Consider the following 115343-nt stretch of genomic DNA (forward strand, 5'->3'; position numbering starts at 1 on the left):
TTGAAAACACCGGCTTTTTCACCAAATAACGAGCGACGAAGTTGATTGCCGACTTGGCCTACGGCGACACCGAGTTCCCCAGCTTTTTGCCGATCGACCACGACCTGCATGGAAGGCTTGCTCTTATTGACATTGATTTTCAGTTCTTCGATAAACGGAATGTTCTTGCTATTCAGGTATACGCGAATATCTTCGGCAGTGCTGATCAACTCATCGTAATCTTTGCCCTGTAACTCAATATTTACGGGGTATCCTGCTGGTGGACCTTCATTGAGCTTTTCTACGGAAATCGACACGCCCGGGTAAATGCCCACTAGATCCTCTTGGATGGCCCCGCGCAATTCTTCCGTATCAAGACCGTTGCGGTACTTGAACTCGCGCATTGAGATAGTCACCTTGCCACGATGGGGCATTTCAGAGTTGGATCCTCCATCGGTTTGTGGATTTCCTGCCCCTTCACCTACTTGGGAAACGGCCGATTCTACCAAGTAATTATAGTCGCCGTCCCGCTTGTATTTTTCGCGTGCAACCACATTGTAGACCCGTTCTTCAATGGCCTTGGTAATGGTATTGGTCTTTTCAATGGATGTCCCTTCCGGGTATTCAATATAGACGTATACTTCGTTTGGACTATTTTCTGGGAAAAACTCGATTTTCGTCCTTCCGGAACCTATCGACATCCCAAAAAGCATAAAGGTTACGACCAATAGCAGTACGGTCAATCCAAAATACCAGTATACGTTACCTCCACGTAAGGCATGTTTGATCCGCCGCTCGTACCAGTTTTCAAAACGTGGCATGACTTTGTTCTGAAAAGCGTTCGCCCATCCCTTAATGCCGTATTTATAGGCCCAGAACATAAGTGCCGTAAAGATCATGACGGTACCCAGTCCTCTAATAGGTCCTCCAACGAGCAAAATAAGAAGTCCGATACCCCCTAAGATGGCGGATGTACGAATGAGACCTTTGAGGCTGATTTCCTTGTCACCGATTTCCATGTATTGCGAAACCAGCATTGAATTCATAAACAAGGCAACGAACAATGATGAGCCCAGTACCACGGACAGCGTAACGGGAAAATAGATCATGAACTGACCGAAGAGTCCCGGCCAAAGTCCTAAGGGTACGAAAGCGGCCACGGTCGTTACGGTCGAGATAATTATCGGATAGGCGATTTCACCAATTCCTTTTTTCGCGGCCTCGATACGCGGCATGCCCTCACTCATCAAGCGATAGACGTTCTCTACCACCACGATACCGTTATCCACCAACATACCTAGCCCCATAATCATACCGAAAAGTACCATGGTATTCAGTGTGAAGCTGAGACCATCGACGACTACGCCAAGCGTGTTGAGTACGAAGAAGGAGATAAACATTGACATTGGAATAGCAAACCCCACAAAAAGGGCATTGCGGAAACCTAGGAAGAACATCAATACCGTGACCACTAGAATGATACCGAAAATGATACTGTTCACGAGGTCATCTACCTGGTTTAGCGTTCTGTCAGACGAATCATTGGCAATCGAAATATTCAAATCGGCGGGATAGTATTCTGCTTGTGCCTTCTTCACCAGTTCGCGTATTTGTCTGGTAGCGGCAATGGTATTGGTACCCGAACGTTTCTTAATGTCGAGCATGACTACACTTTCCCCGAATTCGCGGGCATACGTAGTTTTGTCCTCTTCGTCAAAAGTTACCGTAGCGATATCCTTGAGGTAAACCGCTCCGTCTTCTGATTTGACTACAAATTCATTGAGCTCTTGGGGATTTTGAATTTCACCAAGAACACGAATGGTCCGTCGTTGCTCGGCCGTTTTTATATTTCCCGCGGACATGGTCATATTGCCATTTCCGATGGCCGAGATGACATCTTGAAAACTCACCTTGGCCGCCATCATCTTATAGACGTCTACGGCAACTTCAACTTCCCTTTCCTGTGCCCCTCGAATATCGACCTCCTTGACCTGGGGAAGATTCTCGATTTCGTCCTCCAGATACTCCGCATACTCCTTTAATCTTTCGACCGGATAATCTCCCGTGAAATTCACGTTCATGATGGGGAACGATTCCGCAAGGTTCAAATCGAAAATATTCGGTTCTACCTTCGCTCCATTAAAGGTAGGCCAGTCTTCACTTGCTTTTTCGCTATCGACCTCGTCCTTTACCTTTTGCTTGGCCTGTTCGACGGTGATATCCTCATCGAATTCCACGGTAATGATCGAATAGTCTTCTTGTGAAGTAGAACTCGTCTCAACAACGTTGCTCACATTTTTCAACCGATCTTCCAAAGGATCCGTGATCAACCGTTCGATATCCTCGGCGGTATTACCGGGATAAGGAGTACTTACATAGACCTTTGTCTCCACAATTTCAGGATAATCTTCCCGTGGCATCGCCTGGTACGCCTGGTACCCTACCCATAAAAGGATGGCGATCATGACAAATATCACCGAGGGGTTGTCGATAGCCCACGACGACAGCCCAAATTCCTTATTTACGTTTTTCTTTTGCTTACTCATCGGTACTGCTATTTAAAATCTGAATGTTTTGACCCTCCTTAACCGTTCTGGCTCCTTCTTTGATCAAAAGGTCGCCCTCTGTAATTCCGGAGAGCACTTCGACCATGCTTCCTTGGGTTTTTCCGGTTTGAATGATTCGCCTTTTTGCCACCGCCTTATCACCATTTGGTTCCACTGCCACATATACGTATTGGGCACCCTCTGCATTTTCAGAAATAATACCCTGAGGTACCAATATGGCCCCATCATTACTATAGTCATTTAAGCTCACTCGCGCCGAAAGGTTCGGCTTGATGTTGCCTTTTTTGTTCGGAACCGGTATTTCAACACTGAAAGCGCGATTGCTTGGATTGATAAAATTCCCGGTCTGCCTGATCTTCGAGGTGATGGTGTCCCCTAGAATCGGGAAGAATACTTTTGCTTCTTTTCCCTCCTCAATTCGCCCGAGATAGTTTTCGGGTACATCGACCTTGATGTACATGTCGGATAGGTTCACGATTCGAAATACTTCAGAACCAGGCCCTGGAGAGACCACTGTACCCTGATCTTTGATGACGTTATCGATGATACCGCTGAAAGGGGCCCTTATGGTCGATTTCCCTAGTTGGCTCTGTGCTTGTTGTACGGCATTTTCCGTCGCCTCATAATTCGATTTGGCCTGTAAGAACTGAATCTCCGAACCGATTTGTTGTTCCCAGAGTCTTTTCTGACGCTCATAGGTGGTTTTTGCCAATGCGGCTTGGGTTTTCAATTGGGAAACTTGACTGGCCATTCCTCCGTCATCTATGGTGGCTAAAAGTTGTCCCTTTCGAACACGTTGCCCTTCCTTGACCGTGACGCGTTGAAGTGTACCCGACATTTCAGGATAGATCAATACGTTTTGTTTTGTTTCAACATCTCCCTGAAGCTCTAGGAAATGATCGAACTTTTCCCCTTTCGCCATTAGTGTGGTCACCAATGGAAGTCGCTCCTCCCCTGATTTTTCGGCAATTACGGAATCCAATAGCTGTAGCTCTCTTTCCATTTCGCGTTGTTTCTCTGAAATCTCGGTTTTTTTTGCACGCAGTGTTTCTAAATCACCTTGCGCTATCAAATCACTTACCGATGACTCCGCACCTCCACCACAAGAGGCTAGAACGACTGCTAGGGTAAACACGTAGATAAGTTTTTTCATAATTAAAAGTATTTTGGATTGATGTTCGTTTTTACGATTTAGTGTTGATAATGGTTTCCAGTTCGGTTTTCTTATTGATTACCTCGACCATGCTTTGTAAATAATTTTGTTGCGCATCATAGAGCTGTGTTTGCGCTTGTCGCAATTCAAAACTACTGGCCAGACCTTCATTGTATTTGATTTCGTTTTTATTCTCTATTCGCTCGGCAAGGTTGAGGTTTTCCTTTGCGGTTTCATATTGCTCGATCGCCAAAATATAATTGCTTTTAGAGCTTTCAAGTTGCAAACGAATTTGCTCCTCGGCCTCGGTCAATTGCGTTTTTGCCTTTTCCAAAGCGATTTTTGCCCTAGCCGTTCCAGCACTTCGTTTTCCTGAACTAAAAATAGGAATGTTCAGGTCGAAGCCCAAAACGGACGATTCGAACCATGGTTGACCATTGTCCAAGAAGTCGAAACCATCGCCAAAGGAATTTGCGCCATAGTTGACAAATGCATTCAACGTAGGCAATGCTCGGCTTTTCGCCAACTTCCATTCGTAGTACCGCTGCTCGTTCAAATTCGTGGCCAGTTTGAAATCCACATTGTTTTCAATATTGAATTCGGATTCCAAAAGGGCAGGGTCTATTTGCTTTTGTGTCAAAACATCCAGGTCCTCTTCTAATTTTGTCGGTGCATCGATGGCGATACCCATAACCAGATTCAACATTTGCAGTGTGATATTCTCTAAACGAACGGCATTTTTTAACTGATTGTCAACCGACGACAGGGTAATCTGAAGTTGTTCTACGCTCTCTTCATCACCTAAGCCGTTCTCATAGATCTTGGTAGTTTCAAAAAGGTTTTTTTCAAGGTTGGCCTTGTTTTTTTCAAAGATGGAAACACTCTCTTGGGCCAGTAGTACATTGCCATAGGCCTCGGTAACCGCTTTTTGAACTTCCAGATCGGTTTTCTCCCGGTTGTTCTGGCTATAGCTCAAGAAGGCTTTTGTAGCTTGTACACCAACAATATAAGACCCATCAAAGATCTGCTGTCTCAGTGTGGCCGTAGCCGTTGCTTGCTGTGGTTGCCCAAAGACGACGGTTTGAAAGTCCCCGGGTTCGCCTCCGAAAAATTCTGCCGGAATTTGGGCCACAGGTTGAATCAATTGGTTCTGATATCCAATGGCGCCGGTAACTTGGGGCAGTCCGGTTGCAATCGTCTCCCACTTCTGTTTTTTTGCATCTATCAAGTCACGATCCGCATTGATGGAACTGTAATTGTTCTTCAAGGCAAACTCGATGGCTTCCTGCAATGTGAAACTATAGGTATCGGTTACTTCTTCTTGTGCTGTTACAACGCTTAGGGTCACTAAAGCAATAAAGGTTAAAAAGTGGTTGCGCATGCTATTCTTGATTTGAATTGATGATCGTATTTAAAATTTTTCTTCCTTTTGGCGTCACTATACCTCTTAGATGGTATTCCAAGTAATCGTCCATCAAGGCGGATATGGGAAATTGTTCCAAAGGAAAAAGCTGTTGGTCCTTTATGCTATGAATCCCTGAAAAATATATCCGTGATACGAACTCGACGTTTAAATTCTCGCGATAAATGCCCAGTTCGATACCTTTTTCGATATTCCGGATGACACATTCTTGCATTACCTCAAAATGCTTGTTCCGAAGAGCATTATGCACCTTGGGGTAATACTTCTGTAATTGATATTGGGGTGATGATTTTTCGTTTTTCAAGTTGATCATGATGAACTTCTTGATTTCATAAAGTTCTTCAATGGGATTCTTTTGTAGGTCACAAATGTGGTCGATGCCATTTGATATAATATCGAACACGTACATCGAGCTGTCTTCTACCAACTGCGTCTTGTTCTCATAGTGCGCATAGATGGTCTTTTTTGAAATGCCCATTTGGTTGGCAATATCATCCATGGTAACACTCTTGAAACCGTAGTTCAAGAACATATCCGTCGCCTTTTCAAGAATCTTTTCTTTCATAATCGGGCGACAAATATAGTTCAGGAAACTTTAAAAACATTTAAAGTTTCCAAAGTTTTACATTTATTTAACATACGTTGTGATACATATCATTGTTCGTTGTTCTGTTGGCGTTCTACATAGTCTTCAAAGGCTTTCTCACCCTCTTCCTTCCAAAAGTCATCGTAGAATTCCCATTTTGAAAAATCATTTTGACATGAATCTTTTTTCCACTCCTTGAACGAGCGACGCGATTTTTTTGAAGGTTTTTTGTGGCCTTTGCCTTCAAAATTGCCGAACAATAACTTGGCCATGACCAGAATACCGACAGCTTTCCAATAGCCCAGACTCGGGAGTCCGAATACGTCCGGCATCAACCAATTCCACAATAGCATAAATCCATATCCGAATAGCAAAATGAAGATCGCCGCGGCAATGACCATAAAAATTACCTTGAAGAACCCCTTAAAGAAGGTTTCCACTTTGGTTTTGACTTGATGTTCTACATATTTTTCCATATCGTTTTTTTTAGTTCGTAAATTCTTTTTTTGTCTTTAATTCTTTATACAAAATCGCGATGGCACGATGACGCCGCGACATTAAGGTACCTGCGGGAATTCCGGTTTCTACCGAAAGTTCCTTATAGGTGAATCCTTCAAAATCAATAGCCCTAATGATGTTCTTGTAGTCGGGCTTCAAGTTCCTAAGAGCCTGCTTTAATGCTTTTTTGGTCGATTCAGAATAGCTGTTGTCGGAAGGACCGTATAGGAGTTCGGTAAATTCCATTAGCCGGTTTTCGATCTCGCCTTCAGCACTGATTTCCCTTTTTTTGGAGCGCATCAAGTCGATGACCTTATTGCGGATGGAGTTGTAGACAAATCCGGCAATATTATCGATAGGTGAAAGGTTATCAGGTCTTGATAATATTTTAAGGGCAACATCTTGAATAATATCCTCCGCATCGCGATCTGCAGTATCGTCTATGCGCGATTGCGTATATACCTTCAAGGACTGATACTCCTTTTTGAAAAAGGCTTTGAGGTTATTGTGATTTTGGTTGTCGGACATTTTTCAAGGTCACTTTGGACGTATCTTCACCTATAGAGACGAAGTTTTTCAAAGCTATTGCATTTTCGCTACGCTTTTTTTGATTTTGTAGTTGTGCCATGCGATAGAGGTGTGTTCATTTCGTAATTTGGATGTATTTTTGAAGAAAATCAGCTGCATGCATGCCATCGAGTATTACCGAAATGAATTCATTTCATATCTAGAATCGAAAACAACCACCAAAGAGCCCTTTAATCTCTACGAACCGATAACCTATATCCTGAATTTAGGGGGTAAACGGCTGCGTCCTGTGCTGGTGCTGATGGCAACGGAGGTTTTCGGTACCGATTACCGCAAGGCCATGGATGCCGCTCTTGCCATAGAGGTATTTCATAATTTTTCATTGGTCCATGATGATATCATGGACGATGCGCCATTACGTCGGGGAAGGGAGACTGTGCATGAGAGGTGGGATGTGAATACAGGTATTTTATCGGGAGATGCGATGTTGATTACGGCCTATCAGTTATTCGAGAATTATGCGGGCCCAACATTCCGCGATTTGGCGCAGCTTTTCAGTAAAACGGCCATAGCCGTGTGCGAAGGCCAACAGTATGATGTGGATTTTGAAACCCGGGACGATGTTACGGTCGAGGAGTATCTCAAAATGATTGAATATAAGACCGCGGTCTTAGTAGGTGCCGCTTTGAAAATGGGCGCTATCGTCGCGGATGCTTCACCACAAGAGCGTGTTGGTATTTATGACTTTGGAAGAAATCTTGGGATTGCCTTTCAACTACAAGATGACTATTTGGATGCATTCGGAAACCCCAAAACTTTTGGGAAGCAAGTGGGCGGTGACATTATAGAGAACAAGAAGACCTACCTCTATTTAAAAGGGGTAGCGCTAGGAAGCGAGCTTGAACGAAAGGCCATTCTTGACCTGTACTCCATTCAGCCCAAAAACCCGGAGGCCAAGGTCGCTTCTATAAAGGAAATCTTTTTATCGAGTGGAGCAGCGGAGCAAACCAAACTTGCCATTGCGAACTATACCGAAAGTGCTTTCAAAACCTTGAGCGAACTTGATATCAGCCCCGAGAAAAAGGCTCTTTTACATGAATTCGGCGCGAATTTAATGAAACGGAAAGACTAGAGGTCAGGAGGATTTCCGTTTCGATTTTCTTCTAAAAAAAACACCTCCTAAAAGTAGGGCCACGGCCAACGCCCCAATAGTAACTCCGAAAGGATAGTTTGTTGGTCTCTCCGATTCGGTAATAGTCAGCAGCGTATTGATCGGCTGGTCTGTCAAGAGTTGTAGGTGTCCCCCGGGCCATATCACCTTTAAAGAATCAATAGTGCTCGCTTGCCCGAGTCCGAAATGGGCAATAATGGAATTCTGCGAGAGATGACTCGACCCTCCACCATCGATTTCGCGTATCATTCGAATACCGTTTGCAACGACTTCAACTCGAGCTCCAATTCCGTTTTTATCCGAATCAATACCATTTAAGGCCACCTTTGACCAGTTTCCGCTTACGGCATCATTGCGCAACAAGCGGGTGTGGGATGCGGTCGGATAGTTCTGTACCGCTTTTTGATTGACGACCACAATATCTAGGTCACCGTCATTTTCCATATCGAAAACTGCCGATCCGCGTCCAATACCGTAATCATTTGTACCAGACTCCCTGCCCTTTTCAATAAATCTAAAATCCTCGTTTTCAAAGTAAAAATTCCCCATGGGAGTGCAATTGGGATTCAAATCGCCGTTTGCCACGTAAAGGTCCAAATCACCATCGTGATCGAAGTCGGCAAAGTTAGCGCCCCAGCTTATGGCAAAACTATAGGCGCCAAGTTCTTTGGCCTGATCGACAAACGATGCCCCGTCTCCTTGATTGACCATGAAGAGGTTGAATTTGATGTTGGTCACGTAGTAATCTAGCAGTCCGTCATTGTTGTAATCGCCTACCGCCGATCCCATGGCGTTCTCTTTCAGGTCCATCCCTGTTTGTTCGCTAACATCATCAAAACGGGCTCTCGGATATTGATTTTTATAAAGAAAATTGGGCACGGCCTTGTAACCGAAATCCTGATTGACGAGAAGGTCTTGGTTCCCGTCATTATCAAAGTCGGTGAATACGGCCCCGAACCCGAAACCCTCATGGTTTATGCCATAGTCTTCGGATACGTTTTCGAATTTTTTGCCCTCTCGGTTTAGTAGAAGATACGGCTTCGCGGTCTGGTTGGCGCTCACAATAGTGGCATCTTTTAGCACGCCTAGGGTGCCTTCGAAGTTTTGGAAATAATTCCCCACAAAGAGATCAGGAAACCCGTCGGCATTGAAGTCCCCAAAACTGCCTCCCGTACTAAATGAATTGAAGTCATCCAATCCGAATTTAGTAGTGACATCTTCAAAGGTGCTATTGCCTTTGTTCAGAAAGAGTAGATTTTTTGCTCTTGGAATAACATTGGTGCCATCAGTGGTACTGATTGTGGTGATAAACAGATCTCTAAATCCATCACGGTTCACATCGGCACTCACTGCCCCTTGTGTGACAAAACCTTGGCTTGATTCGAGTCCTGAGCGGTCATAAATATCCGTGAAGGTACCGTCGCCATTGTTGAGGTAGAGCACATCCGTTGCGGTGCCACTGGTAATAAAAAGATCTTCGTAACCGTCATTGTTTAGGTCAAATACGGTCACTCCTCCTCCAAAAGTGCCTTCATAAACTTCAAAACGATGGTCGATACCCGCTGATTCGGTAATATCGGTAAACGACTTTTGCCCGCGCACGGTGAAGGTCACGTAAAGAAAAAACAGCGTGATCAAGACCGTTCGTTTCATTGGTTTGCTTTCCATTGAAGGTTCAATACGTTCTGGGCTACTTTTTTCCCTTTTTCCAATCCCACTTCATTATCATGGGGAATATGAATACCTCCATAAAATCTGGAATCAGCCGTTTCTTGGGCAGCTTCCCAGAAGGAGTTGAATTCCCTGTTGACAAAATCGGTATCGCGGACTTCGTCACGTTCGCGCCCTTCATGTGCTCGGTCGATAAAATGAAAAGGTGTTCCAAAGGTATCTTCTAGCACCACGGCAGCCGTCGCTGCTTGAATCGCGTGACCCGACGGGAAGGCTGGAAAAGGTGGGTCGGGCCAGAATGACTCCCATTCTTGATCGATGTATTTCGGTACAAAGGTATTGGCCCGTTCGGTAAAGAAATGATACTTCCATTCCCAACATTTGATAAAGGCATCGGCTACTGCAATACCGACTTTGGCATAGGTCTCGACGCAGGTTATCATGGGGGGATTTTTTTGCGCAATGGCCAAGGAGGTGATATAGTAGGAGTGACCCGGAGGGGTGAACGTTACATCGGGGTCGTCTCCCCACCATATCGCTGCCTCTTTTTCCTCTTGGGTCAGTATCAGATCTTTTTGGTACACTTGATTGAATTGCTCGTAATAAGGAGAGCCTGGCAAGGTATCGTATGGGATCATTTCCGGTAGTGGAAGGTCCCTATTGCCCTGTACAAAAGTTCTGTTTTCGCCCCAGTGAGGGTGCAGCGGGTGGTGGCTGAACGATTGGGCGAACAAAGGGGGTTTCCAAGACCCCGGCCGCTCGGGATGTTGCATTTCCTTATCGAAATTTCGGAGATACCCTCGATGTCCACCATCGGTTTTTGACCATTCAAAAATGGCATCGGCTACCGCTCGACCAAAGGCCACTGAACGTTCGGCGATGGAAATATCTTCAAGCTTTTCCGAAAAACTTTGATAGATTGCCGTTTCAAGGGAATCCACTTTTTTCTTGTTCTCGTCCGAGGTCTGTACGTAGATCGTGTGTATAATGGAGGCTTGGGCGGCATTGAGGCAAAGTACCCAATCATAGGTCGCTTCCTTATCCGGTTGCGGAAGTTGTTCAAGTCCGTTCAACTGACCGAGCATGGAATTATGGCCGGGATATCCGTGGACGATGGCCTCATAACCGGTCAAGCCAATATAAGCAAAACCTCGCGAGGCGAAAGTGGGGGAGTTCGCGGGGGTGTATTGGGTGATATGGGTCGCCATTTTGGCCCATTCAAGGGCTACCTCTTGTTCGGAATAGTCATGTTGCTCGGAACAGCCAAAACCAAGGCAAGCAAGTAAACATAAAACGGCATATGGGTGTATTGTTTTCATTTTTCCTTCTGCATTGAAATCCTGAAGGTTTTCAGTGGTTTTCCATAAATTGCTAAAAACAAGATGTCGTCGATCCAGTGTGCGCTACGCACATTACCCCTGATATCAAGGCCCGAGGTCTTTTGGTCAAGATACTTAAATTTTCCTTTTCCATCCCCCAGTAAGAGCGTGCCGTAATTCGCGTCGAATTTTCCGAGGCGCAATTTAAAATAGTCATTGTTGCCCAATAGAAGCAAGTCTAGGTTTCCATCTTGATCGATGTCGGAAACTGAAATGGCATATACCGGGGCATACTGGGCTTGTTTGGGGAGTTCGGCCGTTTTGTATGTGCCATCATCCTGGCTTAGCCATAAGGTAGTTTCCATGTGGTCGGCTTTTAATTTTTGAGAATCTTTCAATTCCTCGTCGCCAAAGATATCGGCCAAGGTCGCATCGGCATAACTACTATAGCTGGTGTATTTTGAACGCTTGCTTGCCAGTTGTCCTAAGAGCTCATCGCGTGTGAGGTAGGGGTAGCTTTTACCTTGGATATAATAACTGAAAATAGGGTCTATTGAACCATTTTGATCAAAATCTTTGTAATCAAGTGTCGCTGGTTCACCCGAACTGACCTTAAATTGGGTGTTGGTGCCCATATTACCTGCGATGATATCGGGTCTTCCATCACCATTCAGGTCTGCCGTTGCCAGGGTATTCCACCAGCCGAATAATGGACGTTCAAAATAGTAGTCTGTTTTGTCCGTCAAAATGCTATCCGAATTGATAAAAATGGAAACCGGGGTCCACTCCCCGGCGATAAGCAGATCTTTACGCTGATTACCATCAAAATCCATCCATTGGGCATCCGTTACCATGCCAAAATCAAGTAATTCGGGGGCTATGGTAGGCGTTACGTCCTTAAAATTTCCTTTTCCGTCGTTAAGTAGGATATAACTTTTAGGGGTTGCGGGATAGCTACCAGGAATGACCCGCCCACCCACAAAAATATCGATATGGCCATCATTGTCAACGTCGTTTTCAGCAATGGCACCTGTACTTTGCCTTAAGTCGGGCAAAGACCCGGCAGACTTCACGAAACCTCCTTTTCCATCACCAAGATATAATCGGTCCTTTAGGCGAATGTCATCTGCAGTGAAGTCATGATAACCCCCACTAGCGATATAAAGGTCTTGATTTCCGTCACCGTCGGCATCAAAAATCCGAAGGTCCGTGTCATGACGCTCCTTATCTTCTTCAAAATCCGGGACGCCTGATGTAAGGAAGCGCTGGTTTTCGCCCTGAAGGAATAGTTGTGCTGATTGCCCTTGTGTGCCCCCGATTACGATATCCTCCAAACCGTCTTTATTGACATCCCCCTTGGCCATTGCGGGACCTGAATGTGAAGGTTGTGCGATAAGAAGCGACTGTCTCTTAAAATCATTGACCGAAGCTGCCTTATTTACGAAAGAAATGGGGCTTGATATTGCGGTTAGAAGTGAGACCGATTTCTCTTTTTTAGGAAGTGTATTTTCTGCATTGGTTTCTTCCAAAACCAAGATTTGATTCGAGGGGATTTCTTTTATCACTTGCCGGAGACCTGAATTCCACCGGATTAAAAGCGAATCGATCTGCTTCGTATCCCCTAAGCCAAAGTGCAAAAACGAAGAGACCGTAGAAAGATAGCCCCGCGCGGGAGACTGTTCTAGGTGTTGTTGTTTGTCCTTATAAAAAATCGAGACTTTCGTACCAATCCCATTCGTATTTCCGTTATTACCCTGGAGTTTTACGGCAAGGTAGTTACGGCCCTTTTTTTGCGTTTCATTTCTATAGACAAAGGCGGATGTATTGATGTTATTGACTACGATATCCAAGTCTCCATCATTGTCTAGATCGGCATAGGCGGCTCCGCTACTGTTGGCAGGTTGGTCCATTCCAAAAGCATCCGTGACATTCGTGAAATCGATGCCATTAGTATTCGAGAATATATAGTTGGTCAGATTAGACGAAGGCATTTGTTCTATGATATTGAGAACATCGGTACGCTGTAACCGTCCTTTCGATTGCACATAATTCTCCATGTAGTTGATGAAATCGAGATTGGTATAATCACGGAAATAACCATTGGTTACGAATAGGTCTTTGTCGCCGTCATTGTCATAATCCGCGAATAGCGGTGCCCAGCTCCAATCGGTATTGGAGATGCCACTCAATTGCCCCACCTCGCTAAAAGTGCCATTGCCATTGTTTAGTTGTAGCATGTTCCGCATGTACTGATAATGGAACCCACTGCGAAGATTGAGGTCAAATTTCTCGTAATTATCAGGGGCCAGAAGTAGTTTTTGACGTTTGTTATCCTCGGGGAGCATATCTAGCGTAAAGATATCCGTAAGGCCGTCATTGTTGATGTCGGCAATATCGTTGCCCATTGAAAAATGACTGATATGGCCCAGTTGCTCCTTGAGACCGTTGGTAAAGGTGCCATCTTTGTTGTTGAGGTAGAGGTAATCGGGAATGGTGTAGTCGTTGGAGACATAAAAGTCTACCCAATCGTCGCCATTGATGTCGCCTATACCTATACCGAGACCATAGGTCAGGGCCGATCCGCTGATTCCTGATTTGACAGTGACGTCTTTAAAAACCCCTTTATCTTGTTCAAAAAGCCGAATTCCTTGCAATTGATCGTCTTTTTTCAAGAATTCGGCGGTGCTTGTTTCGTTTAAAACGGGTGCTGATTTCGGGTTATGGTTGAGTAAAATAAGGTCAAGATCGTCATCGCGATCATAGTCGAAAAAGTAGGCCTGATTGCTAAATGCAGGACTGTTCAGCCCGTAAGCGGCCGCTTGTTCCTTAAAGATAGGGACATTGTTCGCATCCACACCTTGATTGATAAACAGTTGGTTTTGTCTTTTTTGCGGGGGTAAGGCTCCCGAGTAGCATAAATACAGATCCAGTTTACCATCACCATTGACGTCAGCAGCTGTAATTCCCGTTTTCCAAGGACCTGGTCTACCTGAAACCTTGGCTTTTGCCGTGACATCTTCAAACGTCAAGTTGCCAGTGTTGAGATAGAATTTGTTTTCACCCATATTGGAGGTGAAATAGAGGTCGATAAGTCCATCGTCGTTAAAATCGCCCGCTGCAACACCGCCACCGTTATAGAGGTATTCATACATGAGTACGTTGGCGTTTAGACTTTCGGTGAGTTTGTTTTGAAAGTGGATATTGGTTTTTTCCGGAGGTAGTAACGAAAAGAGGGCGTCTGGTGTTTCGGTCTTTTCAGGCACGTTTTGGGTTGCGTTTTCTTTACAGCCGATACTCGCGAAAAGGAGTAAGATACCAATCAGTAAATACGGCTTCTGCATAGTCTTGTAAAAATAGAAAAATCTATCCCAAACGAGATAGATTTTTCCATGATCTCAATCATTAAATTAGGAGCTAGTATCCTGGATTCTGGACCAATGAGCTATTGCGATTTAATTCATCTCTGCTGATTGGTAGGTAATACATTTTATCATCCCAAGTTCTGGTTTCGTTTTCGGTATTATCAACAACATTATAGGTATAGTCATATACCGTTTTGTCATGTCGATAAGGAGATAGTGGTGTCATTCCCGGTTTTAAGGTGGCTGTGGTTTTCATAACTTTGATACCTCTACCAAGTGTTTCGGCAGCGATCATCCACCTTCTGGCATCATGATACCGATGCTCTTCATATGCTAACTCCACTCTTCGTTCATTCCGATAGATATCCATAAGTTCAGTACCTGAAGCCGCAATGGCAGGTAAGCCAGCTCTGAAACGAATTTTATTGAGCCAAGATAGCGCTTCGCCCTCATCACCCGTTTCAATGGAAGCCTCAACATAGTTCAAGACCATTTCTGTGTATCGTAAAAATGGCCATGGAACTACTTGAGCACTAGATTGATTGTCAACCACGCCAGGGTCAGCATCAATGAACTTTCTTACATAGTAGCCAGTTCTACTTCCATTCCAATTTTCTATTGGGGAATCTCTTGTGTCGATGCCTGGAATTACTCCTCCTGAACCATCATCGTAGGAACCGGTCTGGATTTGATCGTTGGGATCCATAGTGGCAACATCAGAAGGTCTTGGCTTCCAATCAGCACCATCGAACAAGATAGTTGCATAGAATCTGGGATCTCTATTAGCATAAGGATCTGCGGCATGTTCCGGATTGGACCAATCGAATTTGGAACCATCCATCATTACGTAATCATCAACTAATTGTTGAATAGGCGTATTTCCTGCCCAATTGTGATAACCATTGGGACCATTGTTGATTCCTTGATGAATACCTCCTAAGGGCCATTGGCTCTCCTGTGTGAACAGTGGTGAATGCGTTCGTTCAAAAAGTAATTCTGTTGCAGCTGCTGCATCACCAATAGAACTGCCACCTCCCATGGCGATGGAAACATAAGTGCTTTTTGCTTCTTCAGGACTTGCCGGTGAAGTAAGATCTAGCTTATAGCCTGACGCATCATCGAGAACTGCCTTTGCCGCAGACTTCGCCGCATTCCATCGAGCCATCCGATCTCCAGAAGGATAGGCAACCAAATCAAGGTCGGAGTAGCTTCCCAATACCGATGAGTTCGCACTGGCCGTGGGGCCATCACGCAAATCGCTGGCAGCGTATAAAAGTACTCTTGACTTAAGGGCCATTGCACTTAAGACAGTAGCCCTTCCGGCGTTTTCCTCTTTTCCTTCCAATAGACCTATGGCTTTGTCTAAATCAGCCACCACAAAATCAACATTTTCGGCATAGGTGTTTCTTGGTACGGAATAGTCTTCGTCAAGTCCATAAGGTCTATCGATAATAGGAACACTGCCATAATAACGTTGTAATTCATGATAATAATAAGCTCTTAAGAAGTGAGCCTCTCCTATTAATCTGTCCTTAGCTTCGTTATCGTCAAAGGTCGCCTCAGGGAGTTGTTCAATAGCTACATTCGCTTGACGTACAGCAAGAAATAAATCGTTCCATTGTGGGACAATCCTAGTATTAAAACCACCGGCAGCCGACAGCGTACCTTCGGTTATAAAATTAATGTCTCTTCCCGAATGCGTAAACATGGCTTCATCAGTTATCGATGCTAAACCTTCTTCTTCAAACCCTCCATACCCTAAGTAGGAGTATACATTGAAAACAAAAGCTTCGGAAAGGGCTTTATCTCCCCAAGTAGCATCCGCAGAAAACTTATCAAGGGGTTGTGTGTCTAAAAAATCTTCACTACAGGACGATGGCAGCATAGCGACTGCGAGTATCCCTAAAATTAGTAATCTTCTTTTTTTCATAACATTTTATTAAAAAGTTAAACTAAATCCTGAATTGATAATTGTTTGTTGTGGATAGAACTGCCCACTCTGAGAAGTTGACTCAGGGTCATAAATGTCTTGAGCAGCCCAAGTTAGTAAATTTAAGCCACTTACATAAATTTTGAGCTTCGATAGACCGAACGCATCGATTAAGTTACTTGGAAAATTATAGGCTAATTGTACATTTTTTAGACGAACATAATCTTTGCTGTAGAGGTTGTAGGTATTGTTACCAAAACCTCCGGTTGGATTAATTGTTTGAAAACCACCTCCTGAATAATACGTATCATTTCTACTGGCTAATCTTGGATGTTCGCTGCTTGGATTATCGATACTCCATCTGTTATCGAAGCTATACTTCAAAAAGTTCCCAATATCCCCTGATTCTGTTTGAATCGGTAGTTTCGCTCCTGTTGCTCCTTGAAAAAGAATGGCTAAATCAAAGTTCTTGTAGGAAGCGTTGAAAGTTGCACCGAAGTTGAACGTGGGGATGATGCTGTAATCCACACGCACTTGGTCTAATTCGTTTATGGCACCATCTCCGTTGATATCTTTGAATTTTAAGTCCCCAGGCTGTAATTGAGGGGTTACACTGCTATAATCAAGGGTGTTCGCCGTGATTGCCGCTTCGTCACGAAAAACACCATCTTCCTCATACACTAAATAGGATCCAATGGGTTTCCCTTTTTGCAGCTGATATTCTGGTGCGCCGGGAATTTCATCGGAAAAAACAATCTCATTTTGAGTAAAACCTCCATTAATTCCAAAGTCATACTTAAATCCATCTGGATTACCGCCAAAATAGTTGATAGAAAATTCAAATCCAGTATTTTGCACTTCACCTGCATTCACAGGGGGTAAAAGATCCGAAATACCTGAAGAACCTGGTGTACTACCCGTTTTTTGAATTAATATTTGGTCTCTTTTATTTAAAAAGTACTCCAACGTAAAACTCAATTTTCCATCAAGCACAATACCGTCAAGACCTACATTGAAATTGTTCGCGCGCTCCCAAGTAAAGCTAGGGTTTGCCAATAATACTTCCTGTAATGTGTTTACGACCTGACCATCAATTGGAAATTGACCTTGTTCAAAATTGGAGAGAAAGGCAAACTCTTGCAATTCATCATCTTCAATCTCACCATTATTATTCGTATCAAAAGCTACCTGATCGTTACCCATTTGGCCATATGAGGCCCTTAATTTCAAGTAATCAATGCCTTTCACATTGAACCAGTCTTCTTTATTGATGTTCCATCCTACTAAGAATCCTGGAAAGAAACCGAAACGCTCACTTGCTGGGAAGATATACGAGCCATCATAACGCCATATAAATTCCGCAAGATACTTTTCTTTATAATCGTATTGTACACGACCATAATAGCCTAATCTAGTTCTATTGAAGGCAACACCATCGGTGTCTTGAAGATCGACCCCGCCTGCAAACAATTGGTCCACCGCAGGTGAGATAAAATTCCTCCTAAAGGCCGAAAAGAACTCTCCTTGAAAACGTTCACTTGTCACACCTGCCAATAGGCCTAAGGTATGATCTCCGAAAGTCTTATCGTAAGTTAATAAAGATGTTAGGTTTACATTTAGAATATTGTTCGAGGACTGTGTCAATCTCGGATCGGTAAAATTGGAACGAATAGCCCCGGTAGTGACAGGAATTCCTGTCGCTATATAATTCTCACGATCAAGTGAAAATAATTCCCAAGGGGTTTCCCAACGCTTTTGGCGCTCCTGACTTTGGTCAACACCTGCCAATAGGGTTAGTTTTAATCCATCAACCCAAGGGTTGGTGATGTCCACTGAACCTGTGAACTGAAGGTAGTCGGTTGGCTGCCGGTCATACCCGGTCGCATTGGTGGTCACGACCACTGGCTGCTGCCCATTTTCAATATCAGGGCCAGGTTGTCCATTGGGCCAAATCGCGGCTTCATTTGGTCTTCCTCTCATCAGCATTCTAAAGATAGCCCCGGCTCCTTCGGTCGGAAACCTTCGATCCTCTTTTCGATATCCAAAACCAAGCTTGGTACTGATGTAATCGTTAATTTTTACGTCGGTATTGATTCTGAAGTTATATTGTTGATAGCGGTTGGCCGAATTCTTATAAATCGCATCTTGGTCGGTATAGCCAACGGAGGTGTAATATTTGACCGCTTCGCTACCGGCGCTAATGGAGATGTTATGTCGGCTTTGTGTCGCCCAATCTTTAAAAGTTGCGCCAAACCAATCAGTATCAGGATACAACCAAGGATCCGAGTTGTTCGCATGACCTGCAACAGTTTCCGGACTAAAGGCCGCATTTACAACTTCGTCAGGAAGCGTATAATTACCATCTGTTCTAAAACTATTCTGAGCTGCGCCCCATTCCGAAACAGGAATATTACTGTTGAATATGGCAAGCTCGTTCATGATTTGCATGTATTCAACTGCATTTGACATTTCTGGTGTACGTGTAGGCCTAGTCAGACCAAAATCAGCTCTATAAGTGATTTGAGGTTTTCCTGGTGTGCCTTGTTTGGTGGTGATGATGATAGCGCCGTTTGCCGCTCGGGCACCATAAATAGCTGCAGAAGCATCTTTTAGTACCGAAATATTGGCAATGTCATCGGGATTGATTCGTCCAAGGCCACCGTCACGATCCGGAATTCCATCAATGACGATCAAAGGTTCATTATTTCCCAATGTATTCTGCCCTCGAATACTGATGTTCGATTCATCATTACCTGGTTCTCCACTCGTCTGAATGATTACGACCCCAGGGAGTCGACCAGCTAGTGAATTGGAAACACTCACCGCCGGTGACTGTTCTAAGACGGGCCCTTGAATCGCAGTTACAGCTCCGGTCACGGTGGCCTTCTTTTGGGTTCCATAGCCAACCACGACTACTTCTTCCAAACTAGCCACGTCTTCTTCCATACCGACATTGAGCGTAGTTTGATTATTGACGGGTACGGTAAGCGACTTAAAACCGATATAGCTAAAGCGTAAGCTGGTATTGCCGTCGGTTACGGTTATGGAATAATTACCATCAAAATCACTCTGCGTACCATTGGTGCCATCATTGGCATCCAACACGGTAACTCCGGGTAGCGGTAAGCCATCGACCGAAGAAGTGATGTTTCCGGTAACGATAACGTCTTGGGCTAAAAGTGTGAAAGAAAATAAACTGAAAAGAAACAAAATCAATGTCAGGGAGGTCCGTTTTCGCGTACCTATCCCCATTAATTTAGGCTGGTTCAACATAGTGCTCGTATTATTTAGGTTGTTAGAATGTATTAAAATACACACTAAATTTATCATAAAGGCAAATTTTCACCAAAAAAAATCACGATATTCAACAATTCGAGTTCAAAAAATGACATTATCATTTTTTAATCGGGCCATTACTTCAGCATAAAAGTCATCGTAAAGTTCGCTTTTCAAAATAACCTTATCGGTTTATGACGCAACCTTACCTTGGTTCAAACGTCCTGTAACTGTAAGTCCATCATAATCGTAGCGCGCAGGTCTGCAGATGCACTGAACCAAAGTCTCGAATACAGTGTAAAACCCATTTTATGATATGAAAAAGACACTTCTCTTTTCGTTGCTCATTTCTTTGGCGTTCTCCTGTTCTAAAAAGGATGAAGATGTGGCGGCATTGGCCACGCCAGTACCTCCTGAGATGTCGGTTTTTGATGTTAATAATGATGCTGTCGATGATTTTGCTATTGTATATTCTCACGGTATTTGGGATGGATTCGAGACCAGCGGTGACTTTTTCAGTGGCAAGGTTGAACCTCTAGGTGAGAATACCATTTTGCAAGAGTATGAGGAAAATGTGTCTTCAACCCTGCTTTTTGCCCATACGGGCGACTCGATTCTTCGACAGACCGATGATACACTTAGTTGGACCGATCAGGGTTGGTTTATCAGCTTGTTTCAAGGAGGTGACGGTGTTTGGCCGGAGGAATGGAGAATCGAAAGTCCGAAAACGTCGGCCCCTTATTACATCGGTATGCAAATTCAAGAGGAGGATATCTTTTTACTGGGTTGGCTGAAACTGGAGATAGACACCACTACCGGTGAGGTCAAGATATTGGATAGCGCATTTACCACAGAAGATAGTATCCTCATTGACAGATAAGCGTTTTTTTGACCATACCCTCTTGCAATTGGTTCAAAACAACCTTTTCAAAAGTGCTTTGGTGAAGGGTATTTTCGGGCATCCCCAGATGTAGTTGAGCTCTTCCCAGAACGAAGTGCTTTCGTCCAAGAACTTGAAGATCAGCTGAGGGCGTCTGTTCTTGAACAAGGTTTCAAATACATGATGGCCGATACTGTTATCTTGATGTAGCACATCTAACAATAACAAATCATAGTGCCGAAATCGATTTTTGAAGTTTAGTTCGTGCAACGGTTGTTCGGTTTTGATATGATCGATCAATACCGGAACCTTTTTTGAAGTACTTGCAAAAGTGTAGCCTGTGCTTGGTTTGGCCCAACCTCCGGCCGTTCCGATGAAACGAACGTTTTTTGAATGGTGTTCCCGAAAGTCATAACAGGTCATTGGAATACTTCCCATTTCCGTTTCTACGATTTCGTATTCAGAGCAGCCCAACTCTTTTTCCAGATAGGTGCTAATCGCTTTTTCATATGCTGGTTTTGGCAGTAAATGCTCAGAAAACAACGTGTATTCGATCAGGGCCTCATTTTCTGAGGTGGGCAAAACATACATAAAACGGGTGTTCCCTTTTTGGGGAACCGAAAAGTCCATGTACGTGGCTTGATTCGGATCGAAAATCGGTTTTCGCGTTTTTACGAACCATCCCAAAAAATGTTGTTGCAACACGGGATAGTTGTCTTGATGTGTGGCCATATCATAGCTGAAAATACTGTTAAAGACCTTTTCAGCTGTCAGTTTTTCATTGGAAGTGGTAACGGTCACCCCTGTTCCGTTATCTTTTACATCCGTGACTTCGGCCTGTTTGAAAACAACATTTGGGTACGATTCCATTCGCTGAAATAGCGCTTGGTAAAAATCGATTCCGCGAATCATCTTGTAGGTATACGGTTCAATAGCGAAACGCTTCGAAAAGCGTCTCCCCCCAAAATAGATATGATTCCATTTTTTATGGACCAAGGCCTCGTACTTCCCTTTGTCTTTTTCCCAAAAACACCAGGTACGATCATTGGTTTGCTTACTGTCTTTATCAACAAGTAAGATCGATTTGTCCTTGAAAAAATCATCCGAAGTCATGGCATCAGCGAGCATTAGACCAGCCGCGCCAGCACCGATGATGATGTAATCAAAATGGGTCATTTCTCAAAAGTACGAAATTAGACCTCAAGGGTTTTCACGACCAATAGGATAATGTAGCTAGTTTAACCGATACCGCAGTCCGAAGAAACCGCGAATCCCTTGATTGGGTCCGTAAACATAAGAGGGGTCAAAGGTCAATGCATTAGGGTTATCCACTGTCGGCACTACGTTTCCTCTATTGTCAAAGACCACATTTCGGTCAAAGGGGTCGTCGGAGCGCGCAATGATAAACGGATTTCCACGATTGGGAGTCCAGTCCAACAAGTTTTTAATACCGCCGTAGAATTCAAAATTATCCAAGCCCTTATAGGTGAATTGTATATTTTGAATGCTCCAAACCGGTGAATACGGACTTCGGGGATCATTCTCTCCAAGAGTGGGCAATCGCATAGGGCCGTAAAGATTTCCAGTATAGTCCACACTCAGTTTAAGATTTCTAAAATTGTATCCGAAATTCCAAGTACCCGTATAACTCTCGGTCAGAATCTGACGACTTGATATTCCGTTTTCGGTCTGGCGAACATCTTGAAACGTGGCTCCGACCAAGAATTTGAACCCGGATGGGAAGACGATGTCGATATTGGCACTCACCCCTTGAGAAACTGATGTGCCATCGAGATTATCATAGATGATTTGATTGGGATTTGTATCGTAATCCGGAAGAATGGCATTACTGAAGTTGGTGTAAAAAACCGAAGCATCGATATTGGCGAAAGTACCATTGTCACCATAGATTTTCTTGAGATAGTTGAGGTTGAGATTGATCGAGCGTTCAGGTTCCAAGGTCTCCGCTATGATGACATCGCGTGCACCGGTGAGGGCCGCATGTTCTTCGGTAAATAGGTTTACTACACGAAAGCCCGTGCCTGCGTTCAAACGCAAGATATCACTATCGGAGATTTTGAAGCGATAGGCCGTTCTGGGTGTAAAGATGTTTCCATGACGACTGTCATAATCGTAGCGCATGCCCAATAAAAGGGAGTGTTTTTTCGCCAAGGCGATTTCGTCCTGTACAAATAAACTGGGGATGGTAACTTCATCTGCCAATTCCGTCGCGGCCGTATTGTCATCATAGAAATTGTAACGCAAGGCACTACCTAGCAATAGGTCATGATTACCGGCTTTTTTGTCCCAGGTAAGTTGGGTGAAGCCAATTCGCTGATCGGCGATATAGGCTATATCTCCATAGACCGAGTTCTGTGCGTGATCGTTGTACGAAAAGGATAGAACTAACTTTTCCTTGACGGGCAATTGATATTTGCCCAAAACTTCCCAACGACGGGTATAAATACTTTCGCCATAGATTTCGTCTCCTCCGCGAAATTCAGGAGTCCATTGTAGCTCTCCGCCCCATCTGTCTTCATAAAAGAAACGTCCGGCCAGGGAAAAAATACGATTGTCTTTCCTTTGGAAATTCCATTTTTGAAAAACGGATATCCGGTCTTGAAGCGTCAGATCCGTAAAATTATCGCTGTTGTTGTCTATAACCTCATCAAAATTGAAGTAGTTGATGCCCAGTAAGAGGTCGGTTTTTTTTGAAACATCGATTTTGGCCCCTATATCAAGATTGTATTCACCCCATCCGGTCAGAAAGGCATCCGCAGCAAAATCCGGAGCTTCCAACGTATTTTTGGTGATGATGTTGATCAATCCCCCCACGGCCTCGCTACCATAAAGACTTGAGGCAGGACCTTTTACGATTTCAATTTGTTCGATCAATGAATTGGGTATGCCAGACAAGCCATATACGGTACCCAATCCGCTGACAATGGGCATGCCGTCAATTAAGACCAAAGTATACGGACCCTCTAGTCCATTGATATGTATGTCTCCCGTATTGCAAACATTGCAGTTGATCTGTGGTCGAACTCCGTTTACGTTCTGAAGCGCTTCAAAAATGCTTGCGGTGGGATTTTTTTTCAGAAAAGTGGGACTATAGACTTCTACGGGAACCGGACTCTCTGAACGGCTAACCGCTTTTAAGGTTCCCGTGACTACCGTTTCTTCCAGTTGTTCAGAGGAAGGAGTCAGACGAATGGGAATCTTTAGCTGTGCATTGGCTTCGATCGAAATGGTTTTTGAAAAGTCACGATACCCGAGCATGGTGACCTTGAGCTTGTACCTTCCAGGTGGGATGTTGCTTATGAGATAGGTACCGTCTTCTTGGGAAGAGGTGCCCAGGGTAGTTGCGTCCAAATAGACATTCGTAAAAGCCACGGGCCCGGACGCATCGGATACCGTTCCCTTAAGCTCGGCGTTTTGGGCATTGACCGAAAAAAAGGCAAAAAAGCCCACGATGGTACCTAGGCGACGAATTTTCTTTAGAATCGAATTTTCTTTTTTTGGCACTAGAAAATAAATTTTAGACAAAGCTAAATATTTGTTTTTACATATAAAAATGTATTTTTGTCTATATTAAAAATTTATGACACTTTCCGAAGAAGATTATATCAAGGCGATTTACCACTTGGGTAAAGGTGAGAATACCACCGTATCCACTAATGCCATTGCCGAAAAGATGGAAACCAAACCTTCTTCGGTGACCGATATGGTTAAAAAGTTATCGGAGAAGGGCGTTGCCAATTACAAACCGTACAAAGGGGTAAGTCTAACGGAATACGGACAAAAAATCGCGCTTTCCCTGGTACGAAAGCACCGCCTTTGGGAAGTTTTTTTAGTGGAAAAACTGGATTTCTCTTGGGACGAAGTGCATGAGGTTGCCGAGCAACTCGAGCACGTAAAAAGTGAGAAGTTGGTCGACCAATTGGATAAGCACCTTGGATTTCCCCAAGTGGATCCACATGGGGACCCTATTCCCTCTAAAAAAGGGGAGTTCAAAAAAGCGATTAAAAAACTATTGAACGAGGTGCCGATTGGAACAAGTGGAATTTGTGTAGGGGTAAAGGATTCTTCTCCGCCCTTTCTAAAATTTCTCGATAAGAACAAAATTGCCTTGGGCGATACCATTTTGGTTTTGGACAAGGAGGAATTCGACGGCTCACTGGATATTCAGATCAAGGAAAAGACCATCCATATTTCCAATCAAATAGCCACCAACCTGTTTTTAAAAATAACGGAATAGCCATGCAAGAAGTCATTGATTATTTTGAATCTATCAATCCTATTTTAGCTGCATTTTATGCTACCATGTTTACCTGGGGCCTAACCGCTGCCGGTGCGGCACTGGTATTCTTTTTTAAAAATCCGAATCGCGCCGTAATGGATGCCATGTTAGGTTTTACAGGAGGTGTCATGGTAGCTGCCAGTTTTTGGAGCCTTCTCGCTCCGGGTATCGAAATGAGTCCTGGTGAAGGTTTCGTAAAAGTGATACCCGCGGCCATAGGTTTTTTATTAGGGGCTTTTTTCCTTTTCGGATTGGACAAAGTCTTACCACATTTGCATATCAACTTCAAGGAAGCGGATGCCGAGGGAATCAAAACGCCCTGGCATCGTACGACGCTACTGACCTTGGCGATTACCTTGCACAACATTCCGGAAGGTTTGGCGGTAGGGGTCCTCTTCGGAGGTGTAGCCGCTGGTTTTGACGGTGCGACCATTGGAGGGGCCGTCGCCCTCGCCTTAGGCATAGGATTGCAAAATTTTCCCGAAGGTTTTGCTGTCGCAATGCCCTTGCGCAGACAAGGACTAACACGAAGGCGCAGTTTTATGTACGGACAGGCTTCTGCAATCGTGGAACCTATTGCAGCGGTAATCGGTGCATGGGCGGTATTGACCTTTCAGCCAATTTTGCCCTATGCTCTTGCGTTTGCGGCAGGGGCCATGATTTTCGTAGTCGTGGAAGAAGTGATTCCGGAAACGCAACAAGACAAACACTCCGATGTGGCCGTTCTGGGTTTTATCGGGGGATTCATTGTTATGATGACCCTAGATGTGGGCCTAGGTTAAGGTAGATTGAATATATCGGCCAACTTTTAAAAGGCAAGTTCGATGCGCACGGTTTTACCCCTGTGGTCAAAAAAATCAAATTTTTGCTTATGATCAGAATACTTTTTCTAATGACCTTTCTGTTTCTTGTTCTTAGCACTAGAGGACAATCAAGCAAAGCGGACATTATCATTTACGGAGGCACCTCTGCAGGCATCGCGGGAGCGATTCAAAGTAGCAGAATGGGGAAATCAGTTATTCTTATTGAACCTTCAAATCGAATCGGTGGGTTGACCACGGGTGGTCTTGGGCAAACCGACATTGGTAATAAACAGGCGATAGGCGGTATTTCCCGTGAATTTTATGAGCATATCAAGGCCTATTACGACAACCCTGAAAATTGGAAATGGCAAGAAAAAGAAGATTATAAAGACGGCGGACAGACCCGGTCAGCAGAAAAGGAAAATGCGATGTGGACCTTTGAACCTTCGGCAGCACTGGCCGCATACGAAAGTATGATTTCCAAAGAACGTATTACCCTGATATACAATCAACGTCTAGATCGAAAAAACGGGGTACTCCAAAAGGAGGGCAGAATTCAATCGATCACAATGGAAAGCGGAGCTATTTTTAGCGGAGATGTATTTATTGATGCTACCTACGAGGGAGATCTGATGGCCGGAGCGGGAGTCACTTATACCATAGGTCGGGAAAGTAACAGTCAATACGGGGAAACACTGAACGGGGTGCAGACCAGTTTCATCAATACCACGATATCGGGGAAGGTTTCGCGTAACGCCTATTATCACAATTTTGTAGCCCAGGTAGATCCATTTGTAAAGAAAGGGGACCCCGAAAGTGGGTTGTTGCCCTATGTAAATCAAAAGCCCGGAGTTGAAGGGGAGGGAGATACAAAAATACAAGCCTATTGTTTTCGAATGTGCCTAACGGACGTTCCTGAAAATCGAATTCCCTTTAAAAAGCCAAAAGAGTATAGAGAACGGGATTATGAGCTTTTATTTCGGAATTATGAAGCTAGAACAGGAGACATACAAGATATGTATAGTTATGGAAGCTCACTTTTGCCCTGGATCAATTCCGCAATGCCCAATCGAAAAACCGATACGAACAATAAATTCGGTTTTTCCACTGATTTCATCGGTGCCAATTATGCCTATCCAGAAGCATCGTACGCAGAGCGTCAACAAATTGTTGAGGCCCATAGAACCTATCAGCAAGGTCTAATGTGGACCTTGGCCAATCATCCTCGTATTCCAGTTGAGGTAAGAACGGAAGCTTCAAAATGGGGAACAACAAAAGATGAATTCGACAGAGAAGATGGTTGGCAACAACAATTATACATTCGTGAAGCAAGGCGTATGATAAGCGATTATGTTATGACCCAGCATAATTGTGAAGGTTTACGTGTGCCAAAGGATCCCATAGGTTTAGGTGCCTACGGCATGGATTCCCACAATGTGCAACGCTATGTCGATGCCAATGGTTTCGTGAAAAACGAGGGTAATGTAGAGGCGCATGGTTTCAAACCGTACCCTATAAGTTATGCTTCCATAGTGCCGAAAAAAGAAGAGTGCGAAAACTTGATTGTCCCCGTTTGCTTAAGTGCTACCCATATCGCGTTTGGTTCAATTCGAATGGAACCGGTGTTTATGGTGTTAGGTCAATCTGCCGCCACTGCCGCAGCGCTGGCAATTGATAGTCATCTATCAGTTCAGGAGATATCTTTCGAAACGCTTCAAAAAAAGTTGTTACAAGACGGGCAACGCATCAGGTAAGCTGTTTTTTACCGGCCTTTTCCGCATAAGCTCTTTTTTACAATAGTAGTGGTTCGCGACGATATAACTCGTGTTTCAGGGCCAAGTTACTCTCCAAAAACATCAAAGGCACCTTTGGTCAAAAACCGATCCGAGGTGGAAAATGAGTCTGCATTTTTGATTTCGGTATACCCCTCGAAGACCTTTCCTGGCTGGATCTCGATTGTTTCAAAATTATAGGTGTTCGCTTTTTGATCGAGTTTTCGGAGAATATAAAATTTGTCATCCTGTTCGACAATAGCAGCTGATGCTACTGCTTTTGCCGTAGTATTTTCGGTGATGATTTCCGCGTCGACGAACATGCCGGTCAAGAAGTTGTTTGCCCCCTCTTTCTTTAAATGTGCATGAACCTTAATGGTACGGTTTTCATCGATAGACGTACCGATTAAATATACTTCGGCTTGGAAGGTTTTCTTAGAAGCCTCGGGAATACGAAAACGGATCGGCTGTCCTTTTTTGATGTTCATGATGTCTTTTTCAAATACCGACAGTTCCAAATGAATATGATCGTTATCGATGATTTCCAAAATAGGTGAGGCAGGTGAAACATAACTGCCCTTGCTGATATTGACTTGGGTAATACTTCCGCCGATCGGGGCAAAAATAGAGGCGACACTGCTGATGTTACCTTTTTCTACTTCAGCACTGGAAATGTTCAGCATTTGTAATTGTTTTTTCAGCCCTTTGTACTTCGCGTAAGCGCTTTTGTACTCACTTTCGGCTCTTAATAAGCTCTTTTGGGAGGTTATCTTTTCATCCATTAGCGTCTGTTGACGGTCGTATTCCGACTTGAGGTAGGCCAGTTGTTGTTTGACTTCCATATATTCTTGCTGCAGGGTGATGAATTCTGGATTTTCAACGGTAACCAAAAGCTGTCCTTTTTTAACAACATCCCCGATTAATAGGGGCGTTCTTTTGATATATCCGCCCAAGGTCGCGTTTACAACGGCCCTATTTTCAGGGGGCACATCGATCATGCCATTGACAGCTATGGTAACGGGAAACGATTTTTCCTCTAGGCTTCCCAGGGTCATACCACTGTTTGTAAACTGTGCTTCGGAAAGGGTAATGCTTCCTTCTGTATATTCTGTTTCCGTTGTCGTTTCTGCGGATTTTTTTTCTCCACAGCTATAGCAGACAATTAGTAAGACGAGTAGTGCAATGATTCTTTTTTTCATTTTTCTTATTTTGACTTGGCTTCTCTTGTTTTAATTCAAACTGATATAATTCAACTGAATTACCGTCTGATTGTATTGATTTAATTGTTCAAGACGGTCGAGTTGAATTTCATAGGCATTTTCAATGCTTTGTATGTATTGGAAAAAATCGATTTCCCCATTTCTGAAACTAAGTTCCGCGGTTTTCAGAATTTCTTGGGATAAAAGATGGCCCTCGGTCTCGTAATAGTCCAGCGCTTTGGCATATTTGTCATACTGGGATTGCAATTCCGTATATCTTGAATTCAAGCGTATTTCAAATGCTTTCGACTGTTCAACCGCAATTTTTTCGGTAATTTTGGAAGCCTTGATACGGGCAGCATTACCGGAAAAAAGCAACGGAATTTTGAGTCCGGCCTGGTAACCGATAAGCGTTCCATTAACGGAGCTATTGGTGCCTTGAAAATAGTTCAAACTGATGTCGGGAAGCAATCGTTGTGTTTCTTGCTTGCGCTGGGCGTTGGCCAGCTTTATGGTGTTTTTGGAAAACTCCATTTCCGCCGTATCATTGAGGTCGATGACATTCAAAGGGATTTTTACTAGAGCTGCCTCTTTGACTGTTACGTGCTGGGGAAGCTGAATTTCAGCTAATAAAAGGTTGTATGCAATACCCACATCGGTCTGCGCTTGTTCCAATGCTATCTGCAGTTGACGTTGCTTTGAGGAGGCAGTGATTTTCTCCAGATAATTGGTCTCTCCCAACTCAAAACGACGCTTGGCCATATAAGCGAAGTTTTGGTACAGACTATCCAAGCGGAAATAGATGCGTTCTTTTTCCTTGGCATATTGGTATTGGTAGTAGGCCGCAGTCACTTTTCGTTTTAAGCTTTTTTCTTGTACGCCATAACTGCTTGTGCTAAGCGCAAGATTGGCTTTGCTCGTTTTTCGCTTTGCGAAGTAAACCGTAGGAAATAAAAAATCTTGCTGTGCTCCGAGGACATTGAGCGGCAGATTCGAGCGTGTCAGGTTGTTCTCGTCATAGCTGTAATACAACTCGGTTTTGTCAAAATCGAAAGCGGTACCCATCAAGGCATCCGATTTTTCGATGTTGAGTTTCGATGCTTTTAGATCCGTATTGTTTTCAATGGCCAAATTGATAAGTTCGTTCAGGTCTTTCGGATTTTCCTGCGCGTTTCCCGCTGTTGAAAACATGAGTACAAAAAGCAGTACTATCGCACTGACGTTTTTAGTTAAAGACGGGTTCAAACTCTTATTTTTTCTTTTTTCAAATAAAGAATACAATACCGGAAGCACTACTAAGGTCAATAGGGTAGCTGTGATGAGTCCGCCAATGACTACCGTGGCCAAGGGGCGTTGTACTTCAGCTCCGGCACTTGTTGAAATTGCCATTGGCAAAAAGCCCAAAGCTGCTGCCGAGGCTGTTAAAATCACCGCCCGCAAGCGATCTTTGGTGCCTTGTTTGATCAATGCTTCCATGGTATCAAAATGTTGTTTTTTAAGTTCCTTGAAATGTTCGATAAGTACAATGCCGTTCAAGACCGCTATCCCGAAAAGTGCAATGAAACCAACCCCTGCCGAGATGCTGAAGGGCATGCCGCGAATCCAGAGTAGTAAAATACCTCCGACCGCAGCTAGTGGAATTGCCGAGAAAATCAATACCGCTTCCCCAGCGGATTGAAACGCAAAGAAGAGCAATACGAAAATGAGCAAGAGGGCAATCGGAACGGCAACAAGCAATCGTGATTTTGCACTTTGCAGGTTCTCAAACTGCCCGCCATAGGTGATGTTGTATCCCACAGGCATTTTGATATGTTGACCGATCAATTCCCGAACATCATCTACTACCGACTGCATATCTCGGTCACGAACATTGACGCCTACAACGATTCTTCTGCGCGTATCGTCACGAGAGATTTTGGCCGCCCCTTTTTGGTACCGAATTTCTGCCAATTCGCTTAGCGGAATTTTTCCTCCAATAGGAAGATCTACATACAGGTTTTTGAGATGATCGATGTCCGTTCGATTTTCAGCATCCAATCTGACGACCATATCAAAACGTTTTTCACCTTCAAAAACGCTGCCAACGGTTCGTCCAACGAAACCCATCGAAATCATATCGTTCAGTTCTCGAATATTGAGTCCATAGCGGGCAATTTTGGAACGATCATAGGTGACGTTCATTTGGGGGAGTCCCACTATTTTTTCCACTGAGATATCCGCTGCGCCTTCCACATTTTCGATGAGGTCTTTGATTTCATTTCCTTTTTTGCTCAAGACCTCAAGGTCTTCCCCGAAAATCTTGATGGCAACGTCTGAACGAACACCGGAGATGAGCTCGTTGAAACGCATTTCAATGGGCTGGGTGAATTCTACCTCCATATTCGGAATGATTTCTAAAGCTTGCTTGAACTTATTGGCGAGTTCATCTTTGCTAGTTGCGGAAACCCATTCACTTTTCGGTTTCAGTATGATGATGACATCACTTTCTTCCATTGACATGGGGTCTGTGGGAACTTCAGCAGCACCTATGCGCGTAACTACCTGTTTCACCTCTGGAAAGGTGTTCAAGAGTATTTTTTCGATTTGTGTGGTGATTTCTACGGTTTTACTCAGTGATGTTCCTGTTTTCAAAACAGGTTGAATAACAAAATCCCCTTCATCCAAAGTAGGGATGAATTCGCCGCCCATCCTTAAAAATAGCACTGTGGTACCCAACAAAAGAAGAACGGCCAGACCCAGTACCTGCTTTTTGCTTTTCAGGGCCCAATCGATTATCGGTTCGTAGCGTTGATTGAACCACCGCATTAGACGAATGGAACTATTCTTGTCCGATAATTTTATCGGTTTCAAGAATACGGATGCAATGACGGGTACATAGGTAAAGCAGAGAACCATTGCTCCGATGAGCGCAAAACTAAAAGTCAATGCCATCGGTCTGAACATTTTACCTTCAATACCGCTAAGTGCTAGAATGGGAATAAAAACAATCAGGATAATCAGCTGTCCAAAAATGGCCGAATTCATCATTTTGGAGGAACTTTGCTCGGTTATTTCGTCTTTTTTGGCTTGGAGTGCAGCGGGATTCAGTGAGGATAGCTCTGAACTTTTGGACATCATTTGAAACGCTATGAATTCAACGATGATTACCGCGCCATCGATGATGATTCCGAAGTCGATGGCCCCTAAGCTCATGAGGTTGGCGTCTACACCAAAAATATACATGAGCGATAGGGCGAACAGTAAGCAGAGCGGTATGACCGAGGCGACAACCAGCCCAGACCTTAAGTTGCCCAATAGCAACACCACTACGAAAATAACAATTAGAAAACCCAGAATCAGATTTTCGAAAACCGTAAGTGTTGTTTTTGCGATAAGCTCACTTCGATCTAAAAACGGATTGATGTAAACTCCTTCCGGCAACGATTTCGAGATGATGGCCACACGTTCGTTTACGGCATCGATTACCTGTTTAGAGTTGGCGCCTTTGAGCATCATCACTTGCCCTAACACCTTTTCACCTTCCCCGTTTCCGGTAATCGCACCGAAACGGGTAGCACTTCCGAAACCGACCTGCGCCACATCTTTTATATAGACGGGAATGCCTTTTTTTAGTGTCACCACAATGTTTCGGATATCCTCTAGGTTTTTGACCAAACCTTCGCCACGAATAAAATAGGCTTGGTTCACTTTTTCGATATATCCACCGCCGGCCACACTGTTGTTCAGTTCCAATGCAGTGAATACGTCCTGAGCCGAAATACCCATAGCATTGAGTTTCTCTGTCGTGATCGCTATTTCATATTGTTTGAGAAATCCGCCCCAAGTATTCACTTCTACAACACCGGGAATACCCGAAAGTTGGCGTTTGACGATCCAGTCTTGAATGGTTCGTAGGTCAGTGGCGTCGTAACGGTCTTTATATTCCGGTTTTACATCGAGAATGTACTGGTAGATTTCGCCCAAGCCGGTGGTAATCGGTCCCATTTCAGGTGTGCCGAATCCTTCAGGTATTTTTTCTGCTGCGGATTTGATTTTTTCCGCCAGCAACTGTCTAGGCAAGTAGGTGCCCAAGTCATCCTCAAAGACTACGGTAACCACGGAAAGTCCGAATTTCGAAACCGAGCGAATTTCTTTTACGCCCGGTAAGTTGGCCATCTCTAGTTCAACGGGATAGGTGATGAACTGCTCCATATCCTGTGTGGAAAGGTTTCTTGAGGTAGTGAGTACCTGCACTTGATTATTGGTCACGTCGGGCACGGCTCCTATGGGAATCTGTGTCAACGAGTAGCTACCGAAACCAATGATAAATGCGGTAAACAGGAATACGACGAACTTGTTACGTATACTGAAATTGATGATGTATGAAAGCATAATCCATATAAATTGATTGTATAAACCACAGTGCCTTAGGGCATGTGGCATTCAAAATTTAAAAAGTGGAATTATGCTTGCCGGGGCGGCTGAAGAAGACCTTCCTGTACGAGAGAGCGGTAGGAAGCCTGATAAAAGAAATTCGGATTGGGATCCACTGAAAAGTCCACTCCCAAGGTATTATCCGGGGTTTGGTAGAGTACATGGGCATACAATGTCAGGGTTTGACTTTGATGTTGAAAGGGCAGTCGCTCGTGCTCTTCTTTTTCCTCTTGATGTTTTTTACTATGTTCCGCTTTCAATTCGCCATAATGCTTTGAGATAAAAACAAAGAAATTATCCCCGTACTCCTCAGCATGAAATTGCGCGTGTTCGATAAGCTCATCCAATTCTACAAGATCATCGAAATGAACATTGAGGCTCTGGATCAAAATGAGCATAGAAATCGCTATGGACGTGATTTTAAGCATAGTATCTTATCCCTAAAGATAAGAAATTTGACCACTATTGGGGTTTCTTTTGCACCAGAATGTATTTCTTGGCGGCTTACCCCTCGCTTTTCAAGGTTTTGACGTCAGTAACCAATTGGGCAATGGATGCGCGATTCAACCCATTGTAGATACCGCGAATATGTTTGTTCTTATCAATGAGCAAGAAGTTCTCCGTATGCAGAAAGTCATTGATATCCTTCGGGATACCTAAATCGTTTTCGACGAAATAATGGTTTCTTCCCAGGGTATAAATTTCCATTTTATCCCCAGTGACCAAATGCCATTTTTCATTGAGAATACCATTTTTCTCCGCATACTTTTTAAGCACCGGTATCGAATCAAGGGTCGGGGTCACCGAATGCGATAGCAATAATATATCGGGATCTTCCTTGAAGACCTCTTGTAGTTTTAGCATATTTCCGGTCATTTTAAGGCAAATGCCGGGGCAACTGGTAAAAAAGAAATCGGCAATGTATATTTTGTCATCAAAGGTTTTATGGGAAACGGTATCGCCCAATTGATTGACCAACCTAAACTCTGGAATTGTATGAAACCCTTTCTCTTCTTCGCTATTTGGGGTCAACCAATGGGGCGTGAACGTCTCATCGGAATAGTAGGGCAGATACTCCACCCTACTCGTTTCCAATACTTCGGTGCGTTCTTTCTTTATTTCGTGTTTGCAACTTGTAAAAAGTGCGCCAAGAAACAGTACGAGCAGTACGCTTTTAGTTACTTCTGACAACAATCTCATCTTCTAATCGATAACATGAATTCGCGCGTCGCATTCCGAAAATACGTCCGTTTTTGGCCTCGTAATTAACGTACAACGTACCATTCTCTAGCCATGCTTTTTGCAATCCTTCCTCCCTGTCATTGGTCAATTGGCGTTCTTTGGCAAGTTGACCGGTAGCATACCACTTCTTTTCGACCCCATTCTTTTTTCCGTTCAAGTAGTGTACTTCATGACCGAGTTGTCCATTTTCCCACCAGCTCTTATAACTTCCCGTCAAACGGTTTTGTTTGTAGTGTGATTCCACGCGAAGCACACCGTTTTTAGACCAACGTTTTGCAATACCCTCTCGCTTCCCTTGATAAAAACCAAGCCTTTCTTGCAATACCCCATTCGTATGGTGTTTTACGGAATAACCATTGAACGGCCGATTGTTGAAATACCATTTCCCTTTGATTGGATCAAGTACCAGTGCACTTTTCAAGACTTCCACGCTATCGATCACTAGCACTTTATCAACAAGGGTGTCGTTAACGGGCACCTCTTGTCGACAGCTCAAAATGAACAGCATAGTAATGAGTAGCGAATACGTTTTCATCCGTCTGGTTTTAATAGCCTTGAAAAGGACCTGCAAAGGCGATATAGGATCCTGTGGTCGAATACAACTCGTTGATGATGTGATAGTGGTATTCCTCTTCACCATCGGAGTATTGTGTGGCATGGGTATGCCCTCCGGAGCTATCCAAGTCAGTTGGGTAGGTTCCGGTGGAATTACACTTTCGTCCGTACAGAAAAACACCATCGAGAAGGATACCCACCAGTTCGGCATCGTCATCGGTGAATGCCTTTGGTTCTAAGTGATAGTGATACACACTTGGTCCGATATGAGCTCCCGTCCAGTCCAAACTGCCTGCAGCCTGATCTAAAGCACCATTTCCTTCTTGATCATTAAAAATATACGACCCACTCACCGCGATACCGATGATACCTAATTCGGTGGAAACTGTATTTCCTGTTAAATCAGGACTTGCGTCAACAGTTATCGTTGCTGCCTGGTTGCGATCCGTAATTCTAGTCGGGGTGAGACGTACCTCTGGTTCCTCTTTGTACAGGTCGCTGTCCTCTCCCCAATAAACGGTTTCGTGATCGGGGAGCCCCGTTGTTTCGATAACGACATCGGAACCATCTAGAAAAATCGTGACTGCATCTGCATTAAAGGCCTCGAACGCTGCATGTAATTCTGTTGGGGTATCGTCTTCAGCTTCTTCATCTGTACTAAGGTCGTCGGTTGCATCATTACTGCAGGCCAAAAAGGCCACGGCCGTTACAATTAAAATGAATGTAAGTTGTCCAGGTTGTTTCATTATGCTATACTTCTTCATGTTTTCATTTTTTTAGGGATTATACTTTTGATTTTTATGAAAGAGCTCCACAAGTATCCATGAAGCTCTTTTCATCAAACTAAGAACCAATCAAAATTTTGTCGTTTAATTCGTTAAGTAATTAGCTGCAGCCGCAGTGCGTTGGGCAACATGGGCGTTCAATTCGCTTATGGCTGCCTGAAAATCAGAATTAGAGTTCAAGAACGTATATCCTGCTAATTCCGAAGTGGCATACGATTCGATCAATGATGCATAGGTTGCATAGGTCGATTGTAGCGTCGCTGTTTCAAAGGGCCCGTCAATGACTTGCTGTACATAATTATCATAAATGGCCCTATATGCTTCATCTGCATACAGATACTCGATCAACGGCCACTCGCTTGAGTCCAAGTCCGAGAAATCAAGATCCAATGCGCCATTTCTATTTCCTTCTTGAAGGGCCTCATTATTATCCCAGGGAATCCATGTGAGTTTGTCGTTATCCGGATTATTGTACAGATAGTAGTTGTGTGGCATTCTACCATAGGTGTCCCAATTTTGTATAACCGTATTTACCGCGAGATAGTTCAAGAAAACATCGGTATCGAAAACAGCATCTAAATTAGAGCGCCATGTAGCGGGGTCCGTTGTTCGAATATCGTCATGTAAGGCATCGAACAAGGCTTCAATATCACTCCAATCAGCTTCGTCTTCGTTGGTCTTTTTCTCAAAGCCATCTTCATTGAACGTGCCGTACGCAAAGTTTGCCCCATCCTCTTCAGGCTTATAGAGATTGCCATCATCACTTGAGAATTGCGTGTCGAGTACGGTACCATCAACTTCTTCGACTAAGGTGTATAATCCAAAATATTCCGGACCGTCACCGTGATCTACGTACAGAGTATAAAAAGCGGTATTGGAAACCGCCAAGCCTGCATTTGCGAATACATCGGCCGCTACTTTTTCCCTTAAGAAAGACCTATCGTTATAATTGTTTTTCAGATTGAATTTCTTAAAGCCGTAAAAACGTTGATTATCAATTTGCGGATAATCATCCTCGTACTCGTCAAAATCCATTTTAAAGGCCAATTTTAAAATTCCAGCTCCCCATGCTCCGGCCAAACTGGAATTCCCCTTAAAGCGTAGGCCCACTTTGTACCATTCTTTGCCGTTGTAAAAAACGGATGCGGGTACAAAAATCGGATCCTCATCTGAAAAAGTGATTCCGCCACCAGGTCCTCCCGGGCCTCCAGGCCCGTTACCCGTGCTGCCAAAATCACCATATAAATCGGTCATATCGTTGAGCATAAGTTGCCAGTTCTCTTCGGAGATGACAAAATCGAAGCGTTTGACCGTAGTGTTGTCAAATACCTCCTCAAAGTTGGGATCAGCATCATTACTGTGGGTTTCCGTTGTCCAATCCGTGGCCACAAAGTCGGCGTCCTCAACGGTATTGGCATCGTCATCTGTTTCAGAATCATCGACCACCGAAGAATCATCTTCAGCTTCTACTACGGGATCATCATCAGAACAACCCGTACATAAGAAGGTTGCCAGAACTAAAACACTTAAAGGGGCTATGGATTTGAATACTAACTTTTTCATGATACTGCGTTTCTAGAATTGAAAATTGTCTATTGTTTCCCTTGCGGCCTTCCTTGACCTCGTTTCGGCTTGGGGGCCTTTTCCAATTCTTCCTTTGAAATGAAGCCATCTTCGTCCGTATCGATTTTTGCAAAATCGTTTTTCAGCGGTCCTTTTACTTCCTCTTTTGAAATAAGTCCATCTTCATCGGCATCCAAATCGGTAAAGACTTGCTCTATGGTGGGCCGTTCACGATTCTGCCTTCTTTGGTCAGATTGGCCAAAGGCATTACAAGATGTGAATAGAAAGAAGCCGCCTATCAGTATTCCAAATTTTAAACTGTTGTTTTTCATGTTTTTCGTGTATTTCTGTTTCTACTTTGAGTGTAAATCTCCGTTTTAGTTTAATGCCGAATGGCTGATTTCAGTGAATGGGTGTTGGTTTTAAGCGGATGGCGGTTCTTGTTGGGCAAACTACTTTTTAAGCGTTGACGTCAACCCGATTTCCGGGAATCAAATGATTTTAATTTCCTTTTATTTGCAGTATGAACCAACTCAAACGATTTCTTTTTCAGATAGCCTTGTGGCTCTTGATATGGCTGACTGCTTGGTTTTTTTTAGGGGAGGATATCCAATTTTTAAAGGAGAACGGCTTCGTGTTTCTCTTCCAGATTCTTGTCGTGGCCTTATTGATATTTTATACGGCTCCCGCACTTTTATTCAAAAAGAAATATGTACTGTTTATTACACTGTCGATAGGCCTTGTTTTGTTGTGTACGTTCCTCATTCCGAATGGGTCGGGAGTTCAAGGAGGTGGGGCACCTCCCGGATTTAGACCAGGGCCCGGTATTGGTCCGCCACCAGGGGCGGATATGGATCTGTCACGGCCCCCACAGCGGAAACCTCCTCCTAGATTTTTAATCAATGTGCTGATGCTATCCATTGCCTATATGGCCGCTACTTTCATGGAAACGTTTCTATTTGCCCGAAAGAAGGAAGAAGAAATCGTTGTTAACAAGAGTGAGGCCCTACAGACCGAACTCAAGCTCCTCAAATCGCAGATCAACCCTCATTTTTTATTCAATTCATTGAATAATATTTATGCGCTTTCGGTCATAGATTCGGGCAAAACGCAACAGAGTATCAGCTATCTTTCCGATATGCTCCGTTATGTATTGTACGAATGTGAACAAGAATTGGTTCCTTTGGAAAAAGAGGTCACCTATATCACCAATTATATCAAGCTCTTTTCTTTGAAGAGTAGCAAAACGTATCCGATCGAAAGCGATTTTCAAGTGTCAAACGGTGGGGTCAGAATCGCACCGATGCTCTTCATCCCCTTTGTCGAGAATGCACTAAAGCACAGTAACATTGAAAAAATAACGGATACGTTCATTCGCATGAACCTTAAGGCGGATGAGCACCGCATTCATTTCGAAATTGAGAATAGTCTTCCCAAAACCACTGTGATGAAAGATGAGGTGGGGGGTATCGGTATTGAAAATGTAAAAAAACGATTGGCTATCTTGTATCCCGGGCGGCATGAATTGGTGATCAATGAAACCTCCCTGGCATTTAAAGTGAACCTGAATATTGATGTGAATGGCAAAAATTAAGTGTGTGGTGGTCGACGACGAGGAATTGGCGCGAACGCTACTTTCGACCTATATCGACAAATTGGATTTCTTGGAGCTGGTCGGATCGGCGGAAAACCCCTTGGAGGTGATACACCTCATGAAGGAAACCCCCGTGGATCTCTTGTTTTTGGACATACAGATGCCCGAATTGAAGGGAACCGATTTCGCCAAGACCGTGGGTTCCGACATCAAGATTATCTTCACTACGGCCTATTCGGAATACGCATTGGAAGGATACGAACTAAATGCCTTGGATTATTTATTGAAACCGATCACCTTCGAACGCTTCTTAAAGGCGGTACAGAAATTTGAATTCCCATCCGAAAAAAAGACCCCGGATTCGTTTACCATAAAATCGGGCTACGATTTACACAAAGTGAGCTATTCCGAGATTCTGTATATGGAAAGCGATAGTGAATATGTGACCTATCACCTTGCCGACCGGAAAATCATGAGCAATCAACGTTTAAAGGGGCTGGAAAAAGAACTGCCCGCCCATCTTTTTATTCGGGTACATCGATCTTATATCGTGAACCGAAGCAAAGTCACCGGCCTAAAGAGTAGGGATCTATTGCTGGGGGAAGTTAAAATTCCCGTTAGTGATAGCTATTATGAAAAGGTAAAAGAGGAGTTGTTTTAGGGGTATTGCCTTCATTGTTTTTAGCCGTACCACCGCTTTTTATGGGAAGTGTACTTATTGGTTACGCGCTATGTGTTTTAATAGTCCATCTAGTATTTCGTCATTTTCGTCAATAAGATGGTCTTGGATGTAGATATCGGGAACTACGCCTTCTGCCTTCTTACTTCCATTCACACGAACAATGTAGCCTTTGGCTATTTTTACGTTAATTCCGGTATGCGGTAGGTCATAATTATATTGACTGGCATATAAACTCGGGAAATCCCCAGTTTCTTCGCCCACAATGGTGGCAAATTCGTAATCCTGAATTTGTGCAGCGGTTACTGCCGATTGTGAGTGAGATTGCCGGTTTACCAAAACAAACGTTTTACCCGCATATCTTTTGGTCTTTGGTTGCGGTTCATAGGCGTCAAATTCATAAGGATAAATGCTGCCAGCTTCATGAGTTAGCACACTCTGCCAAAAGGGGTTGCTTGTGTCATATTTTTCCCGTACATGGGTTTTTAGAATTGCGCTTGTTTTCAAGGTGAATTCTGAATTCCATTGAAAAGGTCGGTCGGCAATATAGGAAACCAAGTAATCGCTAAAGGAGTCGTCTCCCCCTAAATTGTTTCTCAAATCAATGATAAGATGCGGTAGCTTCGTGTTGTTGATTTCCACAAAAGCCGAATCTATAAAGCGCTTGTATTCTTGTTCGTCACCACCAAAATTTCCAGGTCTTAAATAGGCGGTTTGATGAAGAAACTGCAATTCCCTTTTGGCATACCAGAGTTCATTTCTTTTCATTTCATAGTCTTGAATGAGGTCTATTGATTGAAGTTGATATTGCTGGTTTTTGTTCTCTTTTTTGACTTCAATTTCAAAGCTCTTCTGCTCCCCAAATGCCTGCCAATAGAGTCTAGGAAAGGAAAAAAGCTCGATTTTGGCCAATTTAAAATACCGTCTTTCGGCTGATATTAAGGGGTATATGCGCTCTAGCACCTCATTTATAGTCAGACCGTTAATACGAATTAGTTCAGTGCCACTATTTAGCGCTGAATTGCCGGACCAGTTTTTTCGAACAAGAGCTTTTCCATTTTCAAATGCAATTTCCAAAGGAAAAAGTGTCCCGCCCGAATGGGCATATTCACGATAAACAGCTCCGGGAAAATTGATTTCAGTGTGTCCATTATTAGCTTTCGAAATTACCGCTTGAAATAAAGAGGTCACTTCAAGCAGCGAGAGGCTATCTTTGGTCACCGATGATTTCAATTCTTCGAAATTTTCATTGAATGCGGTTTTGGTGGTATAGGCGTAGAGATTATAATGGGCCTTATCTAAAGACTCGTGCAAAAAGTCTAAATCTTCTAGTACTTTCTGTTGCGAAAACTTATTTTGTCCTACAGCGTTACAAGCACATAGTAAGATCAATATCATTAGGGGTACTGTCAAAAATGCTTTCATATGACGAAGACGAACGACGGTTGATTTCGTTACTCAGGTGGCCTTAGAAATTAAAATTTTGATGACTTACTACAACACTCTCCACTAAATCTCAGTTACAAGTTGATATGCTTTCATTTTGCGTGCATTGTGCAATGAGGCAGGTTCACTCTGAACTCCGCGTTATATTTAGACTTTATTTGCAAGTGTATTTTCGTTAGAATGAGAACAGAATACATCTGCTGAATTAGATGATGCCATCTGTCGCCATATATTTTTCACAAATTGGTTATAGGCGTATAAATCGTCTTAAAATAAGATTTACAAATACTACTATTCCTGCAGAGCGCGCTAGGATAAGAATAATGCTTAAAAAAAAGTTCAACACAAGGTTTTCGATTTGCCGGATACGTTCTTTTACTAATTTTATTACTTCCAAATAGATACTTCCATGAAAAAGCAAAGAAACCCAAAACATAAAAAATCAGAATTTCAGGTACATTAAAAGGTGCATAAAAACCGAGTAGGGTTAACGTCTTGGATATTAGAAAGAAAATACCCGTCCAAATAAATGTCAAAATAGCTAAGGCATAGGTTTCAGGCATTCTGTCTTTCTTGGAATGCAAATCGCAGATTTCAATAAAGAGAAAATCAAATAGTATAAACAAGATATTCATGCTGTGTACTGCTACTTTCGTTTTTGCCTCACTATACATACACCGATGAAACGATTAGAATCGGGTTCATTGAGGCTCATTTTCAAAATATTTGCTAAGGACTGTGTTATGAAAAGAAAGAAGGAGGAAACAGGTGCTTGCGTTCCGTCTAAGGTACGGTCCTTTGCTTCTATCTTTCGGTGGAGCAGGCTACCTATAGCCCTCATTCGCCTTAGTTTTCATCTTATAACGTTTCGACAATTTGTATGTTATTCCCGCAGGTGTCATTAAAAACAGCAAATTTTACGGTCCCCATCTCGGTTGGTTTTATGCTAAAATCAACATCAAGCTGGGTGAGTCTTTCATACTCGGCATCGACATTGTCCACATCGAATTGGGTATAGGGAATTCCTGCTTGCATCAAAGCGTCCTGAAAAACCTTGCAGGGTTCAAAATGGTTTGGTGCAGGTTCCAATAATAGTTCGGGTCCGTCTTGCCATTCTGGTGAGACAAGGGTCAACCATCTATTTCCTCCTTCCAAAGGGGCATCCTTTTTTATGATAAACCCTAACTTTTCGGTGTAGAATTTTACAGCTTTTTCTTGGTCTCTTACAGGAATACTAATGAGCGTTACTTTCATCTTTATCAATTCTTTTATTCATGGTCTAAAGTTTGGGAATCTGGATCTCTTTTGCTTCTCGAAACTTGCTCTTTTTGAAATTCGCTTGGTGATTTTCCCGTTTTCCTCTTGAATAATTTGCTGAATGAACCTAAACTTTCAAAACCGACGGCAAAACAAGTTTCTGTGACCGTCAAACCATTTCTTAAATTCTCTTTTGATTTCTCAATCCGCTTATCAATTAAGTATTGTCTTGGCGTCAGACCATAATACCTTTTGAAAAGTCTTTGTAGATGATATTTTGATATAAATTTTGTGTGGGATAAAACATCTAAATTCAGGTTTTTGTCAAAATTAGTATCGATGAAATGACGGGTTTCTATAATCGTTTCGATCTGTTTTTCATTTGAATAGGAGGTATTCTTGATATGGCTTATTTTATCTTTATAGAATGTCATTTCTAATTACTTCTGTAGTTTGAAAAGTTTTGGCCAACGGTCTCGAATGTGAACTGTTCGATAACAAGCTAGTGTTTGCATTTTGCCGAACACATATCGAAATCTATAGCTGTTAGCGTTTTAAAAATACTCAAATCCTTTATATTGTATTTTCAGCCCTCATTATTCTGTTTAAATGAGATATAGGGTACAGGATTTTATTTGTCGAGTTTGATCTCAAAATATTTCGTTCCCTTTACCGGGTTAAATCGATAGGGTTCAATTTCATAAAAGCCCATTTTTTGGTATAGTGCAATGGCTGAACCCATGGTGGGTAAAGTGTCTAAACGCATTTTTTTGTATCCCAGTTTTTTTCCAATTTCAATGGACTTCACAAGCATTTGCTTCCCAAGTCCAAACCCTCTAAATTCATTACGTACATACATTCTTTTCAACTCGCATATCGAAGATTTCAGGGCTCTAATGGCAAAACAGCCCAAAGGTGCACTTTCCTCATTTCTTGCAAGTATGAGTACGCCATTTGGTCTAGAATAGTGTTCTTCAATCGTTTCAAGTTCCTTGCTGAAGTGCTGAAATTCCAAATCGACTCCAATTTGGGAAGCATATTCCTGAAATAATTGAATGGCAGTTTTGAAGTCGTTCATAGATTTTGCCTCTATCAATTCTATCATAACAGCATAAGATGTTTTAGTTAGTGTCTAAGGGCCACAATTGTTGGTGAAATTTGTATCGTACTAGTTTGTCCGAACACGTTTTAGAAACTGATGAATAGCATTGCCACACTACTAAATTCATGACGTCTTTTTTAGATAGTTCTCTTTGATGATGTTTATATGGTGTCTTTCATGACCAATTATCGACTTGAGAAATTCTTCAAGTGTAATTTCATAGTGCCTTGCCTTGCCTTTCTTTTTCAGTTGCCGTTCCGATAAGGTATCGATAAAACTCAATGATGCTTTTCGTACGCTCGAAATATCCGTTAGTAATTGTTCTAGACTCAGTTCATCAAAACGAGAATTGGCTACAAGAAGGTTTTGGTCATACCCCCATAGTTCAACCCTTTCATTTCTACTTAATTGAAATGCCCGGAACATTTTTATTCTTTCATGATCTGTTATATGCCCCACAATTTGTTTGATACTCCATTTGGTAGGGGCATAGCGATACGTCGCTTTTTCTTCACCAATGGATTTCAAAAGAGTAACAGAGGACAATGAAGAAAACAGTGTATATAGGTCATCATTCTTTACTAAATCAAAATAATACGGAAAGCCTTGTGCTGGGTAAAAGCTCTTGTTTTGGAAATCGCTTTTCATTAGATCTATCGTTTTTGAAAATGTCAACATTTAGTATAAAAAGTGTAGTGTGCCGAATGGTGCTAGGTGCTGTGATTTAATATGCAGTGTTAGGCACTGGTATTTTCTTTATTTCCTCCAAATTTTTTTCACAAGTTTTAAGACAGGAAGATTTGAAAAATCCAATTCCCCTTTGCCTAATTCTGCACTTATTTGTTTAGAAGCTACTTGACTATTAATATTTTCCTTTTCGGCTTTTTCTCTTTCCACCATTTCAATCTCCCATGATTCATCTTCGTCAGGTGGCTGAACCAAATCAGCTCCACCTTTATGAGGAAATTGAACATAATTTTCAGGTGGCTTAGGCAAACTTTGTTCGCACTCTTTTGAGCAGAGATTTACAAGCATTGGAATTGTGTCAGTTCCAACTTGTTCTGTAATCCACATTTGATTAGTTGTCTGGTTTGTTAGTTCCTTTTCGCAGACACTACATTTCATATTATCTTCAAAATACCTTACTGGATTATGGTCGAGTCTTGGAAAACCCATTCGGGTTTTATAATTCCCAAAAAGTGCTCTTGTACTGATTCGGCTGTCTTTTAGTTTTTTACATTTAGAAATCTCAAATGGAAACCAATGCAAGTCGTACGAGGTATATGGGTCGAAATATTCAAGAGATTCCATTTGTCCAATTTCTGGTGGAATTCTCTTTAGATTACTTCCATAAAGTCCAATTTTTTTAACTTTTTTAAGTTTTCGAATTGATTCTGGTAAAGTGAAAATTTGAGCAAATAATTCATTGCCAAGAGCTTCTCTCGGAACAAACTCGTCAGAACCATTTTCAGCAACTTCGTTAACATATTCACACAACTTTTTCCAAGCAACAGAATTTCTGTCTTGAACATCGTTTGGTATTTTTGAAATTCTTCTATTCATTCTTTGGTTTTGCTTGTTCACAGCAATAGTATAAAGTAACACGACCCTATCCCTAATCGTAAAAAGGGTCCAAAACGACTACTCCTTATCAAGAAGCTCTAACCCCTGATGGATCCCTTTTTCGATAGCGGGTACTCCGCGTTCCATCCAAACAGGTTTCGATGCCCCTTTGAGGTAGTAGTCGAAAAATTGTGCCATTCGAATATTGAAATCCGTACGATTCTGCAATTTTAAGGGCCAGTGAGGTTCACCATTGTAATTCAAGAACCATGACGGTTTGCCCAATCTTCTGAGGCTTACGAAAAATTCGATGCCCTGGTACCAAGGCACGTGTCCGTCGGCATCATTGTGCATAATGAGCAAAGGGGTATTGATCTTATCGATATTGAAAATCGGGGAGTTTTCGATATAGCGCGCCGGATACTCCCAGGGCGTGCCCCCGATCCTACTTTGCGTATGTTCGTATTGAAACTGACGACTTAGGCCGGTCCACCAACGGATACCGCCATAGGCACTGATCATATTGGGTACAGGAGCCCCAGATTCGGCCGCTTTGAATATATCGGTCTTGGTGACCAAGTAGGCAATTTGATACCCGCCCCAACTATGGCCCTGAACCCCGATATTGTCTTTATCGATGAACCCCTTTTCAATCAGCGAGGTGACGCCGGGGATCACACAGTCGTAGGCACTTTCCCCAGGATACCCCACACGATAGGCCACATCGGGATTAAAGATCACATACCCGCGACTGGTATAGAAGCTGTAATTGATCGAAGAGCGTTCCGCTCGTGGAATGCGGTGCCGGTGTAGTCCATCGGAACTGCGTTCGTAAAAATTGACCAGCAAGGGATACTTTTTATTCGGGTCAAAATTTTCGGGCTTTACCAAAAGACCGGTAAGGGCTTCCCCGTCTAGGGAGGTCCAGTTCATCAATTCAGCAGTACCCCAATTATATGTGGATTGTTGCGGATTCGCATTACTCAATACGGTAACCTTTTCAAAATCAATATCCGCGGTTCGAAGGTCAGGAAACTCTTGAAAGGATTCCCTCGTAAACAGCAATTGATCACTTCGCTTCGCTTTTTTTGCATTGGCAAAACGATAAGGCCCTACTACCAATGTTGTGATTTTTTTACGCTTCGGATCGTACTGCACAAAACCGGAGTTCTTCGTGGTTTCGTCAAAAGAGCTTAGAAGCCATTTTGATTTGGGATCTAAAAAGCGTTCTTCCATATCAAGTTTGACATAGCGATATCGGGTTTTGTTTTCACGACCCTGGGTCAGGCGATTGCCCTCACCGGTTTTTGGATCGAATTCCCAAAGGTCATAACGATCATAGAGTACAAGTGACCGGTCGTCTTTAGTAAATCCGGCAAATCCATACGAATACGGATGATCCGGATAATCGTGCCATTCATTAAAGAACACCTTGTTCTTGGTCAACGCTTTGCGCGCGCCTGAACGGGTATCAAAAGTAACCCAGGTGGTATCTTTTCGACTATAGCCAAAGGCGTATTTGGCTTTTGGACTAAGGCGCAAACGTTCCGTCTTTTTAATCGTGGTTTCGGTTGCTCCGGTCAAAGTATTCACAACCCGGTAGTCGTAGTCATTGTAGCCGGTCCATTGGCTTTGCAGTTCATAGGGTGTTTTTGTTCTGACCAATGCGACATTCGCATCGCCCTCATCGCCCAGTTCACCCTCTGGGTAGTTGCTATTGGCCAGAGGAACCAGTTTTTTATCCTTTAAATGAATTGCCGCAGCGTATGATCGTATGGTATCGTTTTTTAGTTGTAGTTCTTGTACGGTATACAGTTGGGGTTCATCATACGTCCATACCTCCACATTCACGATTTCTTCATCGGTCAGGGTGGTATCTTTAATTACGGGAGGCCTGCGCAGGCCGAAGTAGAGTTTTGATTCATCTTTGGAAAAATGCACCTTGCCATCAGCGGAAACCAAATAGCCTTTTGGGGCATTTTGAGAGTCGACCAGCGATGCCGCCTTTGATTGGCCTTCTTTCCAGTGGTAGAGCGCATTGGGGCGCACCTGTATTTTGGTCGTATCCGCATCCACCACAAAGGCCAGATGCTGCCCTGTCTCGCTCAAACCCAGCTGACTATAGGTGCCCTTTTTAACATTGTAGATCGTGTTCGATTCATTGGTTTTTAGGTTCATCACGACAACTCCTGAATCACTATCCTTATCTTGACCGGTGGTAGCGTACGCAAAGTATTGACCCTTTTTGGCAAACGTATACTGGGTAACGAACTTAAGGGTATCTTCTTGTTTTGTTTCCAAATTCCGTAAGACGACATGATAGCCGTTCTTCTTACTGACTTTTTTGGCCTTTTTGTCTTTTTTATCACTAACCGAATCCTTCTCTTTTTCCTTCGAAGTTTTCTTCGGTTCTTCTAAGGTATATGCTAGGTAGCCAGACCATTCTTCCGGAATCTGAAACGATTTTACTCTAGAAATCTTGGTGAGTTCATTGGTACTTAGGCTCAAGATACCAAGGGAGTCTTTTGGAAGGTCTTTTTTCTTTACTTTCCTGCTTTTCATTGCCGTGATACTGTCTTTCCAAGGTTTGATGGTGAAGAACACATAATCGGAGTTGTAATCGAATAGGCCTTTCGGACTTCGATCATGTTCAAAAATCGTAGTCCCGTCGACATTCATTACCTTTAAAAAACTATCCTTTTCCCCTTTTTCCAAAGAATACAATACCATCGTTCCGTTTGGGGCCAGCATCGGATGTTCAATGGTGTTCCATAGTGCATAGTCAGCGTGTTGCAATTCTTTTTTCTGGGCCGTGACATAGAGCGACAGTAGGCTCGCGAGCACTAAAATTGATTTTTTCATCGGTTTGTTTTATCTGATTAAATATAGGGCATAATCCGCTATGATTTTTTGAAATCGGCTAGTGCCTATTTAATTAGTCTTACTTGGCAATAGTTCCGGCAAAGTACACGTTATGGTTACAGGATGAAATTCTATCTTTGAATTCGGTCAAGCACCGTTCATTCCACATATTTAATGGGGGTACAAAAAAGACATTGGCTTTGGAACATAGTGATCGTCATTACGGTCATCGCATGCTTAGGTGCATTTGTTGCCCATTATAAGAACTGGATGCGAATGAAACCCGATGGCATGACTATTTTATCGGGCATTTATTATCATGAATTAGAATTCAAAAATGTAGACCAACTGGAATGGGTCGAGAAAATCCCACCCATGGTTCGTCTCAATGGGTTTTCGGCCTTTGAAAAAGGCAAAGGGGTATACCAGGAGTTCAAGGATACGCTTACCGATAAAAAGGTGTACGTCTTTGTCGATAATTTTGAGCAACAAAAAATTCGTCTGGTGCAGAAAGACTCATCGCAGCTGTTCCTGAACTTAAAAGATTCTTTGGATACCATAGATCTATTCGAACTCCTGAAAGGAAAAACCGAAGAAATTACTGAATAAATGAAATCACTTCTAAGACATATCGCGAAACACGTGATTTTCATTCTTTTGCTGTATCCTTTTTGTGGGAGTGCTCAACATACGTTGACTGTAACGGCAGATGGAATAAGCTCGTCAGAAGGGTTCATTGCCGTAGGTGTGTATAATACGGAGGACACTTTCCTAAAGGAGGGTAAGATTTTTGCGGGTTCTTTCGAACCCACGAAGATGGGCAAAACCAAGATTACGATTGCTGACTTGCCGGAAGGTACATATGCTGTATCTATCTTTCACGACAAAAATGGCAATAAGGCACTCGACACCAATTTTATCGGTATTCCTAAAGAACCAGTTGCCTTTTATAAGGGGAAGATGAAAACGTTCGGCCCTCCCGATTTTGAAGAATGCGCGTTCGTATTTGATTCAGATACTGAAATCAATATTCCCTTTAGGTAACCGCTGGCCTCAAGAAGTTTGATTTTGATTGTATTTCAAACACCGATGTTGTAATTTACTGTTCTCAATCAATAAATTAAAATCATATGGGAACTAAGGAAATTGCGGACAAATTGGTGCAATGGTGTAAAGAAGGAGACTTCGAGACCCCCTACCAGCATTTATATAGTCCGAACATTGTAAGCATCGAGAACGACGGAAAAGGTGAAAATGCGTTGGCCGAAGGCTTTGAAGCTCTCCAGAAAAAAGGAGAGTGGTGGCAAGAAAATTTTGAAATGCACAGCAGCAGTGTATCGGAGCCCATTGTGGCCGATAACTGGTTTTCCGTGCGCTTTGAGATGGATACGACCCATAAGCCCTCAGGACACCGATCGACCATGTCGGAAATAGGCGTATACCAAGTGAAAGATGGAAAAATCGTTCGAGAACAGTTTTTCTACGACGAAGAAGTATAGTACTTATTTGGTGGTGATGACAATTACCCCGTTTGAGCCTCTAGACCCATAGAAGGATGCATCTGGCCCTTTTATGGGTTTGATTTTTTTGACATCCACCGCATTGACGACTTGATCTACCGAGGCAAATGAATTTCCAATTAGATTACCATCTACCACATAAAGAGGTTCTGTGGTGCCCTCTACTGAATTGACCGCACCCGCAAATACTGGAACTCCTCCCGTACTTCGAATTCCTGGCAGGCGTACAATCTGATTGTAGAGCGGGAGTAAGATTCTGTTCTCCTCGGTAATTCCCGTTGTTTCAGGGTCATTATTAGCAACTGATTTCGTATTTCCGCAGGCTGCTAAGAAACCTATAATCAGTAACATCCCTATTTGAGCGTATAGTTTCATTGGTCGTTCCATTTGGTTAAAGTTAGGATTTCCCTCCGCGTTAGTGTCAATCTTCTCACGGAGATGTTCCAAGATACAAATTTTAAAATTTAGTCGGTATGTCAGCGACATGACGGATGTCGAATACGGTTGCTTCGGATGATCAAATTGATGAATTGAATACTTATCTTGGGCCTAAAATGATTTCATGGTCTTACTAACTCATTTCATAGGGGCGCTTTTTGGGCTGCTATCGGTTGTTTTTGGTGCATTTGGTGCCCATGCCCTGAAAAAAAGGCTTTCCGAAGAACAACTTCGAAGTTTTGAAACAGGGGTAAAATATCAAATGTACCACGCGCTCTTACTCTTAGTGTTGGGCTTTAATCTGAATTTGGGTACGGCCCTTGAGCAGTATATGGTATACTGCTTTATGTTGGGAACGTTCCTCTTCTCCTTCAGTATTTACGGATTGACCTTAAGTGCCGCAAAGGGTAAAAAACTACGATTTTTAGGCCCGGTCACACCCCTTGGAGGCCTGCTCTTGGTCATAGGTTGGAGCTTATTGCTGTATTCGTTTATCCAGAATATCCTTTAAGGGTTACAGAACGAAACGATAGGTTGCTTTGATCAAAAAGATATTCTGGGGCTTTTCATCATTGAAAATACCATCACCCAAATCTTGAAATAGGGCATTTTGGGGATCTCCGGATTGGGAGACATCTTGCGACCACACCAAGAATATTTCCGATCCGGGAATGTACTCCCAACGCACCACGAGGTTCGATCGAAACTGTACAAAAGAGAAATCAGGATTGTCAAAGGTGAATTCAGCGGTTCCGTCCAAATCTTTGTCTACCGAGAATACATCGTCTGCAAAGGAGATTTGATTCGAGCCATATGGGGCGATTCGGTCATTGAATGTAGCACCTAAAGGGTCGGCCACTTCTTTGAACTCGGAATAGCGCCCTCGCGAGATAAAAGGTTGCCCCCAATATTGGATGGTCAGATTCGGGTTAATGGTATAGTTCAGTCGAAATGACATACTCAGTGTTCGCTGCTCAACGGTTCCATTGAGATAGGTGGTCTCTCCATCGACGTCGATATTGTCGATATACTGTAATTTGTCCATGTTGATGCCATACTCTGGGTTGGCCGATATGCTGAGTGCATTGAAAGGCTGGTAAGTCACCCCAAAATCGATGTTATAGGAACCATAGGAGTTGTCCGTTCCTTTTTCGCCTCTGTGAAAGACATTAAAGCGCAGTTTTTTTCTTCGGTCGGTGTTGTACCCATTAAAGAAGCCGATTTCTGAAGCCTGGCGTAATCGGGGCCCGCCACGTAGCGCAAAATTCGAGTACTGCTTTGGGGCGTAATTGAAGCCGATATTCGTAAACCAGTTGTTGTCCCAATTTTGCCAGCTGTTCGTATTGAACCGTAAGCTATTGTGATTGCCACCAAAATCCCAAACACTCCAATGGTTGTAGTTGATACCCACTCTTCGAAATGTTTCCGTTGGTTTCAAGGTTTGATAGCCGATCCACGTATAATGTCGAATATCGTCCGCTTGACGCTGAAAACCGATATCATTTAGCTCTAGCTCGGGGGAACGCCAGGTTCCTCCGGTTTCAAACCTCCAATTTCCATTTCCGATCTTCCCCAATTGTAAGTTGCCTCCGGTACCTGTTAAAGAAGTGCGGTCGGCATCGACCGATACATGGTCGGCGCCTACTCGTTGAAAAAGATGTGCGATGGATTCTTGCGTATTTTCTATCGCTTCGGCACCTCCGTTTACTCGGCTGAAAATAAAGTTTCCGCCAACATACCAATCACGGTCATGCCATTGGTGCTTGACATCCACTCCACCGGTAAAGGCCGAATGGTGCAAAAAGTTCAATTCAGGGGTAAGCTGATCTCGATTGGTAGCGGTAAAAATCCCGCCAACAAAAGTATTCCGGTCATTAAAGTCTTTTTGAACACGACCTACGAAATAGTTGGTCAAAGGCTCGACCACCTCTTTTCGACGATCACCATTGTTATCGATAGTTGCATATTTTTTGGCCGTAACACTTTCGAGGACCCCGATAGACCATCCATTTTTGGTCTTACCACTAAATTTGGCCGCTCCTAATATGGCGGTATTCTCGGGTTGTTCTACATATTCGTTGTCTTCGGTATCGGGAAACCCCTGCGGACTCCTTCCGATCCGTCTGGAGTAGAATACATTATCAAATCCGAACGTATTTCCGGCTTCGGATTGACTTACGCGATAGTCAAAAATATTTTTGTTCTCCACAAAGAAGGGGCGTTGTTCCCTAAAGAATATTTGAAATCCGTCAAGGGCTATGGCCGAAGGGTCTGCCTCTACCTGCCCAAAATCGGGGTTCACGGTCAAATCTAGGGTAAGGTCATTGGTTATTCCGATTTTTGCGTCCAATCCGCCGGTAATCTGACTGTCATTGCCATCCCGAAATGGATTACCAGCTTCAGGCTCGAAAGTTTCCAGTTTAGCCACCGTATAGGGTTGAATTTCGAGCTGTTTTTGAGGTACTAGATCGATCAAGCCGTCTAGAAGGCCAAATTCGCTCACAAAACCCGGGGTGTCTTGTTTGATTCGTTGCCAGGCATAACGTTCTGCCCCCCTGAAGTATTGACGGTCTACTTGTATGCCCCAAACCTGTTCTTTGGCTTTGCCGAATTTTAGTTGACTAAAGGGTATTTTCATTTCGGCTGTCCAACCTTCTTCGTCGACATTCGTTTTGGTGTACCAAATTGGGTTCCAACTTTCGTCTTCGTTATTCCCGTTTTCTGAGCTGAAAAAGTCTGCTTTGACTCCGGCAGCTGTGGTGATAAAACCGAAAGAGCTGCGCTTGTCATGGTAACTATCGATAAAAATGCCGACCCAATCTCCTTGAAAGCCATCACGCCGTGACAGCCGCATTTCAATTTTGTCGGGGTCACTGTCATAGGCACGTATACCGACATACAAGAATTTTTCATCATAAACGATCTTGAATTTGGTGTCGTGGTCCGGTTGCGTGTTTTCATCGGGTCTTCTCTCGATAAAGTTACCATCCCATTCAACGATGTCCCATCCGGCCTCATCAAGAAGACCATCTATTTCGGGGGAGGGTACCGCATCCAAAAATTTCGTGGTGTAGGTTCTTTTTACTACAACGTCGGTCGAGTCTTGAGCAAAAAAAACTGTTTGTGCAAAAAAGCATAATGCACAAACAGTAATCCGGTTGATTTTCATGTATTCGATTTATGATTGATGTGACTTAAAGACTATGAAAATTTGAAGTAGTTACACTAAAACGTCCCTTTTTTTGTTTGGGCCGTTTTTTATTGGCTATTGGGCAATCAGCTTTTTCAATTGTGCCTTACCGTAGTTGTTTTCAGGATTTAACGCGATCGATTTTCTATAGTTTTTGATGGCCGATTTTTTCTGTCCTACCGACATATACCCCTCTCCTAAGCTATCGTACACATTCCATGATTCTGGAAAGAGTTTGACATTCAACTCAAAAAAGGCAATGGCCTCCAGGGGCTTGTCCAATCGTAGCAATAGATACCCTACACTATTGATTTCGTTTTCGTCGATGACATATTTTTCGTCGGTTTTAATGGTTTCGACGTATTCCTTGGCCTTTGGAATGCCTTCTTCTAGCATCTTGATGAGCACTGCTAAGGATCCGTTTTTTGTGGCTTCCGAAGAATAGGCTGCTGCAAATTCGTAAAACTCGATCGCTTTATCGTATTCCTTTTTGTTGATGAGCGCATAGGTGCCGTTCGTTAGGATATTTTCATCCATCGAGACCTTTCTTTCAGGAAAATGCTGTTGGAACAAGCGCAATACCGTTTGGGCCTCGTCGATTCTACCATCACCTGAAAAGGTGTGGACTACTTTTTCAAGTTCATCGGCATTTAAAGGTTCGTACCGCTCACTTTCTTTTTCTTTTTTGAACCAGGTCAATCCTTTCTTCGGACCTTGGTCGACTAAAATGTCCTGTAAACTATAGGCTAGTGATTTTTTTAGGGAAAATACTTTACCTCCCTTGATTATGGTCTTGTTGGAAAGCAGGTTTTCGGGCGTATCGAATGGATTTTTTTCAAAGAGCAGCATATCCGCTTTTTTACCTACTTCGATGGAGCCATAGTCTGCCTGTAAGTTCATGGCCTCGTATCCGTTGCGTGTGGCTATTTGCAGAATGTCTTCCATGGAGATTCCCGCTTCATGAAACAGAAGTAATTCGTGCAGCATGGCCTTCCCGCCATAGCGGCAATCCGTTCCCACACGTAGTTGAACACCTTTGTCATGCGCTTTTTTCACATAAAGCATCATGTAGTCGAATGCTTCGTTCAATTGCTTTTGCTGGGCTGCTGAATACGAGACCATGGGCGTTCTTCTAATCGGGAAGTATTCAAAGGATGTAAAAAAATCGGTCCTGCCAGCGGCAGATGCCAAGACATTGAGTGCCGTGCTCAGGGTTGCCCCTTTTGCGGCCATTCGGTCAAACAGTGCCATGAGTTTCGTCTCAAATTCAGGATGCTCCTTGATGTAACTGAAAAAGAAGGTCATATGGGCGGCAAACTCGTCGATGCTCGGAGACATCTGAATGCCATAGGCTGCATTCATGGCTTTCCAATGTTCATCATAATCAAGAATGCTCGGGGTAACCGTAAAAAAGTGTTCAAAGTTCCGTACCCCCATATCCATGGCTTCGTCAATGGTCATCACATTGTTATCGGTATGCGTATTGATCGTGATATCGTGTTTTTTGGCCTCATCGACCATGGCCTCAAAATCAGGCTTCTCAAGCTTTCGATATAATTTCATGTGTTTCAATCCCTTTTTGGCGTACTCCCGCACCTTTTTTCGACCATCTTCGGGGTTCATCACTTCTATATGATGTTGCGGTTGTCGATAGCTGGCGTCGGAAACGATTGACCCGCCACATATAAATAGATTGGGATATTCTGGTGAAGGGTGTTGCTGCCAGTTCAGTGTGACGTCGATCCAGGCTTCGGGTTGGCCCATATCGATAATCGTGGTAACACCGTGAGCCAAATACATCCGTGTCATCAAACCCCTCGCCAAGTCGGATTTGTCTTCAGTAATGGTCTTCGGGGCGGAATGACCGCTACTCGTATAGTTTTGCATTAAGTGGGTATGGGTATCGATGAGACCTGGCGTCATTAATCGATTATCGCCGTTAATGGTTTCTTTTGCGGAGTAGGAATCCGTTGCATCAACAATGGCCGCAATGGTATCGGCGTTAATAAGTACCGTTCTATTTTCATGAACGGTTTTGTTTTTGCTGTCGAACAAGCGCACATTTTGTATGGCCAGATCATAGGTTGTCGTTGTACAGCCCGTAAGGCTCAATACAAGGCATAGAATACCTATAGCCACGATTCTTTGATTTTTCATGAGACTGTTGTTGAGGCGCTAAAAAGTGATATACGAGGTCCTATTGAGCCTGTCGAGGTACACTGTCATACCTACAACCGACTATCGGTTTCGACAAGCCTAACCTGACATCTTGGTGCTCGACTTTTTTAGACTACCTAGGGTTAGAATTTCTTTAAAAGCTGTTTCGGAAGGTTTACAACCTCAGATACATGTTACCGTTGATGGTATTCAGCCGAATTCGATTGGATGCCTTGCCCAAGGAACCACTTATTTTCTGCCCCACATGCCGATCCGTTGAATTGAATTTGAGTTTTGCATCGGCGTAGATATCCCCATGAATCGTTTCGGCGACTACGTCTGCATCTTGCATTCTTAGGTCTATTTCACCATTGATCGTACTTAATTCAAGGTCTCCAGCATATGTTGCGATTTCAATATTGCCATTGATGAGGTCCGCTTCGAAATTCCCTTCGATGACTTCTGATTTTAAATCGCCATTGATACTGCTTATTTTGAATCTGGCGTTTTTTGGTACATAGAGTACATAGTTGAATTCGGTCAAATTACCGGTGTTATAGCAATATCTTTTTCTATCCGGATTGTTTTTAAGACAATCTTCGCGATAGGCTTCAAAAACCGGTTCCGCCTTTGATTCAATACGGATTAGATTTGAGTTTGTGGTAAAATCGATTTTGTGCAAATCTTGAAATTTTGAATCTTCGGTAAAAATACTTGCCTTGAAGTATACACTATTTTTTTCCCAGGTCTTGACTTCAATATGGCTTGCAAATTTCACATCCAAATCGATAAACTGATTGTTGTATTTCAGGTCTTCTTCAACTATTTTCTGTGCGTTTACCGTAAGGCTGATGAGGCACAGGGTGAAGGCTAATGCGATGGTTTTAAACTGTTTCATTTTGACTGTTTTTAAAGGTCGTGAAGGGTCCATCAATGATGATTCCATGGAAACCGGAACGTCATCAGATACATTTCACGACCGTTCGTTTGATGATTTTTTTAATTTTTTCTCAGATAGATATTCCCGTTGGTGGATTTCAATTTGATATTGACTCCGCCCCCGTTGACTTGACCATTGAACTTACTACTGCCGAAAGATTTCAGGCCTTCTTTCTCAGGGCGTTTCAAATCAAAATTGGTATAGAGATCCCCGTTCCAAGAGCTTAATTCTAAATTTGCCGGAGTACTTCCGGGAAGTGTAACGTCGATTTCCCCATTCGTAGTTCGAATTACAACTGGAGAGTCTTGGTCGATTTTATCAAACGCCACTCGAACACTCTCATTCAAGGCATAAGCGGTTATAGGGCCTGAGACATTCACCAGGGATAGGCCACCGTTAAGATTGGCATTGGCCTCTACCTCACCAGTGAATCCTTCAATATAGATATCACCATCCCAAGAATTCGTGGCCGAAACGTTCTGCGACTTGGGAAGGTAGATTTCTGCACCGCCAGATTTGCGTACGCTTTCAACAATAAGATCGCTCCCGGTCTGCACTACATTAAAACCTACATCCGTATTGTCTTCGCCACCTACACCCACAAGTTTGAGTCCCTTGGCTTTTGAAGGCAGGGGTTTTAAGCCCTTGGCTTTGATCAATATTTCGTTTTTGTCGTGGGTTTTTATGATGATTTCGGATCTTGACTTGATTTTGACCCATTCGATGCCATCGAGGGATTTACTGTAATCCGATTGTGCTTGTAAATTTGCGGTGAATACGCAAATAATGATACATACTATTAATTTCTTCATGATTTTCGTTTTTTGATGCTGCTACCCTGCCTGCCGGCATGCAGGGTCGTTCAGCATGGATTTTATATAATTGTTGTTAATATTGATTCGATCTGTTCTTTTACGAAAGGCTGTGTTTCCTCGTTTTTTAATAGCTCCCTCATAGGGGTGGCCGCTTTTTTCTCTTGGATGTCTCCCAATGTTTGAATGATCATAATTTGAATACCGGGATCCTTTTCGGTTTTCAAAGCCTCGATAAATGCGTCTTTTACGGTTTCAGAGCTGGTATATTTAGCTAGCACTTCAACCGCCGCCGCCCTTACGTTGGTATTTTCATCAAGAAGCATACGATCCGTCAAGGCCTTTACTATTGGCGCATCTGGTTGCTTCAAGTCCTCCACGTAATTGACACCTTGAATACGCCTGCTTGCTGATTTGTTCTCTAGTAACGACAGCATTGCCGTTTGTTTGAATACCATCTTTTCGTTTGTCAGTTGTGCAATTTCAGCTTTGTTGTCTTGTGATTGTTGCTGTTTTCCGAAAAAGTAAGCACCGAACAATAAGACCACGCTGGCCGCAATTTTCAAAAGATCGTTTGTCCAAGTATTCTTGCTTTTTACGTGTGCACGGTCTATGGAGACTACTTGGGTCTCACCCTGTTTTTCAAGCTCTAGTTGCTCCAGAAATTTGAGCTGTACATTAGGCGAGGGTTCAAGCTGTTCTTCATTTTCGAAAGCCTTGAATAGTGCTTTGTACTCTTTCAACTCCTGGGTACAAGAAGCGCAGTTCTTGATATGTGACTCGAACTTCTCTTTTTGAACTGTGTCCAAAAGATTGTCCAAGTAATCCGGAATGAGTGCTATGATATGGTTCTTTTCCATTTTAATTTGATTCAATGTAAATGGTCTTTAATTTTTTTAAGGCTCTACTGACCTTGGTTTTCACTGCTCCGGGCGTACTGCCAACGATTTGGGCGAGTTCCTCATATTTGATTTCCTGAAATCGATTCAAAATAACCAACTCTCGATCCGAAGGGTCCAATTTATTTATGGCCAAGTGCAAATCGGAATAGTCTTCTTTTTCCTCTTCCTGAATGACCAACTTATAATCGATCGTATCCAAGTCCTCATAATTCTTCGAGACTCTTCTGAAATGGGTATTCATACTGTTTCTCGCTATAGTGAACAGCCATGAAATAAATTTTCCGTTATTATATGAACTTCTATACTTCATCAATTTGTAAAAGACCTCTTGTGTCAAGTCTTCGCTAAGCATTTTATCGCCGCACATTTTGTGTAAAAAGTTAAAGACATGTTTGTGGTGTCTATTAAATAGGATCTTAAGTATGTCTAAGTTTCCTTGGGCCACCTTTGCCATTAAAATTTCATCGGTCAACTGTTCCAAAAGTGTTTTTTTAGTTGGTCTTCATTGCTATATAGTTCTGAAATTACAAAAGGTTACACCACGGGATAAAAAAAATCGCATCAATGTGAGTTGATGCGATGAAATCTTTAATGGAATAGGGGGGTTATTCTTCTGCTTCCCCGATGGAGGTAAATGTTTTGATCGCTTGATTCGGTTCAATAATATCGTGTCCCTTCCAAAACTCAGGGTTGTAGTTGGGCATATAGGTTGGAAGCACATCGTTTTTCTCCGTGAACGCATCGTACTGGGCATTGCTAATAGGGGTTTCATCGAAGACCACCAATTCATATCTGTTGCGATTGCCAAATGCGGCATCGACTTTGAGCGAGAGCTCGTTCTGTTTTCTACGTCCTTTTACATTCTTGTTTTTCTCGATTATTTTTAGCGGCCTACGGAATCCGGCTTGAAGCCCTTTGTTAATGTCATAGTAGCTCAAGTGATATTTTAGGTCGTCACCCTTGGAGAAAATGATTTTACCTTTTGCCAAGTATTCTTTGAGAGACACACCCAACAGACTAAAATCGCGCAAAAGCTTTACATTTTCAAAATCCATTCGAATCAGGGCGAAATCGTCGGAATTGATATAAAGCTTTCCTTTATAATCCTCAGATCTTTTAGGAGTAAAACGGATGACATATACCGCAGCATCACCCAAATAGGTAAAATCTTCAAGCTCGAGGTCGTACCTGCCTGGCTTAAAGAGCACGTTATAGTCGGTGTCTTCGAACACGGGCAAGTTTTTATATAGGTTACCCATGGTTTCCCGTTTGTACTTGGCAAAGAACTTTTTTCGGTCTTCCTTACTTTTTTTCTCCTCTTCCAATTTCTCGTTCAATGCGGCTACATCCGATGAGTCTACTTCTTTCTCGAACATTTCATCCGCATCGACTTTGGTGCCGAACAAGCCTGATTTGATCTTGAAATACGAATCTGTTTTTACATTTTCCTTCATGATCTTATTGAACTTTTCTTCAAGTACCTCAAAATCAAGTTCGAGACTCTTGTCGTACAGTTCGGACGCTTTGATCAAGTCAAGCTTTTGTTCGTCGCTATCGCTTCCGCCGTATAGATCCCCGAGCGATTCATTGTACACGGTGTTGTTTTTTGGGATCTGGCTGATGAGGTTATCGATGAAGGTCTTGTCAAATGCGTCTATGGTCGATTTCTTCAGTTTATAATCCGACTTCAAGATCTGATTGCTATAGGTTTCCCTTAAAAACACACGCTTTTTGGCCAGATCGAGGTTATAGTTCCTGAGGATATTTTCCTCTACCAATTCAACAATTTCCCGGGGAGTATAGTTCTTGTTGGTAACGATAACCGGATTCAAATCAATAGGCTTTGAGGCCAGTGCGATCTGTTTTTCTGTGAACTGTTGCAATGGCTTGGCTATGGATGCGTAACCGATGCACGAAATGAACAATGAATCGGTCGGTTGGATCGATTTGTTCAATTGAAAGGTAAACCGACCTTCTTCGTTGGTGATGACCCCTTTATTTTTCAGCTGCACGGTAACATACGGAATGGGTTTTAGCGTGGCCGAATCAACAATGACCGAAGTAATTGTTTGGGCGTAAGTGTTCTGAATGGAATAAAGGAAAAAAAATAGAACGACTTTAAGAACGATTCTTGGCATGAATACGATATAGTGGTTTTCAAAACAAAAAAAGGAATAGCATTTTAACCGAGCACTTGGTTTTACTTTTCGTTAAGAGCGATTTATTGTTTTTTTAACGTGTTTTGTATTGTAGACGGGAAATTAGGGCGTGGCGTTGCCTGATACGATTAAAGGCAACCACAATCATCTTGACCGCAGGCTTTGGTCTTGACCTTTTTGCCCGACAACACGGTTTTGGGGAGCAAGAATTTCCTCACCAGATAGCCGACAGCGATTGCGAGGGTGGCATATACTAGAAGTTGTTGAAGGATCTCCATGGATTATTTAATGATTTGATACGCAATAAGAGCTACAATATAGGCAAAAACACTCATGAATACTAGTTGGGTCAGCGGCCATTTCCAAGAATTGGTCTCCCGCTTGACAATGGCCAAAGTGCTCGCACACTGCATGGCAAAGGCATAGAACAACAACAGTGAAATTCCCGAAGCGAGATTGAACAATGGTTTTTTGGTACTCTCGTTGATTTCCGCGGCCATCCGGTTCTTAATGGTGTCTTGCTCGTCACTACCGACACTGTATATGGTCGCCAAGGTACCTACAAAGACCTCTCGCGCAGCAAAAGAGGTGAGCACGGCAATGCCGATTTTCCAATCGTAGCCCAAAGGTTTCACCAAGGGCTCTATGGCTTTTCCAGCATAACCGATATACGAATGTTCTAGCTTATAGCTCGCGATTTCCTGTTCTACCAGTCGATTGTAAAGTGCCCCGTTCTTGGTGGTCAATGAGTCGCGTATTGCCGCTATATTGGCAACGGTACTTTGTTGCAAGGCCTCCTCCTTTAGGGTGAATTTGTATTCTTCTACTTTTTGATCGATGTACCCCTCACTAAAGGTGGAAAACCCTTGAGCCTGGATCCGTGATTTGACAATTTCATCGGCATTGTTAAAATCATCGGAGAACCCATTGGATCCCAAGAACCAAAGAATGATCGAAATCGCCAAAATAATCTTACCTGCCCCAAAGACAAAACTCTTGGTCTTTTCCCAAACAGTATAGGCTACATTTTTGAATAGTGGCAATTTGTAGTTGGGCATTTCGACCACAAAGAACGAGCGACTTCTGATCTTGAGTATCTTGTTCAATACCATGGCCGACAAAATAGCCGCCCCGAAACCGATAAGATAGAGCAGCATGAGGGTCAGTGCTTGATAGCTTAATCCTAAAAACCTTCCTTCCGGAATCACAAGTGCGATGATAATCAAATACACTGGCAAGCGCGCGGAACATGTTGTAAAAGGAGTTACTAGAATCGTGATGAGGCGTTCTTTCCAATTTTCGATATTTCGCGTAGCCATTACCGCAGGTATGGCACAAGCGGTACCCGAAATCAAGGGAACTACACTTTTTCCGCTCAATCCGAAAGGACGCATCAGGCGATCCATCAAAAAGACCACACGGCTCATATAGCCCGACTCTTCAAGAAGCGCTATAAAAAAGAAGAGAAAGGCTATCTGTGGAATAAAGATGACGATTCCACCGATACCTGCTAAAATTCCTTCGGCAATCAAATCGGTAAAAGCCCCTTCGGGAAGTGTATTCTTTACCCACTCGCTTGCAGAGGCGAAAAATGCGTCAATGGCCTCCATGGGGTACTCGCTCCAATCGTAAATGGCCTGAAAAATAGTCAACAGGATCATCCCAAAGATTACGTACCCAAATACCTTGTGTGTCAATACCTTGTCCAGATTGGCGCGAAATCCCTTGGCAGCGTTCGCATCGACCTTGTAGGTTTCCTTTAGAATGCCATTGATGAACTGGTACCTTAAAATAGTTTCTTTTTGTTGTAGACGCTTCAGTTCTGATTTTGACTTCGTATCGAAAGAAGCACGGTCTTTTATCAACGCCTTTTCAATCGGCATGAAATTGACGTCTTGCGTAATCACGAGCCAAAGCTTATAAAGGTCTTCATTCGGAAAGGTCTTCCTCAACTGCTCAAAGTAGGGCGGGTCGATTACCGTAGTATCGACATTCGGTTTTGAGGAGAGGCTCTTATAGTCCATGATAAGCTCCTTGAGGTGGTCGATACCCATCCCTTTTCTGGTGCTTATCAATGCAATTTTGGTATTCAGTTTTTCCTGTAGGGTCTCTATATCCAAGGAGATGCCCTTGCGTGACATGCGATCGGCCATATTGATGACCAAAATCGCGGGAATCTTGAGGTCCTTGATCTGGGTGAACAAGAGCAGGTTCCTTTTCAGGTTTTCAACATCTGAGATGACCAGGGCCACATCGGGGTGGTCTTTGTCCTTTTTGTTCAGAAGCAATTCAACCGCAACACTCTCATCAAGGGAAGTCGTATTTAGGCTGTAGGTGCCGGGCAAATCAAGAATATGGGCTTTGACCCCGCGCGGTAGTTTGCAAATACCTTCCTTCTTTTCAACGGTTATCCCTGGGTAGTTCCCTACTTTCTGGTTCAAACCGGTAAGCTGGTTGAATACGGAGGTTTTTCCGGTATTGGGGTTGCCAATGAGCGCTACATTGATTTGTTTGCTCATAAGGCGCTGGCTTCTTCAATGATTTCAAGCCCTATATGTACCGCGGTAGACTTTCGAATAGCGATGTGCGAACCATTGATGTTCACATAAATGGGGTCTTTCAGCGGCGCAATTTGAATCAGCTCGACCTCGTTTCCAGGAAGGCAGCCAAGCTCCAATAACTTAATGGGCAAGAGGTCATCGGCGAATTCCTTGATAATACCTTTCTGCCCGTATTTTAAATCCGCGACTGTTACCTCCAATTTTTATTTAGATTGATTTTAAGTAAGGGCAAAAATAAAGGAAAATATGCGAAACACAAGCGGTTATATCCAAAAGTTTTATTCGGAATAGGAAGCCTTTAATACCTCGAGGTCGTTTAACAATTGTTCCATATCCTCCGTTTTGGTTCCGTCATAAAAGCCTCGAATACGCCTTTCTTTATCGACCAAGATGAAATTTTCGGTATGGATCATATCGTATGGCCCTCCGTCTCCATCGGTTTTTACGGCTAGGTATGATTTTCGGGCCAACTCGTAGATTTGCTTTTTATCGCCGGTCACCAGATTCCACTTGGCATCGTCGACCCCTTTTTCCAGGGCATATTTTTTCAGTTGTGCCACCGAATCGATATTTGGCGTAACCGAGTGTGATAACAGTAAGACCTCATCGCCGATCTTATCTTGTATCGAGGCCATATTCATGGTCATAATGGGGCAAATTGTCGGACAGGTCGTAAAAAAGAAGTCCGCAATATAAATTTTTCCTTCGTACGTTTTCTGGGTAATGGTCTGACCGTTCTGGTTGGTCAGTGAAAAATCGCCGATGGTATGGTATTTTCTGATATATTGAAGGGTGCTGTCCACCAATTCAGGATTCACCATGGAAGGTTGGTAGATGGCTAACTTCTTCTGGGGCTGGAGCGCATTGTAGAATAGATAAATAATAACGACGGACAAGCAAAAAAGAACGATGAAAAAGAGCTTGTATTTAGCGAAAAAGGCGCGCATTTATTTTTTTTCAAAGATACGACGCCCTCGGGAAGTGTTCAAATATGATGCGTGTGGCGGTGCCAAATCTTTCTTAAAATTCGATACCTATCGGAGTTTCTTTTCATAAGACCCTGTAAAGGTGTATTTTTGTGCGTTTAATTTTAGAATACACTTTAATGACTATTGCTATTCAGATTGCTCAATTCGTATTAATCATCTCGATCTTGGTGATTCTGCACGAGTTTGGTCATTTTCTTCCCGCCAAATGGTTTAAGATAAAAGTTGAGAAATTTTACCTGTTTTTCGATTGGAAGTTCTCTTTGTTCAAAAAGAAAATCGGTGAGACCGAATGGGGTATCGGTTGGTTGCCTCTGGGGGGCTATGTCAAGATTGCCGGTATGATCGACGAGAGTATGGATACCGAGCAAATGAAACAAGAACCCAAAGAATGGGAGTTTCGTAGTAAGCCCACATGGCAGCGTTTGATCGTTATGGTCGGCGGGGTTACGGTCAACTTCTTTTTGGCCTGGATCATTTATTCGATGCTGCTCTTCAACAACGGGGACACCTATATACCATCTGACAATTTGAAGTACGGTATACAAGTTGATTCCGTAGGAGAGCGACTTGGGTTGAAGTCAGGGGATCAGATTATTTCGGTGGATGGTAAACCCACCAAAAAGTTTACGGATGCGCAACTACGTATCTTATTAGGTGATGAGGTAACGGTAAAAAGAGATGGAAGGGAATTATCGATACCCATATCCGATGAAGGAAAGAAACTAATTTTCGAAACCCAAGGGAAAGCCTTCTTGGGCTATCGCACTAAATCGGTATTGGACGAAGTTGTGGTCGATTCGGAAGCCGATAAAGCCGGACTTAAAATAGGTGATGAACTGATTGAAGTAGAAGGCAAAAGTGTTTCGTACTGGTCAGAGTTTATGGATGTCATCGAGGCTTCTCGGGGAAGTGACCTGAATTTAAAGATCAATAGAAACGGCGCGACCAAAGAAATGCAATTGAACATCCCTAAAGAAGGTATTGTAGGGGTGCGCCCGTATTCGGAAGATTTACTCGTTACGGATAATTACGGGTTTTTAGCGGCGATACCCGCTGGTTTTTCAAGAACCATTCAAGTATTGACCGACCAGATCATGCAGTTTAAGGTCGTCTTCAATACCAAGACAGGGGCCTATAAGCAGGTAAAAGGGCCGATTGGAATTGTAGAAATGATGCCCGAACGTTGGAATTGGACCTTTTTCTGGGGCTTTATGGCGATGTTCTCCGTGTGGTTGGCCTTTATTAACATCTTGCCCATACCGGCGCTTGATGGTGGACATGTGATGTTCTTATTGTACGAAATGATTACAGGAAGGCCACCTAGTGAAAAAGTGCTGGAAACCGGCCAAATCATCGGTTTTGTGTTTCTTATGGGACTTATGGCCGTAATCTTTGGGAATGATATCTGGAATATTATCAAAAGATTTCTGTAGGTACTGAAAATCGCGTTTTATTTTGTTTGCGGTATTTTAAAAAACGATTATATTTGCACCCGCTTTAAGGAATTAAAGTGGTATACACACTCCTCCTTAGCTCAGTTGGTTAGAGCATCTGACTGTTAATCAGAGGGTCCTTGGTTCGAGCCCAAGAGGGGGAGCTTTAAAATCAGGCAGTTACATTCAAATGTAGCTGCCTTTTTTATTTAATGGCGTGCTTTTGGCGTGCTTTTTTTAACTCTTATTTATTTGAAATATCTTTTCGTTCGAGCACAAATCTCAGATTGCCGCAGACTTTATAACGAATTAAAATGTGGATAGTCGAAATTATGTAAGCCGCACATTGAAAAAACATAATTTTCTTCATGAATATTGACCCTAAGAATCATGGAAGTCGTATGTCTACAAGAAGAAGCATTCTATGCCTTATTTGATAAAGTGGTAGAATACGTGGAGTCGAAACGAAAGTACATACCCGCAAAATGGATCGATGCTCAAGAAGCCATGATTTTACTCAATATTAAATCAACCACTACTTTACAGAAACTAAGGGACAAAGGAAAAATCAGGTTCTCCCAACCCCAAAAGAAAATTATTCTTTATGACCGAGATTCTATTATTGAATATATCGAAAGACATGCCCGAGAAAAATTCTAAAAAATGGAGGAAAATTTAATAGTTGATGAAAAATTTAAGAGGGCATTCAATCTGGGCTATGAAGTGGCCAAAGAACTAGATATAAAAACGCCCATTTTCCAAAACGAAGGCTCTGACATTACTTTAAAAAGTCCGATACAAGCCGGAATGTTTCAATTTGTTCAGGAAAAGCAAACCGTTTTGAAAAGAAAGTCAATTAAAAAGATTTTCAGAAAAAATAAGGGCAAGGGCTTAACGCCTTAACCAAATCTTTCTTATTGAGGTTAGCTCCAATTTTATGCTTTTTGCAACTAAATCAACACTTGACTCTTCAACCACTCAAAAGCCGTTTCTTGATAATAGCTAATCTTAAGTCTTAACAAAGCTTCTATATTTCCCGTAAAATTCAGGTCATTTTCTTTTTCCATAACGTCTAATAAGTATTCCTTTTCGGTTGGCGGTTTTCCAACCGAAAAAGCCAAGTATTCATTGAAACAGTGAATGTAGCTGGAAGGTCCAAGTTCATGTTTAAACGTGATTAGTCGTGGTCAAATAACTGAATTTACTTTAATAGGGATTCCATTGTATTACTTTTCAGCCTCGCCATCTGGTGCGCCCACAAAACTACTAATCTAACTATAAACCATAAAAAAAAGCCTTTCAAATGTTCTTGAAAGACTTTATTGTATTGTTCAGGAATCGAACAGTTATTTCTTATTCTGTTGTTCTCTGATAGTATCCTCATCAATATCGAATTTATTAGTATCGATATTGGTATTCCCGGTAGGGTTTGTTGGATTACTTTGTTCTACTTTTCTCTTAAACTTTCTTTTGTCTTCAAATACTCCCATGAGTTTTAATTTTTAAGGTTATCAATAAATTTCTAATTAATTATTGAGCAAGTAATACGGCATTGATGCCGTGTACTACTCCGTTCTCAGCTTCTTGGTCGGGTTTTGTTATTTTCGATTGAAATCCTATCTCATCAGTTATATACACCTCGTTGTTTTCGATAGTCAAGGCTATATACCCACCGTTGAGGGTTTTTAACCGCAGTATATTTTCATTCAGTTTTATAGTTGATACTATATTTTCGAAATCATACTCATCTTTTACTACTATGTGATATTGTAGCAATTGTCTCATTTCCTTTCTTCCGTCGGGTGTTTTTAAATGAGCGAACTTAGTTTCCGTAATTCGGTTAAATGCCTCGTTGGTTGGCGCGAAGATGGTAACATCCTCTAAGTTGTCGAGCTTGTCAATCATGTCTGCAGATTTCAGCGCCTTGTAAAAGGTGTCGTAATCTGTATTTCCTTCTAAAACTCCCAAAACAGAGCGCAAGTCATTTAGGGTCATATCGGGGGCTAATTCCGATAATTCTTCACTTGCAATGGGTGTTTTATCTTCAATATCGACGGTTGCATAATTCTTTTTTGAATCTCCACAAGCGCTATTTAGTATTATACTGATTAAAAGCCCTGCCCATATCTTATTTCTTTTTTTCATCATCTTATTTTTTATGATTTTCAACTATGGCAATTTAACTGAATGGTACACATCCACTTGATGCAATCCATTACAATTTTACCGCAAAGGCATATGGATAGCCGTTATAGGGAAGAAAAGGGAATGAAGACAAAAAGAATCCGTAGCAAGGTGATAGAACCTATAAGTTGGTGAGAACGAAATTTTCCTTGGCAATACTGATTTGTATTCAAGCCAATGAAGAATATTTCGTCTAAAGACGGTTTTGCGTCAATCCTTTTTTGAGTTAAAAATGACCTTAATACGGTCAAGAAGGTATTCGGGTTATTTAGAAATTGTTATTTGAAGATTTTTTATTTGACCAGCACATGAAAGAACTTCTGAAATAGAATAATAACAAAAACATAGAATTAATAACATGAAAGCAACAGACTATACAAAAGACAAAGATGGACTTCAAAAAATGAGAAGCTTATTAGCGAATACGAGAGTTTTTATGATGGCGACTAATTTAGATAAAATTCCATTTTCGGTTTGCCCGATGACCCTTCAAGATATGGATGAGCAAGGCGACCTTTGGTTTTTCACTCCTAGAGATAGCGACCATTTTAGAGCTATCGAAGAAGATAATAGAGTTCAATTGATAATTTCCAACGAACAAGAACAAACGTACCTTTCGATTTACGGTAATGCAACGCATATAGTTGATGATGAAAAACTAAATCAATTATGGAACCCTATGTTGAAAGCTTGGTTCAATGGTAAAAATGACCCCAATTTAGCGTTGTTGAATATTAATATGGAGAGTGCGTATTTTTGGAACAATGATGAAAATAATATGGTATCCCTATACCACTTAATACAAGCAGCTCGTACGGGCAATAAATCCGAGATGGGAGAAAAGGGTCATGTAAATCTACAAAATCACTAAGTAAATGGCCATTTTAGGAAATATTATTAAAGGAGTAATTCACGCTACGGACATTATTTCCTTAGACTTTGATGCACCCAAAGAACAACAAGGTGTGCTTCGAGATTTAATGACTGAAGCTAAACAAACGGAATTCGGAAAGCATTATAATTTTGAAAAAATCTTAGAATCGAATCAGATGGAAAAAGACTTTCGAGAGAAAGTCCCTTTTTTTGATTATCATCGACTTACGGAGGAGTGGTGGCATAAAGTTCAAAAAGGGAAAAAAAATATTACCTGGCCGGGAAGTCCCGATTATTTCGCACTAAGTTCGGGTACAACGGGTACGACCAGTAAACGTATTCCCGTAACCGATAGTATGGTAAAGTCAATTCGTAAGGCGGGGATACAACAGGTTTTTGCCTTACGTAATTTTGACCTGCCTGCAAATTTTTTTGAAAAAGAGATTCTGATGCTAGGTAGTTCTACAGATTTGGAAACCAACAACGAAGCCTTGGAAGGAGAAATCAGCGGTATCAGCGCAAACAACATTCCATTTTGGTTTCAGAACTATTATAAACCGGGTAAAGAAATCGCACAAATTGATAATTGGGACGAACGCGTGCAAAGAATCGCGGAGAAAGCTCCCAATTGGGATATAGGAGCGTTGAGCGGAATCCCTTCTTGGATGGAATTGATGCTGCAAAAAGTTATTGAGTATCATGACTTGGACCATATCCACGAAATCTGGCCGAATCTTCAGGTCTATACTTCTGGAGGGGTCGCCTTTGGCCCCTATGAGAAAAGTTTCAATGCTTTGCTCGGTAAACCTATAACTATTATTGACACCTATTTAGCTTCCGAGGGGTTTATTGCCTTTCAACAACGACCGGAAACCGATGCGATGAAACTCGTGACCGATAACGGAATTTATTTCGAGTTTGTTCCTTTTAAACCAGAATACATCCAACAAGATGGGTCGTTAAATCAAGATGCTCCATCGCTAAACATTTCAGAGGTTGAACTGAACCAGGATTATGTTCTGGTTATTAGCACGGTTGCTGGTGCATGGCGCTATTTGATTGGCGATACCATTGAATTTACAAATATTGAAAAAGCCGAAATCAAGATTACCGGGCGCACCAAATTTTTCTTGAACACAGTCGGTTCGCAATTATCCGTCAACAAGCTTAATGACGCTGTACAGTATTTAGAGGAGAAGTTTGATATTCAAATTCCTGAATATACACTTTCCGCTAACCGCATTGAAAATGACTTCTACCATTGCTGGTATTTGGGTACTGAATCGAACATCGATACAAAAGACTTAGCAAATTCGTTGGATGATTTTCTAAAGGATGCCAATAAGAATTATAAGGTGGCACGCTCCAAAGCCTTAGAAGGTGTAAAGGTTGATGTAGTCAAACCTAGCGTTTTTCATGAGTGGAATGGACATAATAAAAAGAAAGGTGGGCAGGTAAAGATGGAACGTGTTATGGGCGAAGAAAAATTTGCGGAATGGGAAGATTTCGTGCAAGCACAATCATAGTGTTATAGCTTCATAAAGTCAGTTTCGCTTTCCCTATCTTTGACCATTGTCATAATCTCATCAGGGGAGAGATAATATTTTTTGATACGCTGTTTATAGCTTTCTGAGATATTCGCTTCGTCTAGAATGAATCGCTTTGTCTTCAAAATATAATCCTCCATTCCTGCGGTAACCGCATACGAATCCGCAGCACGCTCCACTTCTTTTATGTAACTATCTGAAAAGGTGTATTTTATACCGAACCAAAATAGGTTTAGACCGCTGCGGTTTCGATAATCCATGATATGGCCCAGTTCATGGCCGAACCATCCTATTAAAATATCCTTATCAATATCTTTGGTTTTGAATTCCTTTCCCGAAATTTTGAAATTCTTACTGACAAGCACAAGGTACTTTCTATTTTTTTTTGACTTGAACAAGCTCCAGAAAGTGGGCCTTGCCTGCATGGTTGATTTTTTGATGTTCTTCTTAAAACGGAATTCAATATTGGTTTCTTTTAGCTCAGGATAGTAGCTAAAAGCGGTTTCGGCTTCTTTTCTAATGGCATCAGGGATAGTATGTTGTGCATTCATTGTTGCGATTTGCATAGAAAATATGAGAGTTACTATTAATTTCATTTTATTATTATTAGAGTAATGGACTAAAGAATTTGGCTAAACCTTCAAGCAAGCGCTGCCATGTAGGTCTATTTTTAAAAGTTTCGTAATCTAGACGGTTACAGCCTTCACAAATACGGTCAAATTCATATTGAATTTGGGCCGTGAGTTCTTCGTCGTACAAAAGGGCATTGGTTTCAAAATTGTGTTCAAAGCTGCGATAATCGAAATTGCCAGAGCCAATTGAGGAAACCTCCCCATCGATTAAAATCATCTTACTATGTGAAAAGTCAGGTCGCAGATAGATAGTGACCCCCACCTCTAGAAGCTGTTCGAACCGAGAAAACATGCTGTATTTAGCGGTGTTGGAATCAGACTCTTCAGGAATCAAAAGATTGATTTCAATCCCACTTTGTGCAGCTATTTTCAAGGCCTGCATAACAGCGGTTCCAGGAATAAAATAAGGATTAGCGATGCAAATACATTTTTCCGCTGAGTGAATCATACCGATATATTGTTGCATAATTGCGGGTTGTATCGAGTCAGGTCCTGCTGCTACAATTTGAACTGTTTTAGTACCCTGCGCAGAGATTTCGGGAAAATACTTTTCTTTAAGTAGCAATTCTTCCTTACCTGCAAAATGATAATCCTTGACAAAAACCCGATGCAGGCTACTAACTACTGGACCTTCCAGTTTTACGTGCAGGTCTTCCCAAATACCTAAATCAGATATGGGCTCAATATATTTATCGGAAACGTTCACTCCACCCGTAAAACCAACATCACCATCTATGACGATTATCTTTCTGTGATTTCTATAATTCAGAGTAAAAAGTAGGTTTCCAAAACGAATAGGCATCATAGGGTAGGCTCTTACTCCGATGTCTCGAAACCGTCTGATGGTTTTGCCACGAAAAGAAAAACTTCCAAAAGAATCATAAATCAGACGTACTTCTACACCTTGTGCAATCTTATCTTTAAAAATGGAATAGAAGCGTTCTGTCAAATCCCCTTCTGAAAAAATATAATATTGTAGATGAATAAACTTTTCAGCTTTCTCTAAAGCTTCAAAAATACTGTCAAAAGTTTCTTGACCACCGTTTAGTACTTTGACCTTATTGCCTTCATAGGGTGCTAGCAGGGTACTGGTTTGAATCAATTGAGCCAGTTTTTGCTTCTTGATAGAATCGAGTCCCACCTTGTTATCGAGTTCTTTCAGATTTTTGTACTTCTCATCGTATAACTTTCTATTTTCCGTTTGTCTCAATCTGAAAAACTTGAATTTTCTCCGATTTACTCCGAATAAATAATAGAGCAACGAACCGGCAAATGGCAGCAGGATTACGGCCAGCAACCAACTCAAAGATTTTGTAGGGCGGCTGCCGTGTAAAATAATGCTGATGATGCTCCAAAGGGTAACGCCGGCATAAAGAATCCATAAAAAAGTGCTCATTGGTTCATAGGTTATTGGAATAACAAGATAGGTATAAGAGGCTTTTACATGACCTTAACGGTTGGTTCGGGGTACAAATCGATTGGATTGCGCTAATCATCTTCCCTTTTGAGAAATATCTTGGTCTAAAACAAAATAGTATGGGAGTAATAGCTAAGGACGACAGAAAAATCACGATTTATTATCATTCAGGAACCTCAATTGGGGAGCAGACTCATGCCTATGTCAATGCATCGGAGAAAAAACTTCTGGCCGTTGATATCTCACAAACCAATGTAACCGGAACACAATGGGCGGAGTTGGCCGAAGGTTTGAACAAGAATATTTCAGACCTAATCAATCAAGACCATCCTGATTTTGAAAAGATATTCGGAGATGACACGGTCAAGATGGAAGAACATGACTGGTTGAAAATCTTGGAAAAAGAACCACAACTTTTAGAATTCCCAATTGTAATTGACGGAAATGATTATTTACAACTGATAAGTGCCTCGGAATTCAAAAAATACATCGAACCGGATAGTGCTGGCATCAAAAAACCGTACAATAAAAATTAAAATAATTCCGATACTTGACCTTTCCTCATGAAAATAAGCACCGCATTCAGAAGTAAAAACTTTCGTTGGAGAGTCTTCGGAATCGTATTTGCCTTGGTGCTTTTCTTTTTTGCGGTTCAGGTCTATGTAGAACATCGAATCGAAGTCAGTATTGCAGACAAACTGCCAGAACATGTCCTATTAGACTATGCCGATTTAGATGTCAACCTATTTCTGGGAAATCTCAGTTTTCAGGATGCAAACCTTCTATTATTACATAAAGATTCTAAGAAAACCAAAGCAAAAATTGAAACCAAAGCATTTGAAATAAATGGTTTGGATTATGTGACCCTTTGGAATAAGAAAAGTTTTCTTTCTGAGAAAGTGTTACTTAAAAACGGGAAATTATCGGTTTTCAAAAAATATTCGGATAGCCTTGAATTCTCAGTATCAAACATCGCCTTGGAGCTGGACTCTTTTCAAACGGATGCACTTCAGCTTAAGAAAAAGATACCTTTTAACTATGGCGTCATCAAGTTGTCACTTAACGATTTGTTTTTGAATTTGAGCCAATTCGAGATTCTAAAAATAAAAAAACTAACGCTTGATAAAGAGGCTTTGCGAGCTGACGTACTTTCCATAGTTTCCAAATTTAGCAAAACCGAGCTTTCAAAAAAATTGAGTGCGGAGCGTGACCATGTTAACCTGAATGTATCAAATATGACGGGTATTGCTGCCGGTTTAGAGGTTGTAAACGATAGTCTTCAAATTCATGCGGAAGAGTTGAAATTGGAGGATGTTGAGTTATTGTTGTACCGCGATAAGACGCTGGCAGATGATACTTCTACAAAAAGAATGTATGGTGGCTTATTGCGGAAACTACCTATTAGATTGAATGTCGATTCGGTGTTGATAGAAAACGGACGGGTTTCCTACGCCGAGAAGGTTGGGCATACTATAAAACCTAGCTCCATTTTGTTCGATAAATTAAACGCTAGCATATTAAATCTTTCAAATATCAATTTGGGCACTACAAAGCTTAAGGCAACTGCAAATCTTATGGGAGTTGCACCAATTGAACTGAAGTCAAGTTTTCAATCACGTAACGCAGGCACGGTATTTCAAGCCTCTGTGGTATTAAAAGATTTGGAGACCACGGCCATTAATCCGTTTATGGAATCAAATGCCAATGTAAGGGTAGACGGACATGTTAATGAGCTCTATTTGACAGTCAATGGAAATGAAATGAAATCTTCAGGAGACATGAAAATGAAATATGAAAATTTCAAATTTTCCGTTTTGGACAAAGACCGTTTAGGTATCAACAAGACCTTGACCGCTATCGTAAATATTTTTACCAATGACGGTTCAAAGACCGATGAAAAAGGTTACCGTTACGGTAAAATCGAAGTAGAACGTGACCATACAAAATCATTCTTCAATTATTTATGGCTGAACGCAAAGGACGGACTAAAGAATACGGTGGTCGGAAACGGAAAAAAAGAAGACTAAAGCGGAATATTTCAATTTCCTTAGAATCGCTTTAAGCCTTTGATACTTTATGAACGCGTGAGCTTGTCTTCCACTATAGTAATTCTAATCGTATTTTCGCCTACATTTTCTAAATCGTGAATCGCTTCTTCCTTACAACTACGGAAATACGTATCTCCCCTTTCGAAACGGAGCAAATCTACCGCACCATTTACATTTCTTGATAATACAAGGCCATCAGTAAGACAATTACAACTATAAGTATTGACGTGCCTTCGAAAAGGTAGTCGCTCTTTGGGTTCTAGAACGATCCGCCATAATTTCATTTCTTCATTTTCATAAAGTGCTTGTCCAATATTAGGGCTGAAAAGTTCTTTTTCTATTTCTTCCAAAGTTACAGGACTCCAACAGTCGAAATTTCCTTTAGGATTTATTTGTGTCAATATCATTCGCTATACAACTTGTTTCAAAAATTAAAAATCAAATTGAAAAAGAGATAATTCTTTATTCCTTAAATCAAAAGTGGTACGGCTGGTTTTTTAAGGCGACAAAATTGATGCTTTTTAACGAGTATAAATGTTAAAAGTCTTACAAAATTTTGTGAGTATGTGTAGATTTCGAGTCCATTCTCACAAAATTTTTTAAGAGCAATCAAAAATTGTTTAGCGTCAATCGACATTGTAGTAGCGACCTATATTGCAGTAATAAATAAAAAAAAAGATATTCATGGAGACGACACAAGCAAAAATAGGTATCAAAAAAGATAATCGAGAAGCAGTATCGAAAATGCTCAAGCAACTGCTCGGTGATGAATTTGTTCTTTATACAAAGTATCGAAATGCGCATTGGAATGTTGAAGGCATTGACTTTCATAGCAAGCATATTTTCTTTGAAGAAGAATACGGTAAATTAGAAAAGACCATAGACGAAGTAGCGGAACGTATCAGGATGTTAGGGATTTATTCTCCAGGCACGATGGAGCAATTTTTAGAACTTTCAGAACTTAGCGAAAATGGGCCTGAACAAAATGATAGTTCAAGTTTTATGAAGGTACTGCTAGAAGACCATCAAACCGTGATTAAATTTATTAGAAAAAGTATTGGCGATAATGCTGAAGCGCATAACGATGAGGGCACAGCAGATTTCATTACGGCAATTATGCAGATGCATGAGCAAATGGCTTGGATGCTGCGGTCGTCTATAAAGACTTTTTCTTAAGACCTTTAAAATTGATATGAAAGAAGTAAACGGCAAGAATTAATTCTTGTCGTTTTTTAATTTGAAATAAGAAGTTATGCAAAAACTAATGAAGAAATATATCAGCAATTTTACGATGCTGTGAACATGGCACCAAGTGAACTGGAAGACTGGTTAAAAAAAGAAGAATCGAAAGAAGTCGGTCAAGACAGTGGTGCCGAGAAGCCGTAGGCCATAAAAGCGGGAAGAGAATCATTGAGATTAAGAGAACAAAAAAAGAAGAGCTTACAGATGATGATTACGACCATATGAATAAGGTGGCCGGGTATATCAATCGGCATACCGCACAACGGCCCGATGGCGATGTAGAAGACTCCAACTGGCGCTATAGTTTAATGAATTGGGGCTACGACCCCTGTAAATCATAAGGAATGGAAAAATGGTTTAAATTTTCTTGGGATGGCCTTATCGCAATTAGTCTCACAGGAATAGGAATTTATATAGCAATCCTGTTGTTGACTCGATTAATGGGCAAACGAAGCTTTTCGAAAATGAGTAGTTTTGATTTTGCCATTACTGTGGCCTTGGGCTCCATGGTAGCTACTACGGTTTTATCGAAATCGGTCAGCTTATGGCAGGGTATTGTAGGGCTCACTATTTTGTATTTTCTGCAATTGGCCATGGCCTATCTCAGACGTTTCCCTGTCATTTCCGACTTGACCGATAACAGGCCTTTATTGCTGATGAGGGGAAGCGCGGTATTTCATGAAAATTTGAAAAAAGCTAGGGTTACGGAGTCTGATTTGAAGGCCAAACTCAGGGAAGCGAATGTTCTTGAACTGTCACAAGTGCGCGCCGTGGTCTTCGAAACAACAGGTGATATTGCCGTGTTGCACACCGATGAAGATGGCCAACAGGTTGAAGATTATATCCTAGAAGGAGTAAAAGAGTGATTACTTGTCGATATAAAATTATAAAGAAAAACCGCCGATTTCAATCATTAGTTTTTCGTAGTGATTGGAAATTTAAACTGACAACTGGTTTAAAGATTGACTTCTCAGAAGAACATCGCACAAACAAAAAAGAGGGCTTTCGCCCTCTTTTCCTTTTTTAAACTTTCTGTTCCTTTATGAGAATCTTATCAATCTCAAGGCGGTATGTCTTCTATGGTTTTTCCAGCTCTCATGGCGAGTCAATGACCTAAAAGTAACTGCGCTATTTTCTAATTGTTTTCTTGTATGTTTCATTTTTTATTTCCTTAACTTACTTTTGTGACGGGCGCATTATGCACCCTTATCTACACGGTTTATTAGACGTAGAACCATCTTTATAATTACATTGTTGTGAAGAGTTTAACATATAGATTTTGAGCATTTTATTTAGGAATGATTAACTAGATAAAAATGAATTCAGCGAAACTCTTTGTTTAGAATTATTTTGCCTATCCATATAAAAAAACCGCCTGAAAAAGGCGGAGTAGATGCGACTAAAGTATTGAACTATGCTGTTATGGTGCTATTGTTTTGATGTTCTTGGTAATATTTTGGGCTACAGTTATATTTTTGCTTGAATATTTTTGAAAAATAGCTTCTGCTGGTCAGTCCTATAGTATAAACAATTTCGGAAATGTTCAAATCAGTGGTTCGTATCAATTTTTCTGAAGTCTCAACTCTAATATTTCTAATATAATCAGATACTGTTCTGTCATGTAACAGTTTGAAACCTTCCTGTAGTTTTGAAGGAGACATCCCTACCTTTTTGCTCAAGTATTCCAAACTATAATTGACTTCTGGGTAGTTTTGAATGAAGCTTGAAAGTTCCTTGATGTTGTCCATTTCCTTTCTAGTAAGAGAACCAAAGTTCTGTTTAGCATTTTTCACATCTTCATTGTGTTGTTGAATTTCCAGTGCTAGCATCGTATGAACAATGCCTTTTATCAGTAATCGCCTTACGATTCCACCTTGTTTCAACGTTTCTAATTGCTGCATTTGTTCGGCGATTTTCAAATTATAAGAACCTGTATATGCGAATATTTCTTTTCCTTCTTTGGGCATGAACGTTTTTAAAAGCTGTGTTTGTAGCAAATTGACTGTTTCATCTTCCTTGGCTTGGGCATGCGTGTTTACGATAATGCTGGCTAGTTTTACAGCTTGGTCTTTTCTGAAAAATAAAACGGTGTCCTTGCTTGGGTCGCTCGCGAATATTCCAGTTTGAAATTGGTTCAAAGACCTTTTTGTACCATTTACACCGAAACTGTGGTTCATTTGTCCTTTGGCGCAATACAAAAAGTGTATGGGATTGGTAACAGGTGTGTTTCTGATAAGTAGTGTGTCCTCTTTAAAAGTAACGTCATATTCGACGAAAGAAATGTTTCGATTTATAGCTACACCTATTATTTCGCCGTGAACTAAATCATTATCAAGTACTAATCCATACTCTTTTTGGCTGGCGTTTAAGCGTCCGCCCAAATCCTCTTTTAATTGTGTAAAGGTTTGTGCAACATTATTTGTTTTAAGTTCTATTATTTTCATGTTTTTTTCTTTTTAGATTTAAGGTTTCATTTTTTCGAGCATCTTTCATGATGATGATTTACATCGTTGAAAGATGAATTCTGATGTGATGCCGTGAATACAAAGAGAGCAAGTCGCGCTCCCCCTGGAGATAGCGTACGAAAAGGATTTTCGGACAGGGCAATTTAACGTGTTTGACTGAGAGACAGTCTATAGCCGAACCAAGAAACACTTAAGTGTTATACTCCAATTCTTGATTGGTCATTCCTAGAATGAAATTATCAGGTTGGGTATCCTCTTTTTCCTTTGAACTAATTTTTGACCATGTTCGACCCACTCGGGAATTGGTTTTGCTTCTGTCACTCTTTTCTTCCATGGTTGTAGCTATCGTAATTTCGGTATTCTGTATTTCCATTCCTTGTACTGTACAAAGGTCACAACTAGACCCGCTTCTTTCCTTACACAATTTTCGCATTCTGTTATATAATTATGGGAAAACACCCTATTTCTGACTTAAAACGTTCAGATGTTGATGGGTTTAAGAGAATTCTACCGATTCTTAGAAGCCATTGTCTACTTTCCCTTTTGGGATATACGGTCCCTCAACAAAAGCGAAAATCGAACTACCTATGGATAATTTGGATTACGGAATTATTGGAAATTGCAAAAGTGCCGCATTAATATCAAAATCAGGAAGTACGGATTGGTGCTGTCTACCGGAGTTCGATTCGGCATCCGTTTTCGCCAAACTGCTTGATGATGAAATTGGAGGAAGCTTTGGGTTTACGGTAAATGATTCATACACCATAGAACAGCACTACGAGTTGAACACCTGTATTTTAATAACAGTCTTTACTTCTGGCGATGACAGTTTTGAAATACATGATTTTATGCCAAGATATCGTATTCAAAATGGCAAACATCACGCTCCACCAGAGCTTATACGTTTCGTGAAATTAATTTCAGGATCTCCGAAATTCAAAGTCGACTACAACCCTAAACTAGAATACGCTAGAGGCGAGACCAAAACCTATATCAAAGAACATTTCATTGCAAGCCTGACACGGGAGGTAAAATTTGACACAGTGTTTTTATATACTTCCTACAATAAGAAATCAGTAGTGCATCAAAAGGAAATAACGATTAACGAAGATGGTTTTTTTCTTTTGGGATATAATGAAAAAATAATACCTCCCAATATTGAGAAAGTATTTATGGAGTTGGAACGTACCAGAATATACTGGCTTGATTGGTCTGAACGTACGAGCACCTACCAAAAATTCGATTCGGAGATAAAGCGGAGTGCATTGACCTTAAAACTATTGAGCTACGATAAGACCGGTGCCGTTTTAGCAGCGGCCACGACCTCGTTGCCCGAAGCCATTGGCGAGGAGCGCAATTGGGATTATCGTTTCTGTTGGATTCGTGATGCATCAATGGTCATTAAAGTGGTTTCTGAGCTAGGTCATAAGAATATCGCCAGAAGATACTTAAATTTCATAATCGATTTAATGCCCGACAAGGACGAGAAATTACAAATAATGTACGGCATACACCGTGAGAAGAAATTGACCGAAGAGACCTTAGACCATCTAGCGGGCTATAAAGGTTCAAAGCCGGTTCGTGTGGGAAATGCGGCATATGAGCAAGTTCAAAATGATATGTACGGCATTCTAATGGATGTCATTTATAACCTCATAGATAAATTCCCTATTGAAATCGAAAATGGCGAAGAATTATGGGGAATCACCAAAGGAATCGTTTGGATTGTGGAAAAACACTGGCAGGAAGCGGACAAGGGCATTTGGGAGTTTCGCTCAGAAGACAAACATTTTACCTTTTCAAAAGTACTATGTTGGACGGCCATGGACCGCGCAATCAAAGTAGCTGACAAATTGAACAAACAGCACAAAATAGAGAAGTGGAAGCCTTTGGCGGATAAAATCAAGGAGGATATCATGGAAAATGCTTGGAACGAGGAAAAACAGGCATTTACCCAATCATATGGCTCTGAACATATGGATGCCTCCGTGCTTTTAATGCAATCATACGGTTTTATTGAGGCCAAACATCAAAAATATATAAGTACGGTAATGGCCGTTGAAAAAGACCTTTGCAATGAAGGCCTACTGTATCGATATACAAATAAAGATGATTTTGGGAAACCGTCCTCTTCTTTCACCATTTGTACGTTCTGGTTTATCAATAGTCTTTTTAAGATAGGGGAGGAAGAAAAAGCGCTCGAACATTTTGAGCGGGTTTTATGTTATGGTAACCATCTGGGCCTCTTCAGCGAGGATATTGATTTTGATACCAAAAGGCTGCTTGGAAACTTTCCCCAAGGATATTCGCACTTGGCTCTTATCGAATGTGCGGTTAACTTCTCCGAAAAGACAGAAGAGTCTGTATTGCGAGAAGAAATGCGGAAGTAAAGGAAAATACAACTGTGCTGGTTTACAAAACAACAGGTGCTTTTTGAGCATCCGAATTAAAATTAATCGTTTTACAGTCAAGGCAACAATGTAAACGCGATTATTTTTCTTTCTTTAAATAAACAGATTATGTTTGAGATTTTTTCTAGTGCCGACGCTTGGGTTGCTTTGTTGACCCTTACTTTTTTAGAAATTATTTTAGGGATAGATAATATTGTCTTCATCTCTATCGCAGCCGATAAATTACCCGCCGACCAAAAGAAAAAGGCTACGAATCTAGGCTTGATCATGGCCATGGTACAGCGTATACTACTGTTAATGGGTGTATCGTTTTTAGTCGGCTTGAAGGAGCCTTTTTATACCTTTGATACGTCATGGTTTCAGATGGGTGTAAGTTGGCAAGCTTTGATATTGTTCTTTGGCGGACTTTTTCTTTTGTATAAAAGTACATCGGAAATTCACGAAAAGCTTGACACTCCCTTAGAGGGAGAAAAAAACCTAAAGGCCAAAAAAATAACTTCGCTGCGCAGCGCAATTATTCAAATTGTAATTATTGACTTCATCTTTTCAATAGACTCTATTCTGACCGCCGTAGGTATGACGAACGGTATTGGACAACACCCAAACGATGCATTGATTTTAATGATAATAGCGGTAGTAATATCCATTTTAATCATGATGTTATTCGCCAATCCTATTCGGGTTTTTATTGGCAAACATCCGTCGATGCAGTTGTTGGCATTATCGTTTTTGATATTGATTGGCTTCATGCTGATTACGGAGGCGGCCCATCTTTCCGATACAGTTGTTTTCGGACAAACAGTCGGTGCCATACCTAAAGGCTACCTCTATTTTGCCATAGCCTTTTCACTATTGGTCGAATTCTTGAATATGAAACTCAGGAAACGAACAAGCACTATTGAAAACGATTTTTCACGAAACACTGAACAAGAAAAATGAAGGTAAATGAAACTAGCATAATGTACATAAGACGTATATTAGTCTATCGAATCGTAATCGCACTATCGGTAAGTCTTTCTATGGGATGCGCTTCAAAAAAACCACTTCAAAATGAAACGGTACTAGTAAATCAAGGTCAAAGTCCGATAGTAAAAGATAATCATGATGACATCGGAAAAGTAGCTTTGGTTGAAACAGCGCCGTTATCAAGTTTAGCTACTCCACTTAAAATTTCAATTTTCAGTCCGTCCGAAATTAGAAAATTAACTCGGATAAAAAAACGTGTTAAAAAAAATGCAGATTACTTAGTTCCGAAGTATCCCGTAGCCGACCAAATCGTACGCAATTATACCGAAAGTAAAAATAAAGAGCCAGGTGGCGATTGCCTAGGTGCATGCAAAGCAAGGTTTCATAGGGCTTATAAGGGGATACATGGACATCCCATTTATAAAGATTTACCAGAGAACATCGCTACAAAGTATTATTCCCCGCAGCAGGTTTTCGATCATTTGTATGCCTCCACTTTCGGACCGCACAAGGGCTGGAAAACACTACCCAGAAAATATAGGGCAAGAGGTGGCCCCGGTGCAATTGCAAACGCCGGTATGGGTACTTTGGTAGACTGGTTCGGCATTTGGAGCGGAGAATTGCGACCTGGCGCTGTAATGCAAGTCTGGAAAAGAAAAAATGATTACAAGAAGGTAGTACGAGGTATTCGAGAAAAGGACTTTGATCCTTTTGGGCATTCCTTTATCTTCCTAGGATATGAAAGAGATGCTCACGGCGAAGTAACCGGTTTGCGAATCGCCGACCAAGGTTATCAAAGTTATAGGCCTCTGGTGCCGAGGGATTATGAAGTGTGGTGGGCAGTAAATTTGGAAATATGATACCAAATTTTGAAAAATAATAATAACGATGATGAAATGTATAGCAGATAGCTCCGTTAGTAACTTTAGAGGAGTTAGCACTTTTATAAAATCTTGGATCATGCTATTTTTTACATTGTTTTTCTTTTTGTTTGGTTGCCAGGATGAAAAACCATCCGTAGCAACGAATGACCAAATTGTGGATAGCTACTTGTATAAAAAAAGTGTTGATGCAGTTGATGCCGAAGAAGCCGCAACGCCTTTTGAGTCCTTACCACCTGCGAGTACTGATTCTCTATCTTATGGAGATACTAAACTTGACATCGGTAAGGTGCGACTGAATTTAAAACAACATTTTGACAACGGCAGCATCACAATTGATAGTGTAAAAACAGTATTCGCGGAACAATTGACAGATAAACTGATTCCGTATTGGTACGGAACTCCCTGGAGTTTCGAGGGGCATACTGCGATACCGAAAAAGGGAAGAATAGCTTGTGGTTATTTCATATCGACCACGTTGCGGGATATGGGACTGAAACTCAATCGTTACAAATTGGCACAAAAATCTCCTATAGACGAGGCAAAAGTTATTAGTTGCGGAGCTCCGATTACTTCAATTACTCAAAGCGATTCAAAAGAAGCTTTTCTAGAATTAAACAGACTAACTACAGATGGTATTTATTTCATCGGTTTTGACAAGAGCCATGTGGGCTATTTATTGAAAAAGAGAGGAAAACTATTTTTGGTACACTCCAACTATCTTAGCCCTACATCCGTCTGCATTGAGCGGTTAGAAGATTCTAGGGTATTCGAAAGCTTTTCTACATTTCATTTGGTAGATATTTCAAACAATGAATTATTGCTTGCAAATTGGTTGGGTAACGAACCGATATTTTAGCGATTTCAATTCCATTTCTTTGCCATATAATTAATAGAGCTATTTATTACTTGCATTGCGGCACTCTATGATATGCTATTTCCTGAATTTTAGGAAAAAGTTAAGTCATGTATAAAATCAGCATAATAGGTATTCTAGTTCAATTGGTAATATCCACATCTTGTTACTCGCAAGACAATGATTCGCCTTATTCGTGGGACTGGAAAAAAGACGGTATATGGCTTGGTGCTGGATTCGGTGGTTCTGTTGGAGGCCTTTTGATAGGAAAAGAAAAAACGCCTTATACTGAAGAACAATTAAATGCACTTGATAAGAACGACCTTTTCGTACTAGATCGTTGGGCCGCTGGAAACTATTCTAAGAATGCCAGTGTTGCAAGTGACTATCCTTTCTATGGGTCTTTTGTCGTTCCATTTGCCCTACTTCTTGACGATAAAATAAATAATGAAACCGCAACCGTATTAGGACTCTACCTAGAAAGTTTGGCAACTACTTCGGCTATATTTACCATCACGGCAGGTCTGGTAGATAGACCTCGACCTCTTGTTTTTAGTGAAGATGCACCGCTCGAACGACGACTACGGAAAACCAGTAAGCGTTCGTTCTATTCGGGTCATGTGGCAGCATCTGCGACCGCAATGTTTTTTGCGGCAAAAGTATATAGTGATTTTCATCCCCGGTCTCCTTTACGACCGTATTTCTGGACAGCGGCTTTTACAGTTCCCGCTGCAATAGGATACTTGCGGTTAAAAGCAGGGAAGCACTATTTAACGGATATCGTACTCGGTTACACTTTAGGAGCCTTAACCGGATATTTGGTTCCTGAGCTTCATAAGAAAAAAGAGAAAAGCTTTCAACTATACCCAAGTGCAGGATTGACCCCGATGGGTAGGGAAGTAAATGGACTGGCCATTAGATATTCCTTTTAAACCATCTTTTTTATTTCCGTCGTATTTCATCCTGTCCCAAAAACCACTACTAAAGATGCTTGTAAAATGACATTTAGTTGGCTTACTAAACAAACACCAAAAGAACTTAAAATAAGATACCTATGGAAAAAGAAGTACAAACAACACGTGTTCAAAACATATTCAGAATCCTGTTGGCAATCTTTATGATTTACGCAGGTGTCAGCCACTTAACCTTCAATCGAATAGATTTTCAGGCTCAGGTACCGGATTGGCTGCCTATGAGCAAAGATTTGGTCGTCATTTTATCTGGAATTGTTGAAATAATGCTAGGTCTCGCCTTATTGTTTTGGAAGAAACAACGCGTGAAAATTGGATGGGCATTGGGGCTATTCTTTATCCTCGTATTCCCTGGAAATATTTCTCAATATCTTGAAGGAAGAGACGCGTTCGGAGCATTGGATTCTGATAGAGCACGATTGATTCGGCTTTTCTTTCAGCCCGTCCTTATTGCATGGGCATTATGGTCGGCTGGATCATGGAGAGCATGGAGAAAAACAAAAAAAGAAGTATAACAATATAAAAGTATTAGGTATGAAAGCATTGCAGATAGTAAAATACGGAAACATTAAAGATGGTCTTAATTTCAATGATATCAAAAAACCGACGGTAAAAGCAAATGATATTTTAGTACAAGTCAAGGCAGCGTCTTTAAACCCCATAGATTACAAATTGGTGGAAGGTCATCTAAAAGATATGGTGCCCCTAAGTTTGCCATGTACCATCGGTTTTGATGTGAGCGGTGTAATTGTTGAAAAGGGTTCTGATGTCAGCAATTTCGAAGTGGGCGATGACATATTTTCCCGAGTGCCGCAGCAACAAATGGGAACCGTAGCGGAATATGTAGCTATCAATAGTGACGTTGTTGCTAAGAAACCTACCAATAGTTCGTTCGAAGAAGCCGCAGGTCTCCCTTTGGCGGGGCTTACCGCAATCCAAGCCTTAGAGCGGGTTGGACTAAAAGCAAAAGATAGGGTTCTGATTCACGCAGGGTCAGGCGGAGTAGGTAGCATTGCTATTCAATATGCAAAGGCTAAGGGCGCAATTGTTTATACAACTACTAGCAGCAAAAACATTGACTGGGTCAAAGCCTTGGGAGCTGACCGCGTTATCGATTATAAAACTGAAGATTACAAAGCGATTGCAAAAAATTTGGATATTGTTTTTGATACTTTGGGAGATGAGTACACATTCGAAGCATTTGAAGTTATTAAAGAGGGTGGAAAAGTAACTACGATAGTAGGCCCTCCTGACCAAGAAACAGCAAAGCAGATGGGTATGACAAATTATTCCTTGCCTGAACAGTTATCAGAACTAATTGATAAGAAATCAGCTACGTATAAATTAACATGGATGCAGCCTAATGCTGAACAATTGCGGGGTATCAGTACAATGGTAGAAGATGGTACTCTTAAGCCTATCGTCGACCTTATTTATTCTTTTGAGGATGGAATAAGTGCTTATGAGTACCTAGCCACCGGGAGAGCTAAAGGAAAAGTGATTATTTCAATGTAAAAAGCAGTACAATTACACTAACAATTTTAATAAGGTACAATTTATGAAAAATTCAAACTATCCAAAATCATTTTCCCACATCGGAATTACCGTACCGGATATAAAAAAGGCGGTTAAATTTTACGAGGAAGTCATGGGCTGGTACATCATCATGCAGCCATCTGCTGTTAAAAAAGAAAAAGATACGGCCATAGGCCAAATGTGTATCGATGTTTTTGGGGACGATTGGGAGGAATTTGAAATTGCGCATATGGCTACTTCGGATGGAATAGGAATCGAGTTATTCTCTTTCCCACATGGTGTAAAAGAAGCTCCTGAATTCAATCCTTTCAATACGGGACTTTTCCATTTTTGTATTCAGGATCCCGATATTGAAGGTTTGGTAGATAAGATTGTTTCCTTGGGAGGTAAACAGCGGATGCCGATTAGGGAATACTATCCTAATGAGAAGCCCTACAAAATGTGCTATGTAGAAGACCCATTCGGGATCGTGTTCGAAGTTTATACCCACAGTTACGAACTGACCTATTCTTCCGGTGCATACCAAGATTAAAAAATTTAAAGACATTCAAAAAAAATAACGATGTAAAAATTGGATGCTGGAAGAACCATTTTTTAAGCCATCCTAAATTAACTTAAAACTATTTCAATGCTAAAATACGAGCCCTTTATTACTATGTCAACTGCACTTATTTCAGGGCTGCTATTTCTTGTGTGCCATCAAGCCCAAGGGCAGACCCCTTCGCGTTCTGCTTTCAAGGATACGATGCAACAGATACCTTCCTTCACAATCCATAAAGACAATTATTTCATCTCGGGCGTACCCACCAACATGGCGATAAAAAGTACAACCGCCAATGCAAAATACCAGATTAGCTTTAAACAAATCATTACGCGAAGCAGATTACCGTGGGATACCTACCTCTATCTCACCTATAGCCAGAAGGCGTTTTGGGACATTTATAAAGAATCGTATCCGTTCAAGGAAATCAACTTTAATCCTACCGTAGGAGTCGGTAAGGCATTTTTCAACAAAAACGATAGGCTTCGGGGTATAGGAACCTTAAATTTTGAACATGAATCAAATGGAAGGGATAGCATCTTTTCCAGAAGTTGGAATAGGCTTAGTGCTACATACAACACTACGATTGGTCCTAAAACGATTTTAAGTATCAAAGGTTGGATCCCTTTTGGATACAAGAGTGGTAATCCTGAACTTTTGGATTATGTAGGTCTGGGAGAACTGAGATTATCACATGATTTTATACCGAATAGGTTTAGTATTGAAGTGAAACTGCGAAAAGGTTTACAATGGGATACGAGGGGAATGCTCAGAACGCGACTATATTATCGGCCTTTCAAGAACAAAGGCAACCAATACTTTATGTTGGAGTGGTTTGCCGGACATGCGGAGAACTTGATAAATTACGAGCGATTTACCTCTATGGTTCGTTTTGGTTACGTCATAAAAACTGATGAGCTCAATTTTTTAAAACGAAAGATTTAGAGTGTGCATGCTAAAAACTACAACTATGACACTAAACCATATTAAAATTTCAAAGGGCTTTGTCATTGCAGGCTTGATGAATCTAACAGTCTTGATTTTTTCTAGGTTCTTCACAAATTCGACCATTACAGAATTCGACCCCGAAGTGATGTCGAACTTTGGTATCATAATGATTGCTATTTGGGGATTGGCCTATATCTCAATTGCAAAAAACTACCACCAAGTGAAATGGCTTGTACTGGTCTTTGCCGTCGAAAAATTGATTTATGGTTGCGTCTGGATAAATTGGATGCTCAACCACAACCTCTCAGAAGTGTATGAAAAGGATATTATGGCTGGATTATTTTACTCTATTTACGGAATTAACGATTGGCTGTTTTTTGTGTTTTTCCTATTTGTATTCTTCAAATTATTTGAAAAAAGGATGGAACACTAAATATCACAAAAACCTAAACCCCTTCATTTTTAATATCAATGCATCTCTCCGTTGCAATTGTAGGTGGCCACCAACTTAAGTGTTGATAGCTTTTACTCTTCAATTTCAAATATATTAGCGACCTGCGACATATTTTCTTTAGGAATGGCGTTGAAAAAAGCTCCTATGCTCGTATCACTTGCGGGACTATAATTTGCCAACACGGTACCCTTGCTGCCATCTTTAGTCTCAATAACATATAACATAGACATATCTGACGGATTACTCATGCCTTCGAATCGGTGTTCCGCCACAACATGAATGTCCTCGGGTGCATATTCCGCCTTCGTTTTTAAGTCTATGAGTATATCACGGTCCGGTCTATAGCTTGTCGTGTAACCCTGTTCTTGATATTTTTTGATATAGTCTTTCTCGCTTTTCAAATTTTTGTTTTTCATGATGTGATTTTAAGATTAAAAAAAGAACGAACCCCATTCCAGAGCGGAAGTTGTTCGTTCGTGGTAACCAACCAAACTAATTTTTCGATTATCCTTAATAGTGCCGTTTGGTTAGGCACCTGCTTCTTCGAGCCTTTTTTTAAGTTTAACGTACGGTTTTTGTTTTTTACGAAACTGACTAAAATCTAGAAAGAGACTGCAGAAGTGTATAAATATTTTCCCTGTAATTCCAGTTCAAATGTTGCTAGTGTGTATTAGGTCTAACTATACCTTTGAAGTTCTTCCCCTGATAAGTGAAATCACGAACAAGACCAGAAATATAAAAAATAGGACTTTGGCTATACTTGCAGCCCCGGCTGCTATTCCACCAAATCCAAAAATTCCGGCGATAATCGCCAATATGATAAATGTAATTGTCCAACGTAACATAGTGTGTTGTTTTAAAGGTTAAAAGTTGTGTTGATGCCTTATCAACTTCCTTAAAACAAAGATGGCCAATTGTTTGCGTCTGGGTTTGCTCAATCCATTTGATTCTTAATCCATTAGCGCTTTGCAACTCAAGTGAGGCCAGTAGGCACACTGTCATAAAAAACGGGTTCTAACATCGATTGGTAAGAAATATTATTTTTGTAGAAATCTCGGGCAATAGGATAAGATTTGATTTGGTAGTTGTGCGGCGTATGCAGAATTTCTTTGATTTCATTCATCTCAACTCCTTCTTGCAACCAAGCCGAATGCAATTCCTCGTCAAGAATCATAGGCATAGTCTGGCCAACGTTATGCACTCTTCGAATGATATCATCGGCATTACAGGTAATAATGGAACAGCTCAGAAACCCGTCATCTAGTACGGTGTATATGCCTGCAAGACAGAATGGCAAGCCCAAATCTCTGGTAAAATAGAAGGGATGTATGACTCCGTTTGATAAATATGAAGTGAAAAATCCTGTGACCGGAATTAAACATCGTTTATTAATGAGCGATTTCGCGTACCATAAATTAGTGCTCATTGACTCAAGTGGGGTATTCAGAGTATTACAGATGTTTTGAAAGATGCTCCAATCTTCTTGATAGTTCTGAGGTAAAATCCCCCAAATAGCAGGGGTAATAACATCTTTTTCGTTCATGGATACAACTGGTATCGTTGCTTCTTCAAAACCATTTATCAATATATTTTCATTATAAAGCTGTGGGTATTTAAAAGGACGCCCCAAGGATTTTTCCAATGTTTCTTTGCTTGCCGTATTTGATAGTTTGTAATACATTTTTTTTACTTTGATATGAAATATATGATTTCGATAAATTTCAACTGACCCGATAGCATAAATTAATAGCACCATCAAACTAGACTTTCTTTTTCTATAGGAGTACCATTTGACAAACCAGATTACTTGTAAAAACAAGTAAATAATCCCCGGGGCAAGCCCCGAGGCATTTCAACGGAATTCGTTTTCAAACTTTAAACATTCAATAGCGAGGCAAGCCTCGAGGTATTAACCCAATAGAGAATAAAAAAAGGATGCCTTTTGGCATCCTTTTTATCTGAAATATTCTTGCGCTTAGCTCAAATCTTCCAATCGCTTGATTTGATTTAGATCTGCTTTGATTTTATTCATTTGTTGCGTGAGCAGGGTTGCTGTGCTTGGTGGCAAGGCGGTATCTTTCAATACGTCTTGATATTCCTCGACAGCTGCTTTTTCTCCTCTAATGGATTCTTCCAACATCGATTCGGCATCGTCTGCCGAGAAAAAGGCTTTGGTGTCCATCCAAGCTCTATGTACGGCTCCGGTTACGCTTCCGCCTTTATCCACTTCTTCGCCGAATTTTTTGATTTCTGTCTTTAGTTCGTGACCAAAATCATAACGTTCTTGCTTTTTTCTCTGGAAGAAGTTTTTTAAAGCCGGATTCTCGGTATTTTCGGCCGCTTTTTCATATCCTTTTTCCGCGTCGTATGTTTTTTCTAAAATATTGTTCAAATTGATGCCTACAGTTTCTGTGTATGTGCTCATAATATGTATAGTTTTTAAATGTTTGGAAGCTTCTTTTTAGATGCGTTCCAATTAACATCTGCTACGAATATACCGAGAGATACCAACTGAGCTTGACGCAAAAGGTTTCATTTTTGACACATTCGAATGCATATCGTGTTATGTTGAAATGCAACACTTTTTTTACGGATTGAGACCTTTTTAATAACAGTAGTTTCAGAATTTTGAAGTTAACTTATAACGGAATTTACAGCCGTTCGCTAGATACGATTCTCGCCTAGAGCTCTCAAAATTTAAATGCGGGAGGGCAAATTCCCATAAAAACAATCACATGATCCAAAAAGGAACTAAAGTAAAATGGAATTGGGGTGGAGGCACTGCAACAGGGAAAGTCAAAGAATCTTATACTTCAAAAATAACCAAAACCATCAAAGGGACGGAAGTTACCCGAGATGGCGAAGAAGGGAACAAGGCGTTGTATATTCAACAGGAGGATGGCGATTATGTGCTGAAAAGTGAAAATGAAGTTGAGCGAGTGGATTAGCTTATCTACCTCTTCAAAAAACAAAAAAGGCTATCTTATCAAGGTAGCCTTCTTTATTCGGTTCATTATTTATTCAAATCAATTCGTATTGACATAAACCTTCTCTGGAAAATCCAAGGTTCGTATGGGGAAAGGTATATTGATATCATTCGAATCAAAAGCTTTCTTAATAGCTATAATAGCCTCCGTTTTGGCTTTTAATACTTCTAGTCCTGAAGTTGAGTTTATCCAAAAACGTGTTTCAAAATTAATTGCGCTATCACCGAATTCCCTATATAGAAAAATGACTTCATCATTACTTTCTACGGCCTCAAAATTCTCGACAATGGTCTTTACGACCAATTTCCTCACAAATTCCAAATCTGAAGAATATCCGATTCCGCACCCCAGTATTACCCGTGATTGCGCGGTGGAAGAATAATTCTTGATTGGATTCTCCAACACCAATTTGTTGGGAATATAGACCAGATTATTATCGATTTCTTTTATGGTTACGGCCCGTAGATCGATATTCACCACTTCACCTGAAAAGTCGTTGCTTTGTATCCAATCGCCGAACTTAATTTGTTTGATGTACGAGAGAACGATTCCCGAATAGGTATTTGCCAGAGCTCCTTGCAAGGCGAGACCTACGGCGAGACCCGCTACCCCGGCACCTGCTAGAATAGTATTTAAAGTCTTGCTCAAGTCTAAAATTCCCAAAATCAGAAATATGCCTGCCAAAATGACCAGAACCGAGACCAGTTTTGCAATCACATTTTTCATGGATTTTTGCAAACTGCTTCTGCCTAGTAATTTCAGGGTCAGTCTACTAATGTATTTTGATATTAGAATCGCAATAATAAATACTACAATTGCAATGATGATATTGGGAAGGTTTATAACCAATTGGTCCACCCAGGATTCTAAACGATTCGTCATTTCGCTCCAAGCGTCTTCTATTTTCAAGTCCATAATTTTGCTTTCTTTTTACTGGGCAAGCATAAAAAACGGCTCCGACGTTAAAGTGCGCCAAAGCCGTTCTTGAAACCAACCAACCAATTTTATTTTGAATATATAACAGTATAGTCGTCCAATGAAGATTTTAGTTCTTCGATAGTGTTCAAATAATCATATTGCGTATTGAACATGCGGTCGGGTCTTGCTCCTACGATATAATGTTTTATATCTAATTTTGGCGCATTTAAAGTTACTTGATCCGAAACCCTCATTTTTTTGTCTCCAATAGATTGTTCTTTCGATTCCAATTTTGAAATAACGTAAAGTTGCTCGCCAGAAGCCCAGATTTCTATGATTTCCAATTCATGTTCTTTATCGGTTACTTCAGCTTCCACCATAATGGTCTGTTCCATCTTTTCATCCGAATTTGGCATGTCTACATCAATAAAGGGAACTTCTACGGTTTCTTCTTCCATGATAATCACAACTTTTGGAATGTCTAACGTTTTCGTAGTGGTGCCTACTTCCACATCGGCCCAATTAACTTCATATTCGGGCAACTCTCCAGCATCTGCCGTTACATCGACATCTAAATCTGGCAGCTCACCTTTTTCCTCTTTTTTAATATTGCATGAGCTCAATACGGTAATTGACAGTACGAGCAATAGTAACTTTTTCATATTCTTCTGTTTTAGGTTTATAAATTCATTTGGTACAAAACTAACGGAGTAAACTTTTAATAACGTGCTGTAAAAGTTTTTTGATTGCCGTTAATGCTATCCACGACAATAAACAGTCATGTTTCATGGATTAGCGTTAGTATATAATGTGATTGGGGCCATTTGGTTGAACATTTTAAGAGATTTTTAAAGTCTAATACACCGTGATGCAGAATCCTTTGACTTTCAGTAAAAAAATTATGAAAAGAACGTATTATACTGCCTTGCGGAGTATTGCGTTTTATCCCGTTTTTATCAGTCTCGCATTATTCTGTTTCGCGGCCGTTACCCTCACGCTAGAGAATTTTGACTTTATAATCAACATCAAGAAAAAGAATTCATATCTGTTTATCGAGGATGCTGATACGGCGCGTACGATTCTTTCAACTTTGATTGCGGGTATTTTATCATTGACCGTATTTAGCTTTACCATGGTCATGGTGGTATTGAATCAGGCTTCCTCTAATTTTTCACCGCGTTTGCTCCCCGGTTTGGTCTCCAATAAACGGCACCAGCTTATTCTAGGGTTCTACATTGGTACTTTATTGTATTGTACGATTGTATTGATTTCATTAGGCGCTTACGAACTTGAAAACAGCACCGTAGGCATGTCTACTACTATGGCCGCGATTTTGGGAGTAGGTTGTGTGGGGCTTTTTGTTTCGTTTATCCATAACATTTCAAGCGCTATTCAAATTCAGAATATCGTTGAGCGTATCTACCACCATACCGATCATAAGTTGAATCTGTATTTAGAACAAGAGCTGCAGGAAGAAACTCCGCTACTAGGTTTAAGTGACGAAGATTTACAAGTCATTGTTTCCGATAAAAGTGGATATTTTCAAGAATTTGATATCGATTTGGTAGCATCCGATCTTTTCAAAATTGATTTACAGTTGATACTAATTCCTTATTCTGGAGAACATATTTGGGAGGGAAGTCCACTATTGAAAACAAATAGAAAACTGTCCGACAAAGAAAAAGAGGCCCTACGTTTTGCGTGTTCTATTTCAAAAGACCTTCATGATGGCAACCATCCTTTATTAGGGCTCATAAAACTCATGGAAGTCGCTGTCAGAGCGATGTCGCCAGGTGTAAATGACCCCGGCACAGCGCTTGATGTTGTACATAAATTAGGTCCGCTATTGAGCAAAATGATCAGAATGCCTGCCTTCACTTCAGTAATTGAGTTAAACAAAGGCATAGTGGTCATGAAAACAAATATTTCAACCAACGGATTGCTAAGCACTATTTTTCAACCCATTCGTTTATATGCTAAAAATGACAGTTCTGTTATGGAAGGTCTGCTTTCTGCTTTAAGCTATATGAAAGGTATTTCGGGGCTTTCCCAAGAAGATGAAGATGCCTTAGTTCATGAAGAGGGTGCCATGAAGGAAGACATTGAAGGGTATATCAAAAACAAAAAGGACCGAGAGCAGATTCTGAAAGTGTTTAGTCTTTCGGTTGAATAAAAAATGGCACAAGGTTGTATTGAGTCAATATTGATTGGAATACCATCAATGATTACCATTTGAGCAACTTAATTTTAACCTGTATAATTAAAAAATAAAATTGCAAAAATGATAAAGCCTAAGACAGAAGTACCTGATATCACACTACCTTTAATTAACGATACCCAATGGACATTGAGTGAGCAGCGAAGCAGCTCTTTTACCATGCTTGTCTTTTATAGAGGCTTACATTGTCCCGTGTGCAGGAAGTATCTTCAAGAACTGACAAAAAAATTAAGCGATTTCAGCGAACGGGGAGTACACCTCATCGCTATAAGTTGTGATACTGAAGAACGGGCAAAAAAAGCTGGCGAAGAATGGAGTATCTCAGAACTACCGGTAGGCTATGCATTGCCTATTGAAACGGCAAGGGAATGGGGTCTCTTTATCTCCAAGGGAATCAAAGACACCGAACCGGGCGAATTTTCAGAACCTGCGCTATTTCTCATAAGGCCAGACAGAACCTTGTATGCTTCCTCAATTCAAACAATGCCTTTTGCTCGACCTAACTGGGACGATATTTTAGATGCTATTGATTTTGTAGAGAAAAAAGGATATCCGGCGAGGGGAGGAGAATAATTCTTTCTTTGGCCGTCCTTTAATAAGACTCCAATCGCTCAATCATTTTTTTCATTTGGGCGATTTCTTTTTTCTGTGCTTCGATAATGTCTTCCGCTAGTTTTTTGGCTTCAGCATCTTTTAAGTGCGCTTTTTGACTTACCATGATAGCCGATGAATGGTGTGGAATCATTGCTTTCATCCATTGCACGTCAGCAATCAAAGTTTGGTTTCGTAGCATAGTCAATGTGGCTATGAATACTGCCATACTCACTCCCAAAATGATGTAGTTGGTTCTTTTATCCTTATACATATTCCACATGAACAATAACATTGATATGGCCATAGGGGCTATCATCAATAGCGTCATATACGTTCTTGTATTGCTGAGCATTACATGATCTAACACATCCGCATTTAGAAACATGACCGCATACATAATGATAAAGGATACGACCATCATAAGGGCGAATTTTTTATACATATTCATGTTAAAGATTTAAAAGCCGAATCACCGGATTATCTTCTTCAAAAGCATCAGGACCCCGTACTTTTTGACTCCCTTTAATAATGTGCCGATCCAGTTTATGGGACTTAGATCTTCCTTGATTTGATGGCGAGTCAATTTCAACTCTTCCATTTGAATTTTCCGTTGTAAATTCAAGGTTAACAAGTCCAGTTTGATTTGGTCTAAAGAAGAATATTGTTTTTGATTCATGAGTCAAAAAAGTTTTCGGATAATTTTCGGATAACATTTTTTTCAATACGCTTCCGGCTATTGTAGGCAACTCCCAATATAACTAGGAAGAGCAGACCTACGATTAAAAAACCAATAGCGGCATTTTCAAAAAAGGCACTTAATGCCAAAGCCCCTGCCACTGCTAAAAAAATGAGGGCAAGGGTGCAAAATATACCATAGATGGCATATGTAGACCCCGTGGATGAAAGTATCGCTAGTTGCTGAAATAGCTTAAGTTTATAATATTTTTTGGTCGTCTTCACATAAGCTTCCCCTTTTTCTGCGGCAGCTGAGCTAGTTTCATCCAATGCATCGATAATTCCCATTATGATTTTTGAAGTTTTTTGTTTTTAGCTTTCAGTTCTGATAGTTTCTTTTCTAAAGTAGTGATGACATCTTCCGTCTTATGGCTAACATCAGAAACGATACTCTCTAGTTGATTGTCTAAAGATTCTCTTTTTGATGCCACGGTTTCTGCTGCTCTATCTCGCAGATCATAAGTTGTTTCGGCTATGGAGTCGCGCGTTGCTTCTGCCTGTTCAGCTATTCTTTTTCTTGTTGCCGAACCTTTGTCTGGGGCAAATAAGATACCGAGTGCGGCACCTATTGCTGTACCTGCCAAGACTCCTAAAAATGTATTTCCATTGTCGTTCATTATAGTATTTTTTAAAAGGTTATTACTGATTTAATAGTACAAAGATGTCGATTAGCCACAATCGGGATTGACGCAAAAGCGCAAAAGATTAACGTGGATACCTACAATTCGGTTGGGTTAATAACAAAACCGATTGAGCCCGTCTCAAGGGAAGTACATCTATATCTTGTCGGGTAATAACGATTAAATAGAACTTATGATCAAAACGACAAATCCATATAACGGCCTTACAATCAAGGAATATCCAATGCACACCGATAAGAAGGTTGACCAAATATTAAATGATTCAAACGCCGCTTTTAACGATTGGAAGAGCGAATCGATTGCTTATCGTACCGAATTGCTATCTAAAGTTTCGGAATTGCTACTGGAACGAAAACAGAACTATGCCGAATTAATGACACAAGAGATGGGTAAGCCCATAACTCAAAGTATATCAGAAATCGAAAAATGTGCCTGGACTTGTGACTTTTATGTAAAGAACGCAGAGAAGTTCTTATCAGATGAGGTAATAGAGACTGATGCGGACGAGAGTTTTATAAGTAACGACCCCATGGGGATTATTCTCGCGATAATGCCTTGGAACTTTCCTTTCTGGCAGGTCATACGTTTCGCAGCACCTACTTTAACGACTGGTAACACAGCTCTTTTAAAACATGCGACCAATGTAACGGGTTGTGGGTTAGCAATTGAACAACTGTTCAAAGATGCAGGATATCCTAAAGGATGTTTTCAAACGGTTCTGACAGACCATGAGAAAATAGAAGAAATGATAGCCGATGAAAGAATTCAGGGCGTAACCCTGACTGGAAGTGAAAAGGCAGGTAAAGCGATTGCCCAATTGGCTGGAAAGCATTTGAAGAAATCGGTTATGGAATTGGGTGGTAATAATGCCTGTATCGTCTGGGAAGATGCCGATTTGGAGAAACACATTAAAACTATGGCCAAGGCCAGAATGCAGAATACGGGTCAAAGTTGTATTGCGGCAAAACGATTCATAGTGGTCGATGCCATATATGATAAATTCGTTTCGGCCTTCAAAGAATATGTTCAGTTGATGAAATCGGGCGATCCTATGGAAACTGACACGGAACTCGGTGTCATGGCACGCAAAGATTTAGCAGATACACTTGAAGAACAGATTCGAGAATCGGTTAACCAAGGAGCTAAGGTTACATATGGTAATCGCAGGAAAGACAATTATTTTGAGCCGACACTTCTAGAAGGGGTAACCATTGGAATGCCGGCCTTCGATGAGGAAGTTTTTGGACCTGTTGCGGCTATAGTTCGAGCAAAAAATCGAGAAGATGCTATTAATTTGGCAACCAACTCCAAATTCGGATTAGGAACCATGCTTTTCACAACAGATATTGAATCTGCCAGAAAAGTTGTCGGAGATATTCCCGATGGCGCTTTCTTCATCAATGAAATGGTAAAGTCAGACCCAAGACTTCCTTTCGGCGGTACAAAGACCTCTGGTTACGGTCGTGAACTATCCAAGGAAGGCATGTTGGAGTTTGTCAACAAGAAAACCGTCTACATTAAAACATAAATCTATTAAAATCTTATACAATGAAACAAGGACAAGAAGAAACAAAATTTGTAAAGGAACCTGAAGAACCGACACGTGATTATATCTTCCAAAAAAACCAAAAGACTAAAACCGGAACGTTCATAATGATAGGGTTTTTAGTACTGTTGGTTATCGGGATAATAATTTCCGCCATATATTTTGGATCGCCCGAAGCCTAATTAGAGAGGCATACCGTTTGCGTCAGTAAAAAATGGAATAGCGATAACCGATGCATTAGGCGTCAAGTATTTTTGTGGCAACGAATAATTAGTAATAGAATCAGATTCCCTTTTAATGCAAGCTATAGCAAAACCATTTTCAAGGAATCTTTAAAACAAAGTATTTATGAAGAAAATAAGAATGGTCATTTTGACCGCGATATTGACAAGTATGCCCCTAGTGGCACAAGAGAAGGACATTACAATGAGCCTTGAACGATTTGATGAGTTGAAGGCTTTTGACCAAATCAACGTGAAACTGGTTAAAAGTGATAAGAATTGGGCAAGCGTATCTGGCGATGATACCGATGAGGTGAAAATCGTGAATAATGATGGTAGGCTCAAAATACGTATGGAAGTTGACAACTTTTTGGACGGAAATGAAACCAACGTAACGCTGTACCATACAGAGGATTTACAGTTGGTAGATGCCAATGAAGGTGCGAAAATAACAACTGACAATGATTTAGAAGCCAAGTATTTGACCCTACGTTCTCAAGAGGGGGCCGAGATACACGCGAAAGTGGATACACGAAATCTTGATACCAAAGCTATTTCTGGAGGAAAGATAATGGTTTCAGGTAATGCTGAAAATCAAGATGTGAACGTACGTAGCGGTGGAGAATACAATGCAAAAGACCTAATGTCAAATCAAACTGACGTGACCATATTTGCAGGTGGAAACGCCATTATAACTACAGATGAATATGTTGATGCCAATGTAACAGCCGGTGGTACAATAGAAATTTATGGAAACCCTGAAACGATAAAAGAAGACAAAACTTTAGGCGGATCGATTATAGTTAGAAAATAACTACAAACCGCTTTTTAATAAATGAAAAAGGGGTTGGGGTCATACCCAGTCCCTTTTTTTATCCCAAACTATTTTCAATCAAGAAGCTTATTTTGATAAAAAACATATTAAATTGTACTTTTTCTCCAATCGTTACGGTGGCTTTCGCAATTCTATTATGCGTTGGTTGTGCAACTCATAAACCGCAGTTGCAGAAAAACTTAAAATATACGCCCCCTATAAAAAAAATCTCACATACCTTTTTTATTGCTGGAGGCTTTGGCAATCAAAAGAATAAAAGTGATGAGACGCTAACACTACTTTTAAGAGAACGATTACAAAATGCTGGAAAAAACAGTACCCTACTTTTTATAGGAGACTACATTTCAAGCGAAAAAGACGCCTGGACGAAAGACAAGAATCTAATCGAAAAACAATTGGCCTTGACAGAGGATTTCAAAGGAAATGTCACTTTCCTTCCAGGAAATAACGAATGGAAAAGCAGACACATCGATTCCGTTCAAAAAGTAGAAGAGTACCTAAACGATGTAAAAACCCAAGACGACTATGTATTACCTAAGAATGGATGTCCCTTAGAATACAAAGTCATCAATGATTCATTGGATTTACTTTTAGTAGATTCAAAATGGTTCATCTCAAATTGGTCTCGTGTAAAGGGTATCAATAAAAAATGTACTGATATTGTAACCCGAAGACGATTCGCCGAAGAATTGGAGGGGTATATTAATGATGCACAAGGGAAAAATCTTGTGATTGCTATGCACCATCCAATTTTTAGCAATGGAACTTACGCCGGGTATGATAGTTTCAAAAGTCACATGCTTCCAGTACCGATAGTGGGGTCAGTAATTCATGGTATAGATGATTTAGGGGCCTTCTCTCCAGACAATCTACTTTCAAGACGATACAATCATCTGCGAATTCTAGTGAGCTCGTTGGCAAAAGCATCTGATAGAATTACAGTAGTCTCCGGCCATGAAGAAAGTCTTCAATATCTTTCAGGAGGTGGCATTCATCAAATAATTAGCGGTTCTTTGGGCGGTAGTTCTCCTACAAAACGCACAAAAGGCAGCATCAGTACCGTCGGGGGAAGCCTGCCTTACAAAGGTCATTTTACGTATGGGGAAAAAGGATTCTCCCAATTGACATACTTTGATGATGGTTCTTCTGAAGTAAGTTTCGTAACTGCGAAAGATGAAACAGTTCGCATGAAGGTATTGGAGAAATTTGAACGCGAATCAAATGAGGAATCGTTTAAGCAAGTTATTTCTAAAACCATTCAAGACTCCGTTTATGGCCCCGAAGAAAAACTGTCGCGAACCAAGTTTTTCAAATTTTTGTGGGGAGACCGATATCGAACATACTACGACGAGGCTGTTACAGCCCCCGTGGTATATTTGGATACACTTTATGGAGGGCTTCGCGTGACAAAGAAAGGGGGAGGTCATCAGTCGTATTCCATTCGTTTGGAAGACGAAAATAAAAGAGAGTTCGCTATGCGCTCTTTACGGAAAGACCCCTTGAAATATTTGAAATTTAGCGTTCGCGGCGTTGCCTACACCGAAGACGACTATATGGGAACGCTACCCGAAAAATTGATTTCCGATTTCTTTACGACGGCGCATCCGTATATGCAGATGGTCATCAATCCCATGGCCAAAGCAGTGGATGTAAATCATGCCGATACTCGGCTTTTCTACTTGCCCAAACAAGAGCGATTAGGAAGGTTCAATACCGAATTCGGAGATGAGCTTTATTTTATTGAGCAGCGCCCTTCCGATGAACAATCGAATTATAAGGGGTATCGCAGAGTAATAGATGGTTCTGGAAAAATTACCGAATTTGAGAGTACGACCGACATGTTGGAAAAAATCAAGAGCGATGAATCGTATGCCGTTGATCAACAAAGTTATGTGCGTGCTAGGGTATTCGATATGCTTTTAGGCGATTGGGATAGGCATCAAGACCAATGGCGTTGGGCTGAATACGAAAAGAAAAATGGCGATAAAGAATTTATGCCGGTACCTAGGGATAGGGACAATGCCTTTCCAAAGTTTGATGGCACCGCAATAGACATCATTCAATGGTTTATTCCTATAACCAGGCAATGGCAATCGTATGGCCCAACTATCCAGAATACCAAATGGTTGAATTATAATGGGAGTAGGCTAGATAAAGCCGTTTTGACCAAGTATGATGCTGAAGGTTGGGAGCAAGAAGCACGTTATATCCAACAGAACTTATCCGACGAAATTATCGAGCAAGCGTTTTCAAGATTACCGAAGGAGGTACAAGACAGTACTTCCAACTACATTAAAAAGAGTTTGAAAGCTCGTTTGAAAAACTTGCCGAAATACGCAAAGGAGTATGGTGCTTATCTTGAAAAAAAGATTGTACTATATGCCTCTGAAAAAGACGATGAAATCAAGATAGAACGTATTTCCAATGGAAAAACGAAAGTTGTCATCAGAAGACTTTTGTCAGACAAAAAAAATGAGAAATTTTATGAACGAACTTTTGATGGTGCCAAGACCAATGAAATTTGGATTTACGGTTTAGGAGATAACGACAATTTTGAGGTGTATGGGAAAGCAAATCCAAGCATATTCTTGAGGCTAATCGGGGGATATGGAAAAGATGATTTCGATATCAAGAATCGAAAAAAGCTAAAAGTCTATGACTGGAAACAAGAAAAAAGCGAGTTTGAAGGAAACAACCCATCGAAACAACTGACCGATTTATATAAAACTAATACCTTTCATTGGCGATACTTCAAGCCAAATCGAAATATTCTAGTACCGAACTTCGATTTCAGAACGGATGACGGTTTTTCGGTAGGATTAAAAAATACATTTATCTACAATGGATTCAACGGAAACCCTTTCCGTCAAAAACACATGTTGAGCGCTAAATACTTTTTCAATTTTCAAGCGACCGAACTGAACTACAAAGGTATTTGGGCAAACATTATTCCCAAATGGAATTTTGAAGTAGACGGTTACGCCTCATCGCAGCGATATGCGCAAAACTTTTTTGGGTTCGGTAATGAAAGTGTCAATCAAGAAGATAACTTAGGAAGGGATTTTTATCGTGCCCGCACAGAACAATTGAAGTTGAGCACGGGGGTGGCCTACCATACCTTACGAATTAAGGCCCTTTTTGAGTCTTTCAAAGTGGCCGAAACAGCTGACCGTCTTTTTACTTCAGAGAATCTGAGCGTTCCCGTTTTCGAACGGCAGAACTATGTGGGTGCCGAAACTTCGGCATATTATTACAATGATGATGCCGAAGATTTCCCTACGAAAGGACTTTATTTTGGCCTTACCGCAGGCTACAAAACCAATACCACTTTAAACACAAATAGCTTTGGTTATTTTAAGTTTCGTGCGGAAATCGTTCAAAAGTTGATTTCTTCAGGAAATTTGGTTTTAAGCACTAAAGCAGAATATAAAACCAATTTTGGAAACGATTACTTTTTTTATCATGCCCCTTCCATTGGTGGCGATAATGGCTTACGGGGCTTCAGGGATGAACGTTTTACAGGTAAATCCTATCTCTACCATTCGTCCGATTTGCGACTGAGACTGAAAAGGTATGTGACCGCTTTGGCACCGGTCACTGTTGGAGTTTATGGCGGGTTTGATTATGGTAGGGTATGGCAGCCGAATGAGGATTCAACTACATGGCATACTTCTCAAGGAGTAGGTTTATGGGCAAGTGCTGGTAATTATTTGGCTTTCAATCTGGGCTACTTTAATTCTGTTGAAGGCAATCTATTCCAATTTGGTGTTGGTTTTGGATTTTAAGCCATCTACCACTAGCCTGAGTATTAACTACTAAAAAAATGTAAGATATGACACCGATAGTACATAAAGCAGAACAAATGGCGACCGATATTCTAACGAACCAATTGCCTTCTGAATATCTGTATCACAACCTTAGACATACCCAACGGGTCGTTGCAAATGCATTAGAGATTATGGAGGCCATGGAGCTTTCACAAGATGAACAAGAGAAAGTGCTTTTGGCACTATGGTTTCACGATACAGGCTACGTTGACGGAGTTGAAAATCATGAGGAGAAAAGCTGCGAATTTTTAGAAGATTTTTTGAAGAATAATAAGTATTCACAGTCGAATACGGAATCGATTTGTCAACTTATCAGGGCAACCGAGCGCACTTTCAAACCGACTACGGAACTTGAAAAAATTATTCGTGATTCAGACTCGGGTCATTTTGCAAAAAAGGATTTTCGTTCCGTTTCGGAAATGTTGCGAGAAGAGCTTCAAAAAACGGGTAGGGGAGATCATTCGCCAAAGGAGTGGCGAAATATGAACATAGAGTTTTTTCGAACAGAGCATCGGTTCTTTACGGATTATGCCAAAGAAAATTGGCAGAAGGAAAAGGATAAGAACCTTAGGCGATTAGTGAAAGACCGCAAAAAAGAGAAGCGTTTAATCAAAAAAGAAAAGCTAAAAGCTGAATTTAAAAATCAGATTCCAGATAGGGGCGTGCAGACCTTGTATCGAACTACGCTGAGAAACCATATCAAGTTAAGTGATATCGCCGATACCAAGTCGAACATTCTCTTATCGGTCAATGCTATTATCATTTCATTGGCCTTGTCGAACCTGCTGCCGAAACTGGATAATCCATCGAATGATTACCTGATAGTCCCCACACTAATTTTCATTGTTTTCAGTATCGTCTCCATGATTATGTCTATAAGTGCCACGAGGCCCAATGTGACCAGTGGAACTTTTACGAAAGAAGACGTTGAAAAGAAAAAAGTGAATCTATTATTTTTCGGAAATTTTCATAAAATGGAATTGAAAAATTATGAAGAGGCCATCTCGGCCATGTTGAAGGATAAAGACTATATCTACAGTTCATTAACGAAAGATCTCTATTACCTAGGAGTTGTACTGGAGCGGAAATACAGAATACTTCGTTGGACGTATACTGTCTTTATGATAGGCATAATACTCTCCGTAATTTCATTTGGTATTGCCTTTCACTATTATGGCCCAGAGCGGGTGCTAGAAAGTGTGGTGCCTTAAATCTTAAATTAATCATATAATGAACGAATTGTTTTCACTTTCGAATGAATCCTTGTTTTATGTGTTGGGAAGTATATTCGGAATCTTGCTGTTTTATTTAGTATTCCAATTGATACTGAAAAGGTTTGGCAAGAATCCGAAATACCTAATTCCTGTAAACGCCGTACGCCGCATTAGCGACCCGGTATTGTTTATACTTTTATCCCTGTTGGTACGTCTTCCAGCACTTCGCGAATTATTGGGATTCTCCCAGGAAGCTTATTGGTTTAAAAAAGTTAGTACATTACTTTTTATTTTTGCCAGTACTTGGTTGGTTCTCAATATTATAAAACTTCTGAAACAACATGTTTTACGGAAATACGATATTGATGCTGCCGATAATTTGAAAGCGCGTAAAGTTACTACTCAGTTCAATATTCTAGAACGAATCAGCATTTTTGTGGTCATTTTTTTAGCTCTAGGGATTGCGCTAATCAGTTTTGAGGAAATTCGTGAAATAGGCGTAAGTATTTTTGCCTCGGCCGGAGTTGCTGGAATAATTATAGGTTTTTCGGCTCAGAAAATGATTGCCACCTTTCTTGCGGGAATTCAAATCGCTGTAGCACAGCCCATAAAATTGGATGATGTTGTCATCGTAGAAGGAGAATGGGGCCGAATAGAAGAAATTACATTGACCTATGTCGTAGTGAAAATTTGGGATAAGCGACGGTTGATTGTACCGACCACCTATTTCATAGAGAAACCTTTTCAGAACTGGACCAAGACTTCGGCAGATTTACTTGGAACAGTTTATCTATATACTGATTATCAGGTACCTATCGAAGCCCTTCGCACTGAATTAACGAATATTCTCAAAAATACGGAACTTTGGGATGGCGAAGTAAATAATATACAGGTAACTGATTCAAAAGCCAATTATATAGAAGTCAGGGCTTTGATGAGCGCTAAAGATTCTTCAACCGCTTGGGATTTAAGGGTGTTTGTTAGGGAGCGGCTTATTGGTTTCCTGCAACGGGAATATCCTGAAAGCGTGGCCCACATGCGCTTACTTGTAACGAACAACAATTCTGAAAAATTGGAAGGATAGTATAAGACTGTTTTAATTTATGCGGATTGTTTTTGCACCTTTTTTGCAGTCTTTATCTTATAGTAATTCGTTGCCTTTACCTGTTAGAATCAAAAAACCATAGTGCGCTACCAATAAAAAGCAACCTTGGCTTACGCTATGAATTCATGCTATAAATTGATTAATTGCGCGTTATGGATTTTACATTGACAAATTCGCGTATGCCAAAGCCGCCATGCTCTCTTCCGTAGCCTGAGTCCTTAACACCGCCAAAGGGCATGTTGGGATATGCGAGACCAAAGGAGTTTATATGAACCATGCCCGTGTCAAAATGGTTTTTCGCCAATTCAATCGCCTTGTCCTCATTTTTACTAAAAATACCACCGCCTAAACCAAATTTACTATCGTTGGCAATATGCATGGCCTCTTCATTATTTTTTGCCTTGATCAGAGAAGCTACGGGACCAAAAAGTTCTTCGCTATACGCTGGCTGACCGGGCGAAATATTATCCAGTACCGTCGCTGGATAATAGAAACCTGTAGTATCGGGTATTTCTCCCCCGCATAATATTTTTGCGCCTTTTTCAACGCTTTGAATTACTTTGTCATGGAGTTCTTTTCTCAAATCTTTTCGTGCTATCGGACCTAACTCGGAATCCTCTTTCATGGGATCTCCCATCACAATATTTTCCATTATACTCACAAATTTCGATTTGAATTCGTTATAGACACTTTCTACGACGATGAATCGCTTTGCAGCGACACAGGTTTCCCCATTATTATAAAGTCTTCCTTTAGAACAAATTTCCGCAGCCATGTCAATATCTGCATCGTCCAAAACTATATAGGCATCGTTGCTGCCCAATTCCAAAACAGTCTTTTTCAAGACCTCTGCCGATTTCATGGCGATATGTTTACCAGCCCCGGAACTACCTGTCAAGGTAACCCCTCTTACTAATTCGTTTGCAATAATATCGTCAGACACATCATGATTAATGATAAGTACTTTGAAAAGGTTTTTTGGCAACCCAGCTTCCTCTAATATTTCTTTTAATTTCAGGGCCGAGCCAGTGACGTTCTTTGCATGTTTTAACAGCACTCCGTTTCCGGCCATTAGATTAACTATGGCATATCGGATGGCCTGATATAATGGAAAGTTCCATGGTTGAATTCCATATATCACTCCTATAGGAGCGTAATGAATGATGCCTTTACCTCCATCAGGTAATTGTCTATGCTCATCTTGCAGAAGCTTCTGTCCTTCCGATGCCGTGTAATTGCAAATTCCCACGCACAGCTCTATTTCTTGGTAGCTCTGCTTTAGTAATTTGCCCATTTCTCGGGTCATTAGTTTAGCATATGCGTCTTTGTTCTTTTCTAAAGCTTGTCCTACCGATTTCAATATTTCCGCTCTTTCTTCCAGGGAGATTATTTTCCAATCTAGAAAGGCCTTGTGACAATCTTCGACCGCTTTTGAAGCTTCCTTTCCGGTCATATAAGTATACCGTTCCAAAACATCTTCGGTAGCGGGATTGATAGTTTCAAATTTATTATTGCTATTCTCACTCATTATTTTATTTTTTAGAAGTTAATCTTTTGGGGTATTGGCCCGTTCAGGGGCTTCCAGATTTTCATTGTGTTCACTGCCTTGTCCAAAAAGGCTGTTTTCCTCGTCTACGATACCCGCACTCGATGTAAGATTAACATTGTCTCGGCCTGGTACGTCCAAATCCTTTCCTGAGAAATCAATGCCCTCATTTCGATTTTGAAGCAACCGGTCATCGTCCTTATCCATGCTCAATCCCTTTTTACCAAGCGCGTTTATGTCGCTTTTTGAAATTTCTGAATCGTATGACTTTTTTGCACTTTTTTTATCGTTTTTAGTTTTCATAATTTTGATTTTTCTGAGGTAGTTTTAGTGAGTGTTTTGTATTTAAAAAAATAGTCCCGACGTTTTAAAGTGTATCGGGACTATTTCAACCAACCAAACCAACTAATTTTTAATACTATAAATTTAAGAAGGACGACACGCTAAGAGTAGCCCAATCAGTTTGGTTTTTACCTTTAAAGATAATCCATACGATTTGGCTTCTGTTTTCTCTTGTTGTTTATTTAGTTGCTATCTGTAAATCGTATTTGTATAAAAGTATTTTTCATTTCCAAACCGCTACGGCTTCGTCACGAAGCAATTGGGTCATTTTGAATTCGCCATATCTTTTTTCAGCATCCGAAGCGTAGAACATATCAGAATATATATAACCATATTCTTTGGCATCAGCTGCAGAAGCACCGTAATAAATATGTTCGAACTTTGCCCAATAACAAGCACCCAAACACATCATACACGGTTCGCAACTTGTGTAGAGAATACAATCTGATAAATCGCTGTTTGCTAATACCAGGCAAGCCTTTTGAATGGCGGACAACTCCGCATGCTGTGTGCAATCTTGCTGTTGTTTTACAGTGTTGTGTACTTCAGCTAAAACAGCTCCTTTGCGAATAATGACCGCGCCGAAGGCACCACCGTTTCCCGATTTACCTTCTTGTGCCAAAGCGATGGCACGATGCATAAAGAATTTATGTTTCTCCATCATATACTTAGATTTTCATGAATGAATGTCATTTGAAATATTTGTTTGATTTTAAAAAAATCGTACGTTCCACTATAATTTTTCGTCAGCCTGCCCGTATTCATTCTTATAAATCCGTAGTACGATAAGAAAAAGACTTACCAAAAGAGGCCCGAAAATCAATCCTATAAACCCGAAAAGTGGTACGCCAATGATAACCCCTATTAAGGTTATTAGTGGATGCACATTATCTAATTTTTTTAGGACGAACAACCTCAAAAAATTATCAGTTGCACCCACAACGCCAATTCCATAAATTAAAATTCCCCAAGCTTGAAATGTGTTTCCATTGGACAGCTCCAACAAAAAAACGGGAATCGTACCTAACGGACTGCCCACGAAGGGAATCATGGAGCCAACGGTAACAATGGCCGCCCAAAAAAATGGGTCTTCAATACCAAAAATCAAGAAACCTATCAGACTAACCAGTCCTTGCCCTAACGCAACCAGTGGTATTCCTAAGGCGTTCGCCCTTACTTTTTCGTTGGTCTCTTTGCCGATTGCTTTGAGATTACCGTCTTTTATAGGTATGTATTCAAAAAGAGAGGCTTTTAATTGTTTTCTATTCGTAAGCATGAAGAATAGTAGAAAATACATTATTGTAATCGATAAAAGCATATTGAACGTACCGCCCGCAAAATTTTGAAGGTTTTCCGATAGCCATGATGAAATCGCACTTGTATCTATCTTCGAACTCATGTCAAAATCAAAATACGTTTCAACTCTACCCAATTGTTCTTTGGTTGCATCTATGACTTTCTGTGAATTGTCAACGGCATACTGTACTTTGCTGCCCATCATAAAACCAAGCCCAACGATAGGAACCATAATGCACGCGAAGGACAAGAACATGAGAAAAAAAGCCGCTAAACTGGCGTTCCATCCTTTAGCGACTAAATTTTCCATAGGTTTTCGTAAGACAACATAAACGGTTATGGCGCCCAGAACGCCACTTAAATAAGGTAACATCTCTTGAAATATGAGTCCGCCCATAAGTACGATGAGCAATAGAACAAAAACTTGACGGATGATATGTGGACTTATGTACTTCATATTTCTTGAACTATTTGGCATTTTGTTTCAAGCAATTCTGAACGGTATTATCGCTGCTGATCAGTGGGCATAATAAAAACATCATTGATGTTTGCTCGTGCGGGTTGTGCAAGTGAATAGTAAATGGCCTCTGCAATATCTTCTGCTTCTAAAACAGTCATTTTTTGCATTTCTTGAAGTTGTTCTTTGATATCCTCATCGGTAATGGTATCCATTAATTCTGTAGAAACTGCTCCCGGTTCAATCGAGGTTACGTTAATTCCATATTTAGGTGCTAGTTCTTGTCGTAAGCCTTCGGAGAACATTTTTACAGCAGCTTTCGTTGCACAATACACCGCGCCACCGGGAAAGTAATTGTGCGCAGCACTAGACGAAATATTAATGACGTGACCGCTTTTATTTTCGATCATCGTTGGCAAAACCGCGGCTACCCCGTTAAGCACTCCTTTTATATTCACATCAACCATTTTTTCCCACTCATCGGTCTTTAGTTTCTTAACGAAAGATAGGGGCATCAAGCCTGCGTTATTAATTAGGGCATCAATAGTTCCAAACTCCTTTAGGGTCGTCTTTACCAAATTTTCAAAATCCTCTTTTTCGGTAACATCTCCCGTCACTACAAGCGCAGTACCATCGTTGTTCTGAATTTTTTCTTTTAGTTCGTTAAGACGTTCTTCTCTTCTGGCGGTCAATACTACTTTAGCTCCTTTTCCTGCTAATTTCAATGCCGTTGCTTCTCCAATTCCGCTTGAAGCGCCTGTAATAATGATTACCTTACCTTTAATATCCATGTATTTTTTTTTAAGATTTATATTTTTTTATGGAAATTTTCCAACAGATCAAAATTCTGGAATAACCAAGAAATGTATTGATTACATCGATTTAAAAATTGACTGTGATAAGAAAAGGACCATTAATCTTGGTTATCGATACCCAAGTCAAGATCTATTCAGAAATGTAGATAGTGTAGCAGTCAAGTAAACGAATAGCAAGAATTTGTGGCCATTACCCTGCGATAACGTTCAACTTATATTTTTTTGAGTCATTGATTCGACAGTATAGTATCTAATTTCGAATTCAATGTATTATTAATTTAAAACGTGAAAGATTATGAAATTGGAGAATAAAAAGGTTGCTATTCTGGCAACGGATGGATTCGAAAAGTCGGAGTTATTCGAACCTCTAGAAGCTTTGAGAAATGAAGGTGCGACCGTTCACATCATTTCGGATACCGATGGCGATATTAAAAGTTGGGATGAAACTGACTGGGGAGAGAGCATTGCCGTAGATAAAAAGGTCGTATCGGCAAATGAAAGCGATTATAATGCTTTGGTACTGCCTGGTGGTGTTATAAATCCTGATAAACTACGAACCAATGAAACTGCGCTTGATTTTATTAGGAAATTTTTCAGTAGTGGTAAACCCGTGGCTGCAATTTGTCATGCGCCTTGGTTGCTTATAAGTGCCGGAGTAATCAAAGGACGGGAAGTGACTTCCTATCATAGCATTAAAGATGATGTTATAAACGCCGGTGGAAAGTGGGTTGATAAAAAAGTTGTTGTTGATCAAGGCTTGGTAACAAGTAGAAACCCTAATGATTTACCCGCATTTTGCGACAAGCTGATTGAGGAAGTTCGTGAAGGTAAGCACGAAGAACAACATGTATAGACCTATTTTATGCTTTAGGGCATAGCCTAGGACTATGTTACGGCCGAGAAAAGCTTTGCTCTTCTCGGCTGTCTATTTCAATTATAACAAAGAATAAATAAAGATTTGAAAATGGAAAATGTTTTAGTAGCAGGTGCCAATGGCACCACGGGTAAAAAAATCGTGAAACTTTTAAACGCATCGCAATATTTCAAACCTGTGGCGATGGTCAGAAAAGAAGAGCAAGCAGTGCAATTTGAATCAGAGGCAATAGATACCGTACTGGCTGATTTAGAAGAAGATGTCTCGCATACAGTAAAAAATATTGATAAAGTAGTTTTCGCTGCTGGATCGGGCGGAAAAAAAGTGATTGAAGTGGATCAAGAGGGTGCTAAACGACTTGTTGACGCAGCAAAAGCGGCCGAAGTTAAGAAATTCGTGATGCTCAGTTCGATGGGAGCCGATTACCCTGAAAAAGCAGATGAATTGAAAGACTATTTGACGGCCAAACATAATGCAGATGAGTATTTGAAGAGCAGCGGCCTTAACTACAGTATCGTTAGGCCTGGCTCGTTGACCAATGGCAAACCAACGGGAAAAATTAATTTAGAACTCAAATTCAAAGAACAAGGCGAAATTGATCGTGATGATGTTGCCCAGACGTTAGTTAGGTCGTTGCACGATGATACGGCGAATGGCAAAACCTTTGAGATTTTAAAAGGAGATACCATAATTGGAAAAGCGATGGATAAGCTTTCTTAATCATGGTTCTGATGGTCAGTTGTGCTAAAGCTCGAGTGTATATAAAATGAATAAAAAGGCGACCATTCTTGGAAAAAAGAATGGCTGACTTTTGGCTTCAAAGGTGGAAAAAAAGAAAAAGCGACATAAGTTTTTAAAACGGTTTGCGGTAATGGTTGCCGTGCTGGTGGTATTATTGCTTGGTATTTTGCTTTTCGTTCGCAGCCCTTGGGGCCAAAATATCATCATTTCAAAAGTTACAAAATACGTTTCGAACAAGACAAACACCAAAGTTGAAATTGACCGACTGTTTCTAACCTTCTCAGGAAATCTTTCTTTAGAAGGATTGTATCTGGAGGATAAGAAAGGAGATACCCTGCTGTATTCAAAAGACTTGGAAGCAGATATTGCGCTCTCGCCACTTTTTTTTGGCAATGAATTCAACTTAAAATCGGCAAAATGGGAAGGTCTACGCGCCAACATCGCCCGAGACGAAAATTCGGAAGTTTTTAATTTCAACTTTCTTTTGGAAGCACTTATTCCGAAAGATACAACTGCTATAGAATCTCTAGCCGAACCGATGCAAATCAATATTGGTGCATTGAAGTTTGGCGATTTTAAAGTTGATTACGAAGATGATTTTCTGGGAATAGAAAGTAAGCTGAACTTAGGTAATCTAAGCTTGGAAGCCCACAAAACCGATTTAGAAAACTTGCGGTTTGAGCTGAACGACTTGCAGCTTTCAAATAGTAAAATATACTATAAACAAACCAAACCTTTTGTTGCGGAAGACACGGCGCAATCCCCATTACCTTGCGTTATAGTTGATAATCTGGAATTGAAGTATGTTGACGCAAATTATAATTCCATACCAGATTCCGTTTTGGCAAATGTGAACATCGGGATTTTAAAGCTACAACTCCCCAAAGCAGATGTATCAAAAAACAATTTTGATATTGCCCTGTTTTCCCTTAAAAACTCGAAAGTTTCATTACAGCTTCCCAAGGAAACAGATGCAGCATCAGGTTTGACCAAATCAACTGTTGATAGCCCAATTTTCGAGTGGCCAGAATTTCTTGTGAACACGGATAAGATTGTCTTGGAGAACAACAAACTGAGTTACAAATCGGGAAATACCCAAAACAAAGAGGGCCAATTTAACCCCGACGATATTGTTATTTCTGATTTGACTTTAGATGCTAATAATCTAAACTATCGGCCTGAGAATTTCAAGTTGCAACTACAGGAGATTTCCTTTTTTGAAAGGAGCGGATTCCAATTAAGAAATTTGGGTTTTTATGCACATCTAGATGATACGAAAACTTCCCTTTCAAACCTGAATTTGAGTGCGAATTCCAGTTTTGTACATGGAGCCTTGGCACTTCAATATCCATCGGTACAGCAGCTTTTTGAGTCTCCTGAAAACACGAAAATCGAGGCGCATTTTCCAGATTTTAAAATTGCTATTGAAGATGCTTTCTATTTTCAACAACAACTTTCGAGAAATGAATACATTCAAAAATCCCTTCAACACCCGTTTACCGGAAATCTTACGGTGGAAGGCACTCTTGATACGCTTCAAATTAGAGAAATGAGATTAAATTGGGGGCAAAATACAACCCTAACTTCCGAGGGAAATTTAAATCATGTAGCACAAATCGATTCTCTTTCCTTTGATTTCAATACCATCAGGGCAGCTACTCTGCGTGAAGATGTACTAAAATTTGTGTCTGAAAGGGAGCTGGGAATTCCTGTTCCGGAGACGGTTTTAATTGAGGGTGGGGCTTTCGGAGATTTGAACGACGTAGATTTAAATGCAAGTCTCAAAATTCCCGAGGGTATGGCTCGACTTCAAGGTAATTTTCAAAGTAAAAAACAAATCCGATTTAATGGAAACCTAAAAATCGACAGTGTACAGCTCAATAAATTATTGAACAATGAACAATTGGGAGGTCTTAGTTTGCAGATGAATTTTAAGGGAAGTGGTAACGATATCAATACGCTCAACGCCGAATTCGATGCAGAATTCAGTCAGCTATCGTTGAATACTTATAATTTTTCAAATCTCCAATTGCAAGGAGAAATTAATAATGGAATAGGGAAGGCAACGCTAGACTTTAAAGATGAGAACCTAAACCTCACTTCGACTATCGATGTGGTTTTAGATTCCGTTTTCTCTACAATCAAACTGGATTTAAATATTATCGGAGCGGATTTACACGCCCTGGGAATCGCGAATGAGAATATTAAAGCCGGCATTCAAATGAAAGCCAATTTTAAAGGGAACGCCAAAGACTATGAACTTGATGCGCAGCTAGAAAACGGCATAGCTGTCTTTGACAAGCAACAATATCGGTTGGGCGAGGTTGCGATCAAGGCCACCATAGATACGATTCGAACCGATGTACATATCGCTAGTGATTTTCTGAATGGGAATTTGAAGTCTAACGCTTCGCCACAAGGTATCAACTCATCTTTAACACAACAGTTTGAAAGTTACTTTAGCGAGAGCTCTGAAGTTTCAACTGAATCAGATTCGCTGCGTGCCATCATGAATTTCAGTTTATATCCAAATCCTATTTTCACGGAGGTTTTTTTTAGGGATGTTGAGCAATTCGACTCAATTTTGGTCAAAGCTGATTTTGATGCCTCTACCAAAAAACTCAATGCGGAATTAAGAGTTCCGTCCGTATCCTATAAGGGGAATGCTATTGATAGTCTCAATATATTGGTAACCGGCGATTCCACAAATCTTAATTTTTCGGCAGGCTTTGCAGCTATTTATGCAGCACCTATTCATGTGAAGAAAACCCACTTTGGCGGTGTTTTGAAAAATAAAGAGCTCTTATTGAATTTCGATTCGTTCGATGAAAATGAAAAACTGCTGCATATCGCAGCTGAAATGACCTTGGATAAAGATTCCACTCAAATTCACATCAATCCCGCTGAATTGCTATTCAACAAAAAGGATTGGAACATTCCGCAAGACAATCAAGTTACGATTGCCGAGAATTTTTTGGCATTTGCCAATGTCAAATTGTCCAGAAATGCTCAAGAACTTTCCATCGACAATACCAGCGTAGGAACCAAAAATGAGCCTATCGGCATTAATTTTAAGAATTTTCAGTTGCAGAATCTGCTGAGTTTTCTGAATCCCGATGAGGTTTTGGTTTCCGGTCAATTGAACGGGGATTTTATTTTGGAAAATCCATTCGGGGCCACCGGAATAGTTGCGGATTTTAAAGTCAACGCATTGGAAGTTTTACAAAATCCGTTGGGCAATCTTTCTTTAGACGCAACTTCAAGGGGAAACGCAGCTTATGATTTCAACTTGGCCCTGAAAGATGGCGGCGCCGATTTAGATTTGAAAGGCGGTTACGTTGCCGCCGAAACGGGCGCAGAATTAAAGTTAGACCTCAACCTGAACCGTATTGAAATGAAGACCATCGAAGGTTTCTTTCGGGACGGGATAAAAGATTCTCATGGGGCGATTTCCGGCAATATCAGTCTTTCAGGTACCACCGCTGACCCTAAATACCAAGGAATCATTGCGTTTGACAATGCTGATTTCAATGTGTCGAGTTTGAATTCTATTTTCAAGATTTCCCAAGAAACCCTAAAAATCGATAATGAAGGCATAGCGTTCGATAATTTTCAAATTACTGATAACAACGGTAGCGATTTGATTATAACAGGTGCCATCCGAACAGACAATCTACTGAACCCCAGTTTCGATGTAAGCCTTGAAACCGAAGAATTCCGGTTATTGAATTCAACAAAAGAAGATAACGAGCTTTTCTACGGCACGGCAAGTATCGATGCCGATATGACGGTAAAAGGAGATATGGAGCTTCCAAAAATAGTAGGGAAATTGCGCATACGAAAAGTAACCGATGTGACCTATATCGTTCCTGAAACACAGCTTGATATTGAGGAACGTAGTGGAGTAGTTGTTTTCGTCAACCGTGAAAACCCTGATGCAATTCTTACCCGAAACGACCAAGAAGAAGCACCGTATTTCTTTCAGGGATTGGACGTGAAAGCCATTTTAGAAATTGCGGAAGATGCGGATTTTCGTATCATAATAGACGAGCGAACGGGAGATAACCTCAGAGTTTCTGGCGATGCAGCCTTGAACCTCAATATAGAAACTAATGGCAATATAAACCTCTCGGGTAAGTATGAATTGAATTCCGGTCACTATGAGACCAGTCTCTATAATCTGGTCAACCGAAGGTTTGAGATTAAGCCTGGCAGCACCATAACTTGGCAAGGGGATCCTACCGATGCGAAATTGGATGTGACAGCTATTTACGAATTGGAGACTTCTGCATCTTCATTGATGTCGTCCGTTACATCTGGGCAAGACATTAGTGTCACAAATAAATATCGGCAGGTACTTCCTTTTTTAGTGTATTTGAATGTCGAAGGACAGCTTTTGGAACCCAACTTATCTTTTGCTTTGGACATGCCCGAAGACGAACAGGGCACTTTGGGCGGAGCGGTCTACGGTAGAATACAACAATTGAACCAACAGGAAGCTTCATTGAACAAACAGGTTTTTTCATTATTGGCCTTAAACCGATTTTATCCCGATGCTGGTAGTGATGGTAGTTCAGGGGGAACTGCCGCGATTGCCAGGGATAATGTAAATAAAGTATTGTCCGGCGAACTGAATGCATTTTCAGATAAGGTTTTTGGAAATGTAGGATTCGAAGTGGATTTTGATCTGGATAGTTTTACTGATTACCAAGGGGAAAGTGCCCAAGACCGCACACAACTCAATATTAACGCTAAGAAGAAACTTTTTGATGACCGCTTGATTGTTACCGCGGGAAGCGCATTGGATGTTGAGGGAAGTGCCCAGCCAGGGCAAGAGGAAACTCCGATTATAGGAAACGTAAGTCTTGAATATTTGTTGACCAAAGATGGAAGGTATCGGTTGCGCGGTTTCCGTAAGAGCGAGTATGAGAATATTATCGACGGGCAGTTGATTGTAACCGGTGTCGCCTTGATTTTTAATCGGGAGTTCAACAAGTTCAGTCAGTTGTTCAATCCGTTGAAGGATGAGAAAAATAAAGAGAAAATGCGTCAGAAGACTGCTAAAAATGAAAACAACGATTAAATTTTGAAAGGAACATTTATATATAGGTTTTATGTAATGTGTACCATTGTAATGGTTCTAAATTCTTGCGGAGTGAAAAAATTCATTCCCGAAGGAGAAACGCTTTATACCGGTAGCGAAATTAGTACCAAATCGGATGACGACGTAAAAGACATCAAAAAAGCAAAACAAGAACTCCAGACCTTATTGAGACCCGAACCGAATTCAACTGTTTTAGGTATGCGTTTGGGGCTTTATTATCATTATAAAGCACAAAAGAAAAAACCCGGTTTTCTCAATAAATGGCTGAACAAGAAATTCGGGGAAAAACCCGTTTATCTATCCGATATTAATCCGCAGCGAATCGAAGAGCTGATGGCCAATAGGCTTGACAATCAAGGGTATTTTTACAGTAACATAGATTCGAAAATTGATAGTACGCTAAAGTACACAAGTATCGACTATACGGTAGAACTCCCCAAACCCTATACCATGGAAACATTGAAACTTGATACCGATTCACTTCTTATATATAATAAAATCGAAAAGGCTTTGGCGGAAACAGAACTAAAGACGGGCGATCGCTTTGACCTTGATGTATTGAAATTCGAGCGCGAGCGCATTGATAGAGAATTGAAACAGCAGGGGTATTACAATTTCAATCCAGATTTTCTAATTTTTGAGGCGGATACCAACCGATATGATAATCGAAAATTCGACATGTTCTTGAAATTGAAAAAGCGTACTCCAAAAAAGTCCTTAATACATTATATAATTGATTCCATTACCGTCTATCCAAACTACAGTATAGAACGCGA

The 115343-nt window shown here is 41.1% G+C and carries 107 protein-coding genes and 1 tRNA gene (2 of these 108 running past the window's edge); 46 read left to right on the forward strand and 62 right to left on the reverse strand.

The window, feature by feature from the left end; all coding sequences use genetic code 11:
• The 6 genes from ACKWCA_RS07025 to ACKWCA_RS07050 form a co-directional block, all read right to left on the reverse strand.
• On the reverse strand, nucleotides 1-2525 hold the 5' portion of the coding sequence (locus tag ACKWCA_RS07025) for an efflux RND transporter permease subunit (protein ID WP_413977461.1). It extends 1036 nt beyond the left edge of the window; only the first 2525 of its 3561 coding nucleotides appear in the window; it begins with the start codon at nucleotides 2523-2525; the stop codon falls past the left edge of the window.
• Complete coding sequence (locus ACKWCA_RS07030) at nucleotides 2518-3699, reverse strand: efflux RND transporter periplasmic adaptor subunit (RefSeq protein ID WP_413977462.1); 1182 nt, start codon at nucleotides 3697-3699, stop codon at nucleotides 2518-2520. The genes ACKWCA_RS07025 and ACKWCA_RS07030 overlap by 8 nt, the downstream gene beginning before the upstream one ends.
• 31 nt (nucleotides 3700-3730) lie before the next feature.
• A complete protein-coding gene (locus tag ACKWCA_RS07035) occupies nucleotides 3731-5080 on the reverse strand; it encodes a TolC family protein (protein WP_413977463.1) in 1350 nt (449 codons plus the stop codon).
• Between the two features lies 1 nt (nucleotide 5081).
• Nucleotides 5082-5687: a TetR/AcrR family transcriptional regulator gene (locus tag ACKWCA_RS07040; RefSeq protein WP_413977464.1), complete on the reverse strand. Its 606-nt coding sequence runs from the start codon at nucleotides 5685-5687 to the stop codon at nucleotides 5082-5084.
• Nucleotides 5688-5776: 89 nt separating this feature from the next.
• On the reverse strand, nucleotides 5777-6184 hold the full coding sequence (locus ACKWCA_RS07045; RefSeq protein ID WP_413977465.1) for a hypothetical protein: 408 nt from the start codon (nucleotides 6182-6184) through the stop codon (nucleotides 5777-5779).
• Between the two features lie 10 nt (nucleotides 6185-6194).
• On the reverse strand, nucleotides 6195-6734 hold the full coding sequence (locus ACKWCA_RS07050; RefSeq protein WP_413977466.1) for an RNA polymerase sigma factor: 540 nt from the start codon (nucleotides 6732-6734) through the stop codon (nucleotides 6195-6197).
• A 157-nt stretch (nucleotides 6735-6891) separates the two neighbouring features.
• On the opposite strand from ACKWCA_RS07050, the gene ACKWCA_RS07055 reads away from it, so the two are divergent.
• Complete coding sequence (locus ACKWCA_RS07055; protein ID WP_413977467.1) at nucleotides 6892-7866, forward strand: polyprenyl synthetase family protein; 975 nt, start codon at nucleotides 6892-6894, stop codon at nucleotides 7864-7866.
• A 3-nt stretch (nucleotides 7867-7869) separates the two neighbouring features.
• Here the strand turns inward: ACKWCA_RS07055 and ACKWCA_RS07060 are convergent, their stop codons facing one another.
• From ACKWCA_RS07060 to ACKWCA_RS07080, 5 genes are all read right to left on the reverse strand, one after another.
• The gene (locus tag ACKWCA_RS07060) at nucleotides 7870-9558 is read right to left on the reverse strand and encodes a CRTAC1 family protein (protein ID WP_413977468.1); all 1689 of its coding nucleotides are present in this window, start codon (nucleotides 9556-9558) and stop codon (nucleotides 7870-7872) included.
• Nucleotides 9555-10895 (reverse strand): vanadium-dependent haloperoxidase, encoded by a 1341-nt coding sequence (locus tag ACKWCA_RS07065; protein WP_413977469.1) that lies wholly within the window; start codon nucleotides 10893-10895, stop codon nucleotides 9555-9557. The genes ACKWCA_RS07060 and ACKWCA_RS07065 overlap by 4 nt, the downstream gene beginning before the upstream one ends.
• Nucleotides 10892-14236 carry a VCBS repeat-containing protein gene (locus ACKWCA_RS07070; protein WP_413977470.1) on the reverse strand — a complete coding sequence of 1115 codons (3345 nt, stop codon included), beginning with the start codon at nucleotides 14234-14236 and terminating at the stop codon, nucleotides 10892-10894. The genes ACKWCA_RS07065 and ACKWCA_RS07070 overlap by 4 nt, the downstream gene beginning before the upstream one ends.
• 73 nt (nucleotides 14237-14309) lie before the next feature.
• A complete protein-coding gene (locus tag ACKWCA_RS07075) occupies nucleotides 14310-16187 on the reverse strand; it encodes a RagB/SusD family nutrient uptake outer membrane protein (RefSeq protein WP_413977471.1) in 1878 nt (625 codons plus the stop codon).
• Between the two features lie 9 nt (nucleotides 16188-16196).
• On the reverse strand, nucleotides 16197-19460 hold the full coding sequence (locus tag ACKWCA_RS07080) for a SusC/RagA family TonB-linked outer membrane protein (protein ID WP_413977472.1): 3264 nt from the start codon (nucleotides 19458-19460) through the stop codon (nucleotides 16197-16199).
• Between the two features lie 319 nt (nucleotides 19461-19779).
• Between ACKWCA_RS07080 and ACKWCA_RS07085 the strand changes: the two genes are divergently transcribed.
• Entirely contained in the window at nucleotides 19780-20343 is a 564-nt protein-coding gene (locus ACKWCA_RS07085) for a hypothetical protein (RefSeq protein ID WP_413977473.1), read from the forward strand.
• A 33-nt stretch (nucleotides 20344-20376) separates the two neighbouring features.
• On the opposite strand, the gene ACKWCA_RS07090 is transcribed toward ACKWCA_RS07085, so the two are convergent.
• Both ACKWCA_RS07090 and ACKWCA_RS07095 read right to left on the reverse strand, forming a co-directional pair.
• Nucleotides 20377-21519, reverse strand: a complete 1143-nt coding sequence (locus tag ACKWCA_RS07090; protein WP_413977474.1) for a lycopene cyclase family protein — start codon at nucleotides 21517-21519, stop codon at nucleotides 20377-20379.
• Nucleotides 21520-21576: 57 nt separating this feature from the next.
• Nucleotides 21577-23814, reverse strand: a complete 2238-nt coding sequence (locus ACKWCA_RS07095) for a TonB-dependent receptor (protein WP_413978028.1) — start codon at nucleotides 23812-23814, stop codon at nucleotides 21577-21579.
• A 130-nt stretch (nucleotides 23815-23944) separates the two neighbouring features.
• Between ACKWCA_RS07095 and ACKWCA_RS07100 the strand changes: the two genes are divergently transcribed.
• From ACKWCA_RS07100 to ACKWCA_RS07110, 3 genes are all read left to right on the forward strand, one after another.
• The gene (locus ACKWCA_RS07100) at nucleotides 23945-24601 is read left to right on the forward strand and encodes a metal-dependent transcriptional regulator (RefSeq protein ID WP_413977475.1); all 657 of its coding nucleotides are present in this window, start codon (nucleotides 23945-23947) and stop codon (nucleotides 24599-24601) included.
• 2 nt (nucleotides 24602-24603) lie between these two features.
• Nucleotides 24604-25425, forward strand: coding sequence for a ZIP family metal transporter (locus ACKWCA_RS07105; protein ID WP_413977476.1), 822 nt, complete (start codon nucleotides 24604-24606; stop codon nucleotides 25423-25425).
• Nucleotides 25426-25514: 89 nt separating this feature from the next.
• The gene (locus ACKWCA_RS07110; protein ID WP_413977477.1) at nucleotides 25515-27200 is read left to right on the forward strand and encodes an FAD-dependent oxidoreductase; all 1686 of its coding nucleotides are present in this window, start codon (nucleotides 25515-25517) and stop codon (nucleotides 27198-27200) included.
• Between the two features lie 86 nt (nucleotides 27201-27286).
• Here the strand turns inward: ACKWCA_RS07110 and ACKWCA_RS07115 are convergent, their stop codons facing one another.
• The 8 genes from ACKWCA_RS07115 to ACKWCA_RS07150 all read right to left on the reverse strand — a co-directional run bounded on the left by ACKWCA_RS07115 (nucleotide 27287) and on the right by ACKWCA_RS07150 (nucleotide 37307).
• Entirely contained in the window at nucleotides 27287-28417 is a 1131-nt protein-coding gene (locus ACKWCA_RS07115) for an efflux RND transporter periplasmic adaptor subunit (RefSeq protein WP_413977478.1), read from the reverse strand.
• A 30-nt stretch (nucleotides 28418-28447) separates the two neighbouring features.
• The gene (locus tag ACKWCA_RS07120) at nucleotides 28448-32788 is read right to left on the reverse strand and encodes a CusA/CzcA family heavy metal efflux RND transporter (protein ID WP_413977479.1); all 4341 of its coding nucleotides are present in this window, start codon (nucleotides 32786-32788) and stop codon (nucleotides 28448-28450) included.
• A gap of 71 nt (nucleotides 32789-32859) precedes the next feature.
• Complete coding sequence (locus ACKWCA_RS07125) at nucleotides 32860-33258, reverse strand: hypothetical protein (protein WP_413977480.1); 399 nt, start codon at nucleotides 33256-33258, stop codon at nucleotides 32860-32862.
• Between the two features lie 76 nt (nucleotides 33259-33334).
• Complete coding sequence (locus ACKWCA_RS07130) at nucleotides 33335-34030, reverse strand: SCO family protein (RefSeq protein WP_413977481.1); 696 nt, start codon at nucleotides 34028-34030, stop codon at nucleotides 33335-33337.
• On the reverse strand, nucleotides 34005-34607 hold the full coding sequence (locus tag ACKWCA_RS07135) for a toxin-antitoxin system YwqK family antitoxin (RefSeq protein ID WP_413977482.1): 603 nt from the start codon (nucleotides 34605-34607) through the stop codon (nucleotides 34005-34007). The genes ACKWCA_RS07130 and ACKWCA_RS07135 overlap by 26 nt, the downstream gene beginning before the upstream one ends.
• 10 nt (nucleotides 34608-34617) lie before the next feature.
• Complete coding sequence (locus ACKWCA_RS07140) at nucleotides 34618-35391, reverse strand: YHYH protein (RefSeq protein ID WP_413977483.1); 774 nt, start codon at nucleotides 35389-35391, stop codon at nucleotides 34618-34620.
• A gap of 105 nt (nucleotides 35392-35496) precedes the next feature.
• Nucleotides 35497-36975 carry a CotH kinase family protein gene (locus ACKWCA_RS07145; protein WP_413977484.1) on the reverse strand — a complete coding sequence of 493 codons (1479 nt, stop codon included), beginning with the start codon at nucleotides 36973-36975 and terminating at the stop codon, nucleotides 35497-35499.
• Nucleotides 36976-37004: 29 nt separating this feature from the next.
• Complete coding sequence (locus tag ACKWCA_RS07150; protein WP_413977485.1) at nucleotides 37005-37307, reverse strand: EF-hand domain-containing protein; 303 nt, start codon at nucleotides 37305-37307, stop codon at nucleotides 37005-37007.
• Nucleotides 37308-37498: 191 nt separating this feature from the next.
• Between ACKWCA_RS07150 and ACKWCA_RS07155 the strand changes: the two genes are divergently transcribed.
• Nucleotides 37499-38569: a sensor histidine kinase gene (locus ACKWCA_RS07155; RefSeq protein WP_413977486.1), complete on the forward strand. Its 1071-nt coding sequence runs from the start codon at nucleotides 37499-37501 to the stop codon at nucleotides 38567-38569.
• Nucleotides 38556-39230 carry a LytR/AlgR family response regulator transcription factor gene (locus tag ACKWCA_RS07160; protein WP_413977487.1) on the forward strand — a complete coding sequence of 225 codons (675 nt, stop codon included), beginning with the start codon at nucleotides 38556-38558 and terminating at the stop codon, nucleotides 39228-39230. The genes ACKWCA_RS07155 and ACKWCA_RS07160 overlap by 14 nt, the downstream gene beginning before the upstream one ends.
• Nucleotides 39231-39284: 54 nt before the next feature.
• On the opposite strand, the gene ACKWCA_RS07165 is transcribed toward ACKWCA_RS07160, so the two are convergent.
• The 7 genes from ACKWCA_RS07165 to ACKWCA_RS07195 all read right to left on the reverse strand — a co-directional run bounded on the left by ACKWCA_RS07165 (nucleotide 39285) and on the right by ACKWCA_RS07195 (nucleotide 47478).
• Nucleotides 39285-40646, reverse strand: a complete 1362-nt coding sequence (locus ACKWCA_RS07165) for a S41 family peptidase (RefSeq protein WP_413977488.1) — start codon at nucleotides 40644-40646, stop codon at nucleotides 39285-39287.
• A 906-nt stretch (nucleotides 40647-41552) separates the two neighbouring features.
• A complete protein-coding gene (locus ACKWCA_RS07170; protein WP_413977489.1) occupies nucleotides 41553-41948 on the reverse strand; it encodes a VOC family protein in 396 nt (131 codons plus the stop codon).
• A gap of 14 nt (nucleotides 41949-41962) precedes the next feature.
• The gene (locus tag ACKWCA_RS07175) at nucleotides 41963-42385 is read right to left on the reverse strand and encodes a helix-turn-helix domain-containing protein (protein ID WP_413977490.1); all 423 of its coding nucleotides are present in this window, start codon (nucleotides 42383-42385) and stop codon (nucleotides 41963-41965) included.
• A gap of 197 nt (nucleotides 42386-42582) precedes the next feature.
• On the reverse strand, nucleotides 42583-43056 hold the full coding sequence (locus tag ACKWCA_RS07180) for a GNAT family N-acetyltransferase (protein ID WP_413977491.1): 474 nt from the start codon (nucleotides 43054-43056) through the stop codon (nucleotides 42583-42585).
• 120 nt (nucleotides 43057-43176) lie between these two features.
• Nucleotides 43177-43701 (reverse strand): DinB family protein, encoded by a 525-nt coding sequence (locus ACKWCA_RS07185; protein ID WP_413977492.1) that lies wholly within the window; start codon nucleotides 43699-43701, stop codon nucleotides 43177-43179.
• 108 nt (nucleotides 43702-43809) lie between these two features.
• The gene (locus tag ACKWCA_RS07190; protein ID WP_413977493.1) at nucleotides 43810-44616 is read right to left on the reverse strand and encodes a hypothetical protein; all 807 of its coding nucleotides are present in this window, start codon (nucleotides 44614-44616) and stop codon (nucleotides 43810-43812) included.
• 78 nt (nucleotides 44617-44694) lie between these two features.
• The gene (locus tag ACKWCA_RS07195; RefSeq protein WP_413977494.1) at nucleotides 44695-47478 is read right to left on the reverse strand and encodes an alpha/beta hydrolase family protein; all 2784 of its coding nucleotides are present in this window, start codon (nucleotides 47476-47478) and stop codon (nucleotides 44695-44697) included.
• A 174-nt stretch (nucleotides 47479-47652) separates the two neighbouring features.
• On the opposite strand from ACKWCA_RS07195, the gene ACKWCA_RS07200 reads away from it, so the two are divergent.
• The 3 genes from ACKWCA_RS07200 to ACKWCA_RS07210 all read left to right on the forward strand — a co-directional run bounded on the left by ACKWCA_RS07200 (nucleotide 47653) and on the right by ACKWCA_RS07210 (nucleotide 48977).
• Complete coding sequence (locus tag ACKWCA_RS07200) at nucleotides 47653-48087, forward strand: hypothetical protein (RefSeq protein WP_413977495.1); 435 nt, start codon at nucleotides 47653-47655, stop codon at nucleotides 48085-48087.
• On the forward strand, nucleotides 48088-48522 hold the full coding sequence (locus ACKWCA_RS07205; RefSeq protein WP_413977496.1) for a DUF2141 domain-containing protein: 435 nt from the start codon (nucleotides 48088-48090) through the stop codon (nucleotides 48520-48522). It begins immediately after the preceding gene.
• 86 nt (nucleotides 48523-48608) lie between these two features.
• Nucleotides 48609-48977: a SnoaL-like domain-containing protein gene (locus ACKWCA_RS07210; protein ID WP_413977497.1), complete on the forward strand. Its 369-nt coding sequence runs from the start codon at nucleotides 48609-48611 to the stop codon at nucleotides 48975-48977.
• A gap of 3 nt (nucleotides 48978-48980) precedes the next feature.
• Here ACKWCA_RS07210 and ACKWCA_RS07215 read toward each other — a convergent pair whose 3' ends face one another.
• Nucleotides 48981-49373 carry a hypothetical protein gene (locus ACKWCA_RS07215; RefSeq protein ID WP_413977498.1) on the reverse strand — a complete coding sequence of 131 codons (393 nt, stop codon included), beginning with the start codon at nucleotides 49371-49373 and terminating at the stop codon, nucleotides 48981-48983.
• A 187-nt stretch (nucleotides 49374-49560) separates the two neighbouring features.
• Here ACKWCA_RS07215 and ACKWCA_RS07220 point away from each other — a divergent pair, with 187 nt between their 5' ends.
• Nucleotides 49561-49947: a DUF423 domain-containing protein gene (locus tag ACKWCA_RS07220; RefSeq protein WP_413977499.1), complete on the forward strand. Its 387-nt coding sequence runs from the start codon at nucleotides 49561-49563 to the stop codon at nucleotides 49945-49947.
• 3 nt (nucleotides 49948-49950) lie between these two features.
• Here the strand turns inward: ACKWCA_RS07220 and ACKWCA_RS07225 are convergent, their stop codons facing one another.
• The 11 genes from ACKWCA_RS07225 to ACKWCA_RS07275 all read right to left on the reverse strand — a co-directional run bounded on the left by ACKWCA_RS07225 (nucleotide 49951) and on the right by ACKWCA_RS07275 (nucleotide 63104).
• The gene (locus ACKWCA_RS07225) at nucleotides 49951-52605 is read right to left on the reverse strand and encodes a DUF5916 domain-containing protein (protein ID WP_413977500.1); all 2655 of its coding nucleotides are present in this window, start codon (nucleotides 52603-52605) and stop codon (nucleotides 49951-49953) included.
• A gap of 96 nt (nucleotides 52606-52701) precedes the next feature.
• Nucleotides 52702-54783: an amidohydrolase family protein gene (locus tag ACKWCA_RS07230; RefSeq protein WP_413977501.1), complete on the reverse strand. Its 2082-nt coding sequence runs from the start codon at nucleotides 54781-54783 to the stop codon at nucleotides 52702-52704.
• A 175-nt stretch (nucleotides 54784-54958) separates the two neighbouring features.
• Nucleotides 54959-55681, reverse strand: a complete 723-nt coding sequence (locus tag ACKWCA_RS07235; RefSeq protein ID WP_413977502.1) for a DUF4097 family beta strand repeat-containing protein — start codon at nucleotides 55679-55681, stop codon at nucleotides 54959-54961.
• A gap of 101 nt (nucleotides 55682-55782) precedes the next feature.
• On the reverse strand, nucleotides 55783-56535 hold the full coding sequence (locus ACKWCA_RS07240) for a DUF4097 family beta strand repeat-containing protein (RefSeq protein ID WP_413977503.1): 753 nt from the start codon (nucleotides 56533-56535) through the stop codon (nucleotides 55783-55785).
• 62 nt (nucleotides 56536-56597) lie between these two features.
• Nucleotides 56598-57395, reverse strand: a complete 798-nt coding sequence (locus ACKWCA_RS07245) for a HEAT repeat domain-containing protein (RefSeq protein WP_413977504.1) — start codon at nucleotides 57393-57395, stop codon at nucleotides 56598-56600.
• Between the two features lies 1 nt (nucleotide 57396).
• The gene (locus ACKWCA_RS07250) at nucleotides 57397-57918 is read right to left on the reverse strand and encodes an RNA polymerase sigma factor (RefSeq protein WP_413977505.1); all 522 of its coding nucleotides are present in this window, start codon (nucleotides 57916-57918) and stop codon (nucleotides 57397-57399) included.
• Between the two features lie 124 nt (nucleotides 57919-58042).
• On the reverse strand, nucleotides 58043-59575 hold the full coding sequence (locus ACKWCA_RS07255) for a carboxypeptidase-like regulatory domain-containing protein (RefSeq protein WP_413977506.1): 1533 nt from the start codon (nucleotides 59573-59575) through the stop codon (nucleotides 58043-58045).
• Between the two features lie 149 nt (nucleotides 59576-59724).
• A complete protein-coding gene (locus tag ACKWCA_RS07260) occupies nucleotides 59725-59874 on the reverse strand; it encodes a hypothetical protein (RefSeq protein ID WP_413977507.1) in 150 nt (49 codons plus the stop codon).
• Between the two features lie 3 nt (nucleotides 59875-59877).
• The gene (gene feoB / locus ACKWCA_RS07265; RefSeq protein ID WP_413977508.1) at nucleotides 59878-62115 is read right to left on the reverse strand and encodes a ferrous iron transport protein B; all 2238 of its coding nucleotides are present in this window, start codon (nucleotides 62113-62115) and stop codon (nucleotides 59878-59880) included.
• Nucleotides 62112-62357, reverse strand: coding sequence for a FeoA family protein (locus ACKWCA_RS07270; RefSeq protein WP_413977509.1), 246 nt, complete (start codon nucleotides 62355-62357; stop codon nucleotides 62112-62114). The genes feoB and ACKWCA_RS07270 overlap by 4 nt, the downstream gene beginning before the upstream one ends.
• Before the next feature lie 78 nt (nucleotides 62358-62435).
• Nucleotides 62436-63104 carry an SCO family protein gene (locus tag ACKWCA_RS07275; protein WP_413977510.1) on the reverse strand — a complete coding sequence of 223 codons (669 nt, stop codon included), beginning with the start codon at nucleotides 63102-63104 and terminating at the stop codon, nucleotides 62436-62438.
• 158 nt (nucleotides 63105-63262) lie between these two features.
• On the opposite strand from ACKWCA_RS07275, the gene rseP reads away from it, so the two are divergent.
• The 4 genes from rseP (at nucleotide 63263) to ACKWCA_RS07295 (ending at nucleotide 65482) form a co-directional block, all read left to right on the forward strand.
• Nucleotides 63263-64579 carry an RIP metalloprotease RseP gene (rseP, locus tag ACKWCA_RS07280; RefSeq protein WP_413977511.1) on the forward strand — a complete coding sequence of 439 codons (1317 nt, stop codon included), beginning with the start codon at nucleotides 63263-63265 and terminating at the stop codon, nucleotides 64577-64579.
• Between the two features lie 90 nt (nucleotides 64580-64669).
• Nucleotides 64670-64743: transfer RNA gene (locus ACKWCA_RS07285), tRNA-Asn, on the forward strand.
• A 226-nt stretch (nucleotides 64744-64969) separates the two neighbouring features.
• Nucleotides 64970-65239: a helix-turn-helix domain-containing protein gene (locus tag ACKWCA_RS07290; protein ID WP_413977512.1), complete on the forward strand. Its 270-nt coding sequence runs from the start codon at nucleotides 64970-64972 to the stop codon at nucleotides 65237-65239.
• A gap of 3 nt (nucleotides 65240-65242) precedes the next feature.
• Nucleotides 65243-65482, forward strand: coding sequence for a hypothetical protein (locus ACKWCA_RS07295; RefSeq protein ID WP_413977513.1), 240 nt, complete (start codon nucleotides 65243-65245; stop codon nucleotides 65480-65482).
• A 443-nt stretch (nucleotides 65483-65925) separates the two neighbouring features.
• Here the strand turns inward: ACKWCA_RS07295 and ACKWCA_RS07300 are convergent, their stop codons facing one another.
• Together ACKWCA_RS07300 and ACKWCA_RS07305 are read right to left on the reverse strand one after the other, a co-directional pair.
• The gene (locus tag ACKWCA_RS07300; RefSeq protein ID WP_413977514.1) at nucleotides 65926-66069 is read right to left on the reverse strand and encodes a hypothetical protein; all 144 of its coding nucleotides are present in this window, start codon (nucleotides 66067-66069) and stop codon (nucleotides 65926-65928) included.
• A 40-nt stretch (nucleotides 66070-66109) separates the two neighbouring features.
• On the reverse strand, nucleotides 66110-66727 hold the full coding sequence (locus ACKWCA_RS07305; RefSeq protein ID WP_413977515.1) for a fasciclin domain-containing protein: 618 nt from the start codon (nucleotides 66725-66727) through the stop codon (nucleotides 66110-66112).
• A 394-nt stretch (nucleotides 66728-67121) separates the two neighbouring features.
• Here ACKWCA_RS07305 and ACKWCA_RS07310 point away from each other — a divergent pair, with 394 nt between their 5' ends.
• Complete coding sequence (locus tag ACKWCA_RS07310) at nucleotides 67122-67634, forward strand: pyridoxamine 5'-phosphate oxidase family protein (RefSeq protein ID WP_413977516.1); 513 nt, start codon at nucleotides 67122-67124, stop codon at nucleotides 67632-67634.
• A gap of 4 nt (nucleotides 67635-67638) precedes the next feature.
• Nucleotides 67639-69162, forward strand: coding sequence for a GH3 family acyl-acid amido synthetase (locus ACKWCA_RS07315; RefSeq protein ID WP_413977517.1), 1524 nt, complete (start codon nucleotides 67639-67641; stop codon nucleotides 69160-69162).
• Between the two features lie 2 nt (nucleotides 69163-69164).
• On the opposite strand, the gene ACKWCA_RS07320 is transcribed toward ACKWCA_RS07315, so the two are convergent.
• A complete protein-coding gene (locus tag ACKWCA_RS07320; protein ID WP_413977518.1) occupies nucleotides 69165-69734 on the reverse strand; it encodes a hypothetical protein in 570 nt (189 codons plus the stop codon).
• A 55-nt stretch (nucleotides 69735-69789) separates the two neighbouring features.
• Nucleotides 69790-71211 carry a cardiolipin synthase gene (cls, locus tag ACKWCA_RS07325; RefSeq protein ID WP_413977519.1) on the reverse strand — a complete coding sequence of 474 codons (1422 nt, stop codon included), beginning with the start codon at nucleotides 71209-71211 and terminating at the stop codon, nucleotides 69790-69792.
• A 140-nt stretch (nucleotides 71212-71351) separates the two neighbouring features.
• Here cls and ACKWCA_RS07330 point away from each other — a divergent pair, with 140 nt between their 5' ends.
• Nucleotides 71352-71768 (forward strand): arsenate reductase family protein, encoded by a 417-nt coding sequence (locus ACKWCA_RS07330; protein ID WP_413977520.1) that lies wholly within the window; start codon nucleotides 71352-71354, stop codon nucleotides 71766-71768.
• 27 nt (nucleotides 71769-71795) lie between these two features.
• A complete protein-coding gene (locus tag ACKWCA_RS07335; protein ID WP_413977521.1) occupies nucleotides 71796-73259 on the forward strand; it encodes a DUF748 domain-containing protein in 1464 nt (487 codons plus the stop codon).
• Between the two features lie 47 nt (nucleotides 73260-73306).
• On the opposite strand, the gene ACKWCA_RS07340 is transcribed toward ACKWCA_RS07335, so the two are convergent.
• A complete protein-coding gene (locus ACKWCA_RS07340) occupies nucleotides 73307-73687 on the reverse strand; it encodes a hypothetical protein (RefSeq protein ID WP_413977522.1) in 381 nt (126 codons plus the stop codon).
• Nucleotides 73688-73964: 277 nt separating this feature from the next.
• On the opposite strand from ACKWCA_RS07340, the gene ACKWCA_RS07345 reads away from it, so the two are divergent.
• The 4 genes from ACKWCA_RS07345 to ACKWCA_RS07360 all read left to right on the forward strand — a co-directional run bounded on the left by ACKWCA_RS07345 (nucleotide 73965) and on the right by ACKWCA_RS07360 (nucleotide 75388).
• Nucleotides 73965-74456 (forward strand): Dps family protein, encoded by a 492-nt coding sequence (locus ACKWCA_RS07345; RefSeq protein ID WP_413977523.1) that lies wholly within the window; start codon nucleotides 73965-73967, stop codon nucleotides 74454-74456.
• Nucleotides 74457-74582: 126 nt separating this feature from the next.
• Nucleotides 74583-74666 (forward strand): DUF3140 domain-containing protein, encoded by an 84-nt coding sequence (locus tag ACKWCA_RS07350; protein ID WP_413978029.1) that lies wholly within the window; start codon nucleotides 74583-74585, stop codon nucleotides 74664-74666.
• A gap of 23 nt (nucleotides 74667-74689) precedes the next feature.
• Nucleotides 74690-74863 carry a DUF3140 domain-containing protein gene (locus ACKWCA_RS07355; protein ID WP_413978030.1) on the forward strand — a complete coding sequence of 58 codons (174 nt, stop codon included), beginning with the start codon at nucleotides 74690-74692 and terminating at the stop codon, nucleotides 74861-74863.
• A gap of 3 nt (nucleotides 74864-74866) precedes the next feature.
• On the forward strand, nucleotides 74867-75388 hold the full coding sequence (locus ACKWCA_RS07360; RefSeq protein ID WP_413977524.1) for a DUF421 domain-containing protein: 522 nt from the start codon (nucleotides 74867-74869) through the stop codon (nucleotides 75386-75388).
• Nucleotides 75389-75934: 546 nt separating this feature from the next.
• Here the strand turns inward: ACKWCA_RS07360 and ACKWCA_RS07365 are convergent.
• Both ACKWCA_RS07365 and ACKWCA_RS07370 read right to left on the reverse strand, forming a co-directional pair.
• Nucleotides 75935-76966, reverse strand: coding sequence for a helix-turn-helix domain-containing protein (locus ACKWCA_RS07365; protein WP_413977525.1), 1032 nt, complete (start codon nucleotides 76964-76966; stop codon nucleotides 75935-75937).
• A 211-nt stretch (nucleotides 76967-77177) separates the two neighbouring features.
• On the reverse strand, nucleotides 77178-77420 hold the full coding sequence (locus tag ACKWCA_RS07370) for a hypothetical protein (RefSeq protein WP_413977526.1): 243 nt from the start codon (nucleotides 77418-77420) through the stop codon (nucleotides 77178-77180).
• A 154-nt stretch (nucleotides 77421-77574) separates the two neighbouring features.
• On the opposite strand from ACKWCA_RS07370, the gene ACKWCA_RS07375 reads away from it, so the two are divergent.
• The 10 genes from ACKWCA_RS07375 to ACKWCA_RS07420 all read left to right on the forward strand — a co-directional run bounded on the left by ACKWCA_RS07375 (nucleotide 77575) and on the right by ACKWCA_RS07420 (nucleotide 86530).
• Entirely contained in the window at nucleotides 77575-79377 is a 1803-nt protein-coding gene (locus tag ACKWCA_RS07375; RefSeq protein ID WP_413977527.1) for a glycoside hydrolase family 15 protein, read from the forward strand.
• Nucleotides 79378-79506: 129 nt separating this feature from the next.
• Nucleotides 79507-80337: a TerC family protein gene (locus tag ACKWCA_RS07380; protein WP_413977528.1), complete on the forward strand. Its 831-nt coding sequence runs from the start codon at nucleotides 79507-79509 to the stop codon at nucleotides 80335-80337.
• Nucleotides 80338-80357: 20 nt separating this feature from the next.
• Nucleotides 80358-81224, forward strand: a complete 867-nt coding sequence (locus ACKWCA_RS07385; protein WP_413977529.1) for a hypothetical protein — start codon at nucleotides 80358-80360, stop codon at nucleotides 81222-81224.
• 100 nt (nucleotides 81225-81324) lie between these two features.
• Nucleotides 81325-82104, forward strand: a complete 780-nt coding sequence (locus tag ACKWCA_RS07390; protein WP_413977530.1) for a hypothetical protein — start codon at nucleotides 81325-81327, stop codon at nucleotides 82102-82104.
• 107 nt (nucleotides 82105-82211) lie between these two features.
• Nucleotides 82212-83033 carry a phosphatase PAP2 family protein gene (locus tag ACKWCA_RS07395; protein WP_413977531.1) on the forward strand — a complete coding sequence of 274 codons (822 nt, stop codon included), beginning with the start codon at nucleotides 82212-82214 and terminating at the stop codon, nucleotides 83031-83033.
• A 122-nt stretch (nucleotides 83034-83155) separates the two neighbouring features.
• Entirely contained in the window at nucleotides 83156-83587 is a 432-nt protein-coding gene (locus ACKWCA_RS07400; protein WP_413977532.1) for a DoxX family protein, read from the forward strand.
• Between the two features lie 19 nt (nucleotides 83588-83606).
• Nucleotides 83607-84587: an NADP-dependent oxidoreductase gene (locus tag ACKWCA_RS07405; RefSeq protein WP_413977533.1), complete on the forward strand. Its 981-nt coding sequence runs from the start codon at nucleotides 83607-83609 to the stop codon at nucleotides 84585-84587.
• A gap of 43 nt (nucleotides 84588-84630) precedes the next feature.
• Complete coding sequence (locus ACKWCA_RS07410; RefSeq protein ID WP_413977534.1) at nucleotides 84631-85140, forward strand: lactoylglutathione lyase family protein; 510 nt, start codon at nucleotides 84631-84633, stop codon at nucleotides 85138-85140.
• Between the two features lie 96 nt (nucleotides 85141-85236).
• Entirely contained in the window at nucleotides 85237-86094 is an 858-nt protein-coding gene (locus ACKWCA_RS07415) for a phospholipase A (RefSeq protein WP_413977535.1), read from the forward strand.
• A 25-nt stretch (nucleotides 86095-86119) separates the two neighbouring features.
• Nucleotides 86120-86530, forward strand: a complete 411-nt coding sequence (locus ACKWCA_RS07420) for a hypothetical protein (protein WP_413977536.1) — start codon at nucleotides 86120-86122, stop codon at nucleotides 86528-86530.
• 92 nt (nucleotides 86531-86622) lie between these two features.
• Here the strand turns inward: ACKWCA_RS07420 and ACKWCA_RS07425 are convergent, their stop codons facing one another.
• The 4 genes from ACKWCA_RS07425 to ACKWCA_RS07440 all read right to left on the reverse strand — a co-directional run bounded on the left by ACKWCA_RS07425 (nucleotide 86623) and on the right by ACKWCA_RS07440 (nucleotide 88976).
• Complete coding sequence (locus ACKWCA_RS07425) at nucleotides 86623-86967, reverse strand: hypothetical protein (protein ID WP_413977537.1); 345 nt, start codon at nucleotides 86965-86967, stop codon at nucleotides 86623-86625.
• A 264-nt stretch (nucleotides 86968-87231) separates the two neighbouring features.
• Nucleotides 87232-87396, reverse strand: coding sequence for a DUF1328 family protein (locus tag ACKWCA_RS07430; protein WP_413977538.1), 165 nt, complete (start codon nucleotides 87394-87396; stop codon nucleotides 87232-87234).
• A 128-nt stretch (nucleotides 87397-87524) separates the two neighbouring features.
• Nucleotides 87525-88232, reverse strand: a complete 708-nt coding sequence (locus tag ACKWCA_RS07435) for an SOS response-associated peptidase (RefSeq protein ID WP_413977539.1) — start codon at nucleotides 88230-88232, stop codon at nucleotides 87525-87527.
• A gap of 294 nt (nucleotides 88233-88526) precedes the next feature.
• Entirely contained in the window at nucleotides 88527-88976 is a 450-nt protein-coding gene (locus tag ACKWCA_RS07440; protein WP_413977540.1) for a ferritin-like domain-containing protein, read from the reverse strand.
• Nucleotides 88977-89286: 310 nt separating this feature from the next.
• Between ACKWCA_RS07440 and ACKWCA_RS07445 the strand changes: the two genes are divergently transcribed.
• Complete coding sequence (locus ACKWCA_RS07445) at nucleotides 89287-89499, forward strand: hypervirulence associated TUDOR domain-containing protein (RefSeq protein ID WP_413977541.1); 213 nt, start codon at nucleotides 89287-89289, stop codon at nucleotides 89497-89499.
• Nucleotides 89500-89577: 78 nt separating this feature from the next.
• On the opposite strand, the gene ACKWCA_RS07450 is transcribed toward ACKWCA_RS07445, so the two are convergent.
• Together ACKWCA_RS07450 and ACKWCA_RS07455 are read right to left on the reverse strand one after the other, a co-directional pair.
• Nucleotides 89578-90453 carry a mechanosensitive ion channel family protein gene (locus ACKWCA_RS07450; protein WP_413977542.1) on the reverse strand — a complete coding sequence of 292 codons (876 nt, stop codon included), beginning with the start codon at nucleotides 90451-90453 and terminating at the stop codon, nucleotides 89578-89580.
• Nucleotides 90454-90542: 89 nt separating this feature from the next.
• A complete protein-coding gene (locus ACKWCA_RS07455) occupies nucleotides 90543-91118 on the reverse strand; it encodes a hypothetical protein (protein ID WP_413977543.1) in 576 nt (191 codons plus the stop codon).
• A gap of 239 nt (nucleotides 91119-91357) precedes the next feature.
• Between ACKWCA_RS07455 and ACKWCA_RS07460 the strand changes: the two genes are divergently transcribed.
• Together ACKWCA_RS07460 and ACKWCA_RS07465 are read left to right on the forward strand one after the other, a co-directional pair.
• Nucleotides 91358-92629 carry a DUF2254 domain-containing protein gene (locus ACKWCA_RS07460; protein WP_413977544.1) on the forward strand — a complete coding sequence of 424 codons (1272 nt, stop codon included), beginning with the start codon at nucleotides 91358-91360 and terminating at the stop codon, nucleotides 92627-92629.
• A gap of 108 nt (nucleotides 92630-92737) precedes the next feature.
• Nucleotides 92738-93247: a peroxiredoxin-like family protein gene (locus ACKWCA_RS07465; RefSeq protein ID WP_413977545.1), complete on the forward strand. Its 510-nt coding sequence runs from the start codon at nucleotides 92738-92740 to the stop codon at nucleotides 93245-93247.
• 19 nt (nucleotides 93248-93266) lie between these two features.
• Here the strand turns inward: ACKWCA_RS07465 and ACKWCA_RS07470 are convergent, their stop codons facing one another.
• From ACKWCA_RS07470 to ACKWCA_RS07485, 4 genes are read right to left on the reverse strand one after another with little or no spacing between them, the layout of a single operon-like run.
• Nucleotides 93267-93716 carry a DUF305 domain-containing protein gene (locus ACKWCA_RS07470; protein ID WP_413977546.1) on the reverse strand — a complete coding sequence of 150 codons (450 nt, stop codon included), beginning with the start codon at nucleotides 93714-93716 and terminating at the stop codon, nucleotides 93267-93269.
• Between the two features lie 21 nt (nucleotides 93717-93737).
• On the reverse strand, nucleotides 93738-93944 hold the full coding sequence (locus tag ACKWCA_RS07475) for a DUF6327 family protein (protein ID WP_413977547.1): 207 nt from the start codon (nucleotides 93942-93944) through the stop codon (nucleotides 93738-93740).
• Nucleotides 93941-94291 carry a hypothetical protein gene (locus tag ACKWCA_RS07480; protein ID WP_413977548.1) on the reverse strand — a complete coding sequence of 117 codons (351 nt, stop codon included), beginning with the start codon at nucleotides 94289-94291 and terminating at the stop codon, nucleotides 93941-93943. Before ACKWCA_RS07480 ends, ACKWCA_RS07475 begins: the two co-directional genes overlap by 4 nt.
• Nucleotides 94291-94620, reverse strand: coding sequence for a YtxH domain-containing protein (locus ACKWCA_RS07485; protein WP_413977549.1), 330 nt, complete (start codon nucleotides 94618-94620; stop codon nucleotides 94291-94293). The genes ACKWCA_RS07480 and ACKWCA_RS07485 overlap by 1 nt, the downstream gene beginning before the upstream one ends.
• 196 nt (nucleotides 94621-94816) lie before the next feature.
• On the opposite strand from ACKWCA_RS07485, the gene ACKWCA_RS07490 reads away from it, so the two are divergent.
• The 6 genes from ACKWCA_RS07490 to ACKWCA_RS07515 all read left to right on the forward strand — a co-directional run bounded on the left by ACKWCA_RS07490 (nucleotide 94817) and on the right by ACKWCA_RS07515 (nucleotide 103371).
• Nucleotides 94817-96172, forward strand: coding sequence for an NAD-dependent succinate-semialdehyde dehydrogenase (locus ACKWCA_RS07490; protein WP_413977550.1), 1356 nt, complete (start codon nucleotides 94817-94819; stop codon nucleotides 96170-96172).
• A gap of 20 nt (nucleotides 96173-96192) precedes the next feature.
• On the forward strand, nucleotides 96193-96372 hold the full coding sequence (locus ACKWCA_RS07495; protein WP_413977551.1) for a hypothetical protein: 180 nt from the start codon (nucleotides 96193-96195) through the stop codon (nucleotides 96370-96372).
• 166 nt (nucleotides 96373-96538) lie between these two features.
• Nucleotides 96539-97225, forward strand: a complete 687-nt coding sequence (locus ACKWCA_RS07500) for a head GIN domain-containing protein (RefSeq protein WP_413977552.1) — start codon at nucleotides 96539-96541, stop codon at nucleotides 97223-97225.
• A gap of 188 nt (nucleotides 97226-97413) precedes the next feature.
• The gene (locus tag ACKWCA_RS07505) at nucleotides 97414-101031 is read left to right on the forward strand and encodes a ShlB/FhaC/HecB family hemolysin secretion/activation protein (protein WP_413977553.1); all 3618 of its coding nucleotides are present in this window, start codon (nucleotides 97414-97416) and stop codon (nucleotides 101029-101031) included.
• A gap of 47 nt (nucleotides 101032-101078) precedes the next feature.
• Nucleotides 101079-102284, forward strand: a complete 1206-nt coding sequence (locus tag ACKWCA_RS07510; protein ID WP_413977554.1) for a Pycsar system effector family protein — start codon at nucleotides 101079-101081, stop codon at nucleotides 102282-102284.
• 19 nt (nucleotides 102285-102303) lie between these two features.
• Nucleotides 102304-103371 (forward strand): mechanosensitive ion channel family protein, encoded by a 1068-nt coding sequence (locus ACKWCA_RS07515; protein WP_413977555.1) that lies wholly within the window; start codon nucleotides 102304-102306, stop codon nucleotides 103369-103371.
• Nucleotides 103372-103531: 160 nt separating this feature from the next.
• Here ACKWCA_RS07515 and ACKWCA_RS07520 read toward each other — a convergent pair whose 3' ends face one another.
• From ACKWCA_RS07520 to ACKWCA_RS07540, 5 genes are all read right to left on the reverse strand, one after another.
• Complete coding sequence (locus ACKWCA_RS07520) at nucleotides 103532-104920, reverse strand: NAD-dependent succinate-semialdehyde dehydrogenase (protein WP_413977556.1); 1389 nt, start codon at nucleotides 104918-104920, stop codon at nucleotides 103532-103534.
• An 18-nt stretch (nucleotides 104921-104938) separates the two neighbouring features.
• Nucleotides 104939-105241 carry a hypothetical protein gene (locus tag ACKWCA_RS07525; RefSeq protein WP_413977557.1) on the reverse strand — a complete coding sequence of 101 codons (303 nt, stop codon included), beginning with the start codon at nucleotides 105239-105241 and terminating at the stop codon, nucleotides 104939-104941.
• 262 nt (nucleotides 105242-105503) lie between these two features.
• Nucleotides 105504-105944, reverse strand: a complete 441-nt coding sequence (locus ACKWCA_RS07530; protein ID WP_413977558.1) for a nucleoside deaminase — start codon at nucleotides 105942-105944, stop codon at nucleotides 105504-105506.
• Nucleotides 105945-106013: 69 nt separating this feature from the next.
• Entirely contained in the window at nucleotides 106014-107033 is a 1020-nt protein-coding gene (locus tag ACKWCA_RS07535; protein ID WP_413977559.1) for an AI-2E family transporter, read from the reverse strand.
• 47 nt (nucleotides 107034-107080) lie between these two features.
• Nucleotides 107081-107824, reverse strand: a complete 744-nt coding sequence (locus ACKWCA_RS07540; RefSeq protein ID WP_413977560.1) for an SDR family oxidoreductase — start codon at nucleotides 107822-107824, stop codon at nucleotides 107081-107083.
• A 319-nt stretch (nucleotides 107825-108143) separates the two neighbouring features.
• Here ACKWCA_RS07540 and ACKWCA_RS07545 point away from each other — a divergent pair, with 319 nt between their 5' ends.
• The 4 genes from ACKWCA_RS07545 to tamL form a co-directional block, all read left to right on the forward strand.
• The gene (locus ACKWCA_RS07545) at nucleotides 108144-108701 is read left to right on the forward strand and encodes a type 1 glutamine amidotransferase domain-containing protein (protein WP_413977561.1); all 558 of its coding nucleotides are present in this window, start codon (nucleotides 108144-108146) and stop codon (nucleotides 108699-108701) included.
• A 111-nt stretch (nucleotides 108702-108812) separates the two neighbouring features.
• Entirely contained in the window at nucleotides 108813-109442 is a 630-nt protein-coding gene (locus ACKWCA_RS07550) for an SDR family oxidoreductase (RefSeq protein ID WP_413977562.1), read from the forward strand.
• 103 nt (nucleotides 109443-109545) lie between these two features.
• Nucleotides 109546-114546 (forward strand): translocation/assembly module TamB domain-containing protein, encoded by a 5001-nt coding sequence (locus tag ACKWCA_RS07555; RefSeq protein WP_413977563.1) that lies wholly within the window; start codon nucleotides 109546-109548, stop codon nucleotides 114544-114546.
• A 51-nt stretch (nucleotides 114547-114597) separates the two neighbouring features.
• Nucleotides 114598-115343, forward strand: the beginning of a protein-coding gene (gene tamL, locus ACKWCA_RS07560; RefSeq protein ID WP_462045718.1) for a translocation and assembly module lipoprotein TamL. 1525 nt of this gene lie beyond the right edge of the window; the window shows 746 of its 2271 coding nt (coding positions 1-746); its start codon is at nucleotides 114598-114600; the stop codon falls past the right edge of the window.

It is taken from the genome of Maribacter corallii, assembly GCF_047345415.1.
Lineage (GTDB): Bacteria > Bacteroidota > Bacteroidia > Flavobacteriales > Flavobacteriaceae > Maribacter_C.

What these genes read in the sequence shown, in the direction of transcription:
- ACKWCA_RS07075 (WP_413977471.1), bottom strand. Translation starts at nt 16,187, where the DNA reads ATGAAAAAAAGAAGATTACTAATTTTAGGGATACTCGCAGTCGCTATG.
- ACKWCA_RS07475 (WP_413977547.1), bottom strand. Translation starts at nt 93,944, where the DNA reads ATGAATCAAAAACAATATTCTTCTTTAGACCAAATCAAACTGGACTTG.
- ACKWCA_RS07155 (WP_413977486.1), top strand. Translation starts at nt 37,499, where the DNA reads ATGAACCAACTCAAACGATTTCTTTTTCAGATAGCCTTGTGGCTCTTG.
- cls (WP_413977519.1), bottom strand. Translation starts at nt 71,211, where the DNA reads ATGAGCACTTTTTTATGGATTCTTTATGCCGGCGTTACCCTTTGGAGC.
- ACKWCA_RS07305 (WP_413977515.1), bottom strand. Translation starts at nt 66,727, where the DNA reads ATGATGAAAAAAAGAAATAAGATATGGGCAGGGCTTTTAATCAGTATA.
- ACKWCA_RS07370 (WP_413977526.1), bottom strand. Translation starts at nt 77,420, where the DNA reads ATGCGAAAATTGTGTAAGGAAAGAAGCGGGTCTAGTTGTGACCTTTGT.
- feoB (WP_413977508.1), bottom strand. Translation starts at nt 62,115, where the DNA reads ATGAGCAAACAAATCAATGTAGCGCTCATTGGCAACCCCAATACCGGA.
- ACKWCA_RS07215 (WP_413977498.1), bottom strand. Translation starts at nt 49,373, where the DNA reads ATGAAACTATACGCTCAAATAGGGATGTTACTGATTATAGGTTTCTTA.
- ACKWCA_RS07525 (WP_413977557.1), bottom strand. Translation starts at nt 105,241, where the DNA reads ATGAAAACTAAAAACGATAAAAAAAGTGCAAAAAAGTCATACGATTCA.
- ACKWCA_RS07310 (WP_413977516.1), top strand. Translation starts at nt 67,122, where the DNA reads ATGAAAGCAACAGACTATACAAAAGACAAAGATGGACTTCAAAAAATG.
- ACKWCA_RS07445 (WP_413977541.1), top strand. Translation starts at nt 89,287, where the DNA reads ATGATCCAAAAAGGAACTAAAGTAAAATGGAATTGGGGTGGAGGCACT.
- ACKWCA_RS07295 (WP_413977513.1), top strand. Translation starts at nt 65,243, where the DNA reads ATGGAGGAAAATTTAATAGTTGATGAAAAATTTAAGAGGGCATTCAAT.
- ACKWCA_RS07540 (WP_413977560.1), bottom strand. Translation starts at nt 107,824, where the DNA reads ATGGATATTAAAGGTAAGGTAATCATTATTACAGGCGCTTCAAGCGGA.
- ACKWCA_RS07545 (WP_413977561.1), top strand. Translation starts at nt 108,144, where the DNA reads ATGAAATTGGAGAATAAAAAGGTTGCTATTCTGGCAACGGATGGATTC.
- ACKWCA_RS07225 (WP_413977500.1), bottom strand. Translation starts at nt 52,605, where the DNA reads ATGAAAATCAACCGGATTACTGTTTGTGCATTATGCTTTTTTGCACAA.
- ACKWCA_RS07165 (WP_413977488.1), bottom strand. Translation starts at nt 40,646, where the DNA reads ATGATATTGATCTTACTATGTGCTTGTAACGCTGTAGGACAAAATAAG.
- ACKWCA_RS07190 (WP_413977493.1), bottom strand. Translation starts at nt 44,616, where the DNA reads ATGAATAGAAGAATTTCAAAAATACCAAACGATGTTCAAGACAGAAAT.
- ACKWCA_RS07260 (WP_413977507.1), bottom strand. Translation starts at nt 59,874, where the DNA reads ATGGAGATCCTTCAACAACTTCTAGTATATGCCACCCTCGCAATCGCT.
- ACKWCA_RS07180 (WP_413977491.1), bottom strand. Translation starts at nt 43,056, where the DNA reads ATGATAGAATTGATAGAGGCAAAATCTATGAACGACTTCAAAACTGCC.
- ACKWCA_RS07365 (WP_413977525.1), bottom strand. Translation starts at nt 76,966, where the DNA reads ATGAAAATAATAGAACTTAAAACAAATAATGTTGCACAAACCTTTACA.
- ACKWCA_RS07110 (WP_413977477.1), top strand. Translation starts at nt 25,515, where the DNA reads ATGATCAGAATACTTTTTCTAATGACCTTTCTGTTTCTTGTTCTTAGC.
- ACKWCA_RS07415 (WP_413977535.1), top strand. Translation starts at nt 85,237, where the DNA reads ATGCTAAAATACGAGCCCTTTATTACTATGTCAACTGCACTTATTTCA.
- ACKWCA_RS07045 (WP_413977465.1), bottom strand. Translation starts at nt 6,184, where the DNA reads ATGGAAAAATATGTAGAACATCAAGTCAAAACCAAAGTGGAAACCTTC.
- ACKWCA_RS07050 (WP_413977466.1), bottom strand. Translation starts at nt 6,734, where the DNA reads ATGTCCGACAACCAAAATCACAATAACCTCAAAGCCTTTTTCAAAAAG.
- ACKWCA_RS07170 (WP_413977489.1), bottom strand. Translation starts at nt 41,948, where the DNA reads ATGAAAGTAACGCTCATTAGTATTCCTGTAAGAGACCAAGAAAAAGCT.
- ACKWCA_RS07220 (WP_413977499.1), top strand. Translation starts at nt 49,561, where the DNA reads ATGGTCTTACTAACTCATTTCATAGGGGCGCTTTTTGGGCTGCTATCG.
- ACKWCA_RS07425 (WP_413977537.1), bottom strand. Translation starts at nt 86,967, where the DNA reads ATGAAAAACAAAAATTTGAAAAGCGAGAAAGACTATATCAAAAAATAT.
- ACKWCA_RS07405 (WP_413977533.1), top strand. Translation starts at nt 83,607, where the DNA reads ATGAAAGCATTGCAGATAGTAAAATACGGAAACATTAAAGATGGTCTT.
- ACKWCA_RS07060 (WP_413977468.1), bottom strand. Translation starts at nt 9,558, where the DNA reads ATGAAACGAACGGTCTTGATCACGCTGTTTTTTCTTTACGTGACCTTC.
- ACKWCA_RS07465 (WP_413977545.1), top strand. Translation starts at nt 92,738, where the DNA reads ATGATAAAGCCTAAGACAGAAGTACCTGATATCACACTACCTTTAATT.
- ACKWCA_RS07490 (WP_413977550.1), top strand. Translation starts at nt 94,817, where the DNA reads ATGATCAAAACGACAAATCCATATAACGGCCTTACAATCAAGGAATAT.
- ACKWCA_RS07205 (WP_413977496.1), top strand. Translation starts at nt 48,088, where the DNA reads ATGAAATCACTTCTAAGACATATCGCGAAACACGTGATTTTCATTCTT.
- ACKWCA_RS07240 (WP_413977503.1), bottom strand. Translation starts at nt 56,535, where the DNA reads ATGAAGAAATTAATAGTATGTATCATTATTTGCGTATTCACCGCAAAT.
- ACKWCA_RS07335 (WP_413977521.1), top strand. Translation starts at nt 71,796, where the DNA reads ATGAAAATAAGCACCGCATTCAGAAGTAAAAACTTTCGTTGGAGAGTC.
- ACKWCA_RS07535 (WP_413977559.1), bottom strand. Translation starts at nt 107,033, where the DNA reads ATGAAGTACATAAGTCCACATATCATCCGTCAAGTTTTTGTTCTATTG.
- ACKWCA_RS07275 (WP_413977510.1), bottom strand. Translation starts at nt 63,104, where the DNA reads ATGCGCGCCTTTTTCGCTAAATACAAGCTCTTTTTCATCGTTCTTTTT.
- ACKWCA_RS07510 (WP_413977554.1), top strand. Translation starts at nt 101,079, where the DNA reads ATGACACCGATAGTACATAAAGCAGAACAAATGGCGACCGATATTCTA.
- ACKWCA_RS07085 (WP_413977473.1), top strand. Translation starts at nt 19,780, where the DNA reads ATGAAAAAGACACTTCTCTTTTCGTTGCTCATTTCTTTGGCGTTCTCC.
- ACKWCA_RS07135 (WP_413977482.1), bottom strand. Translation starts at nt 34,607, where the DNA reads ATGAAAACGTATTCGCTACTCATTACTATGCTGTTCATTTTGAGCTGT.
- ACKWCA_RS07055 (WP_413977467.1), top strand. Translation starts at nt 6,892, where the DNA reads ATGCATGCCATCGAGTATTACCGAAATGAATTCATTTCATATCTAGAA.
- ACKWCA_RS07125 (WP_413977480.1), bottom strand. Translation starts at nt 33,258, where the DNA reads ATGCTTAAAATCACGTCCATAGCGATTTCTATGCTCATTTTGATCCAG.
- ACKWCA_RS07350 (WP_413978029.1), top strand. Translation starts at nt 74,583, where the DNA reads ATGGCACCAAGTGAACTGGAAGACTGGTTAAAAAAAGAAGAATCGAAA.
- ACKWCA_RS07530 (WP_413977558.1), bottom strand. Translation starts at nt 105,944, where the DNA reads ATGATGGAGAAACATAAATTCTTTATGCATCGTGCCATCGCTTTGGCA.
- ACKWCA_RS07200 (WP_413977495.1), top strand. Translation starts at nt 47,653, where the DNA reads ATGGGGGTACAAAAAAGACATTGGCTTTGGAACATAGTGATCGTCATT.
- ACKWCA_RS07395 (WP_413977531.1), top strand. Translation starts at nt 82,212, where the DNA reads ATGTATAAAATCAGCATAATAGGTATTCTAGTTCAATTGGTAATATCC.
- ACKWCA_RS07485 (WP_413977549.1), bottom strand. Translation starts at nt 94,620, where the DNA reads ATGAACGACAATGGAAATACATTTTTAGGAGTCTTGGCAGGTACAGCA.
- ACKWCA_RS07435 (WP_413977539.1), bottom strand. Translation starts at nt 88,232, where the DNA reads ATGTATTACAAACTATCAAATACGGCAAGCAAAGAAACATTGGAAAAA.
- ACKWCA_RS07455 (WP_413977543.1), bottom strand. Translation starts at nt 91,118, where the DNA reads ATGAAAAAGTTACTATTGCTCGTACTGTCAATTACCGTATTGAGCTCA.
- ACKWCA_RS07495 (WP_413977551.1), top strand. Translation starts at nt 96,193, where the DNA reads ATGAAACAAGGACAAGAAGAAACAAAATTTGTAAAGGAACCTGAAGAA.
- ACKWCA_RS07140 (WP_413977483.1), bottom strand. Translation starts at nt 35,391, where the DNA reads ATGAAGAAGTATAGCATAATGAAACAACCTGGACAACTTACATTCATT.
- ACKWCA_RS07420 (WP_413977536.1), top strand. Translation starts at nt 86,120, where the DNA reads ATGACACTAAACCATATTAAAATTTCAAAGGGCTTTGTCATTGCAGGC.
- ACKWCA_RS07410 (WP_413977534.1), top strand. Translation starts at nt 84,631, where the DNA reads ATGAAAAATTCAAACTATCCAAAATCATTTTCCCACATCGGAATTACC.
- ACKWCA_RS07515 (WP_413977555.1), top strand. Translation starts at nt 102,304, where the DNA reads ATGAACGAATTGTTTTCACTTTCGAATGAATCCTTGTTTTATGTGTTG.
- ACKWCA_RS07115 (WP_413977478.1), bottom strand. Translation starts at nt 28,417, where the DNA reads ATGAAAAAAAGAATCATTGCACTACTCGTCTTACTAATTGTCTGCTAT.
- ACKWCA_RS07400 (WP_413977532.1), top strand. Translation starts at nt 83,156, where the DNA reads ATGGAAAAAGAAGTACAAACAACACGTGTTCAAAACATATTCAGAATC.
- ACKWCA_RS07030 (WP_413977462.1), bottom strand. Translation starts at nt 3,699, where the DNA reads ATGAAAAAACTTATCTACGTGTTTACCCTAGCAGTCGTTCTAGCCTCT.
- ACKWCA_RS07210 (WP_413977497.1), top strand. Translation starts at nt 48,609, where the DNA reads ATGGGAACTAAGGAAATTGCGGACAAATTGGTGCAATGGTGTAAAGAA.
- ACKWCA_RS07500 (WP_413977552.1), top strand. Translation starts at nt 96,539, where the DNA reads ATGAAGAAAATAAGAATGGTCATTTTGACCGCGATATTGACAAGTATG.
- ACKWCA_RS07035 (WP_413977463.1), bottom strand. Translation starts at nt 5,080, where the DNA reads ATGCGCAACCACTTTTTAACCTTTATTGCTTTAGTGACCCTAAGCGTT.
- ACKWCA_RS07120 (WP_413977479.1), bottom strand. Translation starts at nt 32,788, where the DNA reads ATGCTTTCATACATCATCAATTTCAGTATACGTAACAAGTTCGTCGTA.
- ACKWCA_RS07440 (WP_413977540.1), bottom strand. Translation starts at nt 88,976, where the DNA reads ATGAGCACATACACAGAAACTGTAGGCATCAATTTGAACAATATTTTA.
- ACKWCA_RS07300 (WP_413977514.1), bottom strand. Translation starts at nt 66,069, where the DNA reads ATGGGAGTATTTGAAGACAAAAGAAAGTTTAAGAGAAAAGTAGAACAA.
- ACKWCA_RS07040 (WP_413977464.1), bottom strand. Translation starts at nt 5,687, where the DNA reads ATGAAAGAAAAGATTCTTGAAAAGGCGACGGATATGTTCTTGAACTAC.
- ACKWCA_RS07380 (WP_413977528.1), top strand. Translation starts at nt 79,507, where the DNA reads ATGTTTGAGATTTTTTCTAGTGCCGACGCTTGGGTTGCTTTGTTGACC.
- rseP (WP_413977511.1), top strand. Translation starts at nt 63,263, where the DNA reads ATGACTATTGCTATTCAGATTGCTCAATTCGTATTAATCATCTCGATC.
- ACKWCA_RS07080 (WP_413977472.1), bottom strand. Translation starts at nt 19,460, where the DNA reads ATGTTGAACCAGCCTAAATTAATGGGGATAGGTACGCGAAAACGGACC.
- ACKWCA_RS07450 (WP_413977542.1), bottom strand. Translation starts at nt 90,453, where the DNA reads ATGGACTTGAAAATAGAAGACGCTTGGAGCGAAATGACGAATCGTTTA.
- ACKWCA_RS07175 (WP_413977490.1), bottom strand. Translation starts at nt 42,385, where the DNA reads ATGACATTCTATAAAGATAAAATAAGCCATATCAAGAATACCTCCTAT.
- ACKWCA_RS07150 (WP_413977485.1), bottom strand. Translation starts at nt 37,307, where the DNA reads ATGAAAAACAACAGTTTAAAATTTGGAATACTGATAGGCGGCTTCTTT.
- ACKWCA_RS07470 (WP_413977546.1), bottom strand. Translation starts at nt 93,716, where the DNA reads ATGAATATGTATAAAAAATTCGCCCTTATGATGGTCGTATCCTTTATC.
- ACKWCA_RS07145 (WP_413977484.1), bottom strand. Translation starts at nt 36,975, where the DNA reads ATGAAAAAGTTAGTATTCAAATCCATAGCCCCTTTAAGTGTTTTAGTT.
- ACKWCA_RS07070 (WP_413977470.1), bottom strand. Translation starts at nt 14,236, where the DNA reads ATGCAGAAGCCGTATTTACTGATTGGTATCTTACTCCTTTTCGCGAGT.
- ACKWCA_RS07480 (WP_413977548.1), bottom strand. Translation starts at nt 94,291, where the DNA reads ATGGGAATTATCGATGCATTGGATGAAACTAGCTCAGCTGCCGCAGAA.
- ACKWCA_RS07100 (WP_413977475.1), top strand. Translation starts at nt 23,945, where the DNA reads ATGACACTTTCCGAAGAAGATTATATCAAGGCGATTTACCACTTGGGT.
- ACKWCA_RS07160 (WP_413977487.1), top strand. Translation starts at nt 38,556, where the DNA reads ATGGCAAAAATTAAGTGTGTGGTGGTCGACGACGAGGAATTGGCGCGA.
- ACKWCA_RS07130 (WP_413977481.1), bottom strand. Translation starts at nt 34,030, where the DNA reads ATGAGATTGTTGTCAGAAGTAACTAAAAGCGTACTGCTCGTACTGTTT.
- ACKWCA_RS07255 (WP_413977506.1), bottom strand. Translation starts at nt 59,575, where the DNA reads ATGCCAAGAATCGTTCTTAAAGTCGTTCTATTTTTTTTCCTTTATTCC.
- ACKWCA_RS07065 (WP_413977469.1), bottom strand. Translation starts at nt 10,895, where the DNA reads ATGAAAACAATACACCCATATGCCGTTTTATGTTTACTTGCTTGCCTT.
- ACKWCA_RS07550 (WP_413977562.1), top strand. Translation starts at nt 108,813, where the DNA reads ATGGAAAATGTTTTAGTAGCAGGTGCCAATGGCACCACGGGTAAAAAA.
- ACKWCA_RS07460 (WP_413977544.1), top strand. Translation starts at nt 91,358, where the DNA reads ATGAAAAGAACGTATTATACTGCCTTGCGGAGTATTGCGTTTTATCCC.
- ACKWCA_RS07360 (WP_413977524.1), top strand. Translation starts at nt 74,867, where the DNA reads ATGGAAAAATGGTTTAAATTTTCTTGGGATGGCCTTATCGCAATTAGT.
- ACKWCA_RS07320 (WP_413977518.1), bottom strand. Translation starts at nt 69,734, where the DNA reads ATGAATGCACAACATACTATCCCTGATGCCATTAGAAAAGAAGCCGAA.
- ACKWCA_RS07520 (WP_413977556.1), bottom strand. Translation starts at nt 104,920, where the DNA reads ATGAGTGAGAATAGCAATAATAAATTTGAAACTATCAATCCCGCTACC.
- ACKWCA_RS07385 (WP_413977529.1), top strand. Translation starts at nt 80,358, where the DNA reads ATGTACATAAGACGTATATTAGTCTATCGAATCGTAATCGCACTATCG.
- ACKWCA_RS07290 (WP_413977512.1), top strand. Translation starts at nt 64,970, where the DNA reads ATGGAAGTCGTATGTCTACAAGAAGAAGCATTCTATGCCTTATTTGAT.
- ACKWCA_RS07430 (WP_413977538.1), bottom strand. Translation starts at nt 87,396, where the DNA reads ATGTTACGTTGGACAATTACATTTATCATATTGGCGATTATCGCCGGA.
- ACKWCA_RS07185 (WP_413977492.1), bottom strand. Translation starts at nt 43,701, where the DNA reads ATGAAAAGCGATTTCCAAAACAAGAGCTTTTACCCAGCACAAGGCTTT.
- ACKWCA_RS07345 (WP_413977523.1), top strand. Translation starts at nt 73,965, where the DNA reads ATGGAGACGACACAAGCAAAAATAGGTATCAAAAAAGATAATCGAGAA.
- ACKWCA_RS07105 (WP_413977476.1), top strand. Translation starts at nt 24,604, where the DNA reads ATGCAAGAAGTCATTGATTATTTTGAATCTATCAATCCTATTTTAGCT.
- ACKWCA_RS07090 (WP_413977474.1), bottom strand. Translation starts at nt 21,519, where the DNA reads ATGACCCATTTTGATTACATCATCATCGGTGCTGGCGCGGCTGGTCTA.
- ACKWCA_RS07315 (WP_413977517.1), top strand. Translation starts at nt 67,639, where the DNA reads ATGGCCATTTTAGGAAATATTATTAAAGGAGTAATTCACGCTACGGAC.
- ACKWCA_RS07230 (WP_413977501.1), bottom strand. Translation starts at nt 54,783, where the DNA reads ATGAAAAATCAAAGAATCGTGGCTATAGGTATTCTATGCCTTGTATTG.
- ACKWCA_RS07390 (WP_413977530.1), top strand. Translation starts at nt 81,325, where the DNA reads ATGCTATTTTTTACATTGTTTTTCTTTTTGTTTGGTTGCCAGGATGAA.
- ACKWCA_RS07245 (WP_413977504.1), bottom strand. Translation starts at nt 57,395, where the DNA reads ATGGAAAAGAACCATATCATAGCACTCATTCCGGATTACTTGGACAAT.
- ACKWCA_RS07195 (WP_413977494.1), bottom strand. Translation starts at nt 47,478, where the DNA reads ATGAAAAAATCAATTTTAGTGCTCGCGAGCCTACTGTCGCTCTATGTC.
- ACKWCA_RS07340 (WP_413977522.1), bottom strand. Translation starts at nt 73,687, where the DNA reads ATGATATTGACACAAATAAATCCTAAAGGAAATTTCGACTGTTGGAGT.
- ACKWCA_RS07235 (WP_413977502.1), bottom strand. Translation starts at nt 55,681, where the DNA reads ATGAAACAGTTTAAAACCATCGCATTAGCCTTCACCCTGTGCCTCATC.
- ACKWCA_RS07375 (WP_413977527.1), top strand. Translation starts at nt 77,575, where the DNA reads ATGGATAATTTGGATTACGGAATTATTGGAAATTGCAAAAGTGCCGCA.
- ACKWCA_RS07330 (WP_413977520.1), top strand. Translation starts at nt 71,352, where the DNA reads ATGGGAGTAATAGCTAAGGACGACAGAAAAATCACGATTTATTATCAT.